The organism is Paraburkholderia fungorum (assembly GCF_900099835.1).
Taxonomy (GTDB): domain Bacteria; phylum Pseudomonadota; class Gammaproteobacteria; order Burkholderiales; family Burkholderiaceae; genus Paraburkholderia; species Paraburkholderia fungorum_A.
The window spans coordinates 3282245-3394941 of sequence record NZ_FNKP01000001.1; the positions used below are offsets into that span (position 1 = coordinate 3282245).

General features: G+C 62.5%; 107 protein-coding genes, 1 tRNA gene, 1 other RNA gene and 1 riboswitch (2 of these 110 running past the window's edge). Of the genes, 49 read left to right on the forward strand and 60 right to left on the reverse strand.

The features are described from left to right. From sucD to recA, 5 genes are all read right to left on the reverse strand, one after another. Positions 1–220, reverse strand: partial view of a succinate--CoA ligase subunit alpha gene (sucD, locus tag BLS41_RS14510; protein ID WP_074765614.1) — the start only. 662 nt of this gene lie to the left of the window's left edge; only the first 220 of its 882 coding nucleotides appear in the window; it begins with the start codon at positions 218–220; its stop codon lies beyond the left edge, outside the window. A 126-nt stretch (positions 221–346) separates the two neighbouring features. Next, positions 347–1516 (reverse strand): ADP-forming succinate--CoA ligase subunit beta, encoded by a 1170-nt coding sequence (gene sucC, locus BLS41_RS14515; protein ID WP_074765616.1) that lies wholly within the window; start codon positions 1514–1516, stop codon positions 347–349. Continuing rightward, the gene (locus BLS41_RS14520) at positions 1513–2253 is read right to left on the reverse strand and encodes a DUF2889 domain-containing protein (protein WP_074765618.1); all 741 of its coding nucleotides are present in this window, start codon (positions 2251–2253) and stop codon (positions 1513–1515) included. The genes sucC and BLS41_RS14520 overlap by 4 nt, the downstream gene beginning before the upstream one ends. 134 nt (positions 2254–2387) lie before the next feature. Continuing rightward, a complete protein-coding gene (gene recX, locus BLS41_RS14525; RefSeq protein WP_074766544.1) occupies positions 2388–3083 on the reverse strand; it encodes a recombination regulator RecX in 696 nt (231 codons plus the stop codon). Between the two features lie 7 nt (positions 3084–3090). Next, a complete protein-coding gene (gene recA / locus BLS41_RS14530; RefSeq protein WP_074765620.1) occupies positions 3091–4170 on the reverse strand; it encodes a recombinase RecA in 1080 nt (359 codons plus the stop codon). A 243-nt stretch (positions 4171–4413) separates the two neighbouring features. Between recA and BLS41_RS14535 the strand changes: the two genes are divergently transcribed. The 5 genes from BLS41_RS14535 (at position 4414) to BLS41_RS14555 (ending at position 9267) form a co-directional block, all read left to right on the forward strand. Next, the gene (locus BLS41_RS14535; RefSeq protein WP_074766546.1) at positions 4414–5208 is read left to right on the forward strand and encodes a response regulator transcription factor; all 795 of its coding nucleotides are present in this window, start codon (positions 4414–4416) and stop codon (positions 5206–5208) included. Positions 5209–5217: 9 nt separating this feature from the next. Beyond that, positions 5218–6765, forward strand: a complete 1548-nt coding sequence (locus BLS41_RS14540) for a sensor histidine kinase (protein WP_074765622.1) — start codon at positions 5218–5220, stop codon at positions 6763–6765. 218 nt (positions 6766–6983) lie between these two features. Beyond that, entirely contained in the window at positions 6984–8642 is a 1659-nt protein-coding gene (locus BLS41_RS14545; RefSeq protein ID WP_074765624.1) for an MFS transporter, read from the forward strand. Positions 8643–8737: 95 nt separating this feature from the next. Next, positions 8738–8814 (forward strand) — tRNA-Met (locus BLS41_RS14550). 105 nt (positions 8815–8919) lie between these two features. After that, positions 8920–9267, forward strand: coding sequence for a hypothetical protein (locus tag BLS41_RS14555; RefSeq protein WP_074765626.1), 348 nt, complete (start codon positions 8920–8922; stop codon positions 9265–9267). Positions 9268–9353: 86 nt separating this feature from the next. On the opposite strand, the gene BLS41_RS14560 is transcribed toward BLS41_RS14555, so the two are convergent. Continuing rightward, complete coding sequence (locus tag BLS41_RS14560) at positions 9354–9797, reverse strand: MarR family winged helix-turn-helix transcriptional regulator (protein WP_074765628.1); 444 nt, start codon at positions 9795–9797, stop codon at positions 9354–9356. Between the two features lie 137 nt (positions 9798–9934). On the opposite strand from BLS41_RS14560, the gene BLS41_RS14565 reads away from it, so the two are divergent. After that, positions 9935–11473, forward strand: coding sequence for a DHA2 family efflux MFS transporter permease subunit (locus tag BLS41_RS14565; protein ID WP_074765632.1), 1539 nt, complete (start codon positions 9935–9937; stop codon positions 11471–11473). A 105-nt stretch (positions 11474–11578) separates the two neighbouring features. Here BLS41_RS14565 and BLS41_RS14570 read toward each other — a convergent pair whose 3' ends face one another. Further along, a complete protein-coding gene (locus BLS41_RS14570; protein ID WP_074765634.1) occupies positions 11579–12256 on the reverse strand; it encodes a FadR/GntR family transcriptional regulator in 678 nt (225 codons plus the stop codon). A 336-nt stretch (positions 12257–12592) separates the two neighbouring features. Here BLS41_RS14570 and dgoD point away from each other — a divergent pair, with 336 nt between their 5' ends. The 4 genes from dgoD to BLS41_RS14590 all read left to right on the forward strand — a co-directional run bounded on the left by dgoD (position 12593) and on the right by BLS41_RS14590 (position 16039). Further along, positions 12593–13741: a galactonate dehydratase gene (dgoD, locus tag BLS41_RS14575; RefSeq protein WP_074765636.1), complete on the forward strand. Its 1149-nt coding sequence runs from the start codon at positions 12593–12595 to the stop codon at positions 13739–13741. A gap of 151 nt (positions 13742–13892) precedes the next feature. Next, positions 13893–15200 (forward strand): MFS transporter, encoded by a 1308-nt coding sequence (locus BLS41_RS14580; RefSeq protein WP_436971984.1) that lies wholly within the window; start codon positions 13893–13895, stop codon positions 15198–15200. Between the two features lie 260 nt (positions 15201–15460). After that, complete coding sequence (locus tag BLS41_RS14585) at positions 15461–15763, forward strand: hypothetical protein (RefSeq protein WP_074766548.1); 303 nt, start codon at positions 15461–15463, stop codon at positions 15761–15763. A 42-nt stretch (positions 15764–15805) separates the two neighbouring features. Next, complete coding sequence (locus tag BLS41_RS14590; protein ID WP_074765642.1) at positions 15806–16039, forward strand: YodC family protein; 234 nt, start codon at positions 15806–15808, stop codon at positions 16037–16039. Between the two features lie 265 nt (positions 16040–16304). On the opposite strand, the gene BLS41_RS14595 is transcribed toward BLS41_RS14590, so the two are convergent. Both BLS41_RS14595 and copC read right to left on the reverse strand, forming a co-directional pair. Then, positions 16305–17234 (reverse strand): CopD family protein, encoded by a 930-nt coding sequence (locus tag BLS41_RS14595; protein WP_074765644.1) that lies wholly within the window; start codon positions 17232–17234, stop codon positions 16305–16307. Next, positions 17231–17608, reverse strand: a complete 378-nt coding sequence (copC, locus tag BLS41_RS14600) for a copper homeostasis periplasmic binding protein CopC (protein ID WP_074765646.1) — start codon at positions 17606–17608, stop codon at positions 17231–17233. Before copC ends, BLS41_RS14595 begins: the two co-directional genes overlap by 4 nt. A 384-nt stretch (positions 17609–17992) precedes the next feature. On the opposite strand from copC, the gene BLS41_RS14605 reads away from it, so the two are divergent. The 4 genes from BLS41_RS14605 (at position 17993) to BLS41_RS14620 (ending at position 22574) form a co-directional block, all read left to right on the forward strand. Continuing rightward, positions 17993–18724, forward strand: coding sequence for a c-type cytochrome (locus tag BLS41_RS14605; RefSeq protein ID WP_074765648.1), 732 nt, complete (start codon positions 17993–17995; stop codon positions 18722–18724). A 21-nt stretch (positions 18725–18745) separates the two neighbouring features. Next, entirely contained in the window at positions 18746–20044 is a 1299-nt protein-coding gene (locus tag BLS41_RS14610; RefSeq protein ID WP_074765650.1) for a c-type cytochrome, read from the forward strand. A 127-nt stretch (positions 20045–20171) separates the two neighbouring features. Continuing rightward, positions 20172–20792 (forward strand): PAQR family membrane homeostasis protein TrhA, encoded by a 621-nt coding sequence (gene trhA, locus BLS41_RS14615; protein ID WP_074765652.1) that lies wholly within the window; start codon positions 20172–20174, stop codon positions 20790–20792. Positions 20793–21005: 213 nt separating this feature from the next. Further along, positions 21006–22574, forward strand: coding sequence for a DEAD/DEAH box helicase (locus BLS41_RS14620; RefSeq protein WP_074765654.1), 1569 nt, complete (start codon positions 21006–21008; stop codon positions 22572–22574). Between the two features lie 76 nt (positions 22575–22650). Here the strand turns inward: BLS41_RS14620 and BLS41_RS14625 are convergent, their stop codons facing one another. The 4 genes from BLS41_RS14625 to ggt all read right to left on the reverse strand — a co-directional run bounded on the left by BLS41_RS14625 (position 22651) and on the right by ggt (position 27845). Continuing rightward, complete coding sequence (locus BLS41_RS14625) at positions 22651–23175, reverse strand: pyridoxamine 5'-phosphate oxidase family protein (protein WP_074765656.1); 525 nt, start codon at positions 23173–23175, stop codon at positions 22651–22653. 107 nt (positions 23176–23282) lie between these two features. After that, on the reverse strand, positions 23283–24110 hold the full coding sequence (locus tag BLS41_RS14630) for a ferritin-like domain-containing protein (RefSeq protein ID WP_074765658.1): 828 nt from the start codon (positions 24108–24110) through the stop codon (positions 23283–23285). A 325-nt stretch (positions 24111–24435) separates the two neighbouring features. Further along, positions 24436–25812, reverse strand: a complete 1377-nt coding sequence (locus tag BLS41_RS14635; RefSeq protein WP_074765659.1) for an MFS transporter — start codon at positions 25810–25812, stop codon at positions 24436–24438. A gap of 395 nt (positions 25813–26207) precedes the next feature. After that, positions 26208–27845, reverse strand: coding sequence for a gamma-glutamyltransferase (gene ggt / locus BLS41_RS14640; RefSeq protein ID WP_074765661.1), 1638 nt, complete (start codon positions 27843–27845; stop codon positions 26208–26210). A gap of 362 nt (positions 27846–28207) precedes the next feature. On the opposite strand from ggt, the gene BLS41_RS14645 reads away from it, so the two are divergent. Both BLS41_RS14645 and BLS41_RS14650 read left to right on the forward strand, forming a co-directional pair. Next, positions 28208–28987, forward strand: coding sequence for a DeoR/GlpR family DNA-binding transcription regulator (locus tag BLS41_RS14645; protein WP_074765664.1), 780 nt, complete (start codon positions 28208–28210; stop codon positions 28985–28987). 309 nt (positions 28988–29296) lie between these two features. Beyond that, the gene (locus BLS41_RS14650) at positions 29297–29494 is read left to right on the forward strand and encodes a hypothetical protein (protein WP_074765666.1); all 198 of its coding nucleotides are present in this window, start codon (positions 29297–29299) and stop codon (positions 29492–29494) included. 223 nt (positions 29495–29717) lie between these two features. On the opposite strand, the gene BLS41_RS14655 is transcribed toward BLS41_RS14650, so the two are convergent. Continuing rightward, the gene (locus BLS41_RS14655) at positions 29718–30092 is read right to left on the reverse strand and encodes a hypothetical protein (protein ID WP_171910230.1); all 375 of its coding nucleotides are present in this window, start codon (positions 30090–30092) and stop codon (positions 29718–29720) included. A 218-nt stretch (positions 30093–30310) separates the two neighbouring features. Here BLS41_RS14655 and glpD point away from each other — a divergent pair, with 218 nt between their 5' ends. From glpD to BLS41_RS14670, 3 genes are all read left to right on the forward strand, one after another. Further along, positions 30311–31840: a glycerol-3-phosphate dehydrogenase gene (gene glpD / locus BLS41_RS14660; protein WP_074765668.1), complete on the forward strand. Its 1530-nt coding sequence runs from the start codon at positions 30311–30313 to the stop codon at positions 31838–31840. A 321-nt stretch (positions 31841–32161) separates the two neighbouring features. Beyond that, the gene (gene glpK, locus BLS41_RS14665) at positions 32162–33661 is read left to right on the forward strand and encodes a glycerol kinase GlpK (RefSeq protein WP_074765670.1); all 1500 of its coding nucleotides are present in this window, start codon (positions 32162–32164) and stop codon (positions 33659–33661) included. Between the two features lie 168 nt (positions 33662–33829). Beyond that, positions 33830–34516 carry an HAD family hydrolase gene (locus tag BLS41_RS14670; protein ID WP_074766551.1) on the forward strand — a complete coding sequence of 229 codons (687 nt, stop codon included), beginning with the start codon at positions 33830–33832 and terminating at the stop codon, positions 34514–34516. 123 nt (positions 34517–34639) lie between these two features. On the opposite strand, the gene ribB is transcribed toward BLS41_RS14670, so the two are convergent. The 4 genes from ribB to BLS41_RS14690 all read right to left on the reverse strand — a co-directional run bounded on the left by ribB (position 34640) and on the right by BLS41_RS14690 (position 38449). Then, positions 34640–35359, reverse strand: a complete 720-nt coding sequence (ribB, locus tag BLS41_RS14675) for a 3,4-dihydroxy-2-butanone-4-phosphate synthase (protein ID WP_074765672.1) — start codon at positions 35357–35359, stop codon at positions 34640–34642. A 155-nt stretch (positions 35360–35514) separates the two neighbouring features. Further along, positions 35515–35701, reverse strand: a riboswitch (FMN riboswitch). Positions 35702–35823: 122 nt separating this feature from the next. Beyond that, positions 35824–36555, reverse strand: a complete 732-nt coding sequence (locus BLS41_RS14680; RefSeq protein WP_074765674.1) for a helix-turn-helix domain-containing protein — start codon at positions 36553–36555, stop codon at positions 35824–35826. A 286-nt stretch (positions 36556–36841) separates the two neighbouring features. Next, the gene (locus BLS41_RS14685) at positions 36842–38029 is read right to left on the reverse strand and encodes an MFS transporter (protein WP_074765676.1); all 1188 of its coding nucleotides are present in this window, start codon (positions 38027–38029) and stop codon (positions 36842–36844) included. A 15-nt stretch (positions 38030–38044) separates the two neighbouring features. Then, positions 38045–38449: a VOC family protein gene (locus BLS41_RS14690; RefSeq protein WP_074765678.1), complete on the reverse strand. Its 405-nt coding sequence runs from the start codon at positions 38447–38449 to the stop codon at positions 38045–38047. Between the two features lie 138 nt (positions 38450–38587). On the opposite strand from BLS41_RS14690, the gene BLS41_RS14695 reads away from it, so the two are divergent. The 7 genes from BLS41_RS14695 (at position 38588) to lnt (ending at position 46728) form a co-directional block, all read left to right on the forward strand. Further along, positions 38588–39571 carry a LysR family transcriptional regulator gene (locus tag BLS41_RS14695; protein WP_074765680.1) on the forward strand — a complete coding sequence of 328 codons (984 nt, stop codon included), beginning with the start codon at positions 38588–38590 and terminating at the stop codon, positions 39569–39571. A 156-nt stretch (positions 39572–39727) separates the two neighbouring features. After that, a complete protein-coding gene (gene miaB, locus BLS41_RS14700) occupies positions 39728–41101 on the forward strand; it encodes a tRNA (N6-isopentenyl adenosine(37)-C2)-methylthiotransferase MiaB (protein WP_074765682.1) in 1374 nt (457 codons plus the stop codon). 61 nt (positions 41102–41162) lie between these two features. Next, complete coding sequence (locus tag BLS41_RS14705) at positions 41163–42233, forward strand: PhoH family protein (RefSeq protein ID WP_074765684.1); 1071 nt, start codon at positions 41163–41165, stop codon at positions 42231–42233. Positions 42234–42284: 51 nt separating this feature from the next. Further along, complete coding sequence (gene ybeY, locus BLS41_RS14710) at positions 42285–42746, forward strand: rRNA maturation RNase YbeY (RefSeq protein ID WP_074765686.1); 462 nt, start codon at positions 42285–42287, stop codon at positions 42744–42746. A 41-nt stretch (positions 42747–42787) separates the two neighbouring features. Beyond that, positions 42788–43498 (forward strand): gamma-glutamylcyclotransferase, encoded by a 711-nt coding sequence (locus BLS41_RS14715; RefSeq protein ID WP_074765687.1) that lies wholly within the window; start codon positions 42788–42790, stop codon positions 43496–43498. Positions 43499–43949: 451 nt separating this feature from the next. Then, on the forward strand, positions 43950–44843 hold the full coding sequence (locus tag BLS41_RS14720; protein ID WP_074765689.1) for an HlyC/CorC family transporter: 894 nt from the start codon (positions 43950–43952) through the stop codon (positions 44841–44843). 160 nt (positions 44844–45003) lie between these two features. Further along, complete coding sequence (lnt, locus tag BLS41_RS14725; protein WP_074765691.1) at positions 45004–46728, forward strand: apolipoprotein N-acyltransferase; 1725 nt, start codon at positions 45004–45006, stop codon at positions 46726–46728. A 224-nt stretch (positions 46729–46952) separates the two neighbouring features. Here the strand turns inward: lnt and BLS41_RS14730 are convergent, their stop codons facing one another. Beyond that, complete coding sequence (locus tag BLS41_RS14730) at positions 46953–47567, reverse strand: glutathione S-transferase C-terminal domain-containing protein (protein ID WP_171910231.1); 615 nt, start codon at positions 47565–47567, stop codon at positions 46953–46955. A 183-nt stretch (positions 47568–47750) separates the two neighbouring features. Between BLS41_RS14730 and BLS41_RS14735 the strand changes: the two genes are divergently transcribed. The 5 genes from BLS41_RS14735 to purH all read left to right on the forward strand — a co-directional run bounded on the left by BLS41_RS14735 (position 47751) and on the right by purH (position 53603). After that, positions 47751–49157, forward strand: coding sequence for an aminopeptidase P N-terminal domain-containing protein (locus BLS41_RS14735; RefSeq protein ID WP_074766553.1), 1407 nt, complete (start codon positions 47751–47753; stop codon positions 49155–49157). A 6-nt stretch (positions 49158–49163) separates the two neighbouring features. Further along, the gene (locus tag BLS41_RS14740; RefSeq protein WP_074765695.1) at positions 49164–50471 is read left to right on the forward strand and encodes a UbiH/UbiF/VisC/COQ6 family ubiquinone biosynthesis hydroxylase; all 1308 of its coding nucleotides are present in this window, start codon (positions 49164–49166) and stop codon (positions 50469–50471) included. Between the two features lie 228 nt (positions 50472–50699). Next, on the forward strand, positions 50700–51761 hold the full coding sequence (gene dusB, locus BLS41_RS14745) for a tRNA dihydrouridine synthase DusB (protein ID WP_074765697.1): 1062 nt from the start codon (positions 50700–50702) through the stop codon (positions 51759–51761). After that, the gene (locus BLS41_RS14750; protein WP_006049915.1) at positions 51758–51991 is read left to right on the forward strand and encodes a Fis family transcriptional regulator; all 234 of its coding nucleotides are present in this window, start codon (positions 51758–51760) and stop codon (positions 51989–51991) included. The genes dusB and BLS41_RS14750 overlap by 4 nt, the downstream gene beginning before the upstream one ends. A 46-nt stretch (positions 51992–52037) precedes the next feature. Beyond that, positions 52038–53603, forward strand: a complete 1566-nt coding sequence (gene purH, locus BLS41_RS14755; protein ID WP_074765699.1) for a bifunctional phosphoribosylaminoimidazolecarboxamide formyltransferase/IMP cyclohydrolase — start codon at positions 52038–52040, stop codon at positions 53601–53603. Between the two features lie 289 nt (positions 53604–53892). Here purH and BLS41_RS14760 read toward each other — a convergent pair whose 3' ends face one another. After that, positions 53893–54135: a hypothetical protein gene (locus BLS41_RS14760; RefSeq protein WP_074765701.1), complete on the reverse strand. Its 243-nt coding sequence runs from the start codon at positions 54133–54135 to the stop codon at positions 53893–53895. A gap of 126 nt (positions 54136–54261) precedes the next feature. Between BLS41_RS14760 and ruvC the strand changes: the two genes are divergently transcribed. Then, a complete protein-coding gene (gene ruvC, locus BLS41_RS14765; RefSeq protein ID WP_074766555.1) occupies positions 54262–54804 on the forward strand; it encodes a crossover junction endodeoxyribonuclease RuvC in 543 nt (180 codons plus the stop codon). Positions 54805–54814: 10 nt separating this feature from the next. On the opposite strand, the gene BLS41_RS14770 is transcribed toward ruvC, so the two are convergent. Then, positions 54815–55447: a LysE family translocator gene (locus tag BLS41_RS14770; RefSeq protein ID WP_074765703.1), complete on the reverse strand. Its 633-nt coding sequence runs from the start codon at positions 55445–55447 to the stop codon at positions 54815–54817. 148 nt (positions 55448–55595) lie between these two features. Between BLS41_RS14770 and ruvA the strand changes: the two genes are divergently transcribed. The 3 genes from ruvA to BLS41_RS14785 all read left to right on the forward strand — a co-directional run bounded on the left by ruvA (position 55596) and on the right by BLS41_RS14785 (position 58341). Further along, the gene (gene ruvA, locus BLS41_RS14775) at positions 55596–56177 is read left to right on the forward strand and encodes a Holliday junction branch migration protein RuvA (RefSeq protein ID WP_074765705.1); all 582 of its coding nucleotides are present in this window, start codon (positions 55596–55598) and stop codon (positions 56175–56177) included. Positions 56178–56307: 130 nt separating this feature from the next. After that, positions 56308–57372, forward strand: coding sequence for a Holliday junction branch migration DNA helicase RuvB (gene ruvB / locus BLS41_RS14780; RefSeq protein WP_074765706.1), 1065 nt, complete (start codon positions 56308–56310; stop codon positions 57370–57372). Between the two features lie 27 nt (positions 57373–57399). Further along, positions 57400–58341 carry an oxygenase MpaB family protein gene (locus BLS41_RS14785; protein ID WP_074765708.1) on the forward strand — a complete coding sequence of 314 codons (942 nt, stop codon included), beginning with the start codon at positions 57400–57402 and terminating at the stop codon, positions 58339–58341. Between the two features lie 196 nt (positions 58342–58537). Here BLS41_RS14785 and BLS41_RS14790 read toward each other — a convergent pair whose 3' ends face one another. The 3 genes from BLS41_RS14790 to tyrS all read right to left on the reverse strand — a co-directional run bounded on the left by BLS41_RS14790 (position 58538) and on the right by tyrS (position 61104). Beyond that, positions 58538–59212, reverse strand: a complete 675-nt coding sequence (locus BLS41_RS14790) for a histidine phosphatase family protein (protein ID WP_074765710.1) — start codon at positions 59210–59212, stop codon at positions 58538–58540. Positions 59213–59369: 157 nt separating this feature from the next. After that, entirely contained in the window at positions 59370–59828 is a 459-nt protein-coding gene (gene dtd, locus BLS41_RS14795; RefSeq protein WP_074765712.1) for a D-aminoacyl-tRNA deacylase, read from the reverse strand. A gap of 25 nt (positions 59829–59853) precedes the next feature. Next, complete coding sequence (gene tyrS, locus BLS41_RS14800) at positions 59854–61104, reverse strand: tyrosine--tRNA ligase (protein WP_074765714.1); 1251 nt, start codon at positions 61102–61104, stop codon at positions 59854–59856. A 205-nt stretch (positions 61105–61309) separates the two neighbouring features. Between tyrS and BLS41_RS14805 the strand changes: the two genes are divergently transcribed. Beyond that, positions 61310–62440 (forward strand): anhydro-N-acetylmuramic acid kinase, encoded by a 1131-nt coding sequence (locus BLS41_RS14805; protein ID WP_074765716.1) that lies wholly within the window; start codon positions 61310–61312, stop codon positions 62438–62440. 95 nt (positions 62441–62535) lie between these two features. Here the strand turns inward: BLS41_RS14805 and erpA are convergent, their stop codons facing one another. The 3 genes from erpA to rplM form a co-directional block, all read right to left on the reverse strand. Next, positions 62536–62901 (reverse strand): iron-sulfur cluster insertion protein ErpA, encoded by a 366-nt coding sequence (gene erpA / locus BLS41_RS14810; protein WP_029968241.1) that lies wholly within the window; start codon positions 62899–62901, stop codon positions 62536–62538. Between the two features lie 277 nt (positions 62902–63178). Then, positions 63179–63571: a 30S ribosomal protein S9 gene (rpsI, locus tag BLS41_RS14815; protein WP_007180423.1), complete on the reverse strand. Its 393-nt coding sequence runs from the start codon at positions 63569–63571 to the stop codon at positions 63179–63181. An 11-nt stretch (positions 63572–63582) separates the two neighbouring features. After that, positions 63583–64011, reverse strand: coding sequence for a 50S ribosomal protein L13 (gene rplM, locus BLS41_RS14820; RefSeq protein ID WP_020069304.1), 429 nt, complete (start codon positions 64009–64011; stop codon positions 63583–63585). Between the two features lie 704 nt (positions 64012–64715). Between rplM and BLS41_RS14825 the strand changes: the two genes are divergently transcribed. Further along, positions 64716–65138: an OsmC family protein gene (locus tag BLS41_RS14825; RefSeq protein WP_074765718.1), complete on the forward strand. Its 423-nt coding sequence runs from the start codon at positions 64716–64718 to the stop codon at positions 65136–65138. 97 nt (positions 65139–65235) lie between these two features. On the opposite strand, the gene rnpB is transcribed toward BLS41_RS14825, so the two are convergent. From rnpB to pyrC, 3 genes are all read right to left on the reverse strand, one after another. Continuing rightward, an RNA gene (gene rnpB, locus BLS41_RS14830) (RNase P RNA component class A) lies at positions 65236–65649 on the reverse strand. 129 nt (positions 65650–65778) lie between these two features. Beyond that, a complete protein-coding gene (locus tag BLS41_RS14835) occupies positions 65779–66630 on the reverse strand; it encodes a DUF3025 domain-containing protein (RefSeq protein WP_074765720.1) in 852 nt (283 codons plus the stop codon). A 25-nt stretch (positions 66631–66655) separates the two neighbouring features. Next, a complete protein-coding gene (pyrC, locus tag BLS41_RS14840) occupies positions 66656–67717 on the reverse strand; it encodes a dihydroorotase (RefSeq protein WP_074765721.1) in 1062 nt (353 codons plus the stop codon). 166 nt (positions 67718–67883) lie between these two features. Between pyrC and BLS41_RS14845 the strand changes: the two genes are divergently transcribed. Next, complete coding sequence (locus BLS41_RS14845; protein ID WP_074765724.1) at positions 67884–68834, forward strand: class II glutamine amidotransferase; 951 nt, start codon at positions 67884–67886, stop codon at positions 68832–68834. Between the two features lie 99 nt (positions 68835–68933). On the opposite strand, the gene BLS41_RS14850 is transcribed toward BLS41_RS14845, so the two are convergent. The 6 genes from BLS41_RS14850 to BLS41_RS14875 all read right to left on the reverse strand — a co-directional run bounded on the left by BLS41_RS14850 (position 68934) and on the right by BLS41_RS14875 (position 74737). Further along, complete coding sequence (locus BLS41_RS14850; protein ID WP_042320997.1) at positions 68934–69659, reverse strand: amino acid ABC transporter ATP-binding protein; 726 nt, start codon at positions 69657–69659, stop codon at positions 68934–68936. Further along, complete coding sequence (gene gltK, locus BLS41_RS14855) at positions 69656–70333, reverse strand: glutamate/aspartate ABC transporter permease GltK (protein WP_074765726.1); 678 nt, start codon at positions 70331–70333, stop codon at positions 69656–69658. The genes BLS41_RS14850 and gltK overlap by 4 nt, the downstream gene beginning before the upstream one ends. Then, the gene (locus tag BLS41_RS14860; protein ID WP_074765728.1) at positions 70333–71073 is read right to left on the reverse strand and encodes an amino acid ABC transporter permease; all 741 of its coding nucleotides are present in this window, start codon (positions 71071–71073) and stop codon (positions 70333–70335) included. The genes gltK and BLS41_RS14860 overlap by 1 nt, the downstream gene beginning before the upstream one ends. 91 nt (positions 71074–71164) lie before the next feature. Continuing rightward, on the reverse strand, positions 71165–72058 hold the full coding sequence (locus BLS41_RS14865) for a glutamate/aspartate ABC transporter substrate-binding protein (RefSeq protein WP_074765730.1): 894 nt from the start codon (positions 72056–72058) through the stop codon (positions 71165–71167). Between the two features lie 270 nt (positions 72059–72328). Then, entirely contained in the window at positions 72329–73642 is a 1314-nt protein-coding gene (locus BLS41_RS14870; RefSeq protein ID WP_074765732.1) for a Glu/Leu/Phe/Val family dehydrogenase, read from the reverse strand. A 138-nt stretch (positions 73643–73780) separates the two neighbouring features. Next, on the reverse strand, positions 73781–74737 hold the full coding sequence (locus tag BLS41_RS14875; protein WP_074765734.1) for a LysR family transcriptional regulator: 957 nt from the start codon (positions 74735–74737) through the stop codon (positions 73781–73783). Positions 74738–75091: 354 nt separating this feature from the next. Here BLS41_RS14875 and purB point away from each other — a divergent pair, with 354 nt between their 5' ends. Further along, entirely contained in the window at positions 75092–76480 is a 1389-nt protein-coding gene (gene purB / locus BLS41_RS14880) for an adenylosuccinate lyase (protein WP_074765736.1), read from the forward strand. 109 nt (positions 76481–76589) lie between these two features. Here purB and BLS41_RS14885 read toward each other — a convergent pair whose 3' ends face one another. The 4 genes from BLS41_RS14885 to edd form a co-directional block, all read right to left on the reverse strand. Beyond that, on the reverse strand, positions 76590–77084 hold the full coding sequence (locus tag BLS41_RS14885) for a gluconokinase (RefSeq protein WP_074765738.1): 495 nt from the start codon (positions 77082–77084) through the stop codon (positions 76590–76592). A gap of 10 nt (positions 77085–77094) precedes the next feature. Next, positions 77095–78486 (reverse strand): GntP family permease, encoded by a 1392-nt coding sequence (locus tag BLS41_RS14890; RefSeq protein WP_074765741.1) that lies wholly within the window; start codon positions 78484–78486, stop codon positions 77095–77097. 294 nt (positions 78487–78780) lie between these two features. Further along, positions 78781–79422 carry a bifunctional 4-hydroxy-2-oxoglutarate aldolase/2-dehydro-3-deoxy-phosphogluconate aldolase gene (eda, locus tag BLS41_RS14895; protein WP_074765743.1) on the reverse strand — a complete coding sequence of 214 codons (642 nt, stop codon included), beginning with the start codon at positions 79420–79422 and terminating at the stop codon, positions 78781–78783. 26 nt (positions 79423–79448) lie between these two features. After that, positions 79449–81386 carry a phosphogluconate dehydratase gene (gene edd / locus BLS41_RS14900; protein ID WP_074765745.1) on the reverse strand — a complete coding sequence of 646 codons (1938 nt, stop codon included), beginning with the start codon at positions 81384–81386 and terminating at the stop codon, positions 79449–79451. 309 nt (positions 81387–81695) lie between these two features. Between edd and BLS41_RS14905 the strand changes: the two genes are divergently transcribed. Continuing rightward, on the forward strand, positions 81696–82541 hold the full coding sequence (locus BLS41_RS14905; RefSeq protein WP_074765747.1) for a MurR/RpiR family transcriptional regulator: 846 nt from the start codon (positions 81696–81698) through the stop codon (positions 82539–82541). A gap of 106 nt (positions 82542–82647) precedes the next feature. Here BLS41_RS14905 and BLS41_RS14910 read toward each other — a convergent pair whose 3' ends face one another. The 9 genes from BLS41_RS14910 to BLS41_RS14950 form a co-directional block, all read right to left on the reverse strand. Then, on the reverse strand, positions 82648–83064 hold the full coding sequence (locus BLS41_RS14910; protein WP_074765749.1) for a CopD family protein: 417 nt from the start codon (positions 83062–83064) through the stop codon (positions 82648–82650). Between the two features lie 66 nt (positions 83065–83130). Beyond that, positions 83131–84402: a glutamate-5-semialdehyde dehydrogenase gene (locus BLS41_RS14915; protein ID WP_074765750.1), complete on the reverse strand. Its 1272-nt coding sequence runs from the start codon at positions 84400–84402 to the stop codon at positions 83131–83133. A 276-nt stretch (positions 84403–84678) separates the two neighbouring features. After that, on the reverse strand, positions 84679–85803 hold the full coding sequence (holA, locus tag BLS41_RS14920; protein WP_074765752.1) for a DNA polymerase III subunit delta: 1125 nt from the start codon (positions 85801–85803) through the stop codon (positions 84679–84681). A 54-nt stretch (positions 85804–85857) separates the two neighbouring features. Then, positions 85858–86409: an LPS-assembly lipoprotein LptE gene (gene lptE / locus BLS41_RS14925; protein WP_074765753.1), complete on the reverse strand. Its 552-nt coding sequence runs from the start codon at positions 86407–86409 to the stop codon at positions 85858–85860. A 91-nt stretch (positions 86410–86500) separates the two neighbouring features. Continuing rightward, on the reverse strand, positions 86501–89092 hold the full coding sequence (gene leuS / locus BLS41_RS14930; RefSeq protein WP_074765755.1) for a leucine--tRNA ligase: 2592 nt from the start codon (positions 89090–89092) through the stop codon (positions 86501–86503). A gap of 344 nt (positions 89093–89436) precedes the next feature. Continuing rightward, positions 89437–89889, reverse strand: a complete 453-nt coding sequence (locus BLS41_RS14935) for an ExbD/TolR family protein (RefSeq protein ID WP_074765757.1) — start codon at positions 89887–89889, stop codon at positions 89437–89439. A gap of 135 nt (positions 89890–90024) precedes the next feature. Beyond that, positions 90025–90741, reverse strand: coding sequence for a MotA/TolQ/ExbB proton channel family protein (locus BLS41_RS14940; RefSeq protein ID WP_074765759.1), 717 nt, complete (start codon positions 90739–90741; stop codon positions 90025–90027). 88 nt (positions 90742–90829) lie between these two features. Then, the gene (gene dapB, locus BLS41_RS14945) at positions 90830–91627 is read right to left on the reverse strand and encodes a 4-hydroxy-tetrahydrodipicolinate reductase (RefSeq protein WP_074765761.1); all 798 of its coding nucleotides are present in this window, start codon (positions 91625–91627) and stop codon (positions 90830–90832) included. Between the two features lie 167 nt (positions 91628–91794). After that, on the reverse strand, positions 91795–92613 hold the full coding sequence (locus BLS41_RS14950; protein WP_074765763.1) for an outer membrane protein assembly factor BamE: 819 nt from the start codon (positions 92611–92613) through the stop codon (positions 91795–91797). A gap of 160 nt (positions 92614–92773) precedes the next feature. Here BLS41_RS14950 and fur point away from each other — a divergent pair, with 160 nt between their 5' ends. Continuing rightward, positions 92774–93202 carry a ferric iron uptake transcriptional regulator gene (fur, locus tag BLS41_RS14955; RefSeq protein WP_074765765.1) on the forward strand — a complete coding sequence of 143 codons (429 nt, stop codon included), beginning with the start codon at positions 92774–92776 and terminating at the stop codon, positions 93200–93202. A gap of 111 nt (positions 93203–93313) precedes the next feature. Here fur and BLS41_RS14960 read toward each other — a convergent pair whose 3' ends face one another. The 3 genes from BLS41_RS14960 to BLS41_RS14970 form a co-directional block, all read right to left on the reverse strand. Continuing rightward, positions 93314–93832: an ureidoglycolate lyase gene (locus BLS41_RS14960; RefSeq protein WP_074765767.1), complete on the reverse strand. Its 519-nt coding sequence runs from the start codon at positions 93830–93832 to the stop codon at positions 93314–93316. Between the two features lie 14 nt (positions 93833–93846). Then, positions 93847–94857 (reverse strand): allantoicase, encoded by a 1011-nt coding sequence (gene alc / locus BLS41_RS14965; protein WP_074765769.1) that lies wholly within the window; start codon positions 94855–94857, stop codon positions 93847–93849. 282 nt (positions 94858–95139) lie between these two features. Then, positions 95140–96468, reverse strand: coding sequence for a C4-dicarboxylate transporter DctA (locus tag BLS41_RS14970; RefSeq protein WP_074765771.1), 1329 nt, complete (start codon positions 96466–96468; stop codon positions 95140–95142). A gap of 227 nt (positions 96469–96695) precedes the next feature. On the opposite strand from BLS41_RS14970, the gene BLS41_RS14975 reads away from it, so the two are divergent. Beyond that, the gene (locus tag BLS41_RS14975) at positions 96696–97388 is read left to right on the forward strand and encodes a FadR/GntR family transcriptional regulator (protein ID WP_074765773.1); all 693 of its coding nucleotides are present in this window, start codon (positions 96696–96698) and stop codon (positions 97386–97388) included. Between the two features lie 83 nt (positions 97389–97471). On the opposite strand, the gene gap is transcribed toward BLS41_RS14975, so the two are convergent. Together gap and tkt are read right to left on the reverse strand one after the other, a co-directional pair. Beyond that, positions 97472–98482 (reverse strand): type I glyceraldehyde-3-phosphate dehydrogenase, encoded by a 1011-nt coding sequence (gene gap, locus BLS41_RS14980; protein WP_074765775.1) that lies wholly within the window; start codon positions 98480–98482, stop codon positions 97472–97474. A 109-nt stretch (positions 98483–98591) separates the two neighbouring features. Next, positions 98592–100613 carry a transketolase gene (gene tkt, locus BLS41_RS14985; protein ID WP_074766557.1) on the reverse strand — a complete coding sequence of 674 codons (2022 nt, stop codon included), beginning with the start codon at positions 100611–100613 and terminating at the stop codon, positions 98592–98594. 281 nt (positions 100614–100894) lie between these two features. On the opposite strand from tkt, the gene speE reads away from it, so the two are divergent. From speE to BLS41_RS15000, 3 genes are all read left to right on the forward strand, one after another. After that, positions 100895–101767, forward strand: coding sequence for a polyamine aminopropyltransferase (speE, locus tag BLS41_RS14990; protein ID WP_074765777.1), 873 nt, complete (start codon positions 100895–100897; stop codon positions 101765–101767). Between the two features lie 112 nt (positions 101768–101879). Beyond that, positions 101880–102293 carry a VOC family protein gene (locus tag BLS41_RS14995; protein ID WP_074765779.1) on the forward strand — a complete coding sequence of 138 codons (414 nt, stop codon included), beginning with the start codon at positions 101880–101882 and terminating at the stop codon, positions 102291–102293. 19 nt (positions 102294–102312) lie between these two features. Then, the gene (locus BLS41_RS15000; RefSeq protein WP_074766560.1) at positions 102313–103053 is read left to right on the forward strand and encodes a 16S rRNA (uracil(1498)-N(3))-methyltransferase; all 741 of its coding nucleotides are present in this window, start codon (positions 102313–102315) and stop codon (positions 103051–103053) included. A 132-nt stretch (positions 103054–103185) separates the two neighbouring features. Here BLS41_RS15000 and BLS41_RS15005 read toward each other — a convergent pair whose 3' ends face one another. The 3 genes from BLS41_RS15005 to BLS41_RS15015 form a co-directional block, all read right to left on the reverse strand. After that, the gene (locus tag BLS41_RS15005; RefSeq protein ID WP_074766562.1) at positions 103186–103746 is read right to left on the reverse strand and encodes a barstar family protein; all 561 of its coding nucleotides are present in this window, start codon (positions 103744–103746) and stop codon (positions 103186–103188) included. Between the two features lie 16 nt (positions 103747–103762). Beyond that, a complete protein-coding gene (locus tag BLS41_RS15010; RefSeq protein WP_074765781.1) occupies positions 103763–104173 on the reverse strand; it encodes a ribonuclease in 411 nt (136 codons plus the stop codon). Positions 104174–104592: 419 nt separating this feature from the next. Next, on the reverse strand, positions 104593–106932 hold the full coding sequence (locus BLS41_RS15015; protein WP_074765783.1) for an NADP-dependent malic enzyme: 2340 nt from the start codon (positions 106930–106932) through the stop codon (positions 104593–104595). 207 nt (positions 106933–107139) lie between these two features. Here BLS41_RS15015 and thiL point away from each other — a divergent pair, with 207 nt between their 5' ends. The 4 genes from thiL to BLS41_RS15035 are packed head-to-tail and all read left to right on the forward strand — an operon-like array spanning position 107140 to position 109788. After that, positions 107140–108141: a thiamine-phosphate kinase gene (gene thiL, locus BLS41_RS15020; RefSeq protein WP_074765785.1), complete on the forward strand. Its 1002-nt coding sequence runs from the start codon at positions 107140–107142 to the stop codon at positions 108139–108141. Next, the gene (locus BLS41_RS15025; protein WP_171910232.1) at positions 108131–108703 is read left to right on the forward strand and encodes a phosphatidylglycerophosphatase A family protein; all 573 of its coding nucleotides are present in this window, start codon (positions 108131–108133) and stop codon (positions 108701–108703) included. Before thiL ends, BLS41_RS15025 begins: the two co-directional genes overlap by 11 nt. Before the next feature lie 44 nt (positions 108704–108747). Next, positions 108748–109248, forward strand: coding sequence for a CinA family protein (locus BLS41_RS15030; protein WP_074765787.1), 501 nt, complete (start codon positions 108748–108750; stop codon positions 109246–109248). Between the two features lie 33 nt (positions 109249–109281). Beyond that, positions 109282–109788 (forward strand): cupin domain-containing protein, encoded by a 507-nt coding sequence (locus BLS41_RS15035; RefSeq protein WP_074765789.1) that lies wholly within the window; start codon positions 109282–109284, stop codon positions 109786–109788. A 119-nt stretch (positions 109789–109907) separates the two neighbouring features. Here BLS41_RS15035 and pyrF read toward each other — a convergent pair whose 3' ends face one another. The 3 genes from pyrF to BLS41_RS15050 form a co-directional block, all read right to left on the reverse strand. Continuing rightward, on the reverse strand, positions 109908–110723 hold the full coding sequence (pyrF, locus tag BLS41_RS15040; protein WP_074765791.1) for an orotidine-5'-phosphate decarboxylase: 816 nt from the start codon (positions 110721–110723) through the stop codon (positions 109908–109910). A 151-nt stretch (positions 110724–110874) separates the two neighbouring features. Next, positions 110875–111927: an aldose 1-epimerase gene (locus tag BLS41_RS15045; protein WP_074765793.1), complete on the reverse strand. Its 1053-nt coding sequence runs from the start codon at positions 111925–111927 to the stop codon at positions 110875–110877. 220 nt (positions 111928–112147) lie between these two features. Then, positions 112148–112697, reverse strand: the 3' portion of a protein-coding gene (locus tag BLS41_RS15050; protein WP_436971985.1) for an SMP-30/gluconolactonase/LRE family protein. Its footprint extends 365 nt past the window's final position; only the last 550 of its 915 coding nucleotides appear in the window; the start codon falls outside the window, past its right edge — the gene reads right to left on this strand; the stop codon is at positions 112148–112150.

Sequence of the window (112697 nt, forward strand, 5' to 3'; positions counted from 1 at the left end):
TCACCGACACGGTCGCGCCCGTTTCAGCCTTGGCTTCAGCGACGCTTGCGTAGATAGGAATGCCTTCGAAATCTTCGCCGGCCTTCTTCGGGTTCACGCCTGCAACGTACGCTTCGCGGCCGTTTGCATATTCACGGCAAGCACGCGTATGGAACTGACCGGTCTTGCCGGTAATGCCCTGCGTGATGACCTTGGTGTCTTTGTTAATCAGAATCGACATGTATAAACCTCTGTTCGTTTGGCGTCACGCGGTGGCGCAGCGAGGGCGGAATGTTCTCGCCCGCGTCGCTATTGCGCCACTCACGCGCCGCCATTCGTAATCCTGGTAAACGCGCTCGGGGTTGGCTTACGCCTTGCCCGCAGCAGCCGCGACGACCTTTTGAGCCGCTTCTTCCATGCTGTCAGCCGCGATGATCGGCAGACCGGATTCAGCGAGCATCTTCTTGCCGAGGTCTTCGTTCGTGCCCTTCATGCGGACGACGAGCGGCACCTTCAGCGACACGGCCTTCGACGCCGCAATCACGCCTTCCGCGATCACGTCGCAGCGCATGATGCCGCCGAAAATGTTGACCAGAATCGCAGTCAGGTTCGGGTTCTTCAGCATGATCTTGAACGCTTCCGTGACCTTCTCGGTCGTGGCGCCACCGCCCACGTCCAGGAAGTTCGCCGGTTCGCCGCCGAACAGCTTGATGGTGTCCATCGTTGCCATGGCGAGGCCTGCGCCGTTCACGAGGCAGCCGATGTTGCCGTCGAGCGAGATGTACGCGAGGTCGAACTTCGACGCTTCGACTTCAGCCGGATCTTCTTCGTCCAGATCGCGATACGCGACGATTTCCGGGTGACGGAACAGTGCGTTCGAATCGAAGTTGAACTTGGCGTCGAGTGCGATGACCTTGCCGTCGCCGGTCAGGATCAGCGGGTTGATTTCGGCGAGCGATGCATCGGTTTCCCACGTTGCCTTGTACAGGCCTTGCAGGATGGCGCGTGCTTGCGGCAGCGAAGCGGCGGGCACGCCGATCTTCGTGGCGAGCTCGTCGGCTTCTGCGTCTTTCAGACCCGTTGCCGGATCGACAGCGATCTTGTGGATCAGCTCAGGCGTCTTTTCCGCGACTTCTTCGACGTCCATGCCGCCTTCGCTCGATGCCATCACGACGACCTTCTGCGAGATGCGATCGATCACCAGGCCGACATACAGTTCCTTCTTGATGTCAGCGCCTTCTTCGATCAGCAGACGGTTGACCTTCTGGCCTTCCGGACCGGTCTGGTGCGTGACGAGCTGCATGCCGAGGATCTGTTCCGAGTACTCGCGAACCTGTTCCAGCGACTTGGCAACCTTCACGCCACCGCCCTTACCACGGCCACCCGCATGGATCTGAGCCTTCACGACCCATACCGGGCCGCCGAGCTCTTCCGCGGCCTTGACCGCATCATCCACCGAGAAGACCGGCTTGCCGCGCGGTACCGCGACGCCGAATTTCCGCAGGATTTCCTTACCCTGGTACTCGTGAATCTTCATGCGTGATTCCCTTCAGTCTGAGAGTTGGGTTGAACATCGTTTCCGCTGCCGTCGTTCATGCCGGACGCGTCGCCGCCTCGTGTTGCATGGCGGACTGCCCCGTCGCCTGACGATGCCGCGCGTTCCGTGGAATACGGTGCGTGGCCATACCAGCGCGGATAAAACTGTTGCACCGCCTCGCCGTCGAAACGCAGCGCGTGGCAGCGTCCCAGCTGGAATGGCGGTTTGTCGTTGGAATGATCGCCTGTGCTGTTAGACGATTCGTCTCCTGAACCTCCGCCCGCGCCCGACGTGCTGTCATTGGTGTTCCACACGTCGCCGGCGAATGCCTGAATCGCGGCGGTCGGCAGGATTGCGCACAACTCTGTGAGATGGGTGCAACCAGCCGTGCCGCCGAGCAAACGGGCAGCATCGCGACGAAAGTTATGGAGCAGATTGAGCCCGATGAGGGCACGGTAGGCGGGATTGTTGACTTGGCACAAACCAGGATAGGGCACCCAGTCGGATGACGCTTCGGCGTCGACGACATTGAGTTTGCGATCGATGGTGATGCGAAGCCAGAGTTCATGGATCGGCTGACCATTGGGCCGGACGCCCGACGCAAGGGCCACATCGCGTGGCTTTTCGTCGGTCAAGCACGCTTCCACATCCCACAGACCATCGGCTCGCTCAAAAGCTTCCGCTCTGATTGCGCGACGATGGCGCAACTGACGGGACACTGGCGTGGAGAGCGGCATGCGGGAAGGAAAGGCCGGATTGGAAAACCCAAGAATTTTAGCATACTGGGTATTTGGGACAGGTCGGAATGCGCAATGAATCACTCCTACCTCGCCAAAAGTCAACGCGGCGATTCGTCGCCCTACTGGCCGTCCTACTCGTCCTCGATGCCCTTAAGGATTTTTCCGATCGTTGAACCGGAAAAACCACGCGACGCAAGGAAACGCATTTGCTTGGCGCGCTCGGCGGGTGTCTGGGGGAGTTCGCCGAACTTTTTGCTCCAAACGGCTTGAGCGCGCGCAAGTTCGGTGTCGCGCAGTTGGGCCTTGGCGTCTTCAACCAGCGTCTGGTCGAGCGCGTGCTGTTTCAGTTCGCCGAGAATCCGGCTGGCGCCTAGTTTCGACGAACGCCGGTGGATCAGGCTTTCCGCGAAACGTGAGTTGGAAAGCCAGTTCTCCGTTTCCAACGTATCGAGCACCGTTTCGAGGGAATCGGTTTCTTCGACGTATGGCTTCAGTTTGCGGGCGAGTTCGGCGCGACTATATTCGCGGCGCGAGAGATAGCCGAGTGCGCGTCCTTTTAGCGAACGTGCCGGGCGTTGGGATTTTTTGGCTTCGTCTTCGCCCGGCTTGACTGCGCCGGGCTCGCGACGCGAACGAGTGTAAGTGGTTTCGGATGGGTCCGAAACTGATGCTGAAGTGGATTCAGACTGGGCGCGCTGCGGGCTATGGCCAGCAGCGCGATCATGTGCGTCGAACGATTCGAACGGGTCGAACGAATCGTCCTCTTCATCACGCGGGCCTTCCGAGTGGCGTCCTGCATTGGACAACGGCCGGCCCTTGCGTATCACGTGATGGTTACTCTTCTTCGTCCGCGACTTCGGCGCTTGCACCGCCGGCTACGGCTTCTGCCATGGCATTCACGCCCAGCGATTCGCGGATACGGTTTTCGATCTCGCGAGCGATGTCCGGATTTTCGCGCAGGAATTCACGCGCGTTGTCCTTGCCCTGACCAATCCGTTCGCCGCTATAGCTGTACCACGCACCGGCCTTGTCGACGATCTTGGCTTGCACGCCCAGATCGATGATTTCGCCCTGACGCGAAATACCCTCGCCGTACAGAATGTCGAAAATCGCCTCGCGGAACGGTGGCGACACCTTGTTCTTCACGACCTTCACGCGGGTTTCGTTGCCGATCACTTCGTCGTTCTTCTTGATCGAACCGATACGGCGAATATCGAGACGCACCGACGCGTAGAACTTCAGCGCGTTACCGCCCGTGGTGGTTTCCGGGTTACCGAACATCACGCCGATCTTCATACGGATCTGGTTAATGAAGATGACCAGGCAGTTCGTACGCTTGATCGTGCCGGTGAGCTTGCGCAGCGCTTGCGACATAAGACGCGCCTGCAGACCCGGCAACGAGTCGCCCATTTCGCCTTCGATTTCAGCCTTCGGCACGAGCGCCGCGACCGAGTCGATCACGATCATGTCGATCGAACCCGAACGCACGAGTGCGTCAGCAATTTCGAGCGCCTGTTCGCCGGTGTCCGGCTGCGAGACCAGCAGGTCGTTCACGTTCACGCCGAGCTTGCGCGCGTACTGGATGTCCAGCGCGTGTTCCGCGTCGATAAACGCCGCCGTGCCGCCGATCTTCTGCATTTCAGCGATGACTTGCAGAGTCAGCGTGGTTTTACCCGACGACTCCGGACCATAGATTTCGACCACACGGCCACGCGGCAAACCGCCGACGCCCAGCGCGATATCGAGGCCGAGCGATCCGGTTGAAACCACCTGGATGTCTTCGACTACCTCACCTGCGCCGAGCCGCATGACCGACCCTTTGCCGAACTGCTTTTCGATCTGCGCGAGCGCGGCAGCCAATGCCTTGCTCTTTTCAGCAGTCAGTCCAGCCGAGCCTTTCTTGCTTTCTTCCATGAATCGTCCTTTGCTATGATGAACGGCGTCTGAGGCAGGTGTGCGGCCCCGAGTTTCAACCCACTCGGAAAGGACAGCACACGAAACTCAGACACTGTATAAAAAAACAGTAGTTTTGGCAAGCGCGATTCTCATGCGAACGCGCATTTTTACTGTCTCGCTGCCCAGACTACCCACAAAAATCTTTGGAGACCGCCGCGCCTGGAGCTATCCATGGTGCCGGCAACGCCAGGTTGGCGAATCATGCGAATTCTGATTGCCGAAGACGACAGCATACTCGCGGACGGTCTGGTTCGATCACTCCGCCAATCGGCCTATGCCGTCGATCACGTGAAGAACGGAGTCGAGGCCGATACCGCCCTTTCCGTGCAAAGTTTTGACCTGCTGATCCTCGATCTGGGCCTGCCGCGCATGTCCGGGCTCGAAGTGCTGCGTCGCCTGCGTGCGCGCAACTCCAACCTGCCGGTGCTGATCCTGACCGCCGCAGACAGCGTCGACGAACGCGTCAAGGGACTCGATCTCGGCGCCGACGACTACATGGCCAAGCCCTTCGCATTGAACGAACTCGAAGCGCGGGTGCGCGCACTGACCCGGCGCGGCGCGGGCGGCGGCCCGACCGTCGTGCGGCACGGCTCACTCGCGTTCGACCAGGTTGGCCGGATCGCCTATATCAACGAGCAGGTGATCGACCTGTCGGCGCGCGAACTCGGTTTGCTCGAAGTGCTGCTGCAGCGGATCGGCCGGCTGGTGTCGAAGGAACAGCTCGTCGACCATCTTTGCGAATGGGGCGAGGAAGTCAGCAACAATGCGATCGAGGTTTATGTGCACCGGTTGCGCAAGAAAATCGAGCCGAGCGGCGTGCGCATCATTACCGTGCGCGGTCTTGGGTACTGCCTCGAAAAAGCGGCAGCCGCGGGCAGCGCAGCCGCGAGTGCCTCCAACGCCGCGGCAATGACGGAACCCGCCGCGCCGGAAACGTCCGAGCCGCCCGCGTCGTCGCCGTCCGTCGCGATGCCCGCGAGCCACCACTACAAATAGAAGGCGCCCATGTCCGCACGCGCAGACCGCGCTCCGGCGCACGCGGCGGATCTCGACGAAGTGCGCGACGAGCGCTACGCCAACCCGTTCGCCCCGCCCGACGAAACCGAAGCCGCCGCCGAAGCCCGTCCCCGCTCGCTGTTCGGCGAGATTCTCGACTGGATGCTCGCGCCGCTGCTGCTGCTCTGGCCGATGAGCCTGGCCATCACCTATCTGGTAGCGAAGTCGATTGCGAACGGGCCGTTCGACCGCGCGCTCGAAACCGACGCGTACGTGCTCGCCCGCCAGATTCACCCGATCAACGGTGTGGCGGAATTGTCGCTGCCCGACTCCACCCGCGATTTTCTGCGCGCCGACAATGTAGACAGCGTGTTCTATCAGGTGCTCGGCACGCGCGGCGAACTGGTAAGCGGCGAGCGCGACATGCCGCTGCCGCACGAAGAGGACCGGCCACAGCCGGGCATCGTCGAATTCCGCGACGACGTGCTGCGCGGCAACGACATCCGCGTTGCCTACACGACCGTCGAATTTCCGCAGACGCCCGGCGCGCAGCCTGTACTGGTGCAGGTCGCCGAAACGCTCGACAAGCGCAGCGAGCTTGCCAACGACATCATCAAGGGCGTGATCCTGCCGCAGTTCGTGATCCTGCCGCTCGCGATCCTGCTCGTCTGGTTCGGCCTTTCGCGCGGACTGGCGCCGCTGCACGCGCTACAGGCGCACATCCGCGCACGTCGGCCGGATGATCTGTCGCCGCTCGAAGCGCGCCGCGCGCCGCCGGAAATCGAGCCGCTGGTGACGTCGTTCAACGATCTGCTGACGCGCCTCGAACAGAACATGGAGTTGCAAAAGCGTTTTATCGCCGATGCCGCGCATCAGATGAAAACGCCACTGGCCGGTTTGCGCACGCAGGCGGAATTGGCGCTGCGTCAGGATGCGTCGGCGGAAGTGCACCGCTCGCTCGAGCAGATCGCCACCAGTTCGGAACAGGCGGCGCGGCTCGTCACGCAGTTGCTGGCGCTGGCTCGCGCGGAAAACCGCATGTCCGGGCAGATTTTCACGCCGGTCGAAGTGACCGAGGTGGCGCGCAGCGCGGTACGCGAGTGGGTGCCGGCAGCGCTCGCGAGGCAGATGGATCTCGGCTACGAAGCTCCCGACGAGCCGGTCGAGGTGGACGGCAACCCGGTCATGCTGCGCGAAATGCTGTCGAACCTGATTGACAACGCGATCCGCTACACGCCGCCCGGCGGGCGCATCACGGTCCGGGTCCGGCATGACGTGGCGGCTCGGCTCGTGCATCTGGAAGTCGAAGATACCGGCTTGGGCATTCCGGTCGCCGAGCGCTCGCGGGTGATCGAGCGTTTCTACCGGATTCTCGGCCGTGAAGGGGATGGCAGCGGATTGGGACTCGCGATCGTCCGCGAAATTGCGACGATGCACGGCGGCGAGCTGACCATCGACGACAACGTCTACCAACAGTCGCCGAGGCTGGCCGGAACGCTCGTACGCGTCAGTTTGCATGAACACCAGCGGGGCGGGACTTACCCTAACGGCGGCTGACGGATCAACTCCAGCGCATCGACTTTGAGAGAAAATAGCCGAAGGTTAGCGACTTTTTGCGGTCAACTTAGCGACAAATGACAGAAAACCAACTTCATTAGCCCGCGCACCTTTTCACCCCGGCACGTCAGTACGCCGTAAGTTTCCACTCCAATAATCGGCTTCACGGGAACGCCTTCACCGGCGAACCGCGTGCATATCAATATTGGAGACGACATATGGCTACCGTTGGCGGGCAAATCTCGCACGTGCCGATGACGCACGATGAGAAGCGGGTGATCTTCGCATCGTCGCTGGGTACGGTTTTCGAGTGGTACGACTTCTATCTGGCCGGCTCGCTCGCGGCCTTCATCAGCAAGAGCTTCTTCTCGGGCGTCAATCCGACCGCCGCGTTCATCTTCACGCTCCTCAGCTTTGCCGCGGGTTTCGCGGTCCGGCCGTTCGGCGCGATCGTGTTCGGGCGACTCGGCGACATGGTCGGACGCAAATACACGTTCCTCGTGACGATCGTGATCATGGGTCTTTCGACCTTCCTGGTCGGCTTTCTGCCGGGTTATGCGTCGATCGGCATTGCATCGCCGGTGATCTTCATTGCAATGCGGATGCTGCAAGGCCTCGCGCTCGGCGGCGAGTACGGCGGTGCTGCAACCTACGTGGCCGAACACGCGCCGCCGGGACGCCGCGGCTTCTATACCGCGTGGATCCAGACGACCGCCACGCTCGGCCTGTTCCTGTCGCTGCTGGTGATTCTCGGCGTGCGCACGGCCATGGGCGAAGATTCGTTCGGCGCATGGGGATGGCGCATTCCGTTCATCGTGTCGATCCTGCTGCTGGCGGTGTCGGTGTGGATTCGTCTGCAACTGCATGAATCGCCGGTGTTCGAGCGCATCAAGGCTGAAGGCAAGACGTCGAAGGCGCCGCTGTCTGAAGCGTTCGGACAATGGAAGAACCTGAAGATCGTGATTCTTGCGCTGATCGGCCTGACCGCCGGCCAGGCCGTGGTCTGGTACACGGGTCAGTTCTACACGCTGTTCTTCCTGACGCAGACGCTGAAGGTCGACGGCAGCAGCGCCAACATCATGATCGCGATCGCGCTGCTGATCGGCACGCCGTTCTTCCTGTTCTTCGGCTCGCTGTCGGACAGGATTGGCCGTAAGCCGATCATCATGGCGGGCCTGCTGATCGCCGCGCTCACCTACTTCCCGCTGTTCAAGGCGCTCACACACTTCACCAACCCGGCGCTGGAAGCCGCAACCGCGCGCGCCCCGATCGTCGTGATCGCGGACCCGGCCGAGTGCTCGTTCCAGTTCAACCCGGTCGGCACGGCGAAGTTTACGAGTTCCTGCGATATCGCCAAGGGCGCGCTGTCCAGAGCCGGCCTGAACTACGAGAACGTCGCGGCGCCAGCCGGGACGATTGCGCAGATCAAGGTCGGCGACACGGTGGTCAACACGTTCAACGGCCGCGCCGCCGACGCGAAAGAGCAAGGCAAGGCGTTCGACAAAACCCTCGCCGCGACACTGAAGGGCGCGGGCTATCCGCCAAAGGCCGATCCATCGCAGATCAACTGGCCGATGAGCGTGGTGATCCTGACGATCCTCGTGATCTACGTGACGATGGTCTACGGGCCGATTGCGGCGATGCTGGTGGAGATGTTCCCGACGCGAATCCGCTATACGTCGATGTCGCTGCCCTATCACATCGGCAATGGCTGGTTCGGCGGCTTCCTGCCGGCCACCGCGTTCGCGATTGTGGCGACCAAAGGCAACATCTACTCGGGGCTGTGGTATCCGATCGTGATTGCGCTTATCACCTTCGTGATCGGGATGCTGTTCGTCAAGGAGACCAAGGACTCGGACATCTACGCGAAGGACTGACACCCCTCGCGCGCCTGATGGCCGAAGCATTTTAAAAAAATTGCGAACTGGGGGTTGACGACCCTCAGTTCGCCCTGCATAATCTCGCTTCTTTCGGCGAATTAGCTCAGTTGGTTAGAGCGACGGAATCATAATCCGCAGGTCCGGGGTTCGAGTCCCTGATTCGCCACCAGTTGCAAGAAAAAGCCGCTGATCCGCAAGGTTCAGCGGCTTTTTTGTTTTGGCCGTCCGGCTTTCGAAAACCGCAACGACTCTGCAACTTCAAGGAGGTTTCTTGATGACGTTCCGCACCGCCGCGCTTGCCGCGGCTACCGTCTCGATCACGCTATTCGGCGCGGCTTCCGCGCTCACCGTCCACGCGCAGTCCACGGCTGACAACCAGTGGCGCAGTTCGCCGCTTACGTTGTCGACGCTGCTTCAGGATGGCTACAAGATCGTCGCCGTGGTGAACAACGCGCAAAGCAGCAGCGGACCGGGCGACACGATTTTCGTCCAGCGCGATCAGAGCGCGTTCAAATGTATCGACCCGCAGCAAACGGATGCGAAGGCGCGAGCCGCGGCGTCGCCCGCCTGCTATGAACTGGTTCCGCCGTCAGGGGCGGCTTCGGGCACGGATTCGAAATAACCGCCTGGCGGCATTGGTTTGCCTTGGCCGCACGACCTGCGCCCCGAGCGGCGCAGGCCACGAACGCACGCGCATCGATCGACGCGTCACCTGTCGACAAGACGGCTCAAATTCCCGCGCACGCGCTGCAATAGCGCGATCAGCTGCTTCGCTTCTTCATCGCTGAAACCGTCGAGCGCTTCGAGCGCAACCTCGTCGCCCACCTTGCGCGCCGTGCCGAGCGTCCGCTCGGCCTTCGGCGTCATCCGCACCTGATGTTCCCGGCGATCCTGCGGATTCGCCACCCGCTCGATCCAGCCGCCCTCCACCATCCGGTCCACCAGACGGCCCGCCGAAATCGGCGCGACTTCGAGTAAATCAGCGAGACGCGCCTGGTTGACGTCGCCGTAATGCGCGAGGTAGGCCAGCACGCGGCACTGCGCGCGCGTCAGATCGACCGAGGACTTCGCGAGATCGTCGAAACGCTTGCCAGTCAGGCGGCCGACGTCGGAAATCAGAAAGCCGAAGCGCTCTTCGAGTTGGGTTTTCATGCGCGAATTATACGAGCGCGCTCCGAACCGTCAGCATCGGAGCATGCGTTATTCAGTCTCCGCATAAATCCCGATTGCGAGGATTTGCAGCGCTCATATACTAAGCATGCTTACTATATCGACGACCCCGCCCAGCCATGTCATCCGCCACCACGCCTGCGAGCGCAACCGCGCCCCTCAACCGGCCGATGATCACCCTCTCGATCATGCTCGCGACGCTGATCCAGACGCTCGACAGCACGATCGCCAACGTCGCGCTGCCGCACATGCAGGGCACGCTATCCGCGTCGCAGGATGAAATCACCTGGGTTCTCACGTCGTACATCGTCGCCGCAGCCATTGCCACGCCGCTCACGGGCTGGCTGTCGGACCGGCTCAGCGTCAAGCGGCTGCTGATCGTCGCGATCGGCGGCTTCACGGTGTCGTCGGCGCTGTGCGGTTTGTCGGAAACGCTGACGCAAATCGTCGCGTCGCGTTTGCTGCAAGGCGTTTTCGGGGCGTCGCTGGTGCCGCTGTCGCAGTCGATCCTGCTCGACATCAATCCGCGCGAAAAGCAGGGCCAGGCGATGGCCGTGTGGGGTATGGGCGTGATGGTCGGGCCGATTCTCGGGCCGACGCTCGGCGGCTGGCTGACCGACAGCTACAACTGGCGCTGGGTATTCTTTATCAACGTGCCGATCGGTGCGTTCGCGCTGTTCGGCGTGGCGACCTTCCTGCCGAGCCGCGAGCCGAAACACGACGTGAAGTTCGACGCGTTCGGCTTCATCACGCTCGGCCTGGCGATCGGCGCGTTGCAGGCGATGCTCGATCGCGGCGAGCAGCTCGACTGGTTCAGTTCGACCGAAATCGTCATCGAGGCGCTGCTGGCGTCGCTCAGTTTTGCGTTTTTCCTCGTGCACACGGCGACGGTCGGCGAAAAGTCGTTCTTCAAATACAAGCTGCTGAAGGACAGCAATTTCGCGACCGGCACGTTCTTCATCTTCGTGATCGGGGCGGTGATGTACGCGACGCGCGCGCTATTGCCGCCGATGCTGCAGAACCTGATGAACTATCCGGTCGCCACTACCGGCCTCGTCACCGCGCCGAGCGGGGCGGGCACGATGATCGCAATGCTGTTCGCGGGGCGCCTGCTGAAGCATGTCGACGCGCGGCTGCTGTTGCTGTCCGGCTTCGTGATTTCGGCGTTCGCGCTCTGGCAGATGATGCATTACACGATCGTGCTGTCGGCATCGGATATCGTGTGGCCCGGCGTGATTCAGGGCTTCGGGCTGGGTCTGGTATTCGTGCCGCTGAGCGCGCTCACGTTCTCGACGCTCACGCCCGCGTTGCGCGCGGACGGCACGGCGACTTATAGCCTGATGCGCAATATCGGCAGCAGTATCGGCATTTCGATTGTGCAGACGCTGATGACGCGCAACACACAGATTTCGCATGCCGACCTTGCCGCGAACATCACGCCGTTCAATCCGGCGGTCCAGCCGATGCTGAACAGCGGCTCGAATTACGACCTCGCGGTACTGAACGTGTCGATTACGCAGCAGGCGTCGATGATCGCGTATCTGAACGACTTCAAGTTGATGTTCCTGGCGACGCTTCTGGTGATTCCGCTATTGCTGCTGATCCGGCCCGCGCATAGGGCGCCGGATGCATCGGTGGCGCATGCGGCGATGGATTGAGCGGAGGAAGCGAGCCGTGGGGCAAATCCGGGATTGGCGGCGTGTGGCCCGGTTTTGCCTGGCACGCTTCAATAGCCCGACCGACGTCAGCGCTGCTGTCCTTCCCTACCCCTCGATCCGCCCACGCGTCACACCTAACAACCCCGCCATTGCCGCCCTCGCCGCGTCCGCATCCCGTGTGCGAATCGCTTCGAACACCGCCGTATGCTCAGCCAGCGACGCATTGAACACATCCGCGCGCTTCGCATTCAACCGAAGTTGCGCCTCCAGCGTTCGCTCGATCAGCGTACCCAACGGAATCAGCAACTCGTTGCTGCACGCGGTGAGCACGCTCAAATGGAATTGCAGATCGGCACGCACCCATTCGTCGACGTTGCGCGCGCCGACCATCGCAGCATGGGCGGACTCCAGCGCGCGGAACGTGTCGTCCGAGTACGAGGACGCAGCCAGCCCCGCTGCGTAAGGCTCGATCATCTCGCGCATTTCCTGCAGCTTCAGCGCAAACGCCATCGGCTCGGCCACCCGCGAATACCAGTCAAGCACGTCGACATCGAGCAGATTCCACGCGGGCTTCGGCCGCACGCGCGTGCCCACCCGCGGACGCGATTCGATCAGCCCTTTCGACGTCAGCGTGCGCAGCGCCTCGCGCAACACCGTGCGACTCACGCCGAATGTCTCCATTAACTCCGCCTCGCGCGGCAGGATCGACTCGGGCGCGTAGTCGCCGCGCAGAATCGCGGTGGCCAGCAAATGGGCGACGCGCCCATGCAGATCGTGCTGAATAGCTTTCTCCCGGCGTACCGATTTGGGGGTTGGTCTGAGATTGGAGGCAGCGTGTGCTGGCCACTATTTGGCGAATAATACTATTAATAGTATTTATGGGGGATTTTGTTGTAGCATAAGAATCCTCGAATCTTCGCAGGCGCGAAGCGCCGACTCTTATCAACCGGCCATAGCCATGGGGCCGGAATTAGCGCTGAAGTGCTAACTCCGGCCGACTTGCCACAGGCATGGGGCCGGAGTAAGCGCAAAAGCGCTAACTCCGGCCGACTTACCACAGGCATGGGGCCGGAGTAAGCGCTAAAGCGCTAACTCCGGCCGACACAGGAGACATACACCATGAAAATCACCAAGCTCGAAACCTTCATCGTCCCACCGCGCTGGTGCTTCCTGAAGATCGAGACTGACGAAGGTATCGTCGGCTGGGGCGAACCGGTCGTCGAAGGCCGCGCGCATACAGTCGCGGCGGCGGTCGAAGAACTGTCCGATTACCTGATCGGCAAAGACCCTCTGCTGATCGAAGACCATTGGCAGGTCATGTACCGCGCCGGCTTCTACCGTGGCGGCCCGATCACGATGAGCGCAATCGCCGGCGTCGACCAGGCACTGTGGGACATCAAGGGCAAGCACCACGGCGTGCCGATTCACGCGCTGCTGGGCGGCCAGGTGCGCGACAAAATCAAGGTGTATTCGTGGATCGGCGGTGATCGTCCGAGCGACGTCGCAAACAACGCGCGCGCCGTGGTCGAACGCGGCTTCAAGGCCGTGAAGATGAACGGCTCGGAAGAACTGCAGATCATCGACACCTTCGACAAGGTGCAGGGCGTCATCAACAACGTGGCGGCGGTGCGCGAGGCCGTGGGCCCGAACATCGGCATCGGCGTGGACTTCCACGGCCGTGTGCACAAGCCGATGGCGAAGGTGCTGGCCAAGGAACTCGACCCGTACAAGCTGCTCTTCATCGAAGAGCCGGTGCTGTCGGAAAACGCGGAAGCATTGCGTGACATCGTGAATCAGACCAACACGCCGATCGCTTTGGGCGAGCGCCTTTATTCGCGCTGGGACTTCAAGCACATCCTGTCGGGCGGTTACGTCGACATCATCCAGCCGGACGCGTCGCACGCGGGCGGCATTACCGAGTGCCGCAAGATCGCGTCGATGGCCGAAGCGTACGACGTCGCGCTCGCGCTGCACTGCCCGCTCGGGCCGATCGCGCTCGCCACCTGCCTGCAGATCGATGCGGTGAGCTACAACGCGTTCATCCAGGAACAGAGCCTGGGCATTCACTACAACCAGGGCAACGACCTGCTCGACTACATCAAGAACCCGGAAGTCTTCAAGTACGAAGACGGCTTCGTGTCGATTCCGCAAGGCCCGGGCCTTGGGATCGAGGTCAACGAAGAGAAGGTGCGCGAGATGGCCAAGGTCGGCCATCGCTGGCGCAATCCGGTGTGGCGCCATGAGGACGGCAGCGTCGCCGAATGGTAATCGCCTGAACCAACGCCGCCTGCGGGCGGCGTTTCGCTTTTATCGCGCGAGGCGGTCGGCAACACGCTTCGCACCGCGTTTCAACCCGCGAGCGATTCCGTTTGCAGCGACCGTGAGCGCCGCCAGAAATAACATCAAGAGGCTCACCTCAGTGGAGACAACCCACATCCAGATGCAGGCGACCGGCAAGCGCCATCGCCTGCTCGCCATGCTGTTCATCACCGTGGTCATCACGTATCTCGACCGCAGCAATCTGTCGATCGCCGCCACCGCCATCGCGCAAGACTTGCAACTCGACCCTGCGCAAATGGGCCTGGTGTTCTCCGCGTTCGGCTGGTCGTATGCGCTGCTGCAGATTCCCGGCGGCATGCTGGTCGACCGGACGCGTCCGCGGCTTCTGCTCGCGCTGGTCATCGGACTCTGGTCGCTCGCGACGATCCTGCAAGGCTTCGCGAGCGCGTTCGCGGTGCTGCTGTCACTGCGCGTGCTGCTCGGTGCACTCGAAGCGCCCGCCTATCCGACGCTCAACCGCGTCGTCACGACCTGGTTTCCCGATAGCGAGCGCGCCCGCGCCATTGCCAGCTATACGTCCGGCCAGTACGTCGGCCTGGCATTCCTGACGCCTGCGCTCGTGCTGACACAGCAACATTTCGGCTGGCAAGGCGTGTTCTTCCTGACGGGCGCGATCGGCGTCGTATGGGGGCTGGTCTGGTATGCGCTGTATCGCGAGCCGTCTGAAGCCAGCGGGATCAACGAGGCCGAACTCGACATGATTCGCGCGGGCGGCGGCCTGGTCGACCTGAGCGGATCGGGCGCGTCGGGCAACCCGCGTCAAGGCCGCACCCGCTACACCGCCGCCGACTGGCGTGCCGTGCTCGGCAACCGCAAGCTGTGGGGCGTGTACATCGGCCAGATCGCGGTGACGTCGACGCTCTGGTTCTTCCTGACCTGGTTCCCGACCTACCTGGTCAAGTACCGGCACATGGACTTCCTGAAGGTCGGCTTCATGGCAGCCGTGCCTTTTCTCGCCGCGTTCGTCGGCATCCTCGGTTCGGGGCTGCTGTCGGACTGGATGATCCGGCGCGGCGTGTCGGCCACGGTCGCGCGCAAGGTGCCGATCGTGACGGGGCTGCTGCTGTCCACGGCGATCGTCGGCGCGAACTATGTCGAGACGCCGGCGATGGTGATCCTGTTCATGGCGATCGCTTTCTTCGGCAGCGGCTTCTCGTCGATCACGTGGGTGCTGGTGTCGTCGATGGCGAAGAAGGAGTTGCTCGGCCTCACCGGCGGCATGTTCAACCTGATGGGCAATCTGTCGTCGATCTGCGTGCCGGTGGTGATCGGCTTCATCGTCAGGAATAGCGACTTCAAGCCCGCGCTGATGTTCATGAGCGCGGTCGGCGTGGTCGGCGCGCTGTCGTATCTGTTCCTCGTGGGCAAGATCGAGCGGATTCGCTGAGGGCGTTTTTCGGCTCCATTTGCGAAGTTTTAAGACCCCTCGCACGCGTTACGGCGACGTGACGCGCGGGGGCTCGCAGTAACGTAACATCCCGGACCAAAGCCACTGGAACACCCGTTTCACGGCCTTCTCCGAGGTTCTCACCGCTCCTCGCAAAGCCTTACCCACAAAGGCTTTCGCGCCGTTTGTTCGGCATCAGACATACACATGGCCCACTCCTTGCTCAAATGGATGCAAACAACATGTATCCGGGGAACATCATGGGCGAATTCCTTCCTGACTATCTGATCCGCGAACAGGCCGCTGTCGGCGCACTGGTGATGTTCGGCGTTCTGCGCATACTCGGCGCGGTGCTGGCTTATGAACGCGGCTGGCGCATCTCGGTAATCGAGAAATGCTTTATCGCGGCCGCGGTGGTGTACTGCCTGCCGCAGCTTTTCGATCTGCTCACGCATATGTACGGCTCGCGCGCTGCCGGCGCCGAACTGGAAGGCAAGGCCGCTGGCTGCGCGATCGCGCTGTTCTGCGCGCCGATCGTCGGACATCGGCTCGGCGTCGAGTAAGCGCGGTAAGCGCGGTAAGCGCGTCGCCACGCGAAGCCGATCATGCGATTGACCGACTTTTTCGGCCGCCGGACCAAACCGGTGTTTCGGCCCGGCGAAATTCTGAAGCTCCGGTCCGGCGGGCATCCGATGACCGCGACATGGAGCGGACCGGTGCTGTTCGCACCGGGCAACTGGCTGATCTGCCAATGGTTCAGCGACGCAGGCGAACTGCAACAGGAAATGTTTCCGGAGGAGACTCTGGAACGGGTGAGACGCGACGTGCGCGCCGCCTGAAGAGGCAGTAACGGATGCTGGCCACCGCCAGGCGACCGTGTGTATTGCGCCGCCGGCTTTTGCCGTGCGGCGCTTTTTTTGGCTTGTGACTTCTGCGGGGAGCGGGATGAGTAGATGTGTCGCGCAGCGTGGCCGCAGTGAACGCGCGTGACGGTTGCAGAATTGATGCATGCCGGGCGCATGCGCGAGGCAGCGCGCGGTCTTCGCAGCATGCGATGCAGCACACGCCACGGCACGCCCGTCACGTCACGCCGGCGAACTACTCCTACCCCAACGACGCAAACGCCGGCACGCTGTGCGACAGCACAGCCGCCGCGACGAACACGCCGATCATCGCCAGTGCTTCGAGGTACAGCACGTTGACGAACGTGTGCGCGTCCATCGTCGATGCCGTGCGGCGCAGGCGCGGCAGCGCCGAGAAACGGTTCAGACCGCCAAGCACAAGCGCCAGCGCGACCAGCGCGAGCTTGAGCGTCAACACATGTCCCCAGGTGCTGAACTGGATCGCTTCGAGCGATCCACCCGAACCACGCAGCGCGTTGAAGACGCCCGACACCAGCACCAGCACGACCGCCACCACCGACACGTTCGACACCTGCGTCGCCGTGCGGATCAACATGCCGCGCGCCGTCGACGTACCGAGCGCGGGCAGCACCGTCAGCCCCGCCGCGATTGCCAGGCCGCCCCACACGCTCGTGACCAGCACGTGCAGCGTTTGCATGCCGATCGCCGCCGAGGCGATCCCGGCATCGGCTGCGTGACCGAGCGATGCCTTGCCCGCCGCGACCACGATCACCGCCAGCCACAGCAGCGCGTTGCGCAACATGCCCGTGTGGCTGGCCATGGCCGTGCCGAGCAACATCAGCGCACCGACGAACGCGACGGTCCAGCCATAGCCGACGTGCGTTTGGGTCAGCACGGTGGGCAGCACGCCGAAAGCGGCGGGCAACGCGACGCCGGCCATCGACGCCGCCTGATACAGAAGCCAGCCGAGATCCGCGAGCACCAGCACGACGGTGGCGATCAGCATGGAACGTTGCGCCCGCAACCACGCGAGGCGCGCGGGCGAGACCTTCTGCTGCGCGTCCTTGGCGAGCCACGCGGCCAGCAGCGCCGAACCGACGGCGAACGCAAACGCGATATTCATGAGCGCGGCCATGGCGACCTGCCCGATCCAGAGTCCGTCGAAGCTCATTTGATGTTGAAAGCGAAGTCACCCTGAGTACGGTGGCCGTCCGTGGCAACCGCAACCCAATGCACCGCGTAGCGGCCCGCAGTCAACTGCGACAATGCGAGGCGCATAACCTTCGCGTCCTTCGCATCGACTTCAGATGCATTGGGCACCGCTTCCTTGCCGTTTGCATCGTCGAGAGTGATCTTGCTGAAAGCCGGTTCGAGCGGCTCGGTGAAATGAATCGTGACGGCCGCGGGGGCCGCGACTTCGGCGTTCGCAGCCGGCTCGCTCGACATCAGATGCGCGTGCGCAAAAGCCGTGGACGTCACAACCAGCGCCGCGGCGCCGAGCATCAACGCACGCAGCGCCGAACGGGAAAATTGGAATAGCTTCATGTAATACCGATAGCTGATGAACAGGGGAACAGTGAGTGTCGACGCGGGCTGACCCGCACCGGTGAGCGCCCGGCGAGCCCGGAAGTGTACGCTTCGATAGCGCTCGCGGGCATCGGTTCAACCCGCATTGTTGAGAACGGCAAAAGGCACGACCATTGCAACATGGATCGCGTGGACAAAATTGAGACTGTGGGTGTACCGTTGCAGCGACACTTGGCTGCAAACTGTTCACGCGACAATCTGTCGCATGGTTGTAACAGCCGGGGCATTCTCTCCTGCGGCAAATAGTCACTATTAGTCGCCAATGATAGAATGCTGCGTCGCCGCAGCGCCGGCTGCCCTTAACACCGAACCGCCTCGAAGTTCGGTCAGGTCCCCGTTCTGATGGAGTTACGCGTGTCTTCTAGACGCCTTTTCCGCCCGCTGCTGGCCCTGTTGCTGATCGGCTCTGCGGGTGTCTATAGCGCTGCAAAAGCGCAGACTCAACCGAAGGCCCCTGACACGATGGCAGCGCGCGTGCAAGGGTGTACGGCCTGCCACGGCACTCACGGTCAAGGCACCGACAACGACTACTTCCCACGCCTCGCGGGCAAGCCGGCCGACTATCTGTTCAACCAGTTGCAGAACTTCCGCGAAGGGCGTCGCAAGTACCCGCCCATGAATTACCTCGTCACGTACCTTTCGGACGACTATCTTCATCAGATCGCCACTTACTTCTCGCAACAGCGTCCGCCCTACCCGCCGCCGGCCAAACCGACGGTGTCGTCGGCCACGCTGGCGCGCGGCCAGCAGATCGTGCTGAACGGCGACGCAGGAAAACAGATTCCGGCCTGCGCGGCTTGCCACGGCAAGGCGCTCACGGGTATGGAGCCGGCTATCCCGGGTCTGGTTGGCCTGCACGCCGACTACATCAGCGCGCAGCTCGGCGCGTGGCGCTCGGGCTCGCGACATGCCATCGCGCCTGATTGCATGCACACCATCGCCACCCGCCTCACCGACGACGACGTGAACGCCGTCGCTTCGTGGCTTGCCACGCAGCAGGCTCCACAGAACCCCGTGCCGGCTCCGGCTCGCTCGATGAAGACTCCGCTTGCCTGCGGCAGCGAACCTCAATAAGCCGCCGGGAGAGACATTCAAATGAAACGCAAGTCTTTGTTCGCCCTCTCGGCAGTCGTGGTAGTCGCGGCCGCCGCACTCGTTCCCGTCCTGTGGTCGGGCGGCGACCACATGCACAGCGGCGAGGCCATGGCAGCAGCGCCCGCCGACCAGGCCGACCTGATCAAGAAGGGCGAGTACCTCGCGCGCGCCGGCGACTGTATCGCCTGCCACACGGTTCGCGGCGGCAAGCAGTTTGCCGGCGGTCTGCCCATGGCTACACCGTTCGGCACGATGTTCACGCCGAACATCACACCCGACGACCAGTACGGCATCGGCAAGTGGACCCAGGACGACTTCTACCGCGCGATGCACACCGGCCGCTCGAAAGACGGCAGCCTGCTGTATCCGGGCTTCCCGTTCACGAGCTACACGAAGGTCACGCGCGCCGACGCGGACGCGATCTACGCGTACCTGCGCTCGGTCACGCCGGTCAACGTGCCGAGCCGTCCGCATGAACTCAAATTCCCGTTCAACCAGCGCAACATGCTGATCGGCTGGCGCACGCTGTTCTTCCGTGAAGGCGAATTCAAGCCGGACCCGACCAAGTCGGTCGAGTGGAACCGTGGCGCGTACCTGATCGAAGGCTTGGGCCATTGCGGCATGTGCCACACGTCGATCAACGCAATGGGTGGTCCGGTCAGTTCGGCGGCGTTCGCCGGCGGCCTGATCCCGCTGCAGAACTGGTACGCACCGTCGCTTACGTCGAACCGTGAAGCTGGTCTAGGCGACTGGGAACTCCAGGACATCGCCGACCTGCTGAAGACCGGCGTGTCGAACCGCGGCGCAGTGTTTGGTCCGATGGCTGAAGTGGTTCACAACAGCCTGCAATACATGACGGACGAAGACATCAAGGCGATGGCGACGTATCTGAAGACGATTCCGCAGAAGAGCGAGGCGCCGGAGCCGCTGCAGCTCGAAACGTCGGAAAAGTTCGGCGGCGAACTGTTGAAGCAAGGTCAGAAGATCTACGCTGACAACTGCGCGAAATGCCACGCGGAAAACGGCCTCGGCCAACCGCCGGCGTTCCCGCCGCTCGCGAACAACCAGTCGATCCAGATGCCGTCGGCGGTCAACCCGATCCGCATGGTGCTGAACGGCGGTTATCCGCCGAGCACGGAAGCCAACCCGCATCCGTACGGCATGCCGCCGTTCGCGCAAGCGTTGTCGAACACGGAAGTGGCGGCGGTTGTGACGTACATCCGTATGTCGTGGGGCAACCACGGTACGCCTGTTTCGCCGCAGCAAGTGTCCGATCTGCGTTCGGCGCCGCTCGACTAACCAGCGCCAGTTGCACCTGGGGCGCGGCCTGCGGAAACGCGGCCGCGCCCTTCGTTTTTTCAGGACCGTCGCGGGACCGGTATCATGTGGGTATTTACCCTTATGAAATCGCGCAGGAGGATGAGCCGTGCATGTCGGTGAGCGTTTCAACAGCATTACCCACCTCGTCGGCGCCGTGCTGTCGGTGGCTGGGCTTGTTGCGCTCGTCACGATGGGCGCGCTCGCCGGCGACGCGTACAAGGTGGTCAGCTTCAGCGTGTACGGGGCGATGCTGTTCGTGCTGTATGCTATCTCGACGCTTTACCACAGCGTGCGCAGCCCGCGTCTGAAAGCGGTTCTACAGAAATGCGACCATTCGGCGATCTACCTGCTGATCGCCGGCAGCTACACTCCGTTCACGCTTGTCACGTTGCGCGGGCCATGGGGCTGGTCGTTATTCGGCGTAAGCTGGGGGCTCGCAGTCCTCGGTATCGTGCAGGAACTGACGCTCGGGCGACGCACCCGCAGCGTTTCGATGGTGCTGTATGTCCTGATGGGATGGCTCGCGCTCGTTGCCGTCCACCCTCTGCTGCATGCCTTACCGGCAGCGGGTACCGCCTGGCTCGTGGCCGGCGGGGTCATCTACAGCGCCGGCATCTACTTCTTCATCAACGACGAGCGCATCCGGCATGGACATGGTATCTGGCACCTGTTCGTTCTGGCAGGCAGTCTGTGTCAATTCGTCAGTGTTGCGCGCTATGTCGCGTGACACCCCCACGGCGGCGAAATGCAACTTAACGCCAGTCAACGTGTCTGCATAGCGCGTTGAAGCATTCGGCACGCATTTGCGCGTGCCGCCGATTTCTCAGCGAACGGAACTGGGTTTTGGCCTCGAACATGCCGTACAGGCGTGTTCATGCGGCATTGATGCCGGCCAGCACCCAGATGTGCCATTCGCGAAACTGCATTGCAAAGAGCATTTATGTCTTTTGATTCCCTCGGCTTGTCCGAACCGTTGGTCCGCGCTGTAAACGAACTCGGCTACACCACTCCGACTCCGATCCAGACGCAGGCAATCCCGGCTGTGCTCAACGGCGGCGATCTGCTGGCCGGCGCGCAGACCGGCACCGGCAAGACCGCCGGTTTCACGCTGCCCATCCTGCAGCGTCTCCATTCGATGCCCGCCGTCGCCACGGCTTCGGGCAAGCGCGCAGTGCGCGCGCTGATCCTCACGCCGACGCGTGAACTCGCCGCGCAGGTCGAGGAAAGCGTGCGCGCATATGGCAAGTATCTGAAGCTGAAGTCGACGGTCATGTTCGGCGGCGTCGGCATCAATCCGCAGATCGGCGCATTGCGCAGCGGCGTGGACATCGTCGTCGCGACGCCGGGCCGTTTGCTCGACCACATGCAGCAGAAGACCATCGACCTGTCGCATCTCGAGATTCTCGTGCTCGACGAAGCCGACCGGATGCTCGACATGGGCTTCATCCACGACATCAAGCGTGTGCTGGCCAAGCTGCCGCCGAAGCGCCAGAACCTGCTGTTCTCGGCCACCTTCTCCGACGAGATCAAAACACTCGCCGACAACCTGCTCGACTCGCCGGCGCTGATCGAAGTGGCGCGCCGCAATACGACGGCGGAAACGGTCGCGCAAAAGATTCACCCGGTCGACCGCGACAAGAAGCGCGAGCTGCTCACGCATCTGATCAAGCAGCACAACTGGTTCCAGGTGCTGGTGTTCACGCGCACGAAGCATGGCGCGAACCGGCTTGCCGAGCAACTGAGCAAGGACGGTATCAGCGCGCTTGCGATTCACGGCAACAAGAGCCAGTCGGCGCGTACGCGCGCGCTGGCCGAGTTCAAGGACGGCACGCTGCAGGTGCTGGTCGCGACTGACATCGCGGCTCGCGGGATCGATATCGATCAACTGCCGCACGTGGTCAACTTCGATCTGCCGAACGTGCCGGAAGACTACGTGCACCGTATCGGCCGTACCGGTCGTGCCGGTGCGACGGGCGAAGCGGTGTCGCTGGTTTGCGTCGACGAACTGCAGTTGCTGAAGGACATCGAGAAGCTGATCAAGCGCCCGGTGCCGCAAGAAGTGATCGCCGGTTTCGAACCGGACCCGACCGCGAAGCCGGAGCCGATTCTGCGTCGCGGCCAGGGCGGCGGCGGTGGCGGTGGTGGCGGTCGTTCGCCGCGTCAGGGGCAAGGTGCGCCGAAGCGTGATGGCGCTGCGGCTGCAAAGCCCGCGCAACGTTCGGGACAACGTCCGTCGAATGGTCAGCAGCCGCGTCCGCAGGGTGCGAAGCCAGCCGGTCAGGGTGGCAATGGTGGCCAGGCTGGTCAAGCTCGCCGCGACGGTCAGCGTCATGACGATCGGCCGCGTGCTGTTGCCCACGAAGGCAGCGCTGCGCAACATGCGCCGCGCAAGCCGCAGGGTGGCAAGCCGCAAGGCAGCAATCCGGGTGCGTTGCTGGGCGGTGCGAAGCCGCGTAACGACGCGCCGCGTGGTGGTCAGCCGACCCGTAGCGGTCAGCGCGGGCGCTAAGTCTCTCAAGGCTTGCCGGGACGCTTAGGCCCGGCAAGCTGCTTAAGTCTTTAAGCCGTCGCCAGTCAGCCTGGCGTTACCGGCCAGCCGCAGCAGCGGCTTGTTTCAGGTGCTCGATCTGCCGTTCCCATCGATCGAGCACCGCCTTCCTCTCCCCTTCCAGCTCAAACGTCACACCACTCGTCAGACGCGCATATCGCACGCTCTGCGCCTCCGCTGTGTCGATCGAACCGGCCAGATAGACCAGTCCACTGTCGTCGCCAGTCACCGCCGCGAGCGGCGTGACCCGCAGTTGCACCTGATAGAAAGCCTCATCGCAAACGAAGCTCAGCGCGGCGCGGCCGTGTTGCGCAATCGCGCGCGTCGCGCGTGCCTGCGGCCACAACGCGAAGCACAGCGTGCGCGAATCAGGCGCGTACAACTCGCCGACACCCAGCAACGACGTCCGCACATGACCGTTCGCATCCACCGTCAGCAGCGACGCCGTGAAGCCCGTCTTGCTTTCAAGCGACGATCCGTCGAATAACGCGCGTACGGCGTCGGGCCATTCATCGAACACATGCTGATCGAGCGGACGTTGGGGGGCGGGAGAATCGCTCATGCTATCGATCCGGTTTGAAATTGACGAAGCTCAATCATGCCTCGAAAAAACAATGGCCCGCGAAGAAGCGGGCCATTGTCATTCATCTTCGCGTTTAAATCGAAAGCTCAGCGGAAGAACACATGCTGCGTAATCTTCGCGAGCGGATAGTGCACGCCCGGTTGAATCCGCGCCGGTAGATCAAGCGGCTTGAGCAGCATCTTCACGCACATATCAGCGGACAGATTGCGCCGCACCAACGCATTGATTCGCGCCGCGCGGTCGCGGTTATACGCCGAGTCGTTGATTCGTTCAGGATAGCGAACCGCGAACACATGCCGCAACGCGATCTCCGAATCTTCGTTCTTGATTTCCATGACACGGCGCATCAACGCGCCGAGCACCGCGAGCCGGCCATTGCCTTCGATCTTGTTGTACTTCTTGAAGAACTTGAAAAAGTGCTTGTAGTGACGGACTTCGTCAGTGCGGATGTTGTCGGTGATCTGCTTGAGCACCGGGTCGTCTGAACATTCGCCGATCGCGCGATACAACGTGGCCGTGCCGGTTTCCACCACGCAGCGCGCGACCATTTCGAGCGCCCGGGTCTTTTCGAAATCTTCCACCGAGCAGGTCAGCGAATACTCTTCCATGAATTGACTGAACGCAGTGTCCCAGTCGAATTCGGGCCACACGTACGCGATATATGTCTTCAGCGCGCGCCCGTGCTGCATTTCTTCCGGCTCCCATTCGTGATTGAGCCAGGCAGAAACTTCAGGGTCGTCGTGGAAAAAAGTGCTCAGATTGCTGGTGTAAAGATCAGTGCCGCTTTCAATAAACGAAGACGCGCAAAGCAGTAAAAGCAGGTCTTCATTCGCGACAGCCTTCTGCCGATCAATGCGGGTGAGGTCGATGTCCTCGATCCGCCAGGGCATGACATGGTTCAGCTCTGTGTGCATCGTGTCTTGCTCCGAAAACCGTACCGACTCGTGGAGCGCGTTCGTGACGCCCGCTCGCACGAAGGCGTTTCGCCATGTCGGATACAGCGCCTTGAATTAGAGTTAACCCCTTGTATCTTGCATCTTAGCCGGTGTTTCACAACTCTGCAGATAACCCAGCACAGACCATGCCGGAGGGTTCCAGTTCCAATTTGCAAGTAGGAGAAAGCTTCGGTTGGCGCCACACGTCGCGCGCGGCAGGCAAAAAAAAGCCAGCTCGGAAGCTGGCTTGAGTCTGGTTTGTCACACCCCGTAATGATTGTGGTGCGAACTGCGGCCTTCGTCTTCAGGCAGGCTGGGTGCCTCGCGTCACGCGCACACCGCGCATGCGCCACGCGACGATGATCAGCGAGATGCCCGACAGCACCGCCGCCAGCAGTACGTAATAACTTGGCGCGAGTTTGTCGCCGGTCAAATGGATGAAGGTTTCGACAATCGTCGGCGCAAAGCCGCCGAAGATCGTCACGCCGATGCTGTAACCAATCGAAAGACCGGTCGAGCGCACTTGCGTCGGGAAGATTTCGGACATCAATGCGGGCATCGGTCCCGAGTAAGCGGCCTTGAAAATACCGGCGACAGCCTGGAGCAACATCAGCGAGCCGATCGTCGGATGAGACTGGAGCCACGCGAACATCGGATAAATCAACACACCCATCAGGATCGACGTGGTCAGCATGATGCGAATCCGGCCGATGCGGTCGGACAACGCGCCCATCACCGGCGACAGGATGAACTGCAGGCTGCCGTTGAGCACGACCACGGCAAACGACGCCGCCGCCGACATATGCAACTGTTTGACCGCATACATTGGCATGTAAAGCTGCAACACGTAAACGCCGACCGTCGACTGCGCGACGATGCCGATCGCGAGCAGCAGGTTGACCCACTGGTTCGCGAACGAAGCGTCCTTCACCTCACTCGCGGCTGGCCGCTCGCCGGCCGCTTCGCGGGCTTCACGCGCCTTTTGCATCGCGAGGAATTCCGGCGTTTCGTCCAGATGCGAGCGGATGTAGTAACCCACCGGCCCGACCAGCAAACCGAACACGAACGGAATCCGCCAGCCCCAGCTATTGAGTTGCTCGGGCGGCAGCCACGCGGTCAGCAGCGAGCCGAAAGCAGCGGCGGTGATCGCCGCCAGCCCCTGGCTTGCGAACTGCCAGCTCGCGTAATACCCGCGACGCGACGCGCTGTGTTCGACCATGAACGCCGTCGCGCTGCCGAACTCGCCGCCCACGGCGAAGCCTTGCACGAGACGCGCGAGCAGGATCAACAGCGGCGCGGCAAGACCGATCGACGCATACGGCGGCATCACCGCCATCGCGAAGGTGCCGACCATCATCAGCGCGATGGCGAGCGTCAGCGCTGCCTTGCGGCCCTTGCGGTCGCCGTAGATGCCGAGCACCACGGCGCCGAGCGGGCGCATCAGGAATGAGATGCCGAAGGTCGCGATGGCGAGCAGCGTCGAGAGCCACTCGTCCTGCATCGGGAAAAACTGTTTGGCGATGATCGTCGCGAAATAGCCGTAGACCAGAAAGTCGAACCATTCGAGCGCGTTGCCGACCGACGACGAAAACACGATCCGCCGCACTACCGCTTTAGAAAGCGGTGCGGCCGACGCGGCATGAGGGGAAGCTGCCGCCAGTGGCGACGGGGGGCTTTGCATGATGTCTCCTGCTTTTATCTGATGCTTGATGCCTGATGACGCGTGTGAGCGCCCGGCTGTGGCTTGGGTGACAAGCGGTGAACCTGGAGCACGCGGTCGCGCTCCGGGTTTGTTTTTCGTGCAATAGGGGTGCTTTGGGTCGAAGTTCGGTAGTGCGCTTGCGAGCGCCGGCGGGTTGAACTGCTACATCAACCGCGCTCGGGCAGCCTTGGCGCGCGTGGCTCTGGAGAGACGCAGCCGTCGCGTAACCGTTCTGAGCGCCCCGCTGACCGCTACCTGCAAGCGACGCCCAACTGGAAGCAACAGCGCAGCCGCCGAATGCGGACGAAGGCAGCGAGCCCAATCAACCCTCTCATCCGCCATCGCCGCAACCGCACCCGCACCACGCGAATCGCTTAAAACCCAGCCGCCAATCCATCACGACGACTATCGCTAGCCGCCACATAGCCACGCTCCGGCTCGTTGCGATCGAGCTTCCAGATGTATTGGCCCGAGCCGAAATCCATATACGGATCGTCGACCGACTTGATCACGTGGCCCAGCTTCTGCAGCGCCTCAGCCGTCTTCGGATTGAGCGTCGATTCGATGTCGATCGTGAAATCGCGGTTGACCTTCCAGCGCGGCGCGTCGCATGCGGCCTGCGGCTGCTGACCGTAGTCGAGCATTCGCACGATGGATTGCAAGTGCCCTTGCGGCTGCATGTCGCCGCCCATCACGCCGAAGCTCATCACCGCTTCCTGCTGGCCGTTCACCTGCTGCGTCAGGAACGACGGGATGATCGTGTGGAACGGCCGCTTGCCGCCTTCCACCACGTTCGGCGACTTCGGGTCCATCGAGAAGCCGCAGCCACGGTTCTGCATGGCGATGCCGCTATCCGGCACGACGATGCCCGAGCCGAAGCCCATGTAGTTCGACTGGATGAAGCTGACCATCATGCCGCGCTCGTCCGCCACCGACATGTAGATCGTGCCGCCCGCCTTCGGCATGCCGAAATCGAATTGCGTCGCGCGCTTGTGGTCGATCAGCTTCGCGCGCGACGTCAGGTACGCGTCGTCGAGCATCTGTTCGGGCGTGACGTCCATCGAACGCGGGTCGGCGACGTAGCGATACACGTCGGCGAACGCCAGCTTCATTGCTTCGATCTGCAAATGCTGCGACTCGACGTTATCGACGGTCATTTCCTTCACGTCGAATTTTTCGAGGATGCCCAGCGCGATCAGCGCCGCGATGCCCTGCCCGTTCGGCGGAATCTCATGCACGGTGTGGCCGCGATATTCCTTGCCGATCGGCTCGACCCAGTCCGCGCGATAGTTGCGCAGATCGTCGAGCGTCAATGCCGCGCCGCCTTCGCGCGCAAATGCGGCGATCTGCTCGGCGATCTCGCCTTCGTAATACGCGCGCGGGCCTTGTTCGGCGAGCTTGCGCAGCGTCTTCGCGTGACCGGGGAAGCGCACGAGTTCGCTCACTTCCGGCGCGCGTCCGCGCGGCATGAAGGTTTGCGCGAAGCCCGGCAGATCCTTCAGTTCGGGCACGGCGGCGGCCCACTTATAGGCGACGATGCTCGCCACCGCGTGACCGCGCTCGGCGATTTCAATCGCCGGTTCCATCAGATCCGCGAACGGCAACGTGCCGAATTTCTGATGCAGCGCTTCCCAGCCAGCGATCACGCCCGGCACCGTCACCGCGTCCCAGCCGCGCTTGGGTTGCTTCGCGAGACCGTTTTCCTCGCCGTACTTCTGCTTGAAGTAATCCACGTTCCACGCTGCGGGCGACACGCCCGACGCGTTCAAACCATGCAGCTTCTTGCCGTCCCAGACCAGCGCGAACGCGTCGCCGCCAAGGCCGCAAGAAACCGGTTCGACAACCGTGATGGCTGCGGCCGCTGCGATTGCCGCATCGACGGCATTGCCGCCTTTCCACAGCATGCGCAGGCCGGCTTGCGCGGCCAGTGGATGCGAAGTCGAAACGATGTTGCGCGCGAACACGGGCAGACGCGGTGTCGGGTAAGGGTTTTGCCAGTTGAAGCCAGTCATGTCGAGCACTCTCAAAAGCGCGGCCCGGCTTTGAGAAAACGCCGGAAACCATGGGAACGTGTAAAAGGCGGGTAAGGCTCGCGTAAAACGCGGAACCCCGGATTGCAGCGCGAACCGGCCCAAAAAACAAATTCATTTATCTAATGAATAAATGCGCAAATTGTCTGAATGGGTCGCGGCCCGCGCGTTCTTGACCACCGCAGGTCTTATGGATGTCGCATGAGTTGGCGGACAACGCGGTCGATGGTCTTACAATACGCTCCATCCCCGTTCTCGCGCTGTGCACGCAGTACGCGGCTTCCGGCTCAGCGTATCGCGCCGGCGTCATGCAGCGCCGATAAAAACCCACGTTTTCGAGACCCATGACCCGAGACCCCCGCCTGACTCTCAACGCCCGGCAACAGGAACTGCTGGAGTGGGTGCAACGCGACGGCTTCGTAACCGTGGACGACCTCGCGGCCCACTTCGATGTGACGCCGCAGACGATCCGCCGCGACGTCAACTGGCTCGCCGACATGAACCTGCTGCGCCGTTATCACGGCGGTGCGAGCCTGCCCACCAGTTCCGAGAACGTCTCGTACACGGCGCGTCAGCGGATGTTCCACGAAGAGAAGCGGCGCATTGCGGCGCTAGTGGCCACTCACATTCCCGACCAGGCGTCGCTGTTCATCAACCTCGGCACCACGACCGAAGAAGTTGCCCGCGCGCTCAACCGGCATCGCGGCTTGCGCGTGATCACCAACAATCTGAACGTCGCCAGCATGATGAGCGGCTATCCAGATTGCGAAGTGCTGGTGACAGGCGGCATCGTGCGGCCTTGGGACAAGGGAATCGTTGGCGAACTGGCGATCGACTTCATCCGCCAGTTCAAGGTGGATTTCGCGATCATCGGCACGTCGAGCATCGAAACGGACGGCACGCTGCGCGACTTCGACACGCGCGAAGTGCGCGTGGCCGAAGCAATCATCCAGCATGCACGCACCGTCTTCCTCGCCGCCGATAACTCGAAATTCGGCCGCCCCGCGCTGGTTCGCCAGGGTCATCTCGATCAGATCGACGCGCTGTTCACCGACATCGCCCCGCCGCCCGACATGACCGAAACGCTCACCGCCGCCAACTGCCAGGTGTACGTCGCCGGATAGTTTGTCTGCCGCTATCGGCCATGCTGCAGCGCACGCGAAACTTCGAGTGAAATCAAGCTTCTGGCCGCGACTGCAAACCGCCGCCCGCGCCCCGCTTTGTCAAAGGGAAAATTTTCTGGGGCCGCTTTGGTGTTTAACGTGCGGTTGACTACACTCCAGTTCCCTGGCGTGTGTTCCGCATTCTGCGTAGCGCCGGTTGCGTGAATCTGTCGTGTAAGCCGTACTTCCCGCCTGATCCTCTAGCGGACTCACTGGCCCTTCGCCAGTTGCCGGCAAGGCTGTCCGCGTTTGTCTGACATGGAGAGAACGATGCTGAGTCCGCATGAATTCGCCACGTTGTTGCTCGTCAAAGACGCCCCCAATCAGGTCGACATGGCGCGAGAAGAACTCGACGCGCTACTCGAACGCCAGTTAGTGCAACTCGAACGGCTCGCATCGGGAAACGAACAATGGCGCGTGACGGAAACCGGCGATAGCGCATTGCGGGCGATCAAGCGGCTTTCCTGAGACATTTCTGATTTTTTCTGATTGCGTGGGCGCGCGGACGCTGCTTCCTTCGAAAGCGGCGGCTGTTTGGTTATGCGCAAGCCAACCCACAACTGCAAGGCAGAAACGTCTGCTGAAATTGCGTCACGCGCTTTCAGCCTTTTTAGTTTGCTTCGTATTCTTCGTGCGAGCAGGCCGCCAATAATGGCGGCCGTTTTGTTGCGGCTTGAGCCGCAACAGCCCGTCAGCCCGATCGCAACGTCGGATCAACCGTCGACCGCCAGCTCAGCGCCTTAGCCCGCTGAGCGGTGAAAAAATCCACCCATTGATTGCGCACCTGCGGATCGGTGCTCATGCCCTCGCTCGCATGGCGCTGCGCGATCGACGCCTGAAACGCGCAGAAATCCTCCTTCGACAACCTCCCACGCCGGTTCGCCACATACGCATCGAAAAACGCCGCGTAGACGTTTTGCGCGTCGGGGCCGTAGTCGACCGTTTGCGGACTGCACATCTGCTGCAACGCCTCGAACGACGTCGCACCCCGAGTGCCCTCCAGGCTTGGCGAGCTGACGCATCCCGCTAGAAGCGCTGCCGCGCCGATCATCGAAAGTCCACGCATTGATTCACCTCGAAATGGCTGCTGCCCGAGAGTATCGTCCGCGGCCGGGTGTTGCGCCACTGTCGCAGATAACTCTTAGGCTGCGCGAGTAACCCAACCGAACTTTACTTTTTCGAATATGTTCATTAAAGTTCGAAAACGAACACGACTTGTTCGCGAGTCTCGTTCACTATGCTTCTTCAAGCCCCCATTCCAGATTCAACGCAAGGACCCAGCAGGTGACGCAAGGCTCGAAATACGATTTGCTCGTCGTAGGCGGCGGGATCAACGGCGCAGGCATCGCTCGCGATGCAGCGGGCCGCGGCCTGTCGGTATTGCTCTGCGAACAGGACGATCTGGCCGCGCACACATCGTCGGCGAGTACCAAGCTGATTCACGGCGGCTTGCGCTACCTCGAATACCGCGAGTTCGGGCTGGTGCGCAAAGCGCTGCAGGAACGCGAAACGCTGCTGCGCGCCGCGCCGCACATCATGTGGCCGCTGCGTTTCGTGATGCCGCACATGCCCGATCTGCGCCCGGCCTGGCTGATCCGCGCAGGACTTTTTCTATACGATCACCTCGCCAAACGCGAACTGCTGCCGGGTTCGCGCGGCATTTCAATGCAGAAGCATCCGGCCGGCGCACCGCTGGTCGATAGCATCAAGCGCGGCTTCGTCTATTCGGACGGCTGGGTCAACGACGCACGGCTGGTCGTGCTCAACGCGCTGGACGCCCAGGAACACGGCGCGACCATCCTCACGCGCACCCGGCTGGTCAGCGCTGTGCGCGTGGGCGGCGAATGGCGCGCGCAACTCCGCCGCGCGGACGGCACGACGCTCGACGTGCGTGCCGCGTCTATCGCAAACGCGGCCGGTCCATGGGTCGGCGAACTGCTGCACGGCGCGCTCGGCCGCAAGTCGTCGCATAGCGTGCGGCTCGTCAAAGGCAGCCACATCGTCACGCGCCGCCTGTTCGAACACGACCACGCGTACATCTTCCAGAACCCGGACAAGCGGATCATCTTCGCGATTCCGTACGAACACGACTACACGCTGATCGGCACGACCGATCTCGAATATCGCGGCGATCCGTCGAAAGTGGCGATCAACGGCGAAGAAACGCAGTACCTGTGCGACTCGATCAACCGCTACTTCAAGCAGAAGATTTCGCCCGCCGATGTGCGCTGGACCTATTCGGGCGTGCGTCCGCTGCTCGAGGATGAAGGCGCGGACAACCCGTCGGCGGTCACGCGCGACTACTCGCTCGAACTCGATGCACCTGCCGGCGAAGCACCGTTGCTGTCGGTGTTCGGCGGTAAAATCACGACCTTTCGCAAGCTGGCTGAAGAAGCCGTCGACAAGCTGGCCGGCGCGCTGCGCAACGAAACGCCCGCGTGGACGGTCGGTGCGCCATTGCCCGGCGGCGATATTCCGAACGCGAATTTCGAGCGTTTCCTGACCGAACTCAAGCAGCAGCATTCGTGGTTGCCCGCCGATCTCGCTCATCGCCTCGCGCGCGCTTACGGTACGCGCGTCAAGCAGGTAATCGGCAACGCGCGCTCGCTGACCGATCTCGGTCACGCGTTCGCGCCGGGTCTTTACGAAACCGAGCTGATTTATCTGCGCGATGTCGAATGGGCGCGGAGCGCTCAGGATGTGCTGTGGCGTCGTTCGAAACTCGGTCTGCATGTCGAGCCGGGCACGCTTGATTCGGTCACGCAGACTATCGACGGCTGGTTCGCGCGCCAACCGGTGCGGCAAAGCGCTTAGTTGCGTGGTCGGCGGGTCGGCGTGATGCGGGCAGGACGCGGGCGTGGGCGCCAAGCGGCTCCGGGTTCAGACACAAGCTGGTTGTTCGATCGCCCTCAGGCAATCGAACGGCCAGCGCGAACCGGATCACCTCACAGCAGCCTTCGCGCCGAACGAACCGGGCCAGAACGCACGAATCAGGCACGCGCGCGCAAACGCACACAAACGCACGCACCCGCAAACGCACAATCACACACTGTTTTGCAGTCCGCTTAAAACAACGAGCCGTTACCATCGCCGGTGAGCAGTCCGGGGATTTGCAAAACGCATGGAGAAGAGACAATGCAGGATCAGTACATCCTCGCGCTTGACCAAGGCACCACCAGCTCGCGTGCGATGCTGTTCGACCGCAGCGGCAATGTCGTGTCGATTGCGCAGAAAGAATTCCAGCAGATCTATCCGCATCCGGGCTGGGTCGAGCACGATCCGCAGGAAATCTGGTCGACCCAGGCCGGCGTCGCCGCCGAAGCCGTCACGCGCGCGGGCATGAACGGCGCATCGATTGCCGCGATCGGCATTACGAATCAGCGCGAAACGACCATTGTGTGGGATCGCGAAACCGGCCATCCGGTCTATAACGCGATCGTCTGGCAGGACCGCCGCACCGCCGATTTCTGCGACCAGCTCAAGGAGCAAGGTCTCGAAGAAAAAGTCCGCGCGAAAACGGGTCTGCCGGTCGATTCGTATTTTTCGGCGACCAAGATCCGCTGGATTCTCGACAACGTCGAAGGCGCGCGCGAGAAAGCCAAGCAAGGCCGCCTCGCGTTCGGCACGGTGGATAGCTGGCTCGTGTGGAATTTCACGAAAGGCGGCCTGCACGTCACCGACGTGACCAACGCGTCGCGCACGATGCTGTTCAACATTCACACGCTGAAGTGGGACGACGAGTTGCTCGACGCGCTCGATATTCCGCGCAGCATGTTGCCGGAGGTGCGGCCTTCGTCGGAAATTTACGGGCCGACCAAGACCACGGTATTCGCGTCGAAGATCCCGCTCGCGGGCATCGCCGGCGACCAGCACGCCGCCCTCTTCGGCCAGATGTGCACGGAGTCGGGCATGGTGAAGAACACCTACGGCACCGGCTGCTTCCTCGTGATGAATACCGGCGACAAGCCGATCGAATCGAAGAACAACCTCGTCACGACGATCGCCTGGCAGATCGGCGACAAGATCAACTACGCGCTCGAAGGCAGCATATTTATCGGCGGCGCGGTGGTGCAGTGGCTGCGCGACGGCCTCGGCATCATCAAGAACGCGGCAGAAATCGAAACGCTCGCGCGCGGCGTGCCGCATTGCGACGGCGTGTATCTGGTGCCCGCGTTTGCCGGGCTCGGCGCGCCGCACTGGAACGCACGCGCTCGCGGCACGCTGTTCGGCGTGACGCGCGGCACGACCTCCGCGCACATTGCGCGCGCGGCGCTCGATTCGATCGCCTATCAATCGCTCGACGTGCTGAAGGCGATGGAAGCCGATTCGGGTATTCGCATCGGCGAATTGCGGGTGGACGGCGGCGCGTGCGCGAACAATCTGCTGATGCAATTCCAGGCCGATATTCTCGGCGTCGACGCGGTGCGTCCGAAGGTGCCGGAAACGACCGCGTTGGGCGCGGCCTATCTGGCGGGCCTCGCGGTGGGCTACTGGAAGGATGTGGACGAACTGCACAGCCAGTGGAAGCTCGACCGCCGCTTCACGCCCGCGCTGCCGCACGCCGATGTCAGGGATTGCCTCGACGGCTGGAAGCGCGCGATTCGCGCGGCGAAAGCATGGGCCGACACGCCCTGACTGGCTGACCGCAAAGTCGCCGCCTGAACCTGCCCGCGCGAATGAAAGCGGCGGCAAGACGTCGCCGCCATGGGGGCGACGTCAAAGCACGTATCATGATGCTTTCAATCAACGCGCATGAGCTTGCCGTTCTTCGGCTCACGCGCTTCCCGCTTCTGCATTTCAGGCATGATCGACCACCTCATCTGTGACTGCGACGGCGTGCTCGTCGACAGTGAAATCATCGCTGACCGCGTGATGTTCGAAACGCTGACCAGCACCTTCCCCGGCCTCGACTTCGAACCGGTCGTCAAGACGGCGTTCGGTCAGCAAACCTCGCGCTTTCTCGAAGGCATCGAGAAGTCGTTCGACATCACGTTGCCCGCGGATTTTCTCAACACCATCGATCACGCCGTCGAGCTTGAACTCGCGGCGTCGCTCAGTCCGATCAACGGCGTGCGCGAGGCGTTGCAACGCGTGACGTTGCCGGCAGCGGTGGTCTCCAACAGCCGGATGGCACGCGTGACCGCGTCGGTGCGGCGAGCCGGTTTACAGCAGATTTTCGGCGAGCGGATTTTCAGCGCCGAACAGGTCGCGCGGCCCAAGCCTTATCCCGATGTGTATCTGTTTGCCGCGCAGACGTTGGGCGTGGAGCCGTCACGCTGCATCGTTGTCGAAGATAGCGTGGCGGGCTTGAACGCGGCGCGCGCGGCGGGAATGAAGACGATTGCGTTCGTCGGCGCGAGCCACATCCCCGATGGTTATGCGGACGCGCTGCGCAAAATGGGCATGACACGCATCATGAAACATATGGACGAGCTGCCCGCGCTAATCGAGGCCGGCGTGCGTGGGGATTTCGGGGACGTGCAGTCGTAGCCTGAATTGCAGTCACGTCGAGTTGCAGCGATAAAAAAGGCCGAATCTGTCTATCAGATTCGGCCTTTGTGTTTGCGCCGCGTGTCTGTGGCTCACATGCGGTGCTTAACGCCAATCAATTCATCAAACCTCTTCCACCTCACGCTCGCGCACCCGCGCCAGCGCTTCACGAAACGCCACCAGCTCCGCAATCGTCAGCATCGGCAGATTGTGTTGTGCGGCGAAACGTTCGACGTCGGCACCGCGCGTCATCGTGCCGTCCGCGTTCATCAGTTCGCACAGCACGCCGGCCGGCTTCAGACCCGCGAGGACCGCGAGATCGACCGTGCCTTCGGTGTGGCCGCGTCGCGCGAGCACGCCGCCGGGCATCGCCCGCAGCGGGAACACGTGGCCCGGGCTCACGATATCGGCAGGCTTCGCCGCGTCGGCAATCGCCGCGCGGATCGTCGTCAGGCGATCGACCGCCGACACCCCCGTCGTCACGCCCTCGCGCGCTTCGATCGACACCGTGAACGCGGTGCCGTAACGGCTTGCGTTGTTGGTGGTCATCGGCGGAAGTTCGAGCGAACGGATTGTGTCGTCGGGCAGGCACAGGCAAACAATGCCGCTGCACTCTCGGATCAGCAACGCCATGGTTTCGACCGACAGACGCTCGGCAGATACCACCAGATCGGCTTCGTTCTCGCGATCGTCGTCATCCTGAAGGACGACGGCGCGGCCGTCGCGCATGGCCTGCAACGCGGCGGCGATGCGGGGCGGCACAGCTTCGGTGGCGAGTAGCGGGAGATCGTCGATTGCATCGCTGGCAATCGTCAAGGGAGCAGGAAATTTAGCAAAAGACATAGTTGAAACGCTCATCGCAAAAGTGGGGCGAAAAACGTTTCAGGGCATTGCAAACAGACAAAGACGCGCCGCTGAACGCCGCCCGATTCAAGCGGGGCGACGCTCGCGCACCGCCTGAACCTCGGGCGACGCCACGACAACGACCATGACTATCTGCACATCTTCTTTCATCCGGACTGTGACCGTCGGCTCTGGCTTTTCACCAGATCTGCTGACCCCGCTGCGGTCCTCGATGCACTGAGAAAAACCGCACGATGCGGGCGCTCGCGGGCTCACCGGCTCACGCTTTCGCGCTGCCGGCATACCGCCGGTGGGGAATTTCACCCCGCCCTGAAGACGCACTGATTGCCGGATCGACCGGCTGGCAAAGCTTACAACAGTCGCGCATGGGCTGCTGCGCGACAGACCACGGCCTGACAGGAAGCTCTATTTCGAGACAAGCTGTCATCAGCCTGAAATTGTGCTCAAACGGGTGTCGCTTCGCGCTGTGGCGTCGCCTGGGTTTGAGCTTCCGGCTGCGTTTCATGCCGCGTCTCGTGCAGCGCGGGCACGTCCCAGCGCGGCGGGGTCTCCGCCTTCAGCGTGACGCGAAACGCGCGCGCCTCGGTATCGCCAGGATTGCGCAGACTATGCGGCTGATCGGCATCGAACACGATTGCGTCGCCGGTTGCGAGCAACTGGCGCTGATCGTGAACGCTGACTTCGAGCGTGCCTTCGCTAACCACCAGATTCACCGTCGTGCCCGGCGCGCGGCGCGTGCCCGCCTCGGTGTGCAACGGCGCGATTCGCAATTCGTGGAACTCGGCGGCAGTCGGTTCGGCATCGGGATAAAGCGGCCGCGCCGAATAGCGCCCGTTCGAACTGACGATGCGCTGCGAGCGCTCGGCCGGCAGATGCTCGAAGCCGTTAGTCGCATGACGCCGCAAGAACGCCGCCACCGATACCTTCAGCGCAGCCGCCACCTTACACAGCACCTTGATGGACGGCACGCTGCGCGCCGATTCGATCTGCGCGAGCATGGCCCGCGACACGCCCGACGCGCGGGCCAAAGCATCGAGCGACAGTTGCCGCTCGGCACGCAGGCGGGCCAGATTGACGCCGACCAGGTGCTCGAGTGCGTCGAAGGGTTCGGCGGCGCGCGGCGACGCATCGGCGTCGATCGAGGGATCGCGGACCAGCGCGAGCGGGGAATGCATGATTGCCTCCAAAGCGCCGCCGGACGGCAACGCATGCGGTTAGTGGAAGCAAGATAGCATCGCGTCCGCCCACGCCCAACGAAGTTATCTTCACACTGTTATCAGTATTGCGGAGGGCGATTCTGGCAAAGCTTGTGCGGATTTTTCATATGGACAGGAGCTAGATTGAAGGCTCCTGGTCAGTCGTGCGGCGCATGCGTAACCGGGCCTTACAGGGTTGAAGGCACAACCGTCCCATACGGCATCGGCCGGTTGCGCCCTCTTCCCTCATCGCTAAATCTCGGTGTCAGACGTGCTCGCGCACTGTCACAGGCTGCTGCGCCGCCTTCGACACCGGCGCATCCATCCGCGCGGCGAACCACGTCAGCAACAGCGCCACCACGCTGACGCCCGCCGCGACCCACGGCAGCGTATCGAGCGAATGGCCGTGGTTGATCACCAGGCCGCCGAGCCACGCGCCGCCCGCATTGCCCACGTTGAACGCGCCGATGTTCAGCGTCGACGCGAGATTCGGCGCGGCGGCCGCCTTCTCGACCACGCGCATCTGCAACGGCGGCACCGTCGCGAACGCGGCAATGCCCCATACGAAAATCGTGATCGCGGCGGCCACCTGCGAATGGCTGGTGCGCGCGAAAATCGCCATCACCACGGCCAGCGCGACCAGAATGCCCATCAGCGACGGCATCAGCGCGCGGTCCGCGAGCTTGCCGCCGACCGTATTGCCGATCGTCAGACCCACGCCGAACAGCACCAGAATCAGCGTCACGCCACGCGGCGAGAAGCCGCTCACCTGCTCCAGAATCGGCGCGATATACGTGAACACGACGAACACGCCGCCGAAGCCGAGCACCGTCATCGCGAGCGCGGTCCAGACTTGCGGGTCTTTCAGCACGCGCACTTCGTGACCGAGACCGACGGGCCCGGAATCGTGACGATTCGGCACCAGCGCGGTCACGCCGAGCAGCGACAGCACGCCAAACGCGCTGACGATCCAGAACGCCGCGCGCCAGCCGAACTGCTGTCCGATGAAGGTGCCGAACGGCACGCCGAGCACGTTCGCGAGCGTCAGGCCGGTGAACATCAGCGCAATCGCGCTGGCACGCTTTTCGGACGGCACGAGCGACGCCGCCACCACCGCGCCGATCCCGAAGAACGAACCGTGCGCGAACGACGTCACGATGCGCGCGATCATCAGCACGGAATAGTCTGACGCCACCGCGCACAGCGTATTGCCGACGATGAACACGCCCATCAGCAACTGCAATGCGAGCTTGCGCGGCATCTTGCTCGTGAGCACCGCGAGCAGCGGCGCGCCGACCGCGACGCCGAGCGCATAGCCGCTCACCAGCAGCCCCGCCGACGGAATCGACACGGACAGATCGCGCGCAACCTCGGGCAGCAAGCCCATGATCACGAATTCGGTCGTGCCGATTGCGAATGCGCTGATTGCCAGCGCGAGTAACGGAATGGGCATTTTAATTCTCCAGTCTTAAAGTTGAGCGTGAATCAGCGTCGTCACGAATTCGATGACGACGCCCGGCGCGAGCGCCACGAACAATTGCCGTTCGGCGGGCTGCGCGCCCATTTGCGGGACCTGCGCGGTTTGATAGGCGACGCCTTCCGCGTCGAGGCGCTCCAGCAACGCCTGCCATTCGGCCGCGCCGTCCAGCCGGAAAGCGATGTGGTCGATCCGCGGCGCCACCCGGCTCTGCGTGGCAGCAGCCGGCATCGTCGAGTCGATCAGATGCAGCACCGGACGGCCGTTTGCGTACAGCCAGTAGCCATCCACCGAAAACGGCGGGCGCGCGCCTTCGGTCAGTCCGGCGATGTCGACGAAGAAATGCCGGGCGGTGTCGAGATCGGCGATGACGATGGTGGCGTGGTCGAGTTGCATGGCGTCTGCCTCGGGAATGCCGACACTTGCACGCGCGGCATCAGGGTTTTCGAGGAGTGCATTGTCGGTGCGGAGCGTCGATTTGATAATTGGCGTAGCATTTGAAGCATTTTCAAATTCTTTTTGAAAGCACGAACGATGGACAACCTCGGTGACATCCGCCTCTTCGTCGAAGCCGCGCAGCAGGGCAGTCTGTCGGCGGCGGGCCGCAAAATGGGCCTGACGCCGGCCGCCGCGAGCGCGCGCCTGGCCAAGCTCGAAACCGGCCTGAAGGCGCGGCTGTTCGAGCGCACCACCCGCCAGTTGCGGCTCACCGACGAGGGCCGGCTTTATCTGAATTGCTGCCGCCAGGCGCTGCAATCGCTCGACGACGCCGAGGCCGCGCTGCAAGCCGGACAAGGCGTCGTGCGTGGCAAAGTGCGAATTTCGGCGACGTCCGACTTCGGCCGCAATCTGCTGATGCACTGGCTCGACGAATTCAACGCGCTCTACCCCGAAGTGACGTTCGCGCTGACGCTGTCCGATTCGCTGTCGAACCTCGTGCAGGAAGATATCGATCTGGCGATCCGTTTCGGCGTGCCGCAGGACAGTTCGCTGGTCGCCCGCAAGCTCGCGCCGAACCGGCGTGTGCTGTGCGCGTCGCCGGAATACATTGCGCGCAAGGGCGAGCCGAAAGATCCGCACGATCTGGCGAATTTCGATTGCATCGTGCTCGGCACCGCTTCCGGCTGGGCGAACGAGTGGCACTTCACGCGCGGCGACGAGGAGCAGAACTACACGGTGCCATTCGAAACCGCGCGCGAGACCAATGACGGCGCGGTTGCCCGCGAATGGGCGTTGCGCGGCTACGGCATCGTGATCAAGTCGATGTGGGACGTGGAAGCGGATCTGCGCGCCGACGGTCTGAAAATCCTGTTGCCGGAGTGGCGCTATCCAGACGCGCCGCTGCACGCGCTTTATCACCGCAACCGCTTCATGGCGCCACGCGTACGCGTGCTGCTGGATTTTCTCAGCGAGCGTTTCGCGCAGGTGTCGGACGAACTGGAAAGCCTGCTGGGCTTGCCGCCGGAGCGGCCGCGCGCTGCCGCAGCGGAGAAAACCGCATCCCGTGAAGGGCTATAATGTTGCGTTACGCTGCAAACGTGTAGAGCCTGCAAACCGCGACTACGCGCAGGTTCCAAAGCAGGCCCGGGCGGCCCAAAGCACCGCCCCTACGTTTCGCCCCCCTTTACCTTTTACCGACGCCCCCAGGTTAACCACTGCGACCGGCGAAATTCGATGACCAAGAAAGTTTATGTAAAGACCTTTGGCTGCCAGATGAACGAGTACGACTCCGACAAGATGGTCGACGTACTCGGCGCGGCGGAAGGCCTCGTGAAGACCGACACGCCCGAAGATGCGGACGTGATCCTGTTCAACACCTGCTCGGTGCGTGAAAAAGCGCAGGAAAAAGTCTTCTCCGACCTCGGCCGGGTGCGTGAGCTGAAGGAAGCGAATCCCAATCTGATCATCGGCGTGGGCGGCTGCGTGGCGAGCCAGGAAGGTGCTGCGATCGTCGCGCGCGCGCCCTATGTGGATCTGGTGTTCGGTCCGCAAACGCTGCACCGTCTGCCGCAAATGATCGACCAGCGCCGCGAAAGCGGCCGCGCCCAGGTCGACATCTCGTTCCCGGAAATCGAAAAGTTCGACCACCTGCCGCCGGCGCGCGTCGACGGTCCGAGCGCGTTCGTATCGATCATGGAAGGTTGCAGCAAGTACTGCAGCTACTGCGTCGTGCCGTACACGCGCGGTGAAGAAGTGTCGCGTCCGCTGGACGACGTGCTGACCGAAATCGCCGGTCTCGCCGACCAGGGCGTGCGCGAAGTCACCCTGCTCGGCCAGAACGTGAACGCGTACCGCGCCGGCCTGACGCTCGGCTCGTCGGACATCGCCGACTTCGCGACGCTGATCGAATACGTCGCCGATATTCCCGGCATCGAGCGGATTCGCTACACCACGTCGCATCCGAAAGAATTCACGCAACGCCTGATCGACACCTACGCAAAGGTGCCGAAGCTGGTCAGCCATCTGCATCTGCCGGTTCAGCACGGCTCCGACCGTATCCTGATGGCGATGAAGCGCGGCTACACGGTGCTCGAGTACAAGTCGGTGATCCGCAAGCTGCGTGCTATTCGTCCTGACCTGTCGCTGTCCACGGACATGATCGTCGGCTTCCCCGGCGAGACCGAAGAAGACTTCGACAAGATGATGTCGCTGATTCACGAGATGAGCTACGACACCAGCTTCTCGTTCATCTACAGCCCGCGTCCCGGCACGCCGGCTGCGAATCTGCACGACGACACGCCGCACGAGGTGAAACTCAAACGTCTGCACCACTTGCAGGCGACGATCGAAGAAAACGTGCAGCGCATCAGCGAGTCGATGGTCGGCAAGATCGAGCGCATTCTGGTCGAGCGCCCGGCGCGCAAAGACCCGAACGAACTCGCGGGCCGCACCGAAAACAATCGCGTGGTGAATTTCCCGGCGCCGGTGGCGTCGCACGCGCGGCTGATCGGCCAGATGGTCGACGTGAAAATCGTCCATGCGTACCCACATTCGCTGCGTGGCGAACTCGTGCTGGTGCATGACGACGCGCCCGCCACGACGCACTGAATGCAGCACTAAGCGACACATCCCAACCGCGTATCGAAACCGACAGGATCGAACCTCCGCCTTGAAGACCGCTCAGCAGCATCTGGAATTCACCGCACCGCGCGAAGACAACGCGCGGCTCGCCAACCTCTGCGGACCGCTCGACGAAAATCTGCGGCAGATCGAGCAGGCGCTCGACGTGACGCTGCAACGCAGGGCTCACCGCATCACGATCCGCGGGCGCGGCGCGAAACTCGCGCTCACCGCGCTCGAGAACTTCTACAACAACGCGCGCGAACCGCTGTCGGTCGACGACATCCAGCTTGCGCTGGTTGAGGTGCGTCATCCGGCGCGGCATCGTCCGAACGGCACCCATGGCGACGAAGCCGGCGATCCGCGTTTCGCGGGCAATCCGGACCATCCGTTCGACCAGCCCGCCGACGCAGCCGATGACGACCTCGACGCACTCGGTCCGAAGCTGTACACGCGACGCGCCGATTTGCGCGGCCGTACGCCGATGCAGCGCGAGTATCTGAAGCAGATCGTTTCGCACGATGTCACCTTCGGCATCGGGCCGGCAGGTACGGGTAAAACGTACCTGGCCGTCGCCTGCGCGGTGGATGCGCTCGAGCGCGATCAGGTCAAGCGTATCGTGCTGACGCGCCCCGCCGTCGAAGCGGGCGAGCGTCTCGGGTTCCTGCCGGGCGATCTGGCGCAGAAGGTCGATCCGTATCTGCGTCCGCTGTACGACGCGCTGTACGACCTGCTCGGTTTCGACAAAACCGCCAAGATGTTCGAGCGGCAGATGATCGAAATCGCGCCGCTCGCGTACATGCGCGGCCGCACGCTGAACCACGCGTTCATCATCCTGGACGAGGCGCAGAACACCACGCCCGAACAGATGAAGATGTTCCTCACGCGGATCGGCTTCGGCTCGAAGGCCGTGGTCACCGGTGACACGACCCAGGTCGACTTGCCGCGCGGCCACAAGAGCGGGCTGATCGAAGCGCAGCAGGTACTGACAGACGTGCGCGGCATCGCCATGACGCGTTTCACCAGCGCTGACGTGGTGCGGCATCCGCTGGTCGCGCGAATTGTGGAGGCGTACGATGCGCATTCGCAGAAAGTCGCCAGCCCGGCGGATTCCCGCTGATTTGCGTCCATTGAGCATGCTTCTGATCCACACGCCTCACCAAGAAACCGCATGAGCCGCACCCCGAAACTGACGTTGAATCTGCAATTCCCCGCCGCCAAGGCCTTCCCGGAACACAAGGCGCTGCTGCCGCGCGCCACGGTGGCCGGCTGGATCAAGGCGGCGCTTTTCGCGGACGGCGAACTGACCGTGCGTTTCGTCGACGCCGAAGAAGGCCGCACGTTGAACCGCACGTATCGCGGCAAGGATTACTCGACCAACGTGCTGACCTTCGCGTACGCCGAATCGGAAGACGATCCGGTGTCGGGCGATCTGATCCTGTGCTGTCCGGTGGTCGAGAAAGAAGCCGCCGAGCAGGGCAAGCCGCTCGTCGCGCATTACGCGCATCTGCTGGTGCACGGTACGCTGCACGCGCAGGGCTACGACCACGAAGTCGAAGAAGAAGCCGAGGAAATGGAAGCGATCGAAACCGAGATTCTCGGCAAGCTCGGCTTTCCAGATCCTTATCAATAGGCTTCGATCACCCTTCACCGACCATTCGTTCGAACCATACCGTGAGCACATTCTCCCCAGAAGCCGACCTCCGATCACCCTGCCCGGACTATCCGCCGGCGCTCGGCGAGTCGCGGCTTCTGACGGACGACGAACTGCGCGCGTCGCTCGAATGCACGCTACGTGACTGGGACCGCAAGAGCGATCTCTGGCTGTTCGGCTACGGCTCGCTGATCTGGAATCCCGGCTTGCCCACCGTCGAGGCAACCCGTTCGAAGGTGCATGGCTATCACCGTGGGCTGTATTTGTGGTCGCGCGTGAATCGCGGCACGCCGGAGCAGCCGGGTCTCGTGCTCGCGCTCGACCGTGGCGGTTCGTGCACCGGCATCGCGTTCCGGCTGGCCGCTGAAGGCTCGGCGCCGCATCTCGACGCGCTGTGGCGCCGGGAGATGGCGATGGGCTCGTATCGTCCGGCGTGGCTGCCGTGCGTGCTCGCCGACGGCCGGCGCGTCGACGCGCTCGCGTTCGTAATGCGCCGCGACGTGCCGAGCTACACCGGCAAGTTGCGCGACGACGTCGTTAAAGCCGTGTTCGGCTGCGCGTGCGGCCGCTATGGAACCACGCTGGATTACGTCAGCCGTACCGTTCATGCGTTGCGTGAGAGCGGAATGCCCGATCGCGCGCTTGAAGCGCTGCTCAAGCGTTGTCGTGAGGAAAGCGATGACGCGGGTCGGCAAACCGGAGCGTCGAGCGGCGCTGCAACGGGGAGCTGAAGGCGTCGCGTTGCGGCGACGTGCGATGGTCGGCCAATGACTGTCCTTCGCCGATCCCGCGACAAAGCAAGCTCCAGCGCACTAACGAAGGCCGTGCCGCGAACAGTGCAGCGCGTTCGGTCCAGCGCTAAAAATCGAGCGGGTAACGGCACGGCGTATTGCTCAGCATGCGCCCAAAGCGCGCAATCGCCCACACCGCTCCTCCCGCACCTCACCTCCGCGAACAAGCTCCTGTCCGCGCCACTTTTTTGCTCAGAAACGCTTTTCCGCGCGTAATCAGTTAGGATTGACCCACGCGCTGTCCATCGCGACAGAGCACGACAAAGCCGCTTCAACCCGCTGCACCCCGGTTTCACCCATCGCCCAGCCCGTCGGAACACGGTTCCGCCATGTGCCTGGTGTATCCTTAATGCTCCGCAACAGCGCGTCCAGTCTTGCCGGGCGCACTACCATGAACGACACGTATCCCAGTCGAAGACAAACCGACAAACCGCAGGAAAAGCGCTCACTCCTCGAGCGTCTGACCGACTTCATCTCGCCCGAGCCCGACTCGCGCGCCGAACTTCTGGAAATTCTGCAGGACGCGCACGAGCGCAACCTGATCGACGCCGACTCGCTGTCGATGATCGAAGGCGTGTTCCAGGTCACCGAACTCAGCGCACGCGACATCATGGTGCCGCGCGCCCAAATGGACGCGATCAACATCGCGGACAATCCCGCCGAATTCATCCCCTACGTGCTGGAAAAAGCGCACTCGCGCTATCCGGTCTACGAAGGCAATCGCGACAACATCATCGGCGTGCTGCTGGCCAAAGACCTGCTGCGCTACTACGCCGAAGAAGAGTTCGACGTGCGCGGCATGCTGCGCCCCGCCGTGTTCATCCCCGAATCGAAGCGTCTGAACGTGCTGCTGCACGACTTCCGCGTGAATCGCAATCACCTCGCGGTGGTGGTCGACGAGTACGGCGGCGTGGCCGGTCTGATTACGATAGAAGACGTGCTGGAACAGATCGTCGGCGACATCGAGGACGAATACGATTTCGACGAGGAAAGCGGCAACATCATCGCGTCGCCGGACGGCCGGTTCCGCGTGCGTGCGCTGACCGAGATCGAGCAGTTCAACGAGGCATTCGGCACGCACTATCCGGACGACGAAGTCGACACGATCGGCGGACTCGTCACGCATCACTTCGGGCGCGTTCCGCATCGTGGCGAAAAAGTCCGCCTCGACGATCTGATCTTCGAGATTCTGCGCGGCGATGCCCGCCAGATTCACATGCTGCTGGTGCGCCGCGATCCGCTGGCTGGTCAGCGCGAGCGCGAAGCGCAGCACGTGCAGACCTGATCCGGTTGCTGGCCGCATCGTTTCACGCGGCTGGCTCGTGGCTGCTTTCGGTCCGCCCGCCGGCTGCTCATCGACGGCTTTCCCGCTTCCTGGCAGCACGTCCCGGCAGTCCCTTCGCAGCCTTTTCACTTTCCCAACTACTCACGCCGACCGCGCAACAATGGCCGACCCGATTACTACCCGTTCGCGCCCCGGCGTGAACGCTTCCGCCGCCGACGCGTCCCCCAACGCAGCGCGCAGTCGCAAGCTGCCTCGCTGGCATTACCTCTTCGCGCTCGTCGCTGGCGCGGCCAACACGCTTTCGTTCGCGCCGACGCCGCACGGCGGCTGGCTCCAGCTCGCCATCTTCGCGTTCTTCTTCGCGTGGCTCACGCGCACGACCAGCTGGAAAAGCGCCGCGCTGACAGGCGGCGCGTTCGGTTTCGGCAACTTCGTGACCGGCGTGTGGTGGCTGTACGTCAGCATGCACTACTACGGCGGCATGGCCGCGCCGCTCGCAGGCGCGGCGCTCGTGCTGTTCTCGCTATATCTGGCGGTTTATCCGGCGCTGGCAGCCGGGGTCTGGTCGTTCTGCGCGGGTCACGCGCGACACGGCTCGGCGGCTGACGATCTGCCGTTCTCGCCCACCTGGCATGGTGCTTTGGCGTTCGCGAGCGCGTGGGCGATCGGCGAATGGCTGCGCGGGACGGTGTTCACCGGCTTTCCGTGGCTCGCGAGCGGTTATGCGCAGGTGGATGGCCCGTTGGCCGGGTTTGCGCCTGTGGTCGGCGTGTATGGCGTCGGCTGGATGCTGGCGCTGGTGGCCGCGCTGATCGCCCAGGCGCTGTTACGGTTGTTGCGTTCGCGCCGGGCCGCGAGCGGCGTCGACGGTACTGCCGATATTGACGGCGCGCCCGCAAAACCAAACGCCGCAGCCATCGTGGTTCCGGCTGTCGTCGCCGTGGCGCTGATCGTCGCGGGCCTGCTGCTGCCGCTGGTCCAGTGGACCGTGCCGTCCAACGCGCCGCTGAAGGTGCGTCTGCTGCAAGGAAACGTCAAGCAGGAAATGAAGTTCGAGGAAGCGGGCATGCGCGCCGCCATCGATCAGTATCAGCAGATGATCACGTCGAAACCCGCCGACCTGATCGTCACGCCGGAAACCGCGATTCCGGTGCTCGCGCAGCAGTTGCCTGCGCCGTTTGCGTCGGCGGTGCGCGAGTTCGCGGATTCCACCGGCACGTCGATCCTGTTCGGCGCGATTGGCGGCACGATCACCCCGGAAGGGCAGGTGATCGACTATACGAACAGCCTGTTCGGCGTCACGCCGGGTTCGCACGACGTGTATCGCTACGACAAGCATCACCTTGTGCCGTTCGGCGAATTCGTGCCTTGGGGTTTCCGCTGGTTCGTCAATCTGATGAGTATTCCGCTCGGCGACTTCTATCGTGGCGCGCCGGTGCAGAAACCGTTCATGGTGCATAACCAGCCGGTGTCGGTGAACATCTGCTACGAAGACATCTTCGGCGAAGAGATCGCGCGCAATATTCGCGAAAGCGCGACGCCCGCCGGCGTGCTGGTCAACTCGACCAATCTCGCGTGGTTCGGCGACACGATCGCGCTCGACCAGCATCTGCAGATTGCCCGCATGCGCTCGCTGGAAACTGGCCGGCCGATGCTACGCGCGACCAACACCGGCATGACCGCCGCGATCGACGCAAACGGCCGGGTGATCGGCCGGCTCGCGCCCTACACGATCGGCTCGCTCGACGTCTCCGTACAAGGCACATCGGGCAACACGCCGTACGTGACGAGCGGAAATAACACCGTGCTGGCGGTTTCGCTGCTGTTGCTCGCGTTCGGCTTCGCGTTCGGGCCGGGCATTACGCGGCGACGCAGCGGGAAGTAAGTCGCAGGGAAACGTGCTCGTCATGCGCAACGCATGGCGAGCGCGAGTTGCAGGTTGCAACCTCCGAGTCGCAACTTTTGAGTTGCAAAACACCGGCCCCACCAAGCAACCCGCAAAAAAAATGCGCCTGCAGAGCAGGCGCATTTTCAATTCCATCACACTCTTCAAGCCAGATTTCCAGGAGCCTGGACCAGCCGGTTCAGCGCTCCGTCAACCTTCGACCGTCAAGCCGCCGGCACCGTATCGATAAACGATTGCCGCTGCGACAGCTTCTGCAAATGTTTGTCCAGATTCGGATGCGGTTCGCGCCAGTTCAACTCCGGCATGCGGAAGTCGAGATAAGCCAGCGCGCAACCCACGGCGATATCCGCGAGCGTGTAGTGATTGCCCGCGCACCAGGTCTTGCTACCCAGCCCCTGTGACATCGCCACCAGACCTTCTTCGATCTTGCGCTGCTGCCGCGCCACCCACGCATCCACGCGTTGCTCCGGCGTGCGCTGGGTGTTTTCGGCGCGGATCAGCACGGCTGCGTCCATCACGCCGTCTGCGAGCGCTTCCCAGCAACGCACTTCGAGCCGCTCACGCCCCGACGGGGGAATCAGCTTGCCGACCGGCGACAGCGTATCCACGTATTCGCAGATCACCCGCGAATCGAACACGGCTTCGCCATCTTCCATCACGAGGCAAGGAACCTTGCCGAGCGGATTGAAGGTGTGAATCTGGGTATCCGGTGCCCAGACATTCTCGGGCACCAGTTCGTAGTCGATCCTCTTGTCGGCCAGAACGATCCGCGCTTTACGCGCGAACGGACTGGCGAGCGAACCGATGAGTTTCATCATGACCATCTGCCTTTTCTTGAATCCGGCGAAAGTATAAGTGCTCGGAGGCCATCACGAGCGCAGCGCCACCGCTTCGCAACCCGCGTGGAGACTCGCTGTGGACGGATTGCAACATGCCGGCGGCCGTCCCGCCAACTGTATTTGCGCAAAATGACTCCGCGCATTGGGCGCTACAATCGCACGATGAACCAGCCGACCGAACCCACCCTCGCCATCGACGTTTACCGCACGCGCCGCGAGCGCGTACTCGCTGCGCTGCGCGCGGCGGGCGGCGGCGTCGCCATCGTTCCGACCGCGCCGGAAGCGGTGCGCAACCGGGACGCCGACTATCCGTACCGGCACGATAGCTACTTCTATTATCTGACCGGCTTCACCGAGCCCGAAGCGCTGCTGGTGCTCGACGCAAGCGCCGCGCCCGGCGAGCCCACGTCGATCCTGTTCTGCCGCGAGAAGAACGTCGAGCGGGAAACGTGGGAAGGCTTCCGGTTCGGCCCGGAAGGCGCGCGTGCCGCCTTCGGTTTCGACGCCGCATTCGCGTTCGGTGAGCTCGACGCGCAAGTGCCGCGACTGCTCGCCGACAAACCCTCGTTGCACTATGCGCTCGGCACGTCGGCGAAACTGGACGAACAGGTGCGCGGCTGGCTGGACGCGGTTCGCGCGCAAGGCCGCGGCGGCATCGCCGCGCCCGCCGAGGCGCGTGATCTGCTGCCCTTGCTCGACGACATGCGCCTGTTCAAGGACGACCACGAACTCGCGATCATGCGCCGCGCCGGACAGATTTCCGCGCAGGCGCATCGGCGCGCGATGGCCGCGTGCCATCCCGGCGTCCGTGAATACGAACTCGAAGCCGAATTGCTGTACACGTTCCGCAAATTCGGCGCGCAGGCACCGGCTTACACGTCGATCGTCGCGGCGGGCGCGAACGCCTGCGTGCTGCACTACGCGGCCGGCAACACGATTGCGCGGGACGGCGACCTGATTCTGATCGACGCCGCGTGCGAACTCGATGGCTATGCATCCGACATTACGCGCACGTTCCCGGCCAGCGGCCGCTTCTCGCCTGCGCAGCGCGAGTTGTACGACATCGTGCTGGCCGCGCAGTACGCCGCCGTCGATGCCACGCGCGCCGGCGCTACCTTCGACGATCCGCACCAGGCAGCCGTCCGTGTGCTGGCGCAGGGGCTGCTGGACACCGGCATCGTCGATCGCGCGAAATTCGCTTTGGTCGACGACGTGATCGCCGAGCGCGCCTACGCGCCGTTCTACATGCACCGCACTGGCCACTGGCTCGGCATGGACGTGCACGATTGCGGCGACTATCGCGAACGCGGTGCGCAGCGCGACGAAGCGGGCGCGTTGCCGTGGCGCACGCTGCAACCGTCGATGACGCTGACCATCGAGCCGGGTCTATACATCCGCCCGACTGAGGGCGTGCCAGAGCGCTACTGGAACATCGGTATCCGCATCGAGGACGACGCGGTCGTCACGCCGACCGGTTGCGAACTGCTCACGCGCGACGTGCCGGTCGAGGCCGATGAAATCGAAGCGCTGATGCAGGAAGCGCGCGCGGCGCATGGAACAGGGAAGTAATCGGCGATGAACGACGTTTCCCAGTCGACGGTGATTCTGAAACCCGCATCGGCCCGCCAGGCATTCGATTTCGACGTGACGATTGTCGGCGCCGGTCCGGTGGGGCTGGCGCTGGCCGGCTGGCTCGCGCGCCGCAGCGTGACGCGAGAGCTGAAGATCGCGCTGATCGACGCACGCGAGCCGGAAGATTCGATCGCCGATCCGCGGGCAATCGCCGTGTCGCAAGGCAGCCGGATGATTCTGGAGCCGCTGCGCTGGCCCGCCGACGCTACCGCGATCCAGCGCATTCACGTTTCGCAGCGTGGTCACTTTGGCCGCACGCTGATCGATCACAGCGAGCATGGCCTGCCTGCGCTCGGCTATGTGCTGCGCTACGGGTCGATCGTGCACGGGCTCGCCGAGGCTGTACACGCAAGCCCGGTGCACTGGTTCCGCTCGACGTCGGCGTCCACGCCGGTCCAGGAGGACGACGGCGTCACGCTGCCGATCGAAACCGCCGGCGTCACGCGTCGGCTGCGGACGCGGATTCTGGTGAATGCGGAAGGCGGCCTGTTCGGCGATCAGAAGTCGGGCAAGCGGAGCGCACACGGCGCCGATGATGCCGACAACGGCAAGGACACCGACGCCGACGCGATCGCCGACAAGAACGCCCGTAGCACGAAGCCAACCACCGGCGCCCGCGACTACGGCCAAACCGCGCTGGTCGGCACCGTCACCGTTTCGGCGCCGCAGCCGCATGTCGCGTGGGAGCGCTTCACGTCGCAAGGTCCGATCGCGTTGCTGCCGATGGGCGGCGTGCGCGGGGCGGATTACGCGCTGGTCTGGTGCTGCGCGCCCGACGAAGCCGCGCGCCGCTCGCAACTCTCCGACGACGAATTCCTGCGCGAACTCGGCGCAGCATTCGGCGACCGCATGGGCCGCTTCACGCAGATTCGCGGCCGCGCGTCGTTCCCATTGGGGCTGAACGCGGTCGATACGCTGGTGAACGGCCACATCGTCGCCATCGGCAATGCGGCGCAGACGCTGCATCCGGTGGCGGGTCAGGGCCTCAATCTGGGTTTGCGCGATGCGCATGCGCTGGCCGACGCGTTGTCGGCGGAAGGCCCCACGCCGGTTGCGCTCGCCACGTTCGCCCAACGCCGTGCGCTCGACCGCCGCATGACGATCGGCGCCACCGACACGCTCGCGCGCCTCTTCACGGTCGATTCGACCCCGCTCGCGATCATGCGCGGCCTGGCGCTCACCGCGCTCGAATTCGTGCCGCCCGTGAAAACCGCGCTCGCCCGCCAGATGATGTTCGGCCAACGTCGCTGAACACGCCGTCCGCGCTCGCGGCGCTGCCTTTTTAAGCAGCCAGAAGAAAGCTCCGCGAGCGCCGCCAACTCTATGAAATCGGCCACTTTCATAGAAGATTTAATGAGTTACGACCGACTCAAGTCCGATGCCGGCTAGCTGTTAACGCTAAAATAGCGGTTTTCCCTCGCATTTCGCGGTTCTCCGATTGTCAAAAAATCGACGGTCGGTTACGCGCGCGTCCACGTCATGCCCACTCTCGGCTCCCACAATCTGCGTAATAACCTGTTCGTCGCGCCCATGGCCGGCGTGACCGACCGTCCGTTCCGGCAACTGTGCAAACGGCTGGGCGCGGGCTATGCGGTATCGGAAATGGTCGCGTCGAACGCACAATTGTGGAAAAGCGAAAAGACCATGCGCCGCGCGAATCACACCGGCGAGGTCGAGCCGATTTCCGTGCAGATCGCCGGCGCCGATCCGGCGATGATGGCCGAAGCGGCCCGCTACAACGTGGCGAACGGCGCGCAGATCATCGACATCAACATGGGTTGTCCAGCCAAGAAGGTCTGCAACGTGGCGGCGGGTTCCGCGCTGCTGCAGAACGAGCCGCTGGTGCAGCGCATCGTCGAGGCGGTAGTCGGCGCGGTGGGCGTCGGGCCCGACGCGGTGCCCGTCACGCTGAAAATCCGCACCGGCTGGGACCGCGACAACAAAAATGCGCTTTCAGTCGCGCATCTGGCCGAAAACGCCGGCATTTCGATGCTGACCGTGCACGGCCGTACGCGCGCCGACCTGTACAAGGGCGACGCGGAATACGAGACCATCGCCGCCGTGAAAGCGTCGGTGCGCATTCCGGTCGTCGCCAACGGCGACATTACGTCGCCGCAAAAGGCCCGCGACGTGCTGGCCGCCACCGGCGCCGACGCGATCATGATCGGCCGCGCCGCGCAGGGCCGCCCGTGGCTGTTCCGCGAGATCGAATATTTCCTGCAAACGGGCGAGTTGCTGCCGCCGCCGCGCATCGACGAAATCCAGCAGGTCATGAACGAGCATCTCGAAGATCACTACGAGTTCTACGGGGAATTTACGGGCGTTCGCACTGCGCGTAAGCACATCGGCTGGTACACTCGCGGCCTTTCTGGCGCCAATGTGTTCCGGCATCGCATGAATACGCTGGACACCACGCGCGAACAACTCCTCGCCGTCAACGAGTTCTTTGACGCACAAAAGGCGATCTCAGACCGCCTCGTCTACGTCGACGAATCGCTCGACCAAACGGGCGAGGACCCAACCGACAAACTAGCAGCATGAGCAAGAACAATATCGAACAATCTGTCCGCGACAGCCTGGGAATCTATTTCCAGGATCTCGACGGCTCGAATCCGCATGACGTCTACGACATGGTTATTTCATGCGTAGAAAAACCCCTGCTCGAAGTGGTGCTCGAGCAGGCCGGCGGCAATCAGTCGCTGGCCGCCGAGTATCTCGGCATCAACCGCAATACGCTGCGCAAGAAGCTGCAACAGCACGGTTTGTTGTAGTTTTTCGGCGCCCCGCCACGATTTTCTTCGGCTTTTCGTCTTCATCATGATCAAGCAAGCGCTCATCTCCGTTTCCGACAAGTCAGGCATCGTCGACTTCGCCAAGTCGCTGTCGGACCTCGGCATCAAGATCCTGTCGACCGGCGGCACCGCGAAACTGCTCGCGGACGCAGGCCTCTCCGTCACCGAAGTCGCCGACTACACGGGCTTCCCGGAAATGCTCGACGGGCGCGTGAAAACGCTGCATCCGAAGGTGCACGGCGGCATTCTTGCCCGCCGCGACCTGCCGGAACACATGGCAGCGCTTGAAAAGCACGACATTCCGACCATCGACCTGCTGGTCGTGAATCTGTACCCGTTCGTGCAGACCGTGTCGAAAGAAGAATGCTCGCTCGAAGACGCCATCGAGAACATCGACATTGGCGGCCCGACCATGCTGCGCTCGGCGGCGAAGAATCACCGCGACGTGACCGTCGTGGTCGATCCGGCCGACTACGCAGTCGTGCTCGACGAAATGCGCGCGAACGCCAACGCGGTGTCGTACAAGACGAATTTCCGTCTGGCCACCAAGGTGTACGCGCACACCGCGCAGTACGACGGCGCGATCACCAACTACCTGACGAGCCTGACCGACGAACTGCAGCACTCGTCGCGCAACACGTATCCGGCCACGTTCAACCTCGCTTTCGACAAGGTGCAGGATCTGCGCTACGGCGAAAACCCGCACCAAAGCGCCGCGTTCTATCGCGACCTGAGCGTGCCGGCCGGCGCACTGGCGAACTACAACCAGTTGCAGGGCAAGGAACTGTCGTACAACAACATCGCCGATTCCGACGCAGCGTGGGAATGCGTGAAGACTTTCGACGTGCCGGCCTGCGTGATCGTCAAGCATGCGAATCCGTGCGGCGTGGCAGTGGGCGCGGACGCGAACGAAGCGTATTCGAAGGCGTTCCAGACCGATCCGACCTCGGCGTTCGGCGGCATCATCGCGTTCAACCGCGAAGTGGATGCGGCGGCGGCGCAAGCGGTGGCGAAGCAGTTTGTCGAAGTGCTGATCGCGCCGTCGTTCAGCGCTGAAGCGCGTCAGGTGTTCGCGGCCAAGCAGAACGTGCGTCTGCTGGAAATCGCGCTGGGCGAAGGCCACAACGCGTTCGATCTGAAGCGTGTTGGCGGCGGCCTGCTGGTTCAATCGCTCGATTCGAAGAACGTGCAGCCGGACGAATTGCGTGTCGTGACGAAGCGTCAGCCGACGGCAAAAGAAATGGACGACCTGCTGTTTGCATGGCGCGTGGCGAAGTACGTGAAGTCGAATGCGATCGTGTTCTGCGCGAACGGCATGACGCTTGGCGTCGGCGCGGGTCAGATGAGCCGCGTGGATTCGGCTCGTATCGCGAGCATCAAGGCGCAGAACGCTGGCTTGACGCTGGCGGGTTCGGCGGTGGCGTCGGACGCGTTCTTCCCGTTCCGTGACGGTCTCGACGTGGTTGTTGCCGCGGGCGCGACGTGCGTGATTCAGCCGGGCGGCTCGATGCGCGACGACGAAGTGATCGGCGCCGCGGACGAGCACAACATCGCGATGGTGTTGACCGGCGTGCGGCACTTCCGGCATTGAGATTGGGTCTCGGTGACGGCTGCCTGATTTTTCAGGTAGCGCTGCCGGACCAAAACACGAAGAAAAACAGCCCGATGGAGTTTTCCATCGGGCTGTTTTTTTTGATGGGATGCTTTTGAGGAAGCGAGAGCCGGCTAGCTGGTGATTTGCTCCGGCTAACTGGCCACCGTCGCGGCAGTGACAGTGGCTGGGGCAGCGGCAGTGGCACGGGTCAGTTAGTTGCGATGGCCCGGCTAAGGCGGTTAGTTGCAACATCGACGCTCATCGCAGCTTGAATACGCGCGCACCATCAATCATCATCCGGCTCCTTCCTCGCGTAGCCGTTTTTCACCTCCCGATGCTGACTGATATACGTGCCCAGCCCTCTCCCGCGCAACGCGAGACGCTTCAGCACAGCGACATGCTGCGCGCCGATCCCCTCCTCCGTGTACCAATACACGACACCCGGCCTGAAGCGAACCGCGACGAAATCATCGCCAATTTCATATGCGTCGACGCCTGAGTCGCCGCTGAGATCCCGATAGCGCTTCATCTGCGATCCCCCTGACCATGCGCGCAGCAGTTTTTATTCCGCCGACAACGCTTAACGCCGTCCGTCATCTGGCGCGTTCGTTGTAGTATCGCAAGCACCTTGTTTTTACTGCATTCGCAGCATTTCATGAGAATTCTCGGCATCGACCCCGGCTTGCGCGTCACTGGCTTCGGCGTGATCGATCAAAGCGGCCACAAGCTCAGTTACGTCGCGAGCGGCATCATCAAAACTGCCGACGCCGATCTGCCCTCACGCCTGGGCACTATTTTCGACGGCATATCAACGTTGGTCCGCCAGCATTCGCCGGATCAATCGGCGATCGAAAAAGTGTTCGTCAACGTCAATCCGCAGTCCACGTTGCTGCTCGGCCAGGCGCGCGGCGCGGCGATCTGCGGACTGGTGGCGGGCGGCGTGCCGGTCGCCGAATACACCGCGCTGCAATTGAAGCAGGCCGTGGTGGGCTACGGCCGCGCGACCAAAGAGCAGATGCAGCAGATGGTGGTGCGGCTGCTCAATCTCTCAGGCGTCCCCAGCACCGACGCCGCCGACGCGCTCGGCATGGCTATCTGCCATGCGCACGGAGGCACGACCCTGAGCACGCTGGGAGGAATTGCGCCTTCGCTGGCGAAGAAGGGATTGCGCGTGCGGCGCGGGCGTCTGGTCGGATAACTCGGCGTTATCAGTTGCGGCTCGCAAGCGCCAGGCGGCAAGCGAGTCCCGCAAACACAGTGCCCAGCACATATTGCGGCGCTCGCGACGGCCGCCGCCCTGCCGACAAAGTGCGGCTCAATTTGCTCGCCATCAGAATTACGGTGCCGTTCACGCAGAATCCGATCAGATTCAGCACGGTCGCCAGCATCATGATCTGCAACGCGACGGACCCCGCCTCTGGTCGCACGAATTGCGGAAACAGCGCGAGCACGAAGAGCGCCATTTTCGGATTCAGCAGATTCGTGAAGAGGCCCTGCCGGAAGATCCGGCCAACCGGATACCGCTTCATCGACGCATCCGGCGACAGCACCGTGCGTTGCGCTCGAATCGTTTTCCACGCGAGATACAGCAGATACGCGGCACCCGCAAAACGCACGACGTCGTACGCCAACGGCACGGCGAGAAAGAGTTGCGACAGACCGAACGCCGCTGCCAACGCGTGGCAGTAAGTGCCAGCCTGAATGCCCGCCAGCGACGCAAAGCCCGCCGACCGCCCCTGACTCACACTGCGCGACGCAATCAGCAACATGTCGGGACCGGGCGTAACGGTCAACGCGAGGCACGCGCCGGCAAACAGCGCGAGAGTGGTGAGGCTCAGCATGGAAGCTCCTTCTGGATGAATGGGTCGAGAACCCGCCAAAAGGGACCTCAGTCTATGGTCCCGATATGCGGCGGTCAACGCAATTTCGGCCGCCGCGCCGCTCATTGGCTGCGCTACACTCGCCCTTTCTTTTGAGATTGAATTCGCCATGATCGGTCGCATTGCCGGCGTTCTGCTGGAAAAAAACCCGCCGCATCTGCTCGTCGACTGCAACGGTATCGGTTACGAAGTCGATGTGCCGATGAGCACGTTCTACAACCTGCCCTCCACCGGCGAACGCATCGTCCTGCTCACACAGATGATCGTGCGCGAAGACGCGCATCTGCTATACGGCTTCGGCACCGCCGACGAACGGGCGACCTTCCGCGAACTGCTGAAAATCTCCGGCATTGGCGCACGCATGGCGCTCGCGGTGCTGTCGGGCATGAGCGTGCACGAACTCGCGCAGACCGTCACGATTCAGGACGCGGCGCGCCTGACTCGCGTGCCTGGCATCGGCAAGAAGACGGCGGAGCGGCTGCTCCTCGAACTGAAGGGCAAGCTCGGCGCCGACCTGGGCGCGATGGCGGGCGCGGCGTCGGCATCCGACCATGCTTCCGATATCCTGAACGCATTGCTCGCATTGGGTTACTCCGAAAAAGAAGCGTTGGCCGCGGTCAAGAACGTGCCTGCCGGTACCGGGATTTCCGAGGGCATCAAGCTGGCATTGAAGGCGTTGTCGAAGGGTTGAAGCGAGCGCCGCAAGGCTCATTGCATGAACGTTCGGGCGGCGTGAATAAAGCTTCCCACAAGCCTCGTCCGAACGCACCCTGGCCATTCGGCCGGGTTTCGCCACGGACGGCGCGCGGTACAATGAACCCATGATCGAAACCGACAAACTCGCCGCTGAGCGCATCATCGCGGCCACGCCCGTGTCATCGAACGAAGAAGCGTTCGAGCGCGCGTTGCGCCCGCGTCAGCTCGAAGAATATGTCGGGCAGGAAAAAGTGCGCGGCCAGCTCGAAATCTTCATCGAGGCCGCCAAACGCCGTTCAGAATCGCTCGACCACGTGTTGCTGTTCGGGCCGCCGGGGTTGGGCAAAACCACGCTCGCGCACATCATCGCGCGTGAGATGGGGGTCAATCTACGGCAAACCTCCGGGCCGGTGCTCGAACGCGCGGGCGACCTCGCCGCGCTGCTGACCAACCTCGAAGCAAACGACGTTCTTTTCATCGACGAAATCCATCGGCTCTCGCCGGTCGTCGAAGAAATTCTGTACCCGGCGCTCGAGGACTATCAGATCGACATCATGATCGGTGAAGGACCGGCCGCGCGCAGCGTGAAGCTCGATCTGCAACCGTTCACGCTGGTCGGCGCAACGACGCGCGCGGGCATGCTGACCAATCCGCTGCGCGACCGCTTCGGTATCGTCGCGCGGCTCGAGTTCTATAACTCCGAAGAACTGGCTCGCATCGTCACGCGGTCGGCTTCGCTGCTGAACGCGCAGATTCATCCGGACGGCGCGTTCGAAATCGCCAAGCGTGCACGCGGCACGCCGCGTATCGCGAACCGCCTGCTACGTCGCGTGCGCGATTTCGCCGAAGTGAAAGCCGACGGCAACATCACCGCGCAGGTGGCCGACGCGGCGCTCAAAATGCTCGACGTCGACGGCGTCGGCTTCGACCTGATGGACCGAAAGCTGCTCGAAGCGATCCTGCACAAGTTCGACGGCGGCCCGGTCGGTGTCGACAACCTGGCGGCGGCAATCGGCGAAGAACGCGACACGATCGAAGACGTGCTCGAACCGTATCTGATCCAGCAAGGTTTCCTGCAACGTACGCCGCGCGGCCGCGTCGCCACGCTGCTGACCTACCGGCATTTCGGCCTCTCCGCGCCGGATTCATCGAGCGCGCTGCCAGGCATCTGGGACTCGGCCGCGAAGTGATACAGGCGTAGCGCGAGGCCGATCAGGATGTCCGACCAGACCAGTCAATCCGGCTCGCCCAACGGCATCGCACAATTGCTCACGCGCCGCCTGCGCGCGAAACTCGCCGCCGGTGTCACGCATCTGACGAGCGGCAGCGGCCCCGTACTCGACTACTCGTCGCCGCCAGGAGATCCCGGTCTGTTCGGCCCCGACTCCGTGTGCTGGAAAGTCCACGCCGATTTCACATCGATGATGACCGGCGGAATCAGCGCGCTGCTGCTTCAGGCCTTGCACCCCGTGGCGCTCGCCGGTGTGTGGGATCACTCCACGTTCCGCACCGATATTCTCGGGCGCTTGCGCCGCACCGCTACGTTTATCGCGGGGACGACTTACGGCAACCGGCACGATGCGCTCGCGCTGATAGAACGCGTGAAGCGCATTCATCTCGGCGTGACCGGCGTCGCGCCCGACGGCCGTCCTTATCGTGCCAGCGAGCCCGCGCTGTTGACGTGGGTGCATGTCGCTGAAGTGTCGAGTTTCATGACCGCTCACTTGCGCTACGTGAACCCGCAACTGCCGGTTGCCGCGCAAGACCAGTATTTCGCGGAAACAGCGCGCATCGCCGAAATGCTCGGTGCTTCGGATATTCCCCGCTCGCGCGCTGAGATCGACGCATACCTGCTGGCCATGCAGCCCGAGCTGGTCGCGAGCGGGCGTACTCGCGAACTCGTCAGGATTCTGATGAACGCACCGGCTCCAAGCATTTCCATGCGGCCTGCGGGCGTGTTGATGCTCAATGCCGGTGTCGATCTTCTGCCGGACTGGGCGCAAAACATGTTGGGATTCGAGCGTTACGCAGCGGTTCGTCGTGCGTTGACGCGGCCGGGGGTTAGGCTTGTCGCGCCGATAATTCGCTGGGCGCTGGTGAATGGCGTGTCCAAGCGGGCGCGTCGGCGGGTTGCGGCTGGGGCAAAGGAAGCTGATTGATGCGAGTTCACGGCTGGCCGGAAGCGTAGGCTTTGAGCTTGCGGCCTTGGTGACCTATGAGATGTGCGACAACCGCAAATGGAGCGCGCGGCCTAAGCGCAACCGGCCGAACCCGCTACCGTAAGTCTCTACGCAAGCTGCTCAACGTCTAACGGCAAACGCGCCCCCAACCTCGAAACTCAAACCCACGCTTCGGTCAGAGCCCCGGCTCCGACACTTTCTTCCTGAATCCATCGTCCGCGCCCGGTGCGTCGAGATGCGAGACATCGCCCCACGAAACAATGCTCGCGTGGCCGTCATCGAAATCCACGATATTCACGCTCGTATTCAGCAGCGGGTAATCGCGCGGAGCATCGAGCGGCAATTGGCACGCAAACCGGCGCACGCAATCAAGCACGCCGCCATGCGCAACGCACGCAATCCGACCGCCGGGGTGCGCCGCGATCAGAGGCTCGATTGCATGCACCACGCGATGATAAAACGCGCGCTGCGACTCGCCTTCGGGCGGGCCAAAGCCAGGGTCGCGGGTTTGCCAGTGTGCGTATTCGTCGGGAAAACGCAGCGCGATCTCGTCGCTGTCATGGCCCTGGAACGCGCCGTAATTGCGTTCGCGCAGACCTTCGCGAAGTTGCAGCGTCAAGCCGAGCGCATCGGCGATGGGCTGCGCAGTTTGTTGCGCGCGTTGCAGATCGCTCGAATAGATCGCGTCGAGCCGCGCGCCCTGCTTCGCCTCGTCAGCGATACGGCGTGCGAGGCGCTGCGCCTGCTCCACGCCGGTCGTCGCCAAGGGAATATCGATGTGACCTTGAATGCGCTTGATGCGGTTCCAGTCGGTTTCGCCGTGCCGGATGAACAGAATCTGCGTAGTCATGAGATGGAAGTGGGCGCCGTTCGCCGGTTGCTGGACCATCTGGTCCGAGCCGCTATTGTCGCAAAAAGCGGCTGGAGGGTTGATGTGCGCGCGATAGTGCACATCGGGAGACAGCAAACGAAACGCGCTTCGATACAACGGGAAGCCGAGGTAAAACTCAGGCGTTCGTCTGCAACCAGAACGTGACTGGCCCGTCGTTGACGAGCGAAACCTGCATATCCGCGCCGAACTCGCCGGTTTCGACGATGGGATGCTTCCCGCGCGCCGCTGCTACAAAGTAATCGAACAGGCGCTTGCCCTCGTCCGGCGGCGCAGCTGGCGTGAAACTCGGTCGCAGACCGCTGTTGGTATCAGCGGCCAGCGTGAATTGCGACACGAGCAGCAGTCCACCCGCGCGCCCTGCGCCATCGAGATTCTGCACGGAGAGATTCATCTTGCCCGCCGCGTCGCTGAACACGCGGTAGCCGAGCACCTTGGCGAGCAGCCGGTCGGCGGCCGCCTCGGTGTCGCCGCGCTCGGCGCAAACCAGCGCGAGCAGTCCGGCTTCGATCGCGCCGGTCACCCGGTCGGCGACGCGCACTTCGGCACGCCGCACGCGTTGGATCAGCGCGATCATCGGCGATTCGAGCGTGAACGCGACATCAGGCCGTCAGCGTGACGCGTGCGAAGCGGCGCTTGCCGACCTGCACGGTGTACTCGCCCGCGTCGACCTTCAGGCCTTTGTCCGACACCGTCGTGCCGTCGATCTTCACGCCGCCCTGCTCGATATTGCGCAGCGCTTCGCTGGTCGACGGCACCAGGTTCGCCTGCTTCAGCAACTGACCGATAGCCAGCGGCGCGCCGGCGAGCGTCACGGCCGGAATGTCGTCCGGCACGCCGCCCTTCGCGCGATGGTTGAAGTCCTCGAGCGCACGCTCGGCATCGGCTTGCGAGTGGAAGCGCGCGACGATTTCCTGGCCGAGCAGCACCTTGAAATCGCGCGGATTGCGGCCCGCTTCGATCTCTTTTTTGAAGCCTGCGATTTCGTCCATCGGACGGAACGACAGCAGTTCGAAGTAACGCCACATCAGCACATCGGAAATGCTCATCAGCTTGCCGAACATGTCGTTCGGTTTTTCGCTGATACCGATGTAGTTGTTCTTCGACTTCGACATCTTTTCGACGCCGTCGAGGCCTTCGAGCAACGGCATCGTCAGGATGCACTGCTGTTCCTGGCCGTACTGCTTCTGCAACTCGCGACCCACCAGCAGGTTGAACTTCTGGTCGGTGCCGCCGAGTTCGAGGTCCGCATTCAGCGCGACCGAGTCGTAGCCTTGCATTAGCGGGTACAGGAACTCGTGAATCGAGATCGGCACGCCGCCCTGGAAGCGCTTGGTGAAATCTTCACGCTCGAGAATGCGCGCGACCGTGTAGCGCGACGCGAGCTTGATCATGCCGTCGGCGCCGAGCGGCATCGACCATTCGCTGTTGTAGCGGATTTCCGTCTTGTCGCGGTCGAGCACGAGTGCGGCCTGCTCGAAATACGTTTTCGCATTCGACTCGATCTGCTCGCGCGTGAGCGGCGGGCGCGTCGCGTTACGGCCCGACGGATCGCCGATCAGCGACGTGAAATCGCCGATCAGGAAAATCACCGTGTGACCGAGATCCTGCAACTGGCGCATCTTGTTCAGCACGACCGTATGGCCGATGTGGATGTCAGGTGCAGTCGGATCGAGCCCGAGCTTGATGCGCAAAGGCTTGCCAGTCGCCTGGCTGCGCGCGAGTTTTTGCGCGAATTCGTCTTCGATCAGCAGCTCGTCGACACCGCGTTTGGTGACGGCGAGCGCGTGCCGGACTTCGTCGGTGATCGGAAGGGCGGGCGCTGAATTGGGCTTGGTGGACTCGGTGCTCATGCTGGAAACGTGAAGTCGCGAAAAAACAGGATTGTCCCATAGATGCAGACCGCCGCGCCCACTGACTCGGACGCAAACGGTCCGCAGGCGCGCGATTTCTGCACAGAGAGCCACGGTCATGGCGTTTCGGCGCTTAAATTCGACCGCGTTCGCGTCGATAATCTGCTAAAACGGATCGCAACGAACCCTCGACAGGAGCAGCAACGTGGCGCAAGACACGGCAGACGGCATCTACTTCGGACTGATGTCCGGCACGAGCATGGACGGAGTGGACGGAATCGCCGTCAGGTTCGCCGAAGGGCGCCCGCCCGAGGTGCTGGCCGAGGCCTTCGTCGGCTTCGCGGCGGGTTTGCGCGACGCGCTGTTCGCGCTGCAACAGCCGGGCGACAACGAAATCGAGCGCGAGGCGCTGGCGGCTAACGCCCTCGCCACGCGCTACACCGTTTGCTGCCACGAACTGCTGCGCGGCATCCACGTTTCCGCATCGGAAGTTCGGGCGATCGGCGTGCATGGGCAGACCGTGCGGCATCGGCCGGAAAAGGGTTATACGAGGCAGATCAACAACCCGTCGCTGCTCGCGGAAATGATGCACATCGACGTGGTCGCCGATTTCCGCAGCCGCGACGTCGCGGCCGGCGGTCAGGGCGCGCCGCTCGTGCCCGCCTTTCATGCGACGGTGTTTGGTGCGAAAGACGAGACGCGGGTGGTCTGCAATCTCGGCGGGATCAGCAATATCACGATTCTGAACGCGACCGGCAGCGTGCGCGGTTTCGACTGCGGGCCCGCAAACGCATTACTCGACGAATGGGCGCAGCGCCATCTCGGCAAGCCGTTCGACGAAAACGGGCATTTCGCGGCGGGTGGCCAGGTGGATCGCACGTTGCTGAATGCTTTGCTCGACGAACCGTTTTTCTCGCAACAGCCGCCCAAAAGCACCGGGCGCGACCTGTTCAATGCCGAATGGCTCGACGCAAAGCTCCAGCCGTTCGCCAACCTCGATCCCGCTGATGTCCAGGCGACGCTGGTCGCGCTGACGGCCGTGACCGTTGCGCGCGAAATCGAGCGACATGCGTCGGACGCGCGGGCGGTTTATGTCTGCGGCGGCGGGGCCCGCAATCCTGAGATCCTGAGGGCGTTGCAGCAGGCGCTAGAGGATAGTGGCGTAAGCGGCGTGCCCGTCTTGACGACCGATGCGCTCGGCGTGCCGCCAAACCAGGTCGAGCCGCTGGCCTTCGCCTGGCTGGCGATGCGTTGCGTGGCGCGTCTGCCGGGCAATTTGCCTGCCGTCACGGGGGCGTCTGCGGAACGCGTGCTGGGGGCAATTTATCCGCGGTGATACTTCGGGAATCGCGCCGTAGTATGGCGTAGAGACAATAAAAAACGGGACCTCGCGGTCCCGTTTTTTTGCACAACCAGTTGCTTAATCAGCCATCAAACCGAGAACGACGAGCCGCAACCACAGGTGGTCGAAGCGTTCGGGTTCTTGATGACAAACTGCGCACCATTGATGTCGTCCTTGTAATCGATCTCAGCGCCGACCAGATACTGGTAGCTCATCGAGTCGATCAGCAGCTGGACGCCGCTCTTGTTCATGACGGTGTCGTCTTCATTGACGGCTTCGTCGAACGTAAAACCGTACTGAAAGCCCGAGCAGCCGCCGCCCTGCACGAAAACGCGCAGTTTGAGGTCCGCATTGCCTTCTTCTTCGATCAGTTGCTTGACCTTGTCAGCCGCTGCGTCGGTAAAAACGAAGGGGGCGGGCATCTCGGTCACGGGTGTATCGGTGACTGCGTTCATTCGAACTCTCCAAAAAGCTTCTAACCGCTATTGTAGGGCTGTTCTCAATATCGTGCTGAAGCCCACAAACGCAATGGGTGCTTTGAGCAAAATCAATGCATTACAAGATTGTCGCCACAAAGCTGACCTGAGCGGCACGAATCATTGCTTCAGCGCCTTGTTCGGCGTGGCCACAAGCCAATCCAAACCGGTGAAACCATAAAAAAAGCCGCCGTCGCGAAAGCGTTGGCGGCTTTTGCAGCGATCCGGCCCGAGAGCCGGTTCGCACCCGAAACGATTAACGCTTCGAGAATTGCTTCCGGCGACGTGCCTTGTGGAAGCCGACCTTCTTACGTTCGACTTCACGAGCGTCACGCGTAACGAAGCCAGCCTTCGACAGTTCCGGCTTCAGCGTTGCGTCGTAGTCCATCAGCGCGCGGGTGATGCCGTGGCGAACCGCACCGGCTTGACCCGTTTCACCGCCACCGTTCACGTTGACTTTGATGTCGAACGTGACGCCGTGGTTCGTGAGTTCCAGCGGTTGACGCACGATCATCAGCGACGTTTCGCGCGAGAAGTAATCGGCAATAGGCTTGCCGTTCACAATGATCTCGCCCTTGCCTGCCTTGATGAACACGCGTGCGACGGCGCTCTTGCGGCGGCCCGTGCCGTAATTCCAGTTACCGATCATGTGGGCTCCCCTTAGATCTCGAGCGCTTTCGGCTGTTGTGCCGAATGCGGATGCGTTGCTTCAGCGTAGACCTTCAGCTTCTTGATCATCGCGTAGCCGAGCGGGCCCTTCGGCAGCATGCCCTTGACCGCTTTCTCGAGCGCACGGCCCGGGAAGCGTTCTTGCATCTTGCCGAACGTCGTTTCATAGATACCGCCCGGGTAACCCGAGTGACGGTAGTACTTCTTGTCAGTAGCCTTGTTGCCCGTGACCTTCAGCTTGCCTGCGTTGATAACGATGATGAAATCACCGGTGTCGACGTGGGGAGTGAATTCTGGCTTGTGCTTGCCGCGAAGACGGTGTGCCACTTCGCTGGCGACACGCCCGAGAACCTTATCCGTCGCGTCAATCACGTACCATTCACGCGTAACCTCATGGGCTTTTGCGGAAAACGTCTTCATGATCGATCCAAAAAAATTGCTGCGCCCAATATGTTTTTTCCTGCTTGTAGTGTGCGCATCGAGGCGCGTGCAGGCTCTCCCTGGTTCTTCCTCCGCGGGCGCGAATGCGGAAAAGCCTTGAATTATAAAGGACTTTGCGGCAGCAAGTCAAAATGTGCGGGGGTTTTTTGAGAAGTAACCGTGACTGAAGGACTCTGGAGAAGCCCCTTTGCGCCCTTTCCGTGCCCGAAACCTGATCGGGCGGGTCGGGAAAGCGACCGGTAGCCCATAAAACGCAGGCGAAAAAAAACCCGAACTATCGGTTCGGGTTTAATCCACCAAAGGAGGAGGTGGAGGAGACAGCGGAAGTTACAGAGCAACTGCAACCAATGAGAGCAATTATACGAGTCCGCCTTGTGCGACGCAAGAACATTTGCATTGCGAAATGCCTTTTCATAATGTGACAACTTGAAATATAAGCGCCAGGACCGCAAATTCCCTTGCCGATCAAGAGATAAGGGCGGGTTTGCCGGACTCGTCCACGGGAATTTTCTAGAGCAAAACCCCTAAAGATGTTAGGGCATTCCCGAATTCGCTGAACATGCCGCACCGCAGCATGCAAGCCGTCATCCCGCATAACTTTGAGGAAAAGTCGCTTCGGGCGGATCCGCAGATGGCGGGCTACAATGCCGTCTCGATATTTGTGAAGCGCGGTGGAGCACAGCATGGAATGCAAAGTAAGCTGGATGGGGCAAGACGGGATGGCATTCGCGGCCGAAACGGGCAGCGGTCATCTGGTAACGATGGACGGCGCGCCTGAAGGCGGCGGTCGCAACCTCTCGCCGCGTCCGATGGAAATGGTGTTGCTCGGCACGGGCGGCTGCACGGCGTACGACGTCGTGATGATCCTGAAGAAAAGCCGTCAGGAAATCGCCGGTTGCTCGGTCACGCTGAAAGCCGAGCGCGCCAGCGAAGATCCGAAAGTGTTCACGAAGATCCACTTCCACTTCACCGTGACCGGCAAGAATCTGAATCCGGCGACGGTGGAACGCGCAATCAATCTGTCGCACGACAAATATTGCTCGGCATCGATCATGATCGCGAAAACGGCCGAGCTGACGCATTCGTTCGAAATCGTCGCGAGCTAAGGCTTGGCGGGCAGCGCTATCGTGCGTGAAGCGCGCCTGAAGTTCCACCAAATAAAAATGCCGGCGTCCCAATGGACGCCGGCATTTTTTTGTCAGGTGGCAAAGCAGGCCGATAAGCCGGATTCTGTGCACGCGCAACGTCCGAAAACGCGACGCGCGTGGCAGCCATTCCTCTAGACGCGCCATTACTGACGCGCTCAAGCTTCCTACCCGCAGACGTGACGGGGGCCCCGTCCTGCATCTCGAAGATGCTAGCCTGCCTACTTGGAATTGCTCCGGGTGGAGGTTACCGTGCCGGTCTGCCTCGCAGCAGCCGCGGTGCGCTCTTACCGCACCGTTTCACCCTTACCTGATCCCGACTTGCGCCGGGCCATCGGCGGTTTGCTTTCTGTTGCCCTGTTCCGCGTGTTGCCACGGATGGCCGTTAGCCATCACCCTGCCCTGTGGAGTCCGGACTTTCCTCGCCCTCTTTGACCGAAGCCGCAGAGGCCGCGACTGCCTGGCCTGCTTTGCTGGGGCGCATTTTAACATCTGCGATGCAGGCAAGCCGGTTTGACGGATGAAATAGCCGAATGGCCAGGGGCTTGCGGGAAGATTGTGCGGAAAGACGGGGTGAAGTCCGGTAGCGAGCCAGAGCGTATTAGCGATTACGCCGTCCCGTGCGAAACACGGACGTATCGTCGTAAAACGCGGGCGATTCGTTCTCCGCCCACCAGCCCGGAATGCCGAGCACAGGAAGCGGCGCGAACATGCGGCTCGTGAGTGCGTCGGTGTTCAGCAACGCCGCGCTGACCGATTCATCGAGGTAGGCGTCCCGCGCTGCCCTGCTCCACTCGAAGTACGCGGACGGCACGTCGACGATCCACGCATGTCCCGTGCAGGCCTTGAACGGCGCGATCAGTTTTTCCAGCAACGCGTGTCCGAAGCATCGCACTTCGCAACGCGAGCCCCATGCGCCTCGCCCGGCCGCCAGCAGCGTTTGCCAGTCGAATCCTCTTAGAGCAGCGCTCAACGAAGGATCAGCGCAAGCAAACAGCAACGCGTTTTCGTCGAATAAAGTCAGCGTATCGCGCACGCCGCCGCGAGTCGGGCCGATGCCCAACACGTCGATCGCCGTCGACTGCCGCGCGTTCAACGCGGCCTTGACGCGCGGAAACGCAAACCACATCGAACCATTGAAGAAATCATGCAGGTTGTGGCGCGTCGGCACGCATCCGGTCGACGCGATATGCGCTTCGTACGAAGCGCCTGGCGGAAGATCGTCCTGCGCGATGAACGCGAGGCGCTGCCCGCGGCCGGTGATCGGCCGCTTCTCGGCGGCGTCGGCGTTCATTTCGGCGAGCAAGGCGGCGTAGCTCGTCAGCGCCGCCTGCTGCCAGCGCTGACCTCTTGCGGCAAACTGCGCGAACCATGGCTTCGACCAGTCGATGGCGGCAAATTCCGACTTCGCCGCATCCTCGTCCGCTGGAAGCCCCGCCTCGTTCGCCAGCATTTAATGGGACCTCAAAACGGTAACCTCAAACCAGCCGCCAACCAATCGACTCGCCACCGCGCAACGGCACGACCGGCGTGTCGCCCACCGGCAACTCAGCGGGCAACGTCCATTCCTCGCGAAGCAGCGTGACCTGCTCGGTATTGCGCGGCAGACCATAGAAATCCGCGCCGAAGAAGCTCGCAAAGCCTTCGAGCTTGTCGAGCGCGCCAGCTTTGTCGAACGCTTCGGTGTAAAGCTCGAGCGCGTGCAATGCCGTGTAGCAGCCCGCGCAGCCGCAAGCGTGCTCCTTCAAACCCTTCGGATGCGGCGCGCTGTCGGTGCCGAGGAAGAACCGCGGATTGCCCGACGTCGCCGCCTCGACCAGCGCCACGCGATGCGTCTCGCGCTTCAACACCGGCAGGCAGTAGTAATGCGGACGAATGCCGCCCTGGAAAATCGCGTTGCGGTTGTACAGCAGATGATGCGCGGTAATCGTCGCGCCCAGCAGGTCCGGCGCGGCACCGGCTTCGCGGATGTAGTCGACCGCGTCTTTCGTCGTGATGTGTTCGAACACCACCTTCAGCGCCGGGAACGCGCGGCGCAGCGGCGTCATCACGCGGTCGATGAACACCTTCTCGCGGTCGAACAGATCGATTTGCGAATCCGTCACTTCGCCGTGCACCAGCAGCGGCATGCCCACTTCCTGCATCACTTCGAGCGTTTTTGCGCACTTCATGATGTCGGTGACGCCCGCGTCCGAGTTGGTCGTCGCGCCCGCCGGATACAGCTTCACGCCATGCACGAAACCGCTCTCACGCGCGCGGCGGATTTCGTCGGGCGGGGTGTTGTCGGTCAGGTACAGCGTCATCAGCGGCTCGAATTTCGCGCCCTCGGGAATCGCGGCGATGATCCGCTCGCGGTACGCCTGCGCCATCGCGGTGGTCGTCACCGGCGGCTTCAGATTCGGCATGATGATCGCGCGGCCGAACTGGCGCGCGGTGTCCGGCAACACGGCGGCGAGCATCTCGCCGTCGCGAACGTGCAGGTGCCAGTCGTCCGGACGGGCGAGCGTGAGGGAATCGAGGGAAACGTTGGAAGCAGTCATGGCAAGTGGGGACGAGACTCTGCGGCAAAAGCCAATCAACCCGGTCAAACCGCCTTGTTGCGGCCTGAACACACGTCAATTTTGCTATTTGGCGTTTCTGGCTCGGTGATATGCTTGGAAAATCATCATTGTAACGGCTCGCCCCGTTCACAGGCTTACCTGCAACATGTGCCAACTCCTCGGAATGAACTGCGCCGCGCCGACGGACGTCACGTTCTCTTTCACCGGCTTTGCGGCGCGTGGCGGCGTCACCGATCACCATGCCGACGGCTGGGGTATCGCCTTCTTCGAAGACAAAGCGTGCCGTTTGTTCATCGACCATCAATCGTCGGCCACGTCGCCGATCGCCGAGATGGTCAAGCGTTATCCGATCAAATCGAAGAACACGATCGCGCATATCCGCAAGGCGACGCAGGGGCATATCCTGCTCGAAAACTGCCATCCGTTCATGCGCGAATTGTGGGGACGTCACTGGATTTTCGCGCACAACGGCGATCTGAAAGAGTACGCGCCTGAACTGACCGGCGTGTATCAGCCGGTCGGCACGACCGACAGCGAACTCGCTTTCTGCGCGCTGCTGGAAGGCTTGCGCAAGGCTTTTCCGGGGGCGCAGCAGCCGCCGCTCGCCGAACTATTCGCCGCGCTCGAAACGATCACGCGCGACATCACACAGTTCGGCGTGTTCAATTTTCTGATGTCGAATGGCCAGGCGCTGTTCGCGCATTGCTCGACGCATCTGCATTACATCGTGCGGCGCTGGCCGTTTTCAACCGCGCATCTGGTCGATGCAGATGTATCGATCGATTTCGCCAAATACACGACGCCGGAAGACCGCGTCGCAGTGATTGCGACCAAGCCACTGACCGACAACGAAGTGTGGACCGCGTTCGAACCGGGCGATCTGATGATGTTCCAGCACGGCGAAGTGATCGACCGTGTGAATGTGCCGGTGCCGGCGTCGGTGCTGGAAAAGCTGCGCAATCCGGCGCTGGATGCATCCGCGTCGGCCACGACGATTGCGGCATCGATCACGCCGACAGTGTCCGAAACAGACACGCTGGCGGCCAATGAAATCGACATCGAAGCCGCAGACGATACCGCCGCGTTCGAATCCTGACCGAATAAGTCGCCCACAAAAAAAGCCGCTATAAATAGCGGCTTTTTTTCATTCTGAGCACACGGCCAGACAACACCGGCCGCGTAATCAAGCTCAATCTCAGTGCAGGATCTTCGCCAGAAAATCCTTCGCGCGATCCGACTTCGGGTTCGCGAAGAAATCTTCCTTGCGGTCGTCTTCGACGATCAAGCCCTTGTCCATGAAGATCACGCGATGCGCGACCTTCTTCGCAAAGCCCATTTCGTGCGTGACGCACATCATGGTCATGCCTTCCTGCGCGAGTTCGACCATCACATCGAGCACTTCGTTGATCATTTCCGGATCGAGCGCCGACGTGGGTTCGTCGAACAGCATCGCGATCGGGTCCATCGACAACGCGCGCGCAATCGCCACACGCTGCTGCTGACCACCCGACAACTGCCCCGGAAATTTGTCCGCATGCGCACGCAGGCCCACGCGATCAAGCAGCTTCAGTCCCTTCGCGGTGGCTTCGTCGTTCGAACGGCCGAGCACCTTCACCTGCGCGAGCGTGAGGTTCTGCACGATCGACAGATGCGGGAACAGCTCGAAGTGCTGGAACACCATACCGACCTTCGAACGCAGCTTCGACAGATTGGTTTTCTTGTCCGTCAGCGACTGGCCGTTGATAACGATTTCGCCCTTCTGGAACGGCTCCAGGCCGTTGACGGTTTTGATCAGCGTGGATTTGCCCGAGCCCGACGGCCCGCACACCACCACCACTTCACCTTTTTTGACTTCCGTCGTGCAGTCGGTCAGCACCTGAAACTGGCCGTACCACTTCGAAACATTTTTGATGGAGATCATCTTGCGACCTTTTTCTGAAGACCTTTGACGAGGCTCGACGCGATCACGCAGACCACGAAATAACACGCGCCCGCGAACAGTACCATTTCGATGTTCGTACCGTCACGATCGCCAATATTCGTGGCGGTGCGGAAGAAGTCGGCGAGGCTGATCACGTAGACGAGCGACGTATCCTGAAACAGCACGATACCTTGTGTGAGCAACAAAGGCACCATTGCGCGGAACGCCTGCGGCAATACGATCAGGCGCATGGCCTGCGAATAGCTCATGCCGAGCGCGAACGCAGCGTTGACCTGCCCGCGCGGCACCGCCTGAATGCCCGCACGAATGATCTCGGAATAATACGCGGCCTCGAACAGCGAGAACGCGACCATCGCCGACGCGAGGCGGATGTCGATATCCGGCGACAGCCCGAGCACGTTCTGCAGCACTTGCGGCACGATCAGGAAGAACCACAGCAGCACCATCACCAGCGGGATAGAACGGAAGATCGTCACATAACCCTTCGCGAACCACTCGAAGGGTTTGAACGACGACAGCCGCAGCATCGCGAGAATGGTGCCCCAGATGATGCCGAACACGATCGCGATCAGCGTGATCTTGAACGTGACGACAGCGCCGGTCCACAGCGTAGGCAGTGCGCCCGGAATACCGCTCCAGTCGAAATGATGCATCACTTGCCTCCGATATAGCCGGGCAACCGGGTTCTGGCTTCGACCCAGCGCATCAGTTGCATCACGACCAGGTTGATCAGCATGTACGCGACCGTGACGGCGATGAATGATTCATAAGTCTGCGACGTGTAGTCGACCAGCTGACGCGCCTGCGCGGACAGATCGAGCAGACCGATCGTCGACGCGACCGCCGAGTTCTTGAAGATATTCAGAAACTCGGACGTGAGCGGCGGCACGATGATCCGGTACGCAACCGGCAGCAGCACATAGCGATACGTCTGCCATTGCGTAAAGCCCATTGCCAGACCCGCGGCACGCTGGCCGCGCGGCAGCGCGTTGATGCCCGAGCGCACCTGCTCGCACACGCGCGCGGCGGTGAACAGGCCCAGGCACAGAATGGACGACGAAAAGAACTGCGCGCCGGGCGGCAGTTGCTTGAACCAGTTGCCCATCGATACAGGCAGCAACTCCGGTATCACCAGATACCAGATGAAGAACTGCACGATTAGCGGGATGTTGCGAAAAATGGCGACGTAAAGTGTGCCGATGCCGGATGCCCATTTATTCGGCACCGTCCGCAGCACGCCGAAAAACGAACCGACGATCAGCGCGATGACCCATGCCGACAACGACACGGTCACCGTCACCCACAAGCCTGAAAACAGCCAGCCCAGATAGGTGGTCGGCTCGCCGGTGGAGACCGGACTCAGCAGAATGCCCCAGTTCCAGTGATATGACATGAGCAAGACTCCAGCAAAAAGAAACGGAAGAAGCGCGTGGCCCCTTCCGTTTCGTTCAGCGTTTCAAAAAGACAGCTAAGGTTTGATCGACTTAGTCGATTGCCTTGTCGTTCGGATTCTTGAACAGCGCCTTCATGTCGTCGCTTTGCGGGAAGTTCAGGTTCAAACCCTTCGGCGGAATCGGCGATTCGAACCACTTCTTGTAGATCGCATCGGCCTGGCCCGAGGTCTGGACCTTGGCGATCGCGTCGTCGGCGACCTTCTTGAATTCCGGATCGTTCTTGCGCAGCATGCAGCCGTACGCTTCACGCGATTGCGGCGCGCCGACGATCACGAAATCGCCCGGATTGTTCGACTTCGCGCGCTCGCCCGCGAGCAATGCGTCGTCCATCATGAACGCAGCGGCACGGCCCGTGGACAAGGTCAGGAACGACTCGCCATGGTCCTTCGCGCTGATGATGTTCATGCCCATGCTCTTTTCCTGATTCATCTTGCGAAGCAGGCGCTCGGACGTGGTGCCGGCGGTCGTCACGACCGTCTTGCCCTTCAGGTCGGCCCAGTCTTTGATGCCGGAGTCTTTCTTGGTCATCATGCGCGTGCCGATCACGAAAATCGTGTTCGTGAACGCAGCCTGTTGCTGGCGCTCGAGGTTGTTCGTGGTCGAACCGCACTCGATGTCGACCGTGCCGTTCTGCACCAGCGGAATACGGTTTTGCGACGTGACCGGCGTGAGCTTCACCTTCAGGTTAGGCATGTTCAGCTTCTGCTTCACTGCCTCGACCACGGCCAGCGCGTACTCCTGCGAATAGCCGATTACATTCTGTTTGTCGTCGTAATACGAGAACGGAATCGACGATTCGCGATGGCCCAGCGAAATGACGCCCGTGTCCTTGATCTTTTTCAGTGTGCCGGCGTCCTGCGCTTGCGCGCCAACGGTAAACAGACCGAGTGTCGCGAGCAGCAGCGCAGCTTTTTTAACCTTCATGTTGTGATCTCCTTGGCAAGAACCGGCGCCAGTTTAGCAAAGTAATTATTCTGAAAGTATCGTTATAAGCCCTGTTGTTGCGCGCGCGCCGCTACGGGTTTTTGCGCGCTTTCAGGGCCATCCGGTCAGGCTTTCCGGATATGCGAAGGCGGGCGGCACCGATAGGATGCCGCCCGCCAGGTAAAACACGCCGTCTCGTGGACGGCGTTCAGCCAGGAATCGACGGCGAACCCGCTTGTGGGCGGGCCGGCCGCTATTCAGACATAAGGATCAGGGATACAGGCCGCGCAGTTCGCGCGCTTCCAGAATCCGCTTACAAGCGACGATAAACGCCGCCGTCCGCACCGAGACTTTCTGCTCGCTCGACACTTGCCACACCGCGGTGAAGGCCTCGCGCATGACACGCTCCAGACGCTGGTTGATCTCGTCTTCGGTCCAGAAGAAGCTCGAGAAATCCTGCACCCATTCGAAGTACGAAACCGTCACGCCGCCCGCGTTCGCCACCACGTCCGGGATCACGAGGATGCCGCGATCGTGCAGGATGTCGTCCGCTGCCGTGGTGGTCGGGCCGTTGGCGCCTTCCACGACGATCTTCGTCTTGATCTTGCCGGCATTTTTCTCGGTGATCTGGTTTTCCAGCGCGGCCGGGATCAGGATGTCCGATTCGACCGTCCAGAATTCTTCGTTCGTTACGGCGTCCGCTTCGGGGAAACCGCCCACGCCGCCCGTTTTCGCAACGTGTTCGAGCAGTGCGCGCGCATCGATGCCGGTCGACTTGTACAGCGAGCCGGTGTGATCCTGCACGGCGACCACTTTCGCGCCCGCTTCCTGGAACAGGCGCGCCGCGATCCCGCCGACGTTACCGAAGCCCTGCACCGCAATGCGTGCGCCTTCGATATCGAGGCCGACGCGGCGTGCCGCTTCGCTGCCCACCACGAACACGCCACGGCCGGTCGCTTCGCGACGGCCCAGCGAGCCGCCGAGCGTGATCGGCTTGCCGGTCACGACGCCGGTGGCCGTCTGCCCCTGGTTCATCGAGTACGTGTCCATCATCCACGCCATGATCTGCTCGTTCGTGTTCACGTCCGGCGCGGGAATGTCGGTGTTAGGTCCGATGATGATGCCGATTTCGCTCGTGTAGCGGCGCGTCATGCGCTCCAGCTCGCCACGCGACAAGGTGCGCGGATCGACGCGGATACCGCCCTTCGCGCCGCCGTACGGCACGTTCACGGCCGCGTTCTTCACCGACATCCACGCGGACAGCGCCATCACTTCCGACAACGTCACGTCCTGGTGATACCGCACACCACCCTTGCCTGGACCGCGCGAAACGTTGTGCTGCACGCGATAGCCTTCGAAGTGCGCGACGGTGCCGTTATCGAGCTCGATGGGCACGTCGACGATCAGAATGCGCTTCGGGCGCTTGAGGGTTTCGAGCCAGCGTGACAGCGAGCCGAGGTACGGCGCGACGCGGTCGACCTGACGCAGGTAGTTGCCCCACGGGCCGAGGTTATCGCTATTGAGGTAGGAAGGAACGGACTGCAACGATGATGCGGATTGGACAGCTTGCGGCTGGGAAGACATGAACGCTCCGGCGTTGATCGAATACGTGCATTGTCGAAAAACGCCGTTTTGAAATCCAATGCCGTTTCATTATCCGATTATGTTTTTTTTGCATAACGTTCGGAAAGCCGCAATTTCGCGTCGTGAGCGTGCAGGTTTTCAGGCTGTGCTGTGCCCTAACTCTTCGGATACCACGTCCCACAACTGGCGTACGAGTATCTGCCGCGCGTCGTCGCTTTTGGCCGCGAGTTTGTCACGGTACAGGCGGATCTCCATGCTCAACGTAAGCTGCCCTTCCGGCGTGCCGCGCGTCGCTCGATCGAGGCGGATCAGCTTGCCATCGGCGACGGCGTCTTCCACGGCGCTGTGCGGCAGGAACGCGATGCCGTGGCCGGCCAGCGCCATCGCTTTGAGCCCTTCGGCCATGTCCGTTTCATACAGCCGATCCAGATAGAGGCGCTCCGGCGCGTTCGCGAGGATCACCTCGGTCATGCGCCCGAGATACGCGTTCGGCGTGTACGACAGATACGGCGTGGGCGCATCGGCGGTGCCCGGCAACGTATGACGCGGACGACCCGCGCGGCCCGGCACGGAGAACGGGCTGATCGGCTCGTTGCCGAGCGTCAGCATGTCGTAGCGCCCGGGGTCGAGCGCCACCGGGTGACTCGGATGGTGATAGCCCATCATCAGATCGCAGCCGCCTTCCACTAACGACAAAGCCGCGTCGTGCACGTTCAGCGCGCGCAGCCGCGTGTGGATCGGGCCCATTTGCGCTTCGATCCGCTGTAGCCAGCGCGGGAAGTAAGTGAGCGACAGCGTGTGTGGCACCGCGAACTCGATCGTCGCCTGCGGTGTCGCCGTGTGTCCGCGCAACAAAGCGCGCGCTTCGTGGAATTGCGACAGCATTGCAAGCGCCTGCTCGTTGAACACCTGCCCCGCCGCCGTCAGCCGCGTCGGATACACCGAGCGGTCGATCAGCTCGGTGCCGAGCCATGCTTCCAGCGCCTGAATCCGTCGTGAAAACGCAGGTTGCGTGACGTGGCGCAGCTCGGCCGAACGGCTGAAACTACGCGTTTCCGCGAGCGAAACGAAGTCTTCGAGCCATTTCAGTTCCATGCGGGGCCTGCTGCCTGCGGGTGGGGAGAAGTCAGCATTCTAGAGGGTGTCGGGGGGCGCGGCTGTCGCGATTGCGGGGCGTTTTGTGCGGGTGTCTACGAGTCTGGTCCGCGCAAATCTGGTTTGCCTGGACCATGTCGCTCGCATGGGCCACCGCGTCAAGCTGCGTTCCGCGCCTGCCGTGAGGTCAGCAGCTCCAACGCGCCGCCCGCCGCCTCGCCGTTTCCGGCGGCCGATATCACCGCGGCTCGCCGCCTCGCAGGCATCACCGCAAAATCGGGACAGCCGCCGTCCGGTGGTAAAATTCGCGATTCCCGCAGTTTCTCCCGCTCTTTCAGCGCTCACGCCTCCATCATGTCCGACACCCGCCCCGACACCCTGTTCGCGCTCAACGCGCTCTCCCCGCTCGACGGCCGTTACGCGTCGAAAACCGAAGCCCTGCGCGACTGGCTCTCGGAATCCGCTTTCATGCGCAATCGCGTGACGGTTGAAATCCACTGGCTGATCGCACTGTCGCGCGCCGGTTTCGCCGAAGTGCCGCGTTTTTCCGAAGCGTCCGAACAATTCCTGCTGCAACTCGCCGAGCGCTTCACCGCGCACGACGCCGCGCGCATCAAGGAAATCGAACGCGTGACGAATCACGACGTGAAAGCGGTCGAGTACTGGCTGAAGGAATCGGTCAAGGGTCAGGAAGAACTGGAACGCGCGAGCGAGTTCATCCACTTCGCGTGCACGTCGGAAGACATCAACAACACGTCACATGGCCTGATGCTGGCCGGCGCACGCGAGCACGTCATTCTGCCGGCGCTGCGCTCGGTGCATCAGCGCCTCGTCGCATTGGCTCACGCTCACGCCGAACAGCCGATGCTGTCGCGCACGCACGGCCAGCCGGCCAGCCCGACCACACTCGGCAAGGAAATCGCCAACGTCGCCGCGCGCCTCGAGCGCGCGATCGACCGCGTCGCGAAGGTCGAACTGCTCGGCAAAATGAACGGCGCGGTCGGCAACTTCAACGCGCATCTGTCCGCGTATCCCGAGTTCGACTGGGAAGCGTTCTCGCGCGAAGTCGTCGAGCAGCGTCTGAAGCTCACGTTCAATCCGTACACGATCCAGATCGAGCCGCACGACTACATGGCCGAACTGTTCGACGCGCTGTCGCGCACCAACACGATCCTGCTGGATCTGGACCGCGACGTGTGGGGCTACATCTCGGTCGGTTACTTCAAGCAGCGCACGAAGGCCGGCGAAATCGGTTCGTCGACGATGCCGCACAAGGTCAACCCGATCGACTTCGAAAACTCCGAAGGCAACCTGGGTCTGGCGAACGCCACGCTGCGCCATCTCGCCGACAAGCTGCCGGTGTCGCGCTGGCAGCGTGACCTGACCGACTCGACGGTGCTGCGCAACATGGGCGTCGCGTTCGGTTACTCGCTGCTCGCGTACGACTCGCTGATCCGCGGTCTCGACAAGCTCGAAGTGAACGCACAGCGTCTGAACGAAGACCTCGACAACTGCTGGGAAGTGCTGGCCGAGCCGGTGCAAACCGTGATGCGCCGTTACGGCATCGAAAACCCGTACGAGCAGTTGAAAGAACTGACGCGCGGCAAGGGCATCACGCGTGAAGCGCTGCAAACGTTCGTCACGGGTCTCGCGATTCCACAAGACGCGAAGGACCGTTTGCTCGCGATGACGCCGGGTTCGTATATCGGCAAGGCTGTCGAACTGGCGAAGCGGATCGCTTAAACGCGACTGCTTTGCTCATGGCAGCCTCGTTTCACACGAGGCTGCACGAAAAAAAAGCCGCTCCGAGGAGCGGCTTTTTTACGGCTCTACAACGAGCGAGTTAGCAAACTCACCGTTGTTCGACCTGCTTGAGCACGTCATCGACGATCTCTTCGGGCGTCAACTCGATGCTCACCGTGATCGCTTCATCCGAACCCGGCTCTTCAAGCGTATCAAGCTGGCTTTGCAGCAGCGACGGATCGAAGAAATGCCCGGTGCGCGTCGTCAAACGCTCTTCGAGCACAGCCCGGGTGCCCTTCAGATAAACGAAGCACACGTCCTTGTCGCCGTCGCGCAGAACATCGCGATACGAGCGCTTCAGCGACGAGCACGTGAACACCGCCGTCTCGCCCGCCTTCTGCTTTTCCACAATCGCCGCGCGGATGGTTTTCAGCCACGGCCAACGGTCCTCGTCGGTGAGAGGAATGCCGTGGTGCATCTTTTCCTTGTTGGCGGCGCTGTGAAACGCGTCGCCGTCGGTGAATGCGCAGTGCAGGCGCTCCGCCAGCATTTCGCCAATCTTCGATTTGCCGGCGCCCGACACGCCCATTGCGATCAAAATCATCAAAAACTCCTTACACAACCGCCGCTAGCGCGAACGTCAAGCCCAAACCCATCAGCGAGATGATGGTCTCGAGGAGCGACCATGTCTTGAAGGTCTGCCCCACCGTCATACCAAAGTATTCCTTGATCAGCCAGAAACCGCCGTCGTTCACGTGCGAGAAGATCAGCGAGCCCGAGCCGGTGGCCAGCACCAGCAATTCCGGCCGGACCTGCACCGCACCGGCTGCCGCGATCGGCGCGACGATGCCGCAGGCCGTCGTCATCGCGACCGTGGCCGAGCCCGTTGCGAGGCGGATCAGCGCCGCGACCAGCCAGCCGAACAGCAGCGGCGACATATGCACCGACGTCGCCGCGTTGACGATTTCCTTCGAAATGCCGCTGTCCATCAGCACGCGGCCAAAGCCGCCGCCCGCGCCCACGATCAGCGTGATGCCCGCGATCGGCGCAAGACATTCGCCGCAGAACTTCTGGATCTGGTCGCGCGTGAAGCCACGTTTCGCACCGAAGGTCCAGAAGCTGACGAGCACGGCCGTCAGCAGTGCGACGTCCGAATTGCCGAAGAAGCGCAGCAGATCGTTCGGCAAGGTTTTCGGCGCAAACACGAGATCGGCCCAACTGCCGACCAGCATCAGGATCACCGGCAGCAGAACCGTGAACAGCGTGATGCCGAAGCTCGGCAGTTCGCGCTTCGGTGCATTCGCTTTCGCCGCATCGTCGCCATTTGCGCCATTAGCGCCGCCGAGAAACTGCGCAGCCAGCGCGTTCTCTTTCGGCAGCTTGATATAGCGGCTGATCAGCAACGCAAACAGCGGACCCGCGACGATCGCGGTCGGAATGCCGACGATCAGACCATAAGCAATCGTGCGGCCGATATCCGCGTGATACGCCTGCACCGCGAGCATCGCGGCCGGGTGCGGCGGCAACAGCCCGTGGACGACCGACAGACCCGCGACCATCGGCAGGCCGACCAGCAGCAGCGATTTATTGGTGCGTTTCGCGACGTTGAACGCGATGGGAATCAGCAGCACGAAGCCGACTTCGAAGAACACCGGCAAGCCGACGATCACGGCGACGACCATCATCGCCCAGTGAATGTGTTTCTCGCCGAAGAAGTCGATCAGCGTGGTGGCGATGCGCTCGGCGCCGCCCGATTCGGCCATCATCTTGCCGAGCATCGTGCCCAGGCCGACCACGATCGCGATGTGCCCGAGCGTATTGCCGTTGCCGGTTTCGAACGATTTGACGATGGTCGCCATCGGCATGCCCGCCGCCAGACCCAGCAGCAGCGACACAATGATGAGAACGAGGAACGGATAAACCTTGTAGCGCGTGATCAGCAGGATCAGCAATGCGATGGCGATCACCGCGATGACCAGCAGCATGCTGCCGTGGAAAGCTCCCATGAAGCCCCTCCTTTTTTGCGTTATTGACTCAGAGTGCAGAACACGCAGCCAACACTTCGTCTCACGGCAACCTGCGCGATGCCTGAAAACCGGGCTGGCCGCGCGGACGCTGAATTTTACTGTTTGTTATCAGAAAACGCGCGCGAATCCTGTGCTCGTAACAAAAAGGAGCCTCGGCGTTACAACCTGAACGGCTGTATCGGCGAGGCTCCTTTGTCACCGGACCACGATCCGGCGACGAATGGCGATTAAGGCCAACTAAAGCGACCTAAAGGTGGCTAAAGCGCTTCCTGCTCAATGAGCAGGCGCAGCCAGCTGGCTCGCAGCACGCGCGAGACGCGTGACTTCGTCCCAGTTGCCGGCAGCCAGCGCGGCCTTCGGCGTCAACCACGATCCGCCGACGCACACCACGTTCGGCAGCGACAGGAAATGCGTGGCCGTCTCAGCGGTGATGCCGCCCGTCGGGCAGAATTTCAGCGCCGGGAACGGGCCGTGGAACGCTTGCAGCATCGGCACGCCGCCGGCTTGCTGCGCCGGGAAGAACTTGACGATTTCATAGCCGAGTTCGAGCGCGGTGATGATGTCGGTCGGCGTCATGACGCCCGGCAGCAGCGGCAGACCCGCATCCAGCGAAGCCTGGTGCATGTCTTTCGTCAGACCCGGCGACACGCCGAACTGCGCACCCGCCTTCTTCGCCTGAGCGCAGTGCTCGGGCTTCGTGATCGTGCCGACGCCGACCACGATGTCTTCGGCCAGTTGACTTGCACGCTCGATCGCTTCCAGGCCGGCTGCGGTGCGCAACGTGATTTCCAGTACCTTCACGCCGCCCGCGTGCAGTGCGCGCGACACGTGTTCGCCCTGTTCGACCGTGTCGAATGCGAGCACCGGAATCACCGGGCCGAGGCGCACGATCTCGCTTACTGTTTTCGCCGTCATAGTCAGACTCCTTGTTTCAGCAACACTTAGCTGGCTTGCGTAGTGCTGGTGTGTTTTTCGGTATGCGCTTTGTGCGCAGCGTGCTGGGCCGTATTCGAAGCGGCATGTGCGCCCGCGTGCGTGCCCGCGCCTTCGCCCACCATCTTGCCGAACACCGACGCGCCCTGTTCCGCCGGGGCTGCCGCTGCACGGAATACGCCGAACAGTTCGCGACCAAAGCCCACTTCGTTTTCTGCCTGATGCTGCGGCTCGGCGTTCGGTCGCGCGGCCCATTCGGCTGCGTCGATTTCGATGTCGAGCACGCCCGCTTCGGCGTCGATCACAAGCATGTCGCCGGTTCGCACTTTGCCGATCGGGCCTTGCAGCAACGCTTCCGGCGACAGATGAATCACGGCCGGCACTTTACCCGATGCCCCGGACATACGACCGTCCGTGACCAGCGCGACATGGAAACCTTGATCCTGCAACACACCCAGCAGCGGCGTCAAACGATGCAACTCGGGCATGCCGTTTGCACGCGCGCCCTGGAAGCGCACCACGGCGATGAAGTCGCGCTTCAACTCGCCTTTGTCGAATGCTTCCTGAACCGCTTCCTGCGAATCGAACACGATCGCCGGCGCCTTCACCTTGCGATGCGCTGCGGCCACCGCCGAAATCTTGATCACGCCGCGACCCAGCTTGCCTTGCATCAGACGCAGACCGCCGTCCGGCTGGAACGGCTCGCCGATGCCGCGCAGCACGGTCGTATCTTCGCTGGCCTGCGCGCCCGGCACCCATTGCAGCTTGCCGTCGATCAGCTTCGGTTCTTCGGTGTAGTGCTTCAGGCCCTTGCCCGCCACCGTGTTTACGTCTTCATGCAGCAGGCCGCCTTCCAGCAGATTGCGCACGAGGAACGCCACGCCGCCGGCTGCGTGGAAGTGATTCACGTCGGCCTTGCCGTTCGGGTAGATCTTCGCGAGCAGCGGCACCGCTTGCGACAGCGTGTCGAAATCATCCCAGTCGATCACGATGCCGGCCGCGCGAGCAATCGCGACGAGGTGCAGCGTGTGATTGGTTGAGCCGCCCGTCGCCAGCAACGCGACGATGCCGTTGACGATCGCCTTCTCGTCGATTACGTGGCCGATCGGCATGTAATTGCCGCGCTCCACCGTCAGATCGAGCACGCGGCGCGCGGCCTGCGCGGTCAGCGCGTCGCGCAGCGGCGTATGCGGGTGCACGAACGCCGAACTCGGCAGATGCAGGCCCATCACTTCCATCAGCATCTGATTGCTGTTCGCGGTGCCGTAGAACGTGCAGGTGCCGTGGCTGTGATACGCGGCGGCTTCGGCTTCGAGCAGCGCGTCGCGGCCGCATTGGCCGGTCGCGAACAGTTGGCGCGTCTTGGCTTTGTCGTCGTTCGAGAGACCGCTGCCCATCGGGCCGGCCGGCACGAAAATGGTCGGAATGTGGCCGAATTGCAGCGCGCCGATCAGCAGGCCCGGCACGATCTTGTCGCAGATGCCGAGGCACAGCGCCGCGTCGAACATGTTGTGCGTGAGCGCGACCGCCGTGCCCATCGCGATGACTTCGCGCGAGAACAGCGACAGTTCCATGCCCGCGTTGCCCTGCGTGATGCCGTCGCACATGGCCGGCACGCCGCCCGCCACTTGCGCGACGCCGCCGTTTTCACGGGCGGCCTGCTTGATGATGTCGGGGTAGTTTTTGTACGGCGCGTGGGCCGACAGCATCTCGTTGTACGAGGACACGATGCCGATGTTCGGCTCGCGAATCTGCTTGATGACGAGCTTGTCGTTGCCTTCCATGCCGGCGAAACCGTGGGCCAGATTGGCGCAGGACAGCGCGCCGCGCGCCGGGAACTTGCCTTGAGCCTGCTGGATGCGGGCGAGATACGCCTCGCGCGTGGGCTTGCTGCGCTCGATCACGCGCTGCGTGACTTTCAACAATTGCGAATGCGGGGAAACCATCGGAGCTCCTTCGTCGCTGGCTTCAGGTGCGTGAGGTGCTCGAGGCGCATGCGCACTTTGCCAGGTAGGTATCGCGGGGGCGTCGGTTCAACCGACGACGCCATCTTAGTAGAAAAACTACACGATCGCAACGTCGTTTCCTGCTGCGCCGCCGCATCGCTGAATATCGCCGAGCGCCTTACTGGCCGCCAGTCAGCGCTTATTTAATCGAAACTAGGGATAACACCTAGAACCAAATATGTAGTTTTTGTAGCTTCTTCACCAATCAGCTATAGTCCACGCATTCTTCAGCATAGTGCGAGTTTTCCAATGATGCTGTCTCAGGTGGAAGAGATGCGCGACCAGTTGCGGCCGTCCGAGCGCAAGCTGGCCGACTACGTGATCGAGGCGCCGCGTGAAGTGCTCGACCTGTCGATGACGGAAGTCGCCGCGCGCGCAGGCGTGAGCCAGCCGACCATCGCGCGGTTCTGTCACGCGCTGGGCTTTTCGGGGTTTCGCGAATTCAAGATCCGGCTGGCGCAAGGGATTGCCGCCGAAGTGCCCGCCGTCTATCGCGACGTGCGGCCCGACGAGCCGACGCCGGGCGTCGCCGCGAAGGTGCTCGACCGGACCATCGGCGCGTTGATCCAGGTGCGCAACAATTTGTCGTCGGATAGCGTGGCGGCGGCCATCGATCTGCTGGCGCAGGCGCGGCGCATCGAGTTCTACGGCGCGGGCGGTTCGGGCATTGCCGCGCTCGACGTGCAGCACAAGTTCTTCCGCCTCGGCATGCCGAGCGTCGCGTACTCGGACCCGCATACGTTTCTGATGTCGTCGGCGTTGCTGGGCGAAGGCGATGTCGTGGTCGCGATCTCGAACACCGGCCGCACACGCGACATCATCGACGCCGCGAAGGCCGCGCTCAATGCCGGCGCGAAGGTGATTGCGATCACGCACGGCAATTCGCCGCTTGCACGGCTCGCGACCGTCGGCCTGTTTGCCAACGTCGACGAAGACACCGATATTTTTTCGCCGATGACCTCGCGCGTGTCGCATCTGGCGATCGGCGATATTCTGGCGGTGGGCGTGGCGCTCAGCCGGGGACCGGAGTTACTGGAAAAGCTGTCGCAGACGAAAGAGGTGATTCATCGGCGCAGGGTGGATTCGCACGGGTGACGGCTTCTGCGTGAGCTTCGGAACGAAGCCAGAATGACAAAAGGGCAGTTGCCGACATGAACGGCAACTGCCCTTTTTCTTTGCTGCACCAGCCCGCTGCAAACCGTCAGAACGGTTTGATCACCACCAGCGCGACCGCTGCGAGCATGCCGAGCACCGGCAATTCATTGAACATCCGATACCACTTGTCCGAGCGCTTATTCTCACCGCGTTCGAAAGTCCGCAGCAGTACCCCGCAATACGCGTGATAAATCACCAGCAGCACGACCACGCCGACCTTCGCGTGAATCCAGCCCTGCCCGCTGCCGATGCCGATTCCGAGCCACAAGTACAAACCGCAAGCCAGCGCAGGCACCGCAATCACCGTCATGAAGCGAAACAGCTTGCGCGCCATGATCAGCAAGCGCGCCGTCGCGGCGGCTTCCGTTTCCATCGCCAGATTGACGAAGATGCGCGGCAGATAAAACAGGCCGGCAAACCAGGAGGCAACCAACACGATGTGAAACGTCTTGATCCAAAGCATCAGCGATCCCCGAACAACTTTGTGACTGGCTGCGCCTGTGCAGACGCACGCCAGATTGCAACGGCCTTATTGACGGCCTTCGCCGTGGCCCAGCACGACGTACTTCAGCGAGGTCAGCCCTTCCAGGCCGACCGGGCCGCGTGCGTGCAGCTTGTCGTTCGAAATGCCGATTTCCGCGCCGAGGCCGAACTCGAAACCGTCGGCGAAACGCGTCGAGGCGTTGACCATCACGCTCGCCGAATCGACTTCGCGCAGGAAGCGCATCGCGCGGTCGTGGTCTTCGGTAACCACGGCGTCGGTGTGATGTGAGCTGTATTCGTTGATGTGCTCGATCGCGGCGTCGAGGTTGTCGACCACCTTGATCGCCAGCACCGGCGCGAGGTATTCCGTGCGCCAGTCTTCTTCGGTGGCGTCGACGAGCGGCGTGACGCCCGCGTCCGCGAGAATCGCACGCGCGGCCGGATCGACCCGCAATTCGACCTCCTTGCTACGGTACAGCTTGCCCAGCGGCGGCAGCACTTCAGCCGCAATGCCGCGCGCGACCAGCAGCGTTTCCATCGTGTTGCAGGTGCCATAGCGATGCGTCTTGGCGTTGTCGCACACGTTCAGCGCCTTGGTCAGATCGGCGCGGTCGTCCACGTACACATGGCAGATGCCGTCGAGGTGCTTGATCATCGGCACGCGGGCTTCGTTGATCAGACGTTCGATCAAGCCCTTGCCGCCACGCGGCACGATCACGTCGACGAATTCGGTCATCGTGATCAGCTTGCCGACTGCGGCGCGGTCCGACGTCGCGACCACCTGCACCGCGTCCTGCGGCAGACCAGCGGCTTCCAGCCCTTCGCCGATCAGCTTCGCCAGCGCCGTGTTGCATTCCAGCGCTTCAGAACCGCCGCGCAGAATCGTCGCGTTGCCGGACTTCAGGCACAGCGCGGCGGCGTCGATCGTCACGTTCGGACGCGATTCGTAGATGATGCCGATCACGCCCAGCGGCACGCGCATCTGCCCGACCTGGATGCCGCTCGGCCGATACTTCAGATTGCTGATTTCACCAATCGGATCAGCCAGCCCTGCGACTTGGCGCAAGCCTTCGAGCATCGTCTTCAGCGCCTTGTCCGAGAGGATCAGACGGTCGATGAAAGCCGCGTCGTGGCCCTTTTCGCGAGCCCGCGCGACATCGCGTGCATTCGCTTCTTTCAGCAACGCGGCGTCGCGTTCGATAGCCTGCGCGACGGCTTCGAGCGCCGCGTTCTTCGAGGCCGTCGAGGCGCGCGCCATTGCTCGCGAAGCGTGGCGGGCGCGACGACCGAGGTCAGTCATGTACTGGTCGATATCCATGGTCATTCTCATGATGCCGCGCACGTCGAGGTGCGGCGGATAAGCGGAATTGGCGGAATTAGCGAAAGATCAAACAATTGTAAGCCGGGTGCAGGGGCTTTGCTTCGAGCGGCGACCGGCGGTTTCGGGAGAGTCGAATTTCAGCTTGCGGAAAATAGCGCGCTTGAGGATTCGTCGATACGCGAACGCCGATGGTTCCGCGCCGCTCTGCCGTTCCTGCCGTTCTGAACGAAGCCTGCTAAAACACGCTTCGTGTTTTTGCGATGCTGCCGCAAATCAGACTGGCCTTCGCGCCGGAGAAGCGCCAGCCGCGCTCCGAGGTCGCGGCGGCGGCGGCACAGGCGATGTTTTCGGCGACGCCACCGACATCGCCAGTTCGAACAGCCCGTCCCACGGATCAGGCGGCGGATCGTTACGATGATTGCCCGGCGTGCCGCCCGACAAACCCTTGACCTGCCGGTCCAGCCGCGCCGCCAGAGCCAGCGCCTTTTCCAGCGCGCCCTCGGTCACGCGCGACAACGCAGGCCCGATCAACCGTTCACGCGGACCCCACACGCGGTTCTCGCGCACCAGCATCGCCAGCGGCTTGCCGGCGGACACGCCGCGCTTGATCCGCAAAAGCGTGCGCACTTCTTCGACCACGGCCCACAACACCAGCACCGACGCCTCGCCTTCGCCGCGCAGCCCGTCCAGCATGCGCGACAGACGGCCGACGTCGCCCGCCAGCATCGCTTCGTTCAGCTTGAACACGTCATAACGCGCGACGTTGAGCACCGCGTCGTGAACCTGCTCGAAGCTCAGCGAACCCGCCGGATACAGCAGCCCGAGCTTCTGGATTTCCTGATGCGCGGCAAGCAGATTGCCTTCCACGCGCTCGGCAATAAACGCCAGCGCGCGCCGCCCTTCTTCACCCGCCACCACCCGTTGACCTTGTGCGGCGAGCCGCTGACCCACCCAGTTCGGCAACTGCGTGCGCTCGACCGGATCGATTTTCAGCGCGACGCCCGCGTCGGCGAGCGCCATGAACCACGCCGACTTTTGTGTGGCCGCATCGAGGCGCGGCAGCGTGACCATGGTCAGCACGTCGTCGTTGACGGCGGCGGCGAGCGTTTTCAGTGCGTCAGCGCCGTCTTTGCCCGGCTTGCCGGACGGAATGCGCAACTCAACCAGTTGACGGTCGCCGAACAGCGACATCGACTGACTCGCGCCGAGCAGCGAACTCCAGTCGAAACTCCGCTCGACCGTGAACACCGAGCGGTCGGTGAAACCGGCCGCGCGCGCGGTGGCGCGAATGCGGTCGCACGCTTCCTGCGCGAGCAGGTGCTCGTCGCCGTACACGACGTACAGTCCGGCGAGTCCCTTGGCGAGATGCGCTTCGAGCGCGTCAAGTCGCAGTTGCATGGCTACCGATCGGCGAGGTTGGACAAGTGCAGCAAATCAGACACGCAACGACGCTCACAGCGGCGGCGGCGGCAACGGCGCACGCGGCGCGATTGCCGGAACGCCCTGGCCCGGCGCCGGAGTAAGCGTATGCACGACGCCCAGACGCCGGATCAACTGGTCGATCGCGTCGTTTTCCATGTCGGCGAACAGGATGTCGGACTCGGCGGCCTTGGCTTGCGAGAACTGGTCGCTGTAGGTCATCGCGCGGTTCAACGCGATCACGCTCGTCGGAATCAGCACGGTGCCGTCCTTGCCGGTCAGCGTGTACGTCATCGTCAGATTCAACTGATATTCCTGGACCACGCCCAGCGAACTCAGCGTCAGCGTGGCGATGCCGCGAGCCTGGGTCAAATTCAGGATCGCGTCGGCGTTGGCCGGCGACGTCACGACGACCGTGTCGCTGCCGCCCTGCACCATGCGCGTGAGTCGCGCGGAGGCCGCCGGGGAACCGCCGGACACGAACAAACGTTTAAAGGCGTAATCCTGCTGGCCGCGCAACTGGAAGCCGCAAGCGGACAACATCAGTACGCTGCAAGCCAGCGTCAAAAACGATCTGCGAGTCACATTGGCTCCCGGTTCGCAGTGAGTTTCGCGGCATGGACAAGCGCCGCCGCGCGCGGCGGCGTCCTGTCTGCCGACATGTTTTTGTGGGCTGTCAAACGACCACGTTCACGAGACGGCCCGGCACCACGATGATCTTCTTCGGGGCGCGGCCTTCGCTGAACTTCGCGACCATGTCGTGAGCGGCCGCGAGCTGTTCGATCGCTTCACGCGTGGCGTCTTTCGCCACGGTGATCGCGCCGCGCACCTTGCCGTTCACCTGCAGCACGAGTTCGATTTCGGCCTGTTCCAGCGCCTTTTCGTCCACCTTCGGCCAGGCGGCGTCGAGCAGCGAGCCAAATTCGTCGGCGTAACCGAGTTCCTGCCAGAGCTGGAAGGTCAGGTGCGGCACCACCGGGTACAGCACGCGCAGCATCACGCTGTAGGTTTCGCGCATCACGCCCGGGTTCGCACCCTTCGCGCTGTCGAGCGCATTGAGCATCTTCATCGCCGCCGACACCACCGTGTTGTACTGCAAACGCTGGTAGTCGAAATCGGCCTGCTTCAGCACGCTGTAGATTTCTCGGCGCAGCGTCTTGTCGACTTCGCCGAGTTGCGCGGCGTCGAACTTGCCGCCCGCGCGCAGTGCTGCCTCGTTGCCCTGACCAAAGCTCCACACGCGACGCAGGAAGCGGCTCGCACCGTCCACGCCCGAACCCGACCACTCCAGCTGCTGCTCGGGCGGTGCGGCGAACATCACGAACAGACGTGCGGTATCCGCGCCGTGCTGGTCGATCAGCAATTGCGGATCGACACCGTTGTTCTTCGACTTCGACATCTTTTCGACGCCGCCGAGCACCACCGGCTGACCATCCGAATTCAGGACAGCGCCGACCGGACGGCCCTTGTCGTCGAACGACACGGTGACATCGGCCGGGTTGTACCAGGTCTTCTTGCCCGCATCGCTTTCGCGGTAATACGTTTCGTTGAGCACCATGCCCTGCGTGAGCAGATTCTTGGCCGGCTCGCCGAACTTGATCAGGCCGAGGTCGCGCATCACCTTCGCCCAGAAGCGCGAGTACAGCAGGTGAAGAATCGCGTGTTCGATGCCGCCGATGTACTGATCCATCGGCGCCCAGTAATCGGTGCGCTCGTCGACCATGGTCTTCGCGTCCGGCGCCGCATAGCGGTAGAAGTACCAGGACGAATCGACGAAGGTGTCCATCGTGTCGGTTTCGCGTTTGGCCGCGCCGCCGCAGGTCGGGCACGCGCAGTTCACGAACGCTTCGGACTTGGCGAGCGGATTGCCCGTGCCGTCCGGCACGAGGTCTTCCGGCAGCACCACCGGCAGATCTTTTTCCGGCACCGGCACGTCGCCGCACGTCGGGCAGTGGATGATCGGAATCGGCGTGCCCCAGTAACGCTGACGCGACACGCCCCAGTCACGCAGACGCCACGTGATCTGCTTGTCGCCGAGACCGAGTTCCTTCAGGTCCGCTGCGATCTGGTCGACCGCTGCTTCGTACGCGAGACCGTCGTATTTGCCGCTGTTGATCAGCGTGCCGGTTTTCTCGCCGTACCACTCTTGCCAAGCTTCGGTCGAGAATTCCTTGCCTTCGACCGCCACCACCTGCTTGATCGGCAGGTTGTATTTCTTCACGAACGCGAAGTCGCGTTCGTCGTGCGCGGGCACGCCCATCACCGCGCCTTCGCCGTAGCTCATCAGCACGTAGTTGCCGATCCACACTTCGACCTGTTCCTGCGTCAGCGGATGCGTGACGTAGAAACCCGTGCCCATGCCCTTCTTTTCCATCGTCGCGACATCGGCTTCAGCCACGCCGCCGCGCTTGCATTCTTCGATGAACGCCTGCAGTTCCGGCTTGCCTTGCGCGAGGCGCGTGGCGAGCGGATGCTCGGCGGCGATCGCGCAGAAGGTCACGCCCATGATCGTGTCGGCACGCGTGGTGAACACGCGCAGCAGCTTCTGTTCGCCGTCGATTTCGTACGGGAAGCCGAAGTTCACACCGAAGCTCTTGCCGATCCAGTTCTGCTGCATGATCTTGACGCGCTCGGGCCAGCCGAGGCCATCGAGGTCGTTCAGCAGTTCGTCCGCGTACTGCGTGATACGCATGTAGTACATCGGGATTTCGCGCTTTTCGACGAGCGCGCCCGAACGCCAGCCGCGGCCGTCGATCACCTGCTCGTTGGCGAGCACGGTCTGGTCGACCGGGTCCCAGTTGACGGTGCCGGTTTTCTTGTACGCGATGCCTTTTTCGAGCATCTTCAGGAACAGCCACTGATTCCACTTGTAGTAATCGGGGCTGCAGGTGGCGACTTCGCGCGACCAGTCGATCGCGAGGCCCATCGACTGCATCTGCTTCTTCATGTAAGCGATGTTGTCGTAGGTCCACTTGGCGGGCGGCACGTTGTTGGCCATTGCCGCGTTTTCCGCCGGCATGCCGAACGCGTCCCAACCCATCGGCATCAGCACGTTGTAGCCGTTCATCCGCAGATAGCGGTACATCACGTCGTTGATCGTGTAGTTGCGCACGTGGCCCATGTGCAGCTTGCCCGACGGGTACGGCAGCATCGAGACGCAGTAGAACTTGGGTTTGTCGCCGGTTTCCGTCGACTTGTACGCGTCAATCGCGCGCCATTGCCCTTGCGCGGCGGATTCGACGTCGGAGGGAACGTATTTTTCGTGCATGGTGTGATGGGATCGCTGGGTCGGTGCTTTCGCACCGGCCGCTTTGGTGCTCTGCTGGATGAAATGGCTTCGATTCCCCTTCGACGGGGAAAGGGCTGATTATACCGTCCGCGGACGGGTACGCCGCGTGGTGTGGCAGGCGGTCTTCGCGCGGTTTACGCCAGTGCGGCGGGTTCGGGCGGATTCGGATGGGCCCGGGCGGGGCAAAGGCAACCGCAGCAGAGTGACGCAGTGTCGTACTACACCTTCAACCGAGGGCGACACGCTTCGACACAATCAGCGCGACGACTGGGCCGTGTCGGCAGACACCGCGGGCAAACCGCTCGCAGCGCCTGCCGGCGCATTCAGTGCGCGGTAGCCGGCGAGCCTGCCGCACCGGCTGGCGGTGGCGGATCCGTGACGAAGCCAAGCCGCTCCAGCCCAGCCTGCTGCGCTGCGCCCATCACCTGGGCGATCACCTCATAGCGGGTCGAACGTTCCGCACGCAATTGAATCTCCGGCTGTTCGGCCTGCTTGCCGGCGTCCGCGAAACGCGTGCGCATCTGCTCGGACGTGATGACGCTGCCGTTCCAGTACAGCTTGCCCGCAGCGTCGATGGAAAGAGAAATGGTTTGCGGCGTCTGACGTGCAGGAGCCGCCGCGACCTTGGGCAGATCGAGCCGGATCGCGTGTGAGAACAAAGGCGCGGTAATGATAAAAATCACCAGCAGCACCAGCATCACGTCGATGAGCGGCGTCATGTTGATCTCGGCCATGGGCGCGGCCGCCTGCTTTTTTTCGAGTCCGCCGAATGCCATGTCGCCTCCTTTTACGAGAGTGAGCTAGCTCTGGATGGGTCTTGAGGCGTCGTACTCGCGAGTGGGTGTCTCTTGCGAGAACTTTCCCATGACTCGTAGTTCGTTGCACCGCTCACGGGCAATCGAAACAGCCAATCAAGCCTGATGCGTCGACGCCTGCTGCGCCCGCACCATCGGCTGAGCCTGCTCGGCCGGCGCGCACACATACGCATGCAGATCGTGCGCAAAGCCGTCGAGTTCCTCCGACAACTGCCGCACGAGACGCCCGAGCACGTTATAGGCAAGCACCGCCGGAATCGCGACCACGAGGCCGAAGGCGGTCATGATCAGCGCTTCGCCAACCGGCCCGGCGACGTTCTCGATCTGCGCCTGCCCGCTCGCGGCGATGCTGCCGAGCGCGTGATAAATGCCCCACACCGTCCCGAGCAAGCCGACAAACGGTGCCGTGCTGCCCACCGACGCCAGCAGCACCTGCCCGAACTCGAGCCGCCGCTGCGACGCGCTGAGCGCCTGGCGCAGCGCCCGCAGCACGCGCTCGCTCCGTTCGACGCGAGCCAGCAACGCACCGGGAATGTCGACCTCAGCCGCGTGAAGCGCCGCTTCGGCGAGCGGCGCGAACACGCGCTCGCGATCCGTACGCTTGAGCACGGAGACGCCTTCGGACAGCGTAGGGGCCTGCCAGAACCGCGTAATGGCATGCGTAGCCTGACGTTTGGCGCGAGTGAGAATCCAGCTTTTGACGATCAGAAAGCACCAGCTTGCGATCGACATGGCCAGCAGCACATACGCGACACCGTGCGTAATCGCATCGCTGGATTGCAGGTAATGGATGATGCCGCTGCTGCCTGCCATCTGACCTCGCCGGAGAAAGTGGTTTCACGAGCAGGACAGGAGCCGCGATGCCCCTGTCCTGTCCGAAAGACCTGTGCGTAAGGCCCTCTTACCGCAGACCCAACACGTCCTGCATATCGAAGAAACCCGCTTGGTGATTCTCGAGAAAATGTACAGCACGAAGCGAGCCTTGCGCATAAGACAAACGGCTCGACGATTTGTGCGTGATCTCGATACGCTCGCCAGTACCCGCGAACAGCACCGTATGATCGCCGACAATATCGCCACCGCGAATTGCCGAGAACCCGATCGTGGACGGATCGCGCTCGCCGGTCACGCCTTCGCGGCCATAGACCGCGCAGTCGTCGAGATTACGGCCGAGCGCGCCGGCGATCACTTCGCCCATGGTCAGCGCGGTGCCAGACGGTGCATCGACCTTGTGACGGTGATGCGCCTCGATGATTTCGATGTCGTAGCCGGTCGCGAAATGCTTTGCAGCGAATTCGAGCAGCTTCAGCGTAACGTTCACGCCCACGCTCATGTTCGATGCGAACACGACGCCGATCTTGTCGCCGGCCGCGCGCAGCTGCGCTTTCTGCGCATTGTCGAAACCGGTCGTGCCGATCACCATTTTCACGTTGTGACGCTGCGCCGCTTCGAGATGCTGCAGCGTGCCGTCGGGGCGCGTGAAGTCGATCAGATAGTCGGATTCGGCGAACACGCGCTCGATGTCGTCGGTCAGCAGAACGCCCGTGGGTTTGCCGAGAAACGCGCCCGCGTCCTGGCCGAGATGCGCGGAGCCGCTACGGACAAGCGCGCCGGACAGCGTGGCGGCGGGATCGTTGAGGACGGTTTCGATGAGCATGCGGCCCATACGGCCCGATGCGCCAGCAATGGCAATTTTCATGGCGATGAGGGTGCAAAAAATGCGAAGAAAGTGCAACCCGGCAGAGGCGGGCTAATGTGGCGACGGCAGGCAGCACACCCACACGCCGCGCACATCATGAGAAAGCGGAAAAGCCGGCGGGCGTAGCGCCCGTCGGCGTTGCCCGCCTTAAGACAGGGACAGCGCGATTAGCTGCCCGTTCCCGACGAAGTGGCCGGGGACGCGGTCAACGGTGCGTTGAGCGTCGGGCCGCCGTTGCTGCTTTGCGGACCGGTCGGTCCCACCGGATTGCTGTTGTTGTCCGGCTGTTGCGGCGGCGGCGGACGATGGAACTGGAACTGCGGCTGGCCTTGAGCCGTCGGACCTTGCGACGGGATGCCGCCGCCATTCGCGGTCGGCGCGCTAGGCACGGCCGAGCGCGGATTACCCGGCGACGTTTGCACAGCACCGGTCGCCCGATTGGCGGCCTGCGCGGCTTCCGCGTTTGCGTCCGCGGACGGAACAGCGGACGCCGCGGCACCGTCGACAGCCGACGCGGCAGCAGGCGCCGCAGCGGTAGCTGCCGGCGCGCTCGCCGCACTGGCGGCAGTCGCCGTAGCCGCCCTTCTGCCACCGCGCCTGTCGCCGTCGATTTCGGCGAGCAACTCGAGGTTGGACGGCAGATCTTCGCCACCCTGCCAGCTGGTGACGATGTCACCCGAGAAGAACACTACGAAGTCGCGCTGCTGCACGATTGCCGTCGAGCCGCGCTTGAAATAGAACACGTAGTCCCAGCGGTCTGCGTGGAACATGTCGGTCAGAAGAGGCGTGCCAAGCAACTGACGCACTTGCGCACGGGTCATGCCGACTTTCATCTGGGCTGCAGCTTCTGCCGAAACAAAATTGCCTTGCACCACTGTAATCCGGTACGGCGTGATGCTTTGGGCAACACGCTGTGTCAGGCTGTCGTAAGTGGAACATCCGGCAAGAACCGCGACAGTCGCAACAGCGATCAAGGTACCCCGCATTCGGCTCCCCCGGTAGATCAATTGAGATTTTGAAATCATTTCACTCACCGTGCGGGCCCGAAGACGAGCCGCGCGAGTTTCATTCCATCGAAGATGACCAGAGAACGGCAAAAACACATTACTATGAGAGCCCAGCATTGTACTCTAGGGATCCCTTGTCATGACCAATCCAACCGATCTCAAGAATATCGGGCTCAAGGCGACCCTTCCGCGCCTCAAAATCCTTGAGATTTTTCAGCATAGCCCGGTGCGTCACCTGACCGCCGAAGACGTGTACCGCAACCTCCTGCACGAAGAGCTCGATATCGGCCTGGCAACCGTATATCGGGTGCTGACGCAATTCGAGCAGGCAGGCCTGCTCTCGCGCAGCAATTTCGAGTCGGGTAAGGCGGTGTTCGAATTGAACGAAGGGTCGCACCACGACCACCTCGTGTGCCTCGATTGCGGGCTCGTCGAAGAATTTTTCGACCCCGAAATCGAGAATCGCCAGCAGTCCATTGCGAAGGAACGCGGCTTCAAGCTGCAGGAACACGCACTGGCGCTCTACGGCGCCTGCACGAAGGAAAATTGCCCGCATCGCAAGCACTGATGCGGGTTTGGCCGCGTCGGAGGACGCGGCCAAATACACAAGAAAGCCCCGGCCGATGCGAATTGGCCGGGGCTTTTTTCATGATCGGCGCCTGCTGTGATGCAGCCGGATTTACGCCTGCGCGATCAGCTCCTCACTCACCTCGAACGCCAGCCGCCAAGGCTCGGTTAATGAGATTTCATCGCAATTGGGCTGCTCGCCGCCCCGGTCCACCACGATGAAATCGCTCACCCGATCGAGCGCCAGCAACGGGTGATGCCACACGCCTTTTGCATAGCTCACGCCCTGCCACGAATCGGTCCAGAAAGCGCGCATCTGGGCCGGGTCGAACTCGCCTGCGGGCGCGACCACGACCAGGTAATGTTCGTCGCGTAAGGGAATGAAAGCCTGACTGCCGAGCGGATGCCTTTCCATCATCGTGATATCGACCGGAAAGGCGCGTGGCTGCGCGCGGAACAGGTTGATCAGCGGTCGGCCGCCCTGCTCCGTCACGTCGACGCGAGCGAGGTCGTGATAGCGCTCGGTCGTGCCCCCATTGATCGCGAAATGACGCGCGCCATCCAGTTCGATGACCTCGCCGAACGGCGCGAAAGCCGCGCGCGTCAGGCGTTCCAGCTGCAATGTTTTCATCGGCGAACCCTCCGTTAAGCGATTTCACCCCACAGACGCAGCCGCGATACGCCGCCGTCCGGAAAGATATTGAAACGAACGTGGGTCACCGGACCGAGCGATGCGAGGCCGTCGGTGAAGGTATGCACGTGATCCATCTGCAGCTTCTGTTCGTCGAGCAGCAGCGGCCAGAACATCGCCTGCGTGACGAGCGAATCGTCGGTGCCGCCCGTAACCGACGCGGCCTGCAGCGAACAGCGGTCGGGGAAATTGCCCTTGAAGTGCGCCGTATCCACTTCGATCTTGCGGATCACGCCCGGCCGCGCCAGCGCGACGATCGCCCAGTCGTTGCCCGGCTCGCGACGCCGCCGCGTTTCCCAGCCGTCGCCCATGTTGACGCCGCGGCCCGGCATCAGCATCTGCGAAGCAGGACCGAAATGCTGATTGTTCGCGGCCACCAGATACGCGCCGTTTTCGATGGCGGCAAGGTCCAGCAGCGTGCCACGCTCGACGCGTTCCCAGTCGCGTTTCGGCTGACCGTACACGCGCAAACGCGCGAGGCCGCCGTCCGGGTACAGATTCACGCGCAGATGCGTGAAGGCGCGCGCGTCGTTCACTTCGACGTAATGGTGCTGGTTACCCTGCAACGTGGTCGCGGGCACGAGCGGCTGCCAGTCGGCGTTATCGGGCGGCGTGTCGCCGTCCGCGTAACAGGCGTCGATCGACGCAGCCGGCGGAAAATTGCCCGTGAAGTGGCTCGTGTCGAGGTCCACGCCGTGCACGACGCCCGGTCGCGCGAGGCGGATCACGCAGTGGTCGTGGCCGGTGGTGCGCTTGCGGCGGGTTTCCCAGCCGTCCATCCATTTGCCGTGATCGTCGTACTTGCCGGGGATAAACACCGCCGGTTGCGGGTCGAGCATGCGCTCTTTCGGCGCGAAGAATTCGTCGCTCGCGTACAGCGCCTTCGCGCCCAGACGCGGGTCGGCGAGATTCATGTAGCGACGGGTGAAGGCGGGAGCGTTGGGGTCGAGGATCGGATTAGCCATAGTCTCAGTCAGGCAGCGAAAAGATGAAGGACAACCGGCGGTGCTTGCAGGGTCCGCCGGTGCGGAAAGCGCGCTGCACTGGCGCGCGGAATTCGGGACGGTGGTGATGTCGACAGTCGGGTTGCAAGCTGCGGGGGACCGACCGCGCTGTTCTCAGCAGCAGGAGCGGTGGCAAAGGCGGCGGAGGCAGCAGCGAATCGCAACTTCGGCGCAGCAGGCCCGGATTCCCGCCGCCACACTCGCGGCAGACCACGAAACACATCTGCCTCCCCAGCGCCGGCTTCAGACTGCCGGCACACGCTCGCCGCTCAGCGCTTCAACGCCCGCGTCCTCGCCAGCGGGCACGTAACGCAAAGCCGCATCGCGATTCAGCACGCGATGCGCGCGCACCCGGTCGATATCGTTTTCCCACACGGCCACGACCACCGTCGCCACGCAGTTGCCGATCAGGTTGGTCAACGCGCGGGCAATGCCGACGAACCAGTCGACCGGCAGAATCAGCACGAGGCCGAGCACCGGGATCGCCGGAATCGCCGACAACGTGGCCGCCAGAATCACGATGGCCGAGCCAGGAATGCCGTGCGCGCCTTTCGACGTCACCAGCGATACGAGCACCACTACGATCAGGTCATGCAGCGACAGAGGCGTGTTCGTGGCCTGCGCGATGAAGATCACCGCCAGCGTGAGATAGATGGAAAAGCCATCGAGATTGAAGGAGTAGCCGGTCGGAATGACCAGGCCGACGGTCGAATCCTTGACGCCCATCCATTCGAGCTTGCGCATGATCTGCGGCAGAACGGCGTCGGACGAAGCGGTGCCGAGCACGATCGACAGTTCTTCGCGCAGGTAGCGGATCAGCTTGAAGATGCTGAAGCCCGCGAGCCGCATGACGACGCCCAGCACGACCGCGACGAACACGAAACAGCTCACGTAAAACACCAGCACGAGCATGCCGAGTTGCTTCAGCGACTCGACGCCGTAGGTGCCGGTGGTGAACGCAATCGCGCCGAGCACGCCGAGCGGCGCGAGCTTGATGATGAAACCCATCACGCGGAAAAACACTTGCGAGAGTTCGTCGATCAGGCTGCTCACGCGCTGCGCCTTATTTCCAAGCAGCGACAGAGCGGAGCCGAACAGCACCGAAAACACCAGAATTTGCAGGATATCGCCGGTGGCAAACGCGTTGATGGCCGTGTCGGGGATGATCTTCAGCAGAAATCCCGCGGTGTCCTTGAGACTTTTCGCGTTCTCGGTGTAAGTCGCGAGCGACGCCGGATCGAGTGAATGCAGGTTGATGTTCATGCCGACGCCCGGCCGCGTCGCGTAGGCGAGCACGGCGCCGATCACGAGCGCGATCGTCGTCATGACCTCGAAGTAGACCACCGCTTTCAGGCCGACGCGCCCGACCTTGCGCAGATCGCCCGCGTGCGCCATGCCACTGACCACCACGCAGAACACGATCGGCCCGATCACCATTTTGATCAGCTTGAGAAAGCCGTCGCCGAGCGGACGCAGCGACTGCGCGAAATGCGGATACACCGCGCCGATCACGATACCCGCCACCAGCGCTATGACGACCCGGCCAAACAGCGAATTGAAAAATTTCAACACGGCTTCCTCCTGGTTGAGATTTGCATCTGTTCAGACTGGTCGGACCAGTACTGTTATGGGCAATAGTAGGAAGCCGATATACTGGCGTCAAGGAATCATAAAACAGTGTTTACCCGTTGTTTTTCCAGCTGTTTCGGGTCGGATTGCGTCAGCAAATGTTCCGACGATACAGCCGCCCGACGCGCGTATTAGAATGCTGGTCAGACCGCGCCACCCAGTGAGCCACGATGAAAAACGTCCCGCATACCGTTACCGATGCCGCCATCGCGACCATCCGCGAACGGATTGAAGCGGGCGTCTATCCGGTGGGCAGTCTGCTGCCCGCACAGCGCCAACTGTCCGAGGAACTGTCGATCAGCCGCGCGTCGTTGCGCGAGGCGCTCTCCACGCTGGAGGCGCTCGGCTTGCTGGTGATTCGCCCGGGCAAGGGCGTCTATGTGGAAAGCGCGCAGGCCGCAGCCGCGCAGTCCTGGCGTTTCGCGGAGCAGTCGTCGCTGCCGGACACTTATCAGATGCGTTTCGCACTGGAAGGCTTTATCGCGCGGATGGCGGCGCTGGCGGTCAGCGATTCCGACCTTGCGTGGTTCGAAGAAAACATCACGGCCATGCAAACCGCGCTCGCGTGTGATGAGCTCGACGAAGCCGCCCGTCTCGACTACGACTTCCACATGCGGATCGTGAGCATTGCCGGCAACGCGGCAATTGAGTCGATTCTGAGCAGCAGCGCGGACATCATGAAGGAAAGCCAGCGGATGCCGTTCTACCGGCGCGAACTGGTGTTGTCTACGTACACCGAGCATCGCGCGATTCTGGATGCGCTGAAGACACGCGATTCCGCCGCCGCTGGCAAGGCGATCGAAACGCATATTTCGAACGCCGCACAGCGCGCAGGCGTCTATTTCCCGACACCACAGACGTAAAAAAGCCGCTCCGAAGAGCGGCTTTTTTATCTACGACGACCGGCCAGAAAACCGGTGTCGCCGAGCATGCAGCGCGCGATAACTTACTTCGCGTTAGCCAGCGCCACAGCCGTGTCCAGCATGCGGTTCGAGAAGCCCCACTCGTTGTCGTACCAGCTCGACACCTTCACCAGACGGCCCGACACCTTGGTCAGCGTCGAGTCGAACGTCGACGAAGCCGGGTTGTGGTTGAAGTCGATCGACACCAGCGGTGCCGTGTTATAGCCGAGGATGCCCTTCAGCGAACCTTCCGAGGCTTCCTTCATGATCGCGTTGACTTCTTCGACCGTCGTGTCGCGTGCAGCGATGAACGACAGATCGACGACCGACACGTTGATCGTCGGGACGCGGATTGCGTAGCCGTCGAGCTTGCCGTTCAGTTCCGGCAACACCAGGCCAACTGCCGACGCTGCGCCGGTCTTGGCCGGGATCTGGCTGTGCGTCGCCGAGCGGGCGCGGCGCAGGTCTTCGTGATACACGTCCGTCAGAACCTGGTCGTTCGTGTATGCGTGGATCGTGGTCATCAGACCGTTCACCAGGCCGATCTTGTCGTTCAGCGGCTTGACCAGCGGTGCCAGGCAGTTCGTCGTGCACGATGCATTCGAAATGACCGTGTCCGATGCCTTCAGCACGTTGTGGTTCACGCCGTAGACGATCGTTGCGTCGACGTCCTTACCGCCCGGCGCCGAGATGATGACCTTCTTTGCGCCGCCCTTGATGTGCGCGCTCGCCTTTTCCTTGGTCGTGAAAAAGCCCGTGCATTCCAGCACGATGTCGACGTTCAGCTCGCCCCACGGCAATTCAGCCGGGTTGCGGTTAGCCAGCACGCGGATCTTGTCGCCGTTCACGACCAGGTAGTCACCGTCCACCGACACTTCGCCCGGGAACTTGCCGTGCGCCGTGTCGTATTGGGTCAGGTGAGCGTTGGTCTTGGCATCGCCCAGATCGTTGATGGCGACGATTTCGATATCGTGCTTCTTGCCGTTTTCATAGAAGGCGCGCAGCGTGTTGCGGCCGATACGGCCGTAGCCGTTGATTGCGACGCGAATCGTCATGGTCTATCTCCTGATGGCTGAAAAAAATTCGTCCAGGTTTCGTCTGACTGGCTGCGTTGCCGCGCGTTCAAGCCGAGGCGTGAACGCGGACGGCAACGCCGGCGCGAAATCAGCCGAGTGCGGCTTTAGCCGTCTCTACAACGTTTTCGACGGTGAAGCCGAAATGCTTGAACAGCACGCCAGCCGGGGCCGATTCGCCGAACGTGTCGATCCCGACCACGCCGCCTTCCAGACCCACGTACTTGCGCCAGAAATCCGTCACGCCCGCTTCGATCGCGACGCGGCGCACGCCGTGCGGCAATACGCGTTCGCGGTATTCGGCGTCCTGCTTGTCGAACACGGTGGTCGACGGCATCGACACGACACGTGCCGCGATACCTTCGCGCGCCAGCGGCTCGACCGCGTTCAGCGCCAGTTCGACTTCCGAACCCGTCGCGATCAGGATGATCTTGCGTGCGACGATTTCATCGTTCCAGTCGCGCAGCACGTAACCACCCTTCTCGATGTTCGCGATCTGCGCGTCGGTGCGCTCCGAGAACTTCAGGTTCTGACGGCTGAAGATCAGGACCGACGGGCCGTGATGTTCGACCGCGTGGGTCCAGGACACCGCGGTTTCGACGGTGTCGGCCGGACGCCAGACTTGCAGATTCGGGATCAGACGCAGGCTGGCAACGTGTTCGATCGACTGGTGGGTCGGGCCGTCTTCGCCGAGGCCGATCGAGTCGTGCGTGAACACGAAGATCGACGGTGCTTTCATCAGCGCGGCGACGCGCAGTGCATTGCGGCTGTAGTCGGAGAACGTCAGGAACGTGCCGCCGAACGCCTTGAAGCCACCATGCAGCGCGACGCCGTTGATCGCGGCGCTCATGCCGAATTCGCGCACGCCGTAGTTCACGTAGTTGCCGGCCGCCTTGCCTTCTGCGTTCACACGCACCGGAACCGCTGCCTTCCAGTTGGTCAGGTTCGAGCCGGTCAGGTCGGCCGAGCCGCCGAGCAGTTCGGGCAGAACCGTCGACAGACCTTCAATAGCCTGCTGCGATGCCTTACGCGTCGCGATGGTTTCAGCGCGCTCGTTCGCACCGGCGATGATCGCGGCTGCCTTTTCCTTCCAGTCAGCCGGCAATTGCTTCGCGTCGCGGCGCTTGAATTCGGCCGCTTCCTGCGGGTACTTGGCCGCGTAAGCCGCGAATGCCTTGTCCCACTCGGATTCGATCTTCGCGCCCGCGTCCTTCGCGTCCCACGCTGCGTAGACTTCCTGCGGAATCACGAACGGCTCCCACTTCCAGCCGATCGCTTCACGCGTTGCCGCGATTTCCTTGTCGCCGAGCGGCGAGCCGTGCGAATCGTGGCTGCCGGACTTGGTCGGCGCGCCTTCGCCGATCACGGTCTTGCAGCAGATCAGCGTCGGCTTGTCCGACAGCTTGGCCTGCTTGATCGCGGCGTCGACGGCGTCGACATCGTGGCCGACCACGTTCGGGATCACGTTCCAACCGTACGCCTCGAAGCGCTTCGGCGTGTCGTCGTGGAACCAGTGAACCACTTCGCCGTCGATCGAGATGCCGTTGTCGTCGTAGAAGGCGATCAGCTTGTTCAGCTTAAGCACGCCGGCCAGCGAGCACGCTTCGTGCGAGATGCCTTCCATCAGGCAGCCGTCGCCGACAAATACGTACGTGTGGTGATCGACGATCTTCGCGTCAGCCTTGTTGAATTCGGTCGCGAGCAGCGACTCGGCGAGCGCCATGCCGACCGCATTCGCCAGACCTTGACCCAACGGGCCCGTGGTCGTTTCGACGCCCGGCGTGATGCCGTATTCCGGGTGCCCCGGCGTCTTCGAATGCATTTGACGGAAGTTCTTCAGCTCTTCCATCGGCAGGTCGTAGCCGGTGAGATGCAGCAGCGAGTACAGCAGCATCGAGCCGTGGCCGTTCGACAGCACGAAGCGGTCACGGTCGGCCCATTGCGGGTTCGTCGGGTTGTGACGCAGATGGCGCGACCACAAAGCCACGCCGATTTCGGCCATGCCCATTGGCATGCCGGGGTGGCCGGAATTCGCTTTTTGAACGGCATCCATGGACAGCGCACGGATTGCGTTGGCCATCAGGGAGGGGGTTGCGGGAGACGAGGTCGTCATGTCGAGTCCGGAGACAGAGTCAGAAAGCGGTGCGCGCTTGAGGACCGGAAGCTCGAATGCCAGTTCGCTTCGGCGCACGATGCGGCGCCAGGAGACGCGAAACGGGCAGAGCAAACGGACAAGGCTGAAAGCGAGACATTCTAGCAGAACGTGACCGGCGACCGGCCCGGAAAGCCGCGTCGTCGTGTGGTCCGATACACGAGGTGCGGCCCGCCGCCACACGGCCCTTTACAATTGCGTACAACCCTGAACCACCGCGCTCGTGACAGAGCCCGCCACCCGTGAGCGCTCCGCTGCTGTTCCACCCGAGTCCCGACGCCGTCTACGGATTTCCGCACGCGCGGCTGATCGAACGAGTCGACTCGCCGTATCAGCGGATCGAGGTGTGGGATACACCGCAGCTTGGCCGGCTTTTCACGCTCGACGGCCGTCCGATGACCTCCACCGGCGACGAGTTCATCTATCACGAATGCATGGTGCACCCGGCCGCGCTCGCGCATCCTTCACCACGCGCCGCGCTGGTGCTGGGCGGCGGCGATGGCGGCGCCGCGCGGCAACTGCTGCGGCATCCGTCGATCGAGCGGATCGTGGTGGCGGAACTCGATGCGGAAGTCGTCCGCCTGACGCGCGAGCATTTGCCGGAAGTGCACGGCGGCGCTTTCGACGACCCGCGTGTCGAACTGGTGATCGGCGACGCGGCGCATTACGTGGCAGCGGCCGCGTCGGCGCAATTCGACCTTGTGATCTTCGATCTGACGCCGCCCGACTCGCCCGCCGCCGGCCTTTACACACGCCCCTTCTACCAGCAACTCAAGCGCGCGATGAGCCCACTTGCCGCGCTGTCGGTCCATCTCGGCTCGCCGTATCAGCATGTAGAGCGCATTGCCGGCCTGCTCGACAACCTCAGCGCCGAATTCAGCAGCGTCCGCACGATGAACACCTTCGTCCCCCTCTACGGCTCGCTCTGGATGATGGCAACCGCGAGCAACACGCTCGACCCCGCAGCCCTGCCCGCCGAAACAATCGCCGAACGCCTGGCCAATCGCCGGATCGATTCGCTAAAGCACTACGATCCCGCAATCCACGCAGGACTGTTCTCGGCATCGCGAGCCGTGCGCGATAAACTAAGTCAATTCTTAAAGCCATCAATCTGACGTGTGGGCACAATGCGCGATTGGTCAGGCGACGCCATCGGAGCATCGATACGCGACCGCCCATCCAGCCTTGCAGCATGTGTTCCGCCAACCTTCTAGATCGGAGAACCCCATGACCGCCCTCCGCCCAGCCGGTGTGCCCTGGTTGACCCCCTATCTGACGGTACGTGACGCGCGCGCCACGACTGCGTTCTTTTCGGCGGCGTTCGGCTTCGAAGTGCGCGACAGTGTCCAGGACGACGGCGTCGTCATGCACGTCGAGATGACCTATCAAGGGCAGTTGATCGTGATGTTCGCGCCGGAAGGCGCGTTCGGCTCGGCCGCGAAAACACCCAAAAGCGCGGGCGCGATCGCCCCGCAATCGTTCTATGTCTATGTCGACGATGTCGACGCGGTTTATACGCGGGCGCTGGCGGCCGGCGCAAAATCGCTGAGCGAGCCACAGGATCAGTTCTGGGGCGACCGGTTCGCCCAGGTCGAAGATCTGGACGGCTACCGCTGGGCGCTCGCTCGCCACCTTTCCTGAGCCAATGAGTATTTTTCTGATGCCCCGCTTTTTCGTCAGCACCCCGCTCAATCCCGACGACGTCATGCAGCTTCCCGATGACGTCGTCCGGCACGTCCTCGTGCTGCGCTTGCAGTCCGGCGATTCGATCGTGCTTTTTAATGGCGAGGGCGGCGAATACAGCGCCGAACTCGTCGAAGTCGAACGTCGGTCGGTTTCGGTCCGAATCCGCGAATTTCGCGCGATCGAGGTCGAGACGCCTTATCAGCTAACGCTCGCGCAGGGCATTGCCGGCGGCGACAAAATGGACTGGCTGATCGAAAAAGCAGTCGAACTGGGCGCATCCTGCTTCGTTCCGCTGACTACGACGCGCAGCGTCGTGCGCTTATCGGGCGAGCGTGCGCAGCGGCGGCATGCGCATTGGCAGGGCATTGTGCGCGCGTCGTGCGAACAATGCGGACGCAACCGGTTGCCCGAAGTCATGCCCGTGCGCGAGATCGCGACGTGGCTCGGCGCGCTGCCCCGCGAGCTTGCGGAAGGTGAGTTGCGGATTCTGCTGTCGCCGCGCGCCAGCATCAGCTTCGCAGCATTGCCGGCGACGCCGCCGCGCGGTCGCGTGACCGTGCTGGTCGGCCCGGAAGGCGGTTTTTCCGCTGCGGAAGAAGCGGCAGCAACCGATCACGGATTTATCGCCGTGGGCCTTGGACCGCGTGTGTTGCGCACCGAAACGGCGGGCATTGCGGTTCTGTCGGGGTTGGCTGCGCGTTGGGGCGGATGGTAAGTCGCCTCCAACTTCGCGCTACGCACCGTCACGCGGAATGAAAAAACCCGAAGCCCAAAAGCAAAAGGCCCGCCAATTGGCGGGCCTTTTTTCTTATTCCATCATGCAACGTGCAGCTATCTGTGCGGAATTTCACGCAAACGAGTAAAACACCCGGAACGCCACTTTGCGCTCGGCCCAGAATTCGGCGGCCTCGCGGAACACGTCGAGCAGCGTCTCACGCCCTTCCTTGTCGAATTTCTGCGCCACCGGCAACTGGTCGAGCACGATCACAAAGCCCGGCTGCGTACCGGCTTTATGAACGAGATCGGTCAGGCTGTCATAAAGCGCGTCGTAATTTTTGCCGAAATGCTTGGGAAACAGGAACGACGTAGCAATGGTTTCGAGCACTTCCTGTTTGGACGCCGCGTTCGCGCAGTACGCATACAAAAAATGCTGGCCGAGCTGGCTGGCTTCGTCAGCGAGATCCTGCACGCGGAACGCGCGGATCGACTGTACGATGTTCGGTCGTACGGTCTTGAAAAGGCTCATGGGCTCCTCGTTCGATGAAACCACCGTGCCAGCTTCGCTCTGGTTATCGCGACCCTGCTCGCCGGCGCGCATCTTCATGACGCGTTGGAACAAATTGCCGTCGCCGGCCGCGAAAAGATCCGTCGCGACTCCGGTATCGTGCGCGTAGACGTTGTCGCTCATGCCGTTCATCCCGATGTCATTCAACAATACGATTAAAACTGGTGTAGTGGTCGTCCGAGTAGTAACAATTGTCGGTTCGCTTTAGCGGACCTCCGCAGACGATGCGACGCGCCCCGCGATTGTGCGCACGAGGCGTGGGAACGGTGTATTCGTGGTAATAGCCGCGCCGATGGGCCGGCAGCAACCGTTCGCGATTGCCGAATACGATGCCGTCCTTCTCATACGGGTAAGGCCCGCCAGCAGCAATCAAGTTCAATGTATTGACCGCTTCGCGCGGTAACTGAGCCAGCGCGACCGTGCCCTGTGCGTTCGTATCGACAGGCGCCGTGTAGTCGCGGGCAAACGCGCCAGGCACGGAGCCGGATAACGCGTACAGCGTAAAAGCACCGAACAGCACGCCTTTAATGCGCAGCCACTTGCGTGCCATGTATCAAGGTTCCCCGCTGTTAGATCACGAGTTTGACGACCATGAAAGTCGTAAGGGTATCGCTAATAGCCCCCGGAATCAACGTTAGCCGGGCAGCCTAAGGCCATCCAATCGCGCGGGAAAGGCTACAGGTGGGTGTTTGACGAGTTTTGACAGAATGTTTAGCTTGATCGAGCTAAACTGAGCCCGACTGCGCAAATTGGTAGTGCATGACAGGCTAATCAGCACGTTGGCTGCGTGCACTGCTATTCCCCGGCTAGCGCGCCGTGGCCAGTTGCAGTCTTTGAAATTTGATGTGTGAGTAGCTGGTTTTAGGGTGGCTATCCCCTGCTTACCCTCGGGCGTGCCCATTGCGGGCACGCCTTTTTTTTCGCATGGCGCCTCAAAAAACAGCGCCATGCCTGCCCGGATCGCGAAGATCAGCGAGCAGCGATCACGTCTGCAACCAGCAGGGCCGTCATGTTGACGATCCGGCGAACCGTCGCCGACGCCGTCAGCACGTGCACCGGCTTGGCCGCGCCCAGCAGCATCGGGCCAATCGCGATGTTGTTGCCGGCTGCCGTCTTCAGCAGGTTGTACGAAATGTTGGCGGCGTCGATGTTCGGCAGCACCAGCAGGTTCGCTTCGCCTTCGAGCGTCGAGTCGGGCAGCACTTCGCGGCGCAGATTCGCGTCGAGTGCGACGTCGCCGTGCATTTCGCCGTCAACATGCAGTTCCGGCGCACGCTCGCGCAGGATTGCCAGCGTATCGCGCATCTTCTGCGCGGTCGGCGCGTTGCTTGAACCGAAGTTCGAGTGCGACAACAGTGCGACCTTCGGCTCGATACCGAAGCGGCGAACTTCTTCCGCCGCCATGATCGTGATTTCAGCCAGTTGCTCCGGCGTCGGATCGACGTTCACGTGCGTGTCGACCAGGAAAATCTGGCGATTCGGCAGCACGAGGCCGTTCATTGCCGCGTAGACCTTGGCGCCTTCCTTCTTGCCGATTACCTGGTCGATGAAGTGCAGGTGACGATGCGTCGTGCTGACCGTACCGCAGATCATGCCGTCCGCTTCGCCCTTCTCCACCAGCATCGCGCCGATCAGCGTGGTGCGGCGGCGCATTTCGAGCTTCGCCATTTGCGGCGTGATGCCCTTGCGGGACATCATCTTGTAGTATTCCTGCCAGAAATCGCGATAACGCTCGTCATGATCGGTATTGACGATCGTGTAGTCCTGACCCGCGACCAGACGCAGACCGAAGCGCGCAATGCGCTGCTCGATCACTGCCGGACGGCCGATCAGAATCGGCTTCGCCAGCTTTTCGTCGACGATAATCTGCATGGCGCGCAGCACGCGCTCTTCTTCGCCTTCCGCGAACACGATGCGCTTCTTCTCCGGCTCGACGCCACGCGCCAACTGGAAAATCGGCTTCATCGTCGTGCCGCTGTGATACACGAACTGCTGCAGATGCTGCTCGTACGCTTCCATGTCCTCGATCGGACGCTCGGCGACGCCGCATTCCATCGCGGCCTTCGCCACAGCCGGTGCGACCTTGACGATCAAACGCGGGTCGAACGGCTTCGGAATCAGGTATTCGGGACCGAACGACAGGTCCTGAATGCCATAAGCCGTCGCGACGATATCGCTCTGCTCCTGACGAGCCAGTTCAGCGATTGCGTTGACCGCTGCAATTTCCATTTCCCGCGTGACCGTCGTCGCGCCTGCATCGAGCGCGCCGCGGAACAGGAACGGGAACACCAGCACGTTGTTCACCTGGTTCGGATAGTCGGTACGGCCCGTGCACAGCACGGCGTCCGGACGCACTTCGAGCGCCAGTTCCGGCAGGATTTCCGGCGTCGGGTTGGCCAGCGCGAGAATCAGCGGCTTCTCCGCCATCTGCTTGACCATGTCCTGCTTCAGCACGCCGCCAGCCGACAGGCCCAGGAAAATGTCCGCGCCGCCGATCGCTTCAGCGAGCGTGCGAGCGTCGGTTTCGCGCGCGAAGCGCTCCTTGTCCGGGTCCATCAGTTCGACGCGGCCCTTGTAGACCACGCCGGCCAGGTCGGTCACGGTGATGTTTTCGAGCGGCAGGCCGATATCGACCAGCAGGTCCAGACAGGCCAGCGCAGCCGCGCCCGCGCCCGACGACACCAGCTTGACGCTCTTGATGTCCTTGCCGACCACCTTCAAACCGTTGGTGATCGCCGCCGCGACGACGATTGCCGTGCCGTGCTGGTCATCGTGGAAAACCGGGATCTTCATGCGCTTGCGGCATTCGCGCTCGACGATGAAGCAGTCCGGCGCCTTGATGTCTTCGAGGTTGATCCCGCCGAAAGTCGGTTCAAGCGCGGCGATCACGTCGACCAGCTTGTGCGGATCGGATTCGTTCAGCTCGATATCGAACACGTCGATGCCGGCAAACTTCTTGAACAGAACAGCCTTGCCTTCCATGACCGGCTTCGACGCGAGCGGCCCGATGTTGCCCAGGCCCAGCACCGCAGTGCCGTTCGTGACGACGCCGACCAGGTTGCTGCGCGCCGTGAATCGCGCGGCATTCAGCGGGTTTTCGACGATTTCCTCGCACGCGAATGCGACGCCCGGCGAATACGCCAACGCGAGGTCGCGCTGGTTGATCATCTGCTTGGTCGGGGCGATCGCGATCTTCCCCGGGGTGGGGAACTCGTGGTAATCGAGGGCGGCTTCGCGGAGTTTGCTATTGACGGGATTCGACATAAGGCGGGCTTCGAAGTGCAGATTAGAATAGATGTTCGACGGCATTGTAGCCCCAATTGCCTACGCGATTCCTTCAATACGGGTGCAACTGCCGCGACTTAAAAGGAGTGAACGTCCACGCCGATTCGTGTCGCCCTGTCGAAAGTCCCGCAAGAAGTTGCATGCGGATTGAATCCCAATGCAGCAGCAACTTCGTACAATGCACGCCGTTAGCCGCTTTTCGCGGCGTTCCTTCCTTTTCTGCTGGCCGCCATGCTCTCCGAGTTCTCGCTGATCGATCGATTTTTTGCTCGCCGGGCCGCAGCGGTTCGTCCATCTGACGCTACCGAAGGGACGCTCGGCATCGGCGACGACTGCGCTTTGCTCGCGCCGCGAGCAGGCGAGATGCTGGCGATATCGACGGACATGCTGGTAGAAGGCCGTCACTTCTTCCCCGATGTCGATCCCGAAGCGCTCGGTCACAAAACGCTCGCTGTGAATCTGTCGGACCTTGCGGCAATGGGCGCGCAACCGCAGGCCTTCACATTGGCGTTTTCTTTGCCGAAAGCGGACGAAGCCTGGCTAGCCGCATTCAGCGAAGGACTCTTCGCGCTCGCCGAACGTTACGGTTGCGAGCTGATCGGCGGCGACACGACCGGCGGTCCGTTGAATCTGTGCGTGACGGTGTTCGGCAGCGTGCCGCCGCAATCGGCGTTGCGCCGCGACGCAGCCAGACCGGGCGACGACATCTGGATCTCCGGCACACTCGGCGACGCGCGCGCCGGGCTTGGCGTGCAACGCGGCGAGTGGTCTGCTGATCCGGGCGACGCTGCGACATTTCGCCGCGCCCTCGAACGCCCGGAGCCGCGGGTGCCGCTCGGGCTCGCGCTGCGCGGCGTCGCGCACGCGGCGCTCGACCTGTCCGACGGACTGGCCGGCGATCTGCGGCACATTCTCGAACGCTCGTCGGTCGAGGCCACGGTCGACATCGATGCCATTCCGCGCTCCGACGCACTGCGCCGTCTGTCGCCGGAAATTCAGCAGCGTTGCACGCTCGCCGGCGGCGACGACTACGAACTCTGCTTCACGGCGCCGGCCGAAGCGCGCGCGTCGGTCGAAGCGGCGGGTCGGAAGGCGGCCGTGGCGGTCACCCGCATCGGTACAATAAGCGCTCTCCAGGCGGCAGAAGACCGCCCGGCGATCCACTGGCGCAACGCCGCCGGGACGCCGCTCAACCTGACGTTGCAAGGCTTCGATCACTTCCATGCAGACTGATCCCCCGCTCGGCCCCGCCGACGAACTCATCGGCGGCCCGTCGCCCCAGGCGCCCGGGCCGGACGCGCCCCGGCCCCGTCCGCGCCGCGCGACTGCGCGTTTCATGCTGTCGCATCCGCTGCATATTCTGTCGCTGGGTTTTGGCAGCGGCCTGTCGCCGGTTGCGCCGGGCACGATGGGAACGCTGTTCGCGTGGGCGTCGTTTGCCGTGTTGAGCCGATATCTCACCGTGGTCGAGTGGGCGGTGCTGATCGTGGTGGGATTTATCGCCGGAATCGGGATTTGCAGCTTCACGGCGAAAAAGCTCAATGTCGCCGATCCGTCGCAAGTCGTGTGGGACGAAATCATCGCGTTCTGGCTAGTGCTGCTGATGGTCACGCCCGTCACGCTGACCGGCCAGCTTTGGGCGTTCATCGTGTTCCGTTTCTTCGACATGGTGAAACCGCCGCCCATCGGTTATTTCGACCGCCGCCTGAAAGGTGGTTTTGGCATCATGTTCGACGACCTGGTCGCCGCGTTTTTCACATTGCTCGTGATCGCGTTGTGGCGCATGTCGGTTTGAGCGCCAGCCGCGCGTAGTCTCATCTTCTGTCTCCCGGACACACCATGCCTACCGATTCCGTGGTTCACCAGCTCGCGATTCGCGTCAGCAACCGTCTGCGCGATGAGCGCCTGATGCTCGTCACCGCCGAGTCCTGCACGGGCGGCATGGTGGCGACCGCGATCACCGACATCTCCGGCAGCAGCGGCTGGTTCGAGCGCGGTTTCGTCACGTATTCGAATCAGGCAAAAAGCGAAATGATCGGCGTCCCACCCGACCTGATCGACAAGCACGGCGCGGTCAGCGAACCCGTGGCGCGTGCGATGGCCGAAGGCGCGCTGCGCAATAGCCGCGCGCAGGTGTCCCTGTCGATTACCGGCGTCGCCGGGCCGGGCGGCGGCACGGAAACCAAGCCGGTCGGGATGGTGTCGTTCGGTTGGAGCAACCGGCTGCATACGTCGGTGGAGACGAAGGTTTTTAAGGGCGATCGCGAACAGATTCGCGTGCAGGCCGCCGCTCATGCGTTGCGCGGCGTGCTGGCGCTGCTCGACGAGCGCGAGCATTAAGCGTCCCCTTCTCCTTTTGCATGGCGGAAAACGATGCCCGATTCGCATTCAGCCAAAGACGAGTTGATCCGGCGCTTCGATCTGAAGCCGCATCCCGAGGGTGGTTTTTTTAGCGAGACTTACCGGTCAAAGGCGCTGATAAGCCGCGACGACGGCTCGGCGCGTTCGGCATCGACGGCGATTTACTACCTGCTTTGCGACGGCGCGCATTCGGCGTGGCATCGGATCAAGTCCGACGAAGTCTGGCATTTTTATGCTGGCGAGCCGTTGCTGGTTCACGTGCTCGACGCAAACGGCGCACTGGTCACGCACAGGCTCGGCAATGCGTTGACGCATCCCGAAGCCGTATTTCAGGCGGTCGTGCCCGCCAGTTTGTGGTTTGCGGCGGAGTGCGCCGATCCGGCGACGTTCGCGCTAGTGGGCTGCACAGTGGCGCCGGGGTTCGAATTCAGCGAGTTCGAACTGGCTGATGTCGACGTGCTGAAGCGGCAGTATCCGCAGCATTCGGATTTGATCGGGCGGATGAGGTCGATGGGCTGACCGGGCCGGATTCGGCTCCGGTCGTTCAGAACTCAGAACTCAGAAGAAACTCCGTCTCTGCCGCTGCGTCCCTTACCCATCCAACGGGCTGCAGGTCCTCAAACCAGCAGCCCTTCTACTCACCGGAACGCATTGATCCGGTCACGCGTTTCCATCGCCGCCTTCGCTGCGGCTTCCGCGAAGTCATCACCCTTGCCCGCGTAAATGATCGCGCGCGACGAGTTGATCAGCATGCCCGTGCCATTCGCGGTACGGCCGGCGTTGACCGTCGCCTGCACGTCGCCGCCTTGCGCGCCAATGCCCGGAATCAGCAGCGGCATATCGCCGACGATCCCACGCACCACCTCGATCTCCTTCGGGAACGTAGCGCCGACCACCAGCGCCAGTTGGCCACTCGCATTCCACTTGTCCGCCGCGAGTTGTGCGACGACCTGATACAGCGGACGCCCGCCCGTCTCCAGGAATTGCAGATCGGAACCGCCCGCGTTCGACGTACGGCACAGCACGATCACGCCCTTGCCTTCATGTTCCAGATACGGCTGGATCGAATCGAAACCCATGTACGGATTCACCGTCACCGAATCCGCCTGATAGCGCTCGAACGCCTCGCGCGCGTATTGCTCGGCGGTGCTGCCGATATCGCCGCGCTTCGCATCCAGAATCACCGGCAGGCCCGGATGATTCGTGTGAATGTGCGCGATCAGTTGCTCGAGCTGGTCTTCCGCGCGATGTGCGGCGAAATACGCGATTTGCGGTTTGAACGACGACGCATACGGCGCGGTGGCATCGACGATCGCGCGGCAGAAGTCGAAAATCGCGTCGGGCCGGTTCGCAAGCGCGCCCGGGAATTTGCTGGGCTCGGGATCGAGGCCGACGCACAGCAGCGAGTTCGTGCGCTGCCAGGCGTCGTTGAGTGTCTGGATGAAATTGGACATGGTGAGTCTCGCGGCGAGCCGGTAATCGGAAGAGGCGCGTATTTTACCCGTCCTGCGCGGCGGGTCGGGTCGCGCGCGGCGACGGGCGTCGGCGCTGGCCGCTAAAACCGGCAACCGCCGACTACACCCCGCCCATTCGCCTCTTTCTCCGTCACGACCGCCGCCGCGCTCCCGGCATCGAGCGCAAGCCCGTCCGCTCCACCGTGAACCGGAACGTCCGCGTCAGACGCTCGCCGCGCGCAAGCAACGTCATGCCGTTCTCGCTCGCGCCGCCTGCCAGATTCATCGCGTTGATCGGGTGATCCACGGGTTCGAAGCAGAAGAAATCTTCGCCGGGCGGCGTGTACAGCACGTAGTAATCGGTATCGGCGGCAATATTCAGCGACAGACGCCGCTTCGGCCACACCACCGCCGCCTGCCCGCTCCATCCAGTGAAAGCGTGGTTGACGATGGTGTCCGGCAGCGGATACGCGACGCCGAATTGCCACGCGGGCGGCGCAGGCACATGCCGCACCGGCAGCCAGTCGTCGCCGGAAAGCCAGAGACCGCCGGCCGCCGCCGATAACTCGGTATCCGCGTCGCGCACGAAGAATGGATGCACGCCGAGTCCGAACGGCAGCGCCTCGCGCCCCGCATTCTCGATTTCCAGCGCAATCACGAGCGTCGGGCCGTCCAGCGTATAGGTCTGACTCGCGCGGAATGCGTACGGCTTGCCGTCGCGGCGATCGAGCGTCAGACGCACGTTTTCGCGGTCCGACTCGGCCACCTGCCACGCCGACAGCCAGCCGTCCCCGTGAATCGGCAGCGGTTCGTCGTTACGATTGCGCGGTACTTCGACACGCCGTCCGCCGACATTGAATTGTCCGCCGCCGATCCGGTTCGAATACGGAAGCAGCGGATAGCAGGCGAGCTGGTTCGGTTGCGTATCGGCGGAAACGTGACGGCAGCGGCGGAAAATCGGCGTCAGCGCACCGTCGTTGCGCCAGTCGAACCGGGTGACGCCGCCGCCGAGAGTCGGCGCAACGTCGAGGCGCAAATGCGTATTGGCGAGCGTGATGCATGCCACGTCGCCGGCACTGGTTTCGCCGACCGCGACCGCCGACGTGCTCGGTCCGGCCAGCACCGGATTGGCCGCCGCGGCCAGCCGCGAGCGCCGGCTCTGAGAGGTAGGAGAAGAAGCGGAAACAAGATTCGCAACAGTCATATCTGGCTCCATCGAGAGGCGTGAGACGTTGGTGTCATTGCTGACAGATGCGGTAGGGCGATTTTTTTGTGTACGGATCGCCTCAGGGTCCAACTACAAGCTGCCGATTTGCTGCCACTGAAAATCACTGGAATTGCGACTTCAACTTCTGGATTTCGGTCAGGATCACTACGGATGCCAGCCACCCGATCGACTGGGTGGCCGGCTGCGTCATTCTGCGCTATGCAGGCGCGCCCTGGAACACCGGCTCGGGCAAACCGTGGCGCGCTTGCGTCGCCACGAACACGCCACCCGCGTGAGTATCGATCGCGAGCGCCGCTTCGTCGAGATCGGCGCGCGCGCTCGTGACGTACAGCGTGTCGAGTTGCGGGCCGCCCAGCGCGACGCAACTCGTGTGCGCGGTCGGCACCTCGACGCGTTCGGTTTCGACGCCATCGGGGCCATAACGCACCACGCGACGGCCGCCCCACTGCGCGTTCCACAAGCCGCCGTCGCTATCGACGGTCGAGCCGTCGGGCTCGACGCTGCGGTCCGGCAGACGGAAGAACAGGCGGTCGTTGGAAATAACGCCGTCCGCATGATAGTCGCAGGCGCGGATTTCGAAGGCCAGCGAATCGCAGTAGTACATCGTTGCGCCGTCCGGGCTGAACGCGATGCTGTTCGCAATCGCGGGCGACGGCAGCGGCAGGCGTTCCAGCGACAGATCGCAGTTGAGCCGGTAAAAACCGCCAATCGGTTGCGCCGGCGACGTGTCGTCTTTCGTACCGAAC

Excerpts from the sequence above, each read along its gene's own strand:
- sucC (WP_074765616.1), bottom strand. The coding sequence starts at position 1,516 with ATGAAGATTCACGAGTACCAGGGTAAGGAAATCCTGCGGAAATTCGGC.
- BLS41_RS14520 (WP_074765618.1), bottom strand. The coding sequence starts at position 2,253 with ATGCCGCTCTCCACGCCAGTGTCCCGTCAGTTGCGCCATCGTCGCGCA.
- recA (WP_074765620.1), bottom strand. The coding sequence starts at position 4,170 with ATGGAAGAAAGCAAGAAAGGCTCGGCTGGACTGACTGCTGAAAAGAGC.
- BLS41_RS14535 (WP_074766546.1), top strand. The coding sequence starts at position 4,414 with ATGCGAATTCTGATTGCCGAAGACGACAGCATACTCGCGGACGGTCTG.
- BLS41_RS14540 (WP_074765622.1), top strand. The coding sequence starts at position 5,218 with ATGTCCGCACGCGCAGACCGCGCTCCGGCGCACGCGGCGGATCTCGAC.
- BLS41_RS14545 (WP_074765624.1), top strand. The coding sequence starts at position 6,984 with ATGGCTACCGTTGGCGGGCAAATCTCGCACGTGCCGATGACGCACGAT.
- BLS41_RS14555 (WP_074765626.1), top strand. The coding sequence starts at position 8,920 with ATGACGTTCCGCACCGCCGCGCTTGCCGCGGCTACCGTCTCGATCACG.
- BLS41_RS14560 (WP_074765628.1), bottom strand. The coding sequence starts at position 9,797 with ATGAAAACCCAACTCGAAGAGCGCTTCGGCTTTCTGATTTCCGACGTC.
- BLS41_RS14565 (WP_074765632.1), top strand. The coding sequence starts at position 9,935 with ATGTCATCCGCCACCACGCCTGCGAGCGCAACCGCGCCCCTCAACCGG.
- dgoD (WP_074765636.1), top strand. The coding sequence starts at position 12,593 with ATGAAAATCACCAAGCTCGAAACCTTCATCGTCCCACCGCGCTGGTGC.
- BLS41_RS14585 (WP_074766548.1), top strand. The coding sequence starts at position 15,461 with ATGGGCGAATTCCTTCCTGACTATCTGATCCGCGAACAGGCCGCTGTC.
- BLS41_RS14590 (WP_074765642.1), top strand. The coding sequence starts at position 15,806 with ATGCGATTGACCGACTTTTTCGGCCGCCGGACCAAACCGGTGTTTCGG.
- BLS41_RS14595 (WP_074765644.1), bottom strand. The coding sequence starts at position 17,234 with ATGAGCTTCGACGGACTCTGGATCGGGCAGGTCGCCATGGCCGCGCTC.
- copC (WP_074765646.1), bottom strand. The coding sequence starts at position 17,608 with ATGAAGCTATTCCAATTTTCCCGTTCGGCGCTGCGTGCGTTGATGCTC.
- BLS41_RS14605 (WP_074765648.1), top strand. The coding sequence starts at position 17,993 with ATGGAGTTACGCGTGTCTTCTAGACGCCTTTTCCGCCCGCTGCTGGCC.
- BLS41_RS14610 (WP_074765650.1), top strand. The coding sequence starts at position 18,746 with ATGAAACGCAAGTCTTTGTTCGCCCTCTCGGCAGTCGTGGTAGTCGCG.
- BLS41_RS14620 (WP_074765654.1), top strand. The coding sequence starts at position 21,006 with ATGTCTTTTGATTCCCTCGGCTTGTCCGAACCGTTGGTCCGCGCTGTA.
- BLS41_RS14625 (WP_074765656.1), bottom strand. The coding sequence starts at position 23,175 with ATGAGCGATTCTCCCGCCCCCCAACGTCCGCTCGATCAGCATGTGTTC.
- BLS41_RS14630 (WP_074765658.1), bottom strand. The coding sequence starts at position 24,110 with ATGCACACAGAGCTGAACCATGTCATGCCCTGGCGGATCGAGGACATC.
- BLS41_RS14635 (WP_074765659.1), bottom strand. The coding sequence starts at position 25,812 with ATGCAAAGCCCCCCGTCGCCACTGGCGGCAGCTTCCCCTCATGCCGCG.
- ggt (WP_074765661.1), bottom strand. The coding sequence starts at position 27,845 with ATGACTGGCTTCAACTGGCAAAACCCTTACCCGACACCGCGTCTGCCC.
- BLS41_RS14645 (WP_074765664.1), top strand. The coding sequence starts at position 28,208 with ATGACCCGAGACCCCCGCCTGACTCTCAACGCCCGGCAACAGGAACTG.
- BLS41_RS14650 (WP_074765666.1), top strand. The coding sequence starts at position 29,297 with ATGCTGAGTCCGCATGAATTCGCCACGTTGTTGCTCGTCAAAGACGCC.
- BLS41_RS14655 (WP_171910230.1), bottom strand. The coding sequence starts at position 30,092 with ATGCGTGGACTTTCGATGATCGGCGCGGCAGCGCTTCTAGCGGGATGC.
- glpK (WP_074765670.1), top strand. The coding sequence starts at position 32,162 with ATGCAGGATCAGTACATCCTCGCGCTTGACCAAGGCACCACCAGCTCG.
- BLS41_RS14670 (WP_074766551.1), top strand. The coding sequence starts at position 33,830 with ATGATCGACCACCTCATCTGTGACTGCGACGGCGTGCTCGTCGACAGT.
- ribB (WP_074765672.1), bottom strand. The coding sequence starts at position 35,359 with ATGTCTTTTGCTAAATTTCCTGCTCCCTTGACGATTGCCAGCGATGCA.
- BLS41_RS14680 (WP_074765674.1), bottom strand. The coding sequence starts at position 36,555 with ATGCATTCCCCGCTCGCGCTGGTCCGCGATCCCTCGATCGACGCCGAT.
- BLS41_RS14685 (WP_074765676.1), bottom strand. The coding sequence starts at position 38,029 with ATGCCCATTCCGTTACTCGCGCTGGCAATCAGCGCATTCGCAATCGGC.
- BLS41_RS14690 (WP_074765678.1), bottom strand. The coding sequence starts at position 38,449 with ATGCAACTCGACCACGCCACCATCGTCATCGCCGATCTCGACACCGCC.
- BLS41_RS14695 (WP_074765680.1), top strand. The coding sequence starts at position 38,588 with ATGGACAACCTCGGTGACATCCGCCTCTTCGTCGAAGCCGCGCAGCAG.
- miaB (WP_074765682.1), top strand. The coding sequence starts at position 39,728 with ATGACCAAGAAAGTTTATGTAAAGACCTTTGGCTGCCAGATGAACGAG.
- ybeY (WP_074765686.1), top strand. The coding sequence starts at position 42,285 with ATGAGCCGCACCCCGAAACTGACGTTGAATCTGCAATTCCCCGCCGCC.
- BLS41_RS14720 (WP_074765689.1), top strand. The coding sequence starts at position 43,950 with ATGAACGACACGTATCCCAGTCGAAGACAAACCGACAAACCGCAGGAA.
- lnt (WP_074765691.1), top strand. The coding sequence starts at position 45,004 with ATGGCCGACCCGATTACTACCCGTTCGCGCCCCGGCGTGAACGCTTCC.
- BLS41_RS14730 (WP_171910231.1), bottom strand. The coding sequence starts at position 47,567 with ATGATGAAACTCATCGGTTCGCTCGCCAGTCCGTTCGCGCGTAAAGCG.
- BLS41_RS14735 (WP_074766553.1), top strand. The coding sequence starts at position 47,751 with ATGAACCAGCCGACCGAACCCACCCTCGCCATCGACGTTTACCGCACG.
- BLS41_RS14740 (WP_074765695.1), top strand. The coding sequence starts at position 49,164 with ATGAACGACGTTTCCCAGTCGACGGTGATTCTGAAACCCGCATCGGCC.
- dusB (WP_074765697.1), top strand. The coding sequence starts at position 50,700 with ATGCCCACTCTCGGCTCCCACAATCTGCGTAATAACCTGTTCGTCGCG.
- BLS41_RS14750 (WP_006049915.1), top strand. The coding sequence starts at position 51,758 with ATGAGCAAGAACAATATCGAACAATCTGTCCGCGACAGCCTGGGAATC.
- purH (WP_074765699.1), top strand. The coding sequence starts at position 52,038 with ATGATCAAGCAAGCGCTCATCTCCGTTTCCGACAAGTCAGGCATCGTC.
- BLS41_RS14760 (WP_074765701.1), bottom strand. The coding sequence starts at position 54,135 with ATGAAGCGCTATCGGGATCTCAGCGGCGACTCAGGCGTCGACGCATAT.
- ruvC (WP_074766555.1), top strand. The coding sequence starts at position 54,262 with ATGAGAATTCTCGGCATCGACCCCGGCTTGCGCGTCACTGGCTTCGGC.
- BLS41_RS14770 (WP_074765703.1), bottom strand. The coding sequence starts at position 55,447 with ATGCTGAGCCTCACCACTCTCGCGCTGTTTGCCGGCGCGTGCCTCGCG.
- ruvA (WP_074765705.1), top strand. The coding sequence starts at position 55,596 with ATGATCGGTCGCATTGCCGGCGTTCTGCTGGAAAAAAACCCGCCGCAT.
- ruvB (WP_074765706.1), top strand. The coding sequence starts at position 56,308 with ATGATCGAAACCGACAAACTCGCCGCTGAGCGCATCATCGCGGCCACG.
- BLS41_RS14785 (WP_074765708.1), top strand. The coding sequence starts at position 57,400 with ATGTCCGACCAGACCAGTCAATCCGGCTCGCCCAACGGCATCGCACAA.
- BLS41_RS14790 (WP_074765710.1), bottom strand. The coding sequence starts at position 59,212 with ATGACTACGCAGATTCTGTTCATCCGGCACGGCGAAACCGACTGGAAC.
- dtd (WP_074765712.1), bottom strand. The coding sequence starts at position 59,828 with ATGATCGCGCTGATCCAACGCGTGCGGCGTGCCGAAGTGCGCGTCGCC.
- tyrS (WP_074765714.1), bottom strand. The coding sequence starts at position 61,104 with ATGAGCACCGAGTCCACCAAGCCCAATTCAGCGCCCGCCCTTCCGATC.
- erpA (WP_029968241.1), bottom strand. The coding sequence starts at position 62,901 with ATGAACGCAGTCACCGATACACCCGTGACCGAGATGCCCGCCCCCTTC.
- rpsI (WP_007180423.1), bottom strand. The coding sequence starts at position 63,571 with ATGATCGGTAACTGGAATTACGGCACGGGCCGCCGCAAGAGCGCCGTC.
- rplM (WP_020069304.1), bottom strand. The coding sequence starts at position 64,011 with ATGAAGACGTTTTCCGCAAAAGCCCATGAGGTTACGCGTGAATGGTAC.
- BLS41_RS14825 (WP_074765718.1), top strand. The coding sequence starts at position 64,716 with ATGGAATGCAAAGTAAGCTGGATGGGGCAAGACGGGATGGCATTCGCG.
- BLS41_RS14835 (WP_074765720.1), bottom strand. The coding sequence starts at position 66,630 with ATGCTGGCGAACGAGGCGGGGCTTCCAGCGGACGAGGATGCGGCGAAG.
- pyrC (WP_074765721.1), bottom strand. The coding sequence starts at position 67,717 with ATGACTGCTTCCAACGTTTCCCTCGATTCCCTCACGCTCGCCCGTCCG.
- BLS41_RS14845 (WP_074765724.1), top strand. The coding sequence starts at position 67,884 with ATGTGCCAACTCCTCGGAATGAACTGCGCCGCGCCGACGGACGTCACG.
- BLS41_RS14850 (WP_042320997.1), bottom strand. The coding sequence starts at position 69,659 with ATGATCTCCATCAAAAATGTTTCGAAGTGGTACGGCCAGTTTCAGGTG.
- gltK (WP_074765726.1), bottom strand. The coding sequence starts at position 70,333 with ATGCATCATTTCGACTGGAGCGGTATTCCGGGCGCACTGCCTACGCTG.
- BLS41_RS14860 (WP_074765728.1), bottom strand. The coding sequence starts at position 71,073 with ATGTCATATCACTGGAACTGGGGCATTCTGCTGAGTCCGGTCTCCACC.
- BLS41_RS14865 (WP_074765730.1), bottom strand. The coding sequence starts at position 72,058 with ATGAAGGTTAAAAAAGCTGCGCTGCTGCTCGCGACACTCGGTCTGTTT.
- BLS41_RS14870 (WP_074765732.1), bottom strand. The coding sequence starts at position 73,642 with ATGTCTTCCCAGCCGCAAGCTGTCCAATCCGCATCATCGTTGCAGTCC.
- BLS41_RS14875 (WP_074765734.1), bottom strand. The coding sequence starts at position 74,737 with ATGGAACTGAAATGGCTCGAAGACTTCGTTTCGCTCGCGGAAACGCGT.
- purB (WP_074765736.1), top strand. The coding sequence starts at position 75,092 with ATGTCCGACACCCGCCCCGACACCCTGTTCGCGCTCAACGCGCTCTCC.
- BLS41_RS14885 (WP_074765738.1), bottom strand. The coding sequence starts at position 77,084 with ATGATTTTGATCGCAATGGGCGTGTCGGGCGCCGGCAAATCGAAGATT.
- BLS41_RS14890 (WP_074765741.1), bottom strand. The coding sequence starts at position 78,486 with ATGGGAGCTTTCCACGGCAGCATGCTGCTGGTCATCGCGGTGATCGCC.
- eda (WP_074765743.1), bottom strand. The coding sequence starts at position 79,422 with ATGACGGCGAAAACAGTAAGCGAGATCGTGCGCCTCGGCCCGGTGATT.
- edd (WP_074765745.1), bottom strand. The coding sequence starts at position 81,386 with ATGGTTTCCCCGCATTCGCAATTGTTGAAAGTCACGCAGCGCGTGATC.
- BLS41_RS14905 (WP_074765747.1), top strand. The coding sequence starts at position 81,696 with ATGATGCTGTCTCAGGTGGAAGAGATGCGCGACCAGTTGCGGCCGTCC.
- BLS41_RS14910 (WP_074765749.1), bottom strand. The coding sequence starts at position 83,064 with ATGCTTTGGATCAAGACGTTTCACATCGTGTTGGTTGCCTCCTGGTTT.
- BLS41_RS14915 (WP_074765750.1), bottom strand. The coding sequence starts at position 84,402 with ATGGATATCGACCAGTACATGACTGACCTCGGTCGTCGCGCCCGCCAC.
- holA (WP_074765752.1), bottom strand. The coding sequence starts at position 85,803 with ATGCAACTGCGACTTGACGCGCTCGAAGCGCATCTCGCCAAGGGACTC.
- leuS (WP_074765755.1), bottom strand. The coding sequence starts at position 89,092 with ATGCACGAAAAATACGTTCCCTCCGACGTCGAATCCGCCGCGCAAGGG.
- BLS41_RS14935 (WP_074765757.1), bottom strand. The coding sequence starts at position 89,889 with ATGGCATTCGGCGGACTCGAAAAAAAGCAGGCGGCCGCGCCCATGGCC.
- BLS41_RS14940 (WP_074765759.1), bottom strand. The coding sequence starts at position 90,741 with ATGGCAGGCAGCAGCGGCATCATCCATTACCTGCAATCCAGCGATGCG.
- dapB (WP_074765761.1), bottom strand. The coding sequence starts at position 91,627 with ATGAAAATTGCCATTGCTGGCGCATCGGGCCGTATGGGCCGCATGCTC.
- BLS41_RS14950 (WP_074765763.1), bottom strand. The coding sequence starts at position 92,613 with ATGCGGGGTACCTTGATCGCTGTTGCGACTGTCGCGGTTCTTGCCGGA.
- fur (WP_074765765.1), top strand. The coding sequence starts at position 92,774 with ATGACCAATCCAACCGATCTCAAGAATATCGGGCTCAAGGCGACCCTT.
- BLS41_RS14960 (WP_074765767.1), bottom strand. The coding sequence starts at position 93,832 with ATGAAAACATTGCAGCTGGAACGCCTGACGCGCGCGGCTTTCGCGCCG.
- alc (WP_074765769.1), bottom strand. The coding sequence starts at position 94,857 with ATGGCTAATCCGATCCTCGACCCCAACGCTCCCGCCTTCACCCGTCGC.
- BLS41_RS14975 (WP_074765773.1), top strand. The coding sequence starts at position 96,696 with ATGAAAAACGTCCCGCATACCGTTACCGATGCCGCCATCGCGACCATC.
- gap (WP_074765775.1), bottom strand. The coding sequence starts at position 98,482 with ATGACGATTCGCGTCGCAATCAACGGCTACGGCCGTATCGGCCGCAAC.
- tkt (WP_074766557.1), bottom strand. The coding sequence starts at position 100,613 with ATGACGACCTCGTCTCCCGCAACCCCCTCCCTGATGGCCAACGCAATC.
- BLS41_RS14995 (WP_074765779.1), top strand. The coding sequence starts at position 101,880 with ATGACCGCCCTCCGCCCAGCCGGTGTGCCCTGGTTGACCCCCTATCTG.
- BLS41_RS15000 (WP_074766560.1), top strand. The coding sequence starts at position 102,313 with ATGCCCCGCTTTTTCGTCAGCACCCCGCTCAATCCCGACGACGTCATG.
- BLS41_RS15005 (WP_074766562.1), bottom strand. The coding sequence starts at position 103,746 with ATGAGCGACAACGTCTACGCGCACGATACCGGAGTCGCGACGGATCTT.
- BLS41_RS15010 (WP_074765781.1), bottom strand. The coding sequence starts at position 104,173 with ATGGCACGCAAGTGGCTGCGCATTAAAGGCGTGCTGTTCGGTGCTTTT.
- BLS41_RS15015 (WP_074765783.1), bottom strand. The coding sequence starts at position 106,932 with ATGCCGTCGAACATCTATTCTAATCTGCACTTCGAAGCCCGCCTTATG.
- thiL (WP_074765785.1), top strand. The coding sequence starts at position 107,140 with ATGCTCTCCGAGTTCTCGCTGATCGATCGATTTTTTGCTCGCCGGGCC.
- BLS41_RS15025 (WP_171910232.1), top strand. The coding sequence starts at position 108,131 with ATGCAGACTGATCCCCCGCTCGGCCCCGCCGACGAACTCATCGGCGGC.
- BLS41_RS15030 (WP_074765787.1), top strand. The coding sequence starts at position 108,748 with ATGCCTACCGATTCCGTGGTTCACCAGCTCGCGATTCGCGTCAGCAAC.
- BLS41_RS15035 (WP_074765789.1), top strand. The coding sequence starts at position 109,282 with ATGCCCGATTCGCATTCAGCCAAAGACGAGTTGATCCGGCGCTTCGAT.
- pyrF (WP_074765791.1), bottom strand. The coding sequence starts at position 110,723 with ATGTCCAATTTCATCCAGACACTCAACGACGCCTGGCAGCGCACGAAC.
- BLS41_RS15045 (WP_074765793.1), bottom strand. The coding sequence starts at position 111,927 with ATGACTGTTGCGAATCTTGTTTCCGCTTCTTCTCCTACCTCTCAGAGC.